This is a genomic window from Brevibacterium sp. UCMA 11752 (assembly GCF_021532235.1).
GTDB classification, from domain to species: Bacteria; Actinomycetota; Actinomycetes; order Actinomycetales; family Brevibacteriaceae; genus Brevibacterium; species Brevibacterium antiquum.
Genome location: NZ_JACBOS010000003.1, coordinates 2,591,783 through 2,707,125 on the forward strand (window position 1 = coordinate 2,591,783; position 115,343 = coordinate 2,707,125).

At 62.8% G+C, this 115,343-nt stretch carries 98 protein-coding genes and 4 tRNA genes (2 of these 102 running past the window's edge); 77 read left to right on the forward strand and 25 right to left on the reverse strand.

Annotation, left to right across the window (positions count from 1 at the left end):
• The 3 genes in view from hemG to HU144_RS11505 are tightly spaced (at most 45 nt apart) and all read left to right on the forward strand, a layout consistent with a single transcriptional unit that may run on beyond the window.
• On the forward strand, window positions 1-983 hold the 3' portion of the coding sequence (hemG, locus tag HU144_RS11495) for a protoporphyrinogen oxidase (RefSeq protein WP_235351449.1). 412 nt of this gene lie to the left of the window's left edge; the window shows 983 of its 1,395 coding nt (coding positions 413-1,395); its start codon lies beyond the left edge, outside the window; its stop codon occupies window positions 981-983.
• 45 nt (window positions 984-1,028) lie between these two features.
• The gene (gene hemQ, locus HU144_RS11500; protein WP_096160777.1) at window positions 1,029-1,739 is read left to right on the forward strand and encodes a hydrogen peroxide-dependent heme synthase; all 711 of its coding nucleotides are present in this window, start codon (window positions 1,029-1,031) and stop codon (window positions 1,737-1,739) included.
• A 29-nt stretch (window positions 1,740-1,768) separates the two neighbouring features.
• A complete protein-coding gene (locus tag HU144_RS11505) occupies window positions 1,769-2,539 on the forward strand; it encodes a class I SAM-dependent methyltransferase (protein WP_235351450.1) in 771 nt (256 codons plus the stop codon).
• A 17-nt stretch (window positions 2,540-2,556) separates the two neighbouring features.
• Here the strand turns inward: HU144_RS11505 and HU144_RS11510 are convergent, their stop codons facing one another.
• Window positions 2,557-2,769: a hypothetical protein gene (locus HU144_RS11510; RefSeq protein ID WP_096160776.1), complete on the reverse strand. Its 213-nt coding sequence runs from the start codon at window positions 2,767-2,769 to the stop codon at window positions 2,557-2,559.
• Window positions 2,770-2,893: 124 nt separating this feature from the next.
• Here HU144_RS11510 and HU144_RS11515 point away from each other — a divergent pair, with 124 nt between their 5' ends.
• Window positions 2,894-3,346 carry a MarR family winged helix-turn-helix transcriptional regulator gene (locus HU144_RS11515; RefSeq protein WP_235351451.1) on the forward strand — a complete coding sequence of 151 codons (453 nt, stop codon included), beginning with the start codon at window positions 2,894-2,896 and terminating at the stop codon, window positions 3,344-3,346.
• Between the two features lie 97 nt (window positions 3,347-3,443).
• Here HU144_RS11515 and HU144_RS11520 read toward each other — a convergent pair whose 3' ends face one another.
• Window positions 3,444-3,971, reverse strand: coding sequence for a GNAT family N-acetyltransferase (locus HU144_RS11520; RefSeq protein WP_235351452.1), 528 nt, complete (start codon window positions 3,969-3,971; stop codon window positions 3,444-3,446).
• A complete protein-coding gene (gene msrB, locus HU144_RS11525) occupies window positions 3,968-4,393 on the reverse strand; it encodes a peptide-methionine (R)-S-oxide reductase MsrB (RefSeq protein ID WP_096160773.1) in 426 nt (141 codons plus the stop codon). Before msrB ends, HU144_RS11520 begins: the two co-directional genes overlap by 4 nt.
• 183 nt (window positions 4,394-4,576) lie before the next feature.
• Between msrB and HU144_RS11530 the strand changes: the two genes are divergently transcribed.
• The gene (locus tag HU144_RS11530; protein ID WP_235351453.1) at window positions 4,577-5,776 is read left to right on the forward strand and encodes an alpha/beta hydrolase; all 1,200 of its coding nucleotides are present in this window, start codon (window positions 4,577-4,579) and stop codon (window positions 5,774-5,776) included.
• Between the two features lie 16 nt (window positions 5,777-5,792).
• Here HU144_RS11530 and HU144_RS11535 read toward each other — a convergent pair whose 3' ends face one another.
• Both HU144_RS11535 and HU144_RS11540 read right to left on the reverse strand, forming a co-directional pair.
• Window positions 5,793-8,447: a penicillin acylase family protein gene (locus HU144_RS11535; RefSeq protein WP_235351454.1), complete on the reverse strand. Its 2,655-nt coding sequence runs from the start codon at window positions 8,445-8,447 to the stop codon at window positions 5,793-5,795.
• Between the two features lie 26 nt (window positions 8,448-8,473).
• The gene (locus tag HU144_RS11540; protein ID WP_235351455.1) at window positions 8,474-9,343 is read right to left on the reverse strand and encodes a DUF817 domain-containing protein; all 870 of its coding nucleotides are present in this window, start codon (window positions 9,341-9,343) and stop codon (window positions 8,474-8,476) included.
• A gap of 118 nt (window positions 9,344-9,461) precedes the next feature.
• On the opposite strand from HU144_RS11540, the gene HU144_RS11545 reads away from it, so the two are divergent.
• Window positions 9,462-10,109, forward strand: a complete 648-nt coding sequence (locus HU144_RS11545; RefSeq protein ID WP_235351456.1) for an NAD(P)-dependent oxidoreductase — start codon at window positions 9,462-9,464, stop codon at window positions 10,107-10,109.
• A 37-nt stretch (window positions 10,110-10,146) separates the two neighbouring features.
• Here HU144_RS11545 and HU144_RS11550 read toward each other — a convergent pair whose 3' ends face one another.
• Window positions 10,147-10,695 carry a hypothetical protein gene (locus HU144_RS11550; RefSeq protein WP_235351457.1) on the reverse strand — a complete coding sequence of 183 codons (549 nt, stop codon included), beginning with the start codon at window positions 10,693-10,695 and terminating at the stop codon, window positions 10,147-10,149.
• A gap of 10 nt (window positions 10,696-10,705) precedes the next feature.
• Window positions 10,706-11,521, reverse strand: a complete 816-nt coding sequence (locus tag HU144_RS11555) for a L,D-transpeptidase family protein (protein ID WP_235351458.1) — start codon at window positions 11,519-11,521, stop codon at window positions 10,706-10,708.
• A 60-nt stretch (window positions 11,522-11,581) separates the two neighbouring features.
• Here HU144_RS11555 and HU144_RS11560 point away from each other — a divergent pair, with 60 nt between their 5' ends.
• From HU144_RS11560 to HU144_RS11575, 4 genes are all read left to right on the forward strand, one after another.
• A complete protein-coding gene (locus HU144_RS11560) occupies window positions 11,582-12,850 on the forward strand; it encodes a DUF6636 domain-containing protein (RefSeq protein ID WP_235352742.1) in 1,269 nt (422 codons plus the stop codon).
• A 245-nt stretch (window positions 12,851-13,095) separates the two neighbouring features.
• A complete protein-coding gene (gene leuA / locus HU144_RS11565; RefSeq protein WP_235351459.1) occupies window positions 13,096-14,868 on the forward strand; it encodes a 2-isopropylmalate synthase in 1,773 nt (590 codons plus the stop codon).
• Between the two features lie 77 nt (window positions 14,869-14,945).
• Window positions 14,946-15,674 (forward strand): DNA repair protein RecO, encoded by a 729-nt coding sequence (gene recO / locus HU144_RS11570; RefSeq protein ID WP_198396356.1) that lies wholly within the window; start codon window positions 14,946-14,948, stop codon window positions 15,672-15,674.
• Window positions 15,671-16,447: an isoprenyl transferase gene (locus HU144_RS11575; protein ID WP_235351460.1), complete on the forward strand. Its 777-nt coding sequence runs from the start codon at window positions 15,671-15,673 to the stop codon at window positions 16,445-16,447. Before recO ends, HU144_RS11575 begins: the two co-directional genes overlap by 4 nt.
• A gap of 330 nt (window positions 16,448-16,777) precedes the next feature.
• Here the strand turns inward: HU144_RS11575 and HU144_RS11580 are convergent, their stop codons facing one another.
• Entirely contained in the window at window positions 16,778-18,601 is a 1,824-nt protein-coding gene (locus HU144_RS11580) for a DEAD/DEAH box helicase (RefSeq protein ID WP_235351461.1), read from the reverse strand.
• A 337-nt stretch (window positions 18,602-18,938) separates the two neighbouring features.
• Here HU144_RS11580 and HU144_RS11585 point away from each other — a divergent pair, with 337 nt between their 5' ends.
• Entirely contained in the window at window positions 18,939-20,318 is a 1,380-nt protein-coding gene (locus HU144_RS11585; protein WP_096167267.1) for a glycine--tRNA ligase, read from the forward strand.
• 178 nt (window positions 20,319-20,496) lie between these two features.
• Window positions 20,497-21,756, forward strand: coding sequence for a YibE/F family protein (locus HU144_RS11590; protein WP_133066674.1), 1,260 nt, complete (start codon window positions 20,497-20,499; stop codon window positions 21,754-21,756).
• A gap of 95 nt (window positions 21,757-21,851) precedes the next feature.
• On the opposite strand, the gene HU144_RS11595 is transcribed toward HU144_RS11590, so the two are convergent.
• Together HU144_RS11595 and HU144_RS11600 are read right to left on the reverse strand one after the other, a co-directional pair.
• Complete coding sequence (locus HU144_RS11595; RefSeq protein ID WP_096177750.1) at window positions 21,852-23,243, reverse strand: aspartate aminotransferase family protein; 1,392 nt, start codon at window positions 23,241-23,243, stop codon at window positions 21,852-21,854.
• A complete protein-coding gene (locus HU144_RS11600; protein WP_096167274.1) occupies window positions 23,240-23,725 on the reverse strand; it encodes an Lrp/AsnC family transcriptional regulator in 486 nt (161 codons plus the stop codon). Before HU144_RS11600 ends, HU144_RS11595 begins: the two co-directional genes overlap by 4 nt.
• Before the next feature lie 192 nt (window positions 23,726-23,917).
• Between HU144_RS11600 and HU144_RS11605 the strand changes: the two genes are divergently transcribed.
• The gene (locus tag HU144_RS11605) at window positions 23,918-25,246 is read left to right on the forward strand and encodes a M24 family metallopeptidase (RefSeq protein ID WP_235351462.1); all 1,329 of its coding nucleotides are present in this window, start codon (window positions 23,918-23,920) and stop codon (window positions 25,244-25,246) included.
• Window positions 25,247-25,280: 34 nt separating this feature from the next.
• Here HU144_RS11605 and HU144_RS11610 read toward each other — a convergent pair whose 3' ends face one another.
• Window positions 25,281-26,669 (reverse strand): L-lactate permease, encoded by a 1,389-nt coding sequence (locus tag HU144_RS11610; protein ID WP_235351463.1) that lies wholly within the window; start codon window positions 26,667-26,669, stop codon window positions 25,281-25,283.
• Window positions 26,670-26,747: 78 nt separating this feature from the next.
• Here HU144_RS11610 and HU144_RS11615 point away from each other — a divergent pair, with 78 nt between their 5' ends.
• The 9 genes from HU144_RS11615 (at window position 26,748) to HU144_RS11655 (ending at window position 37,860) form a co-directional block, all read left to right on the forward strand.
• Window positions 26,748-27,296, forward strand: coding sequence for a helix-turn-helix domain-containing protein (locus HU144_RS11615; protein ID WP_235351464.1), 549 nt, complete (start codon window positions 26,748-26,750; stop codon window positions 27,294-27,296).
• A 177-nt stretch (window positions 27,297-27,473) separates the two neighbouring features.
• Window positions 27,474-29,126 carry an ATP-binding cassette domain-containing protein gene (locus HU144_RS11620; RefSeq protein WP_235351465.1) on the forward strand — a complete coding sequence of 551 codons (1,653 nt, stop codon included), beginning with the start codon at window positions 27,474-27,476 and terminating at the stop codon, window positions 29,124-29,126.
• A gap of 57 nt (window positions 29,127-29,183) precedes the next feature.
• On the forward strand, window positions 29,184-30,374 hold the full coding sequence (gene dusB / locus HU144_RS11625; RefSeq protein WP_235351466.1) for a tRNA dihydrouridine synthase DusB: 1,191 nt from the start codon (window positions 29,184-29,186) through the stop codon (window positions 30,372-30,374).
• Window positions 30,375-30,376: 2 nt separating this feature from the next.
• Entirely contained in the window at window positions 30,377-31,684 is a 1,308-nt protein-coding gene (locus HU144_RS11630; RefSeq protein ID WP_096167284.1) for a deoxyguanosinetriphosphate triphosphohydrolase, read from the forward strand.
• Between the two features lie 3 nt (window positions 31,685-31,687).
• Window positions 31,688-33,838 carry a DNA primase gene (dnaG, locus tag HU144_RS11635; protein ID WP_235351467.1) on the forward strand — a complete coding sequence of 717 codons (2,151 nt, stop codon included), beginning with the start codon at window positions 31,688-31,690 and terminating at the stop codon, window positions 33,836-33,838.
• 90 nt (window positions 33,839-33,928) lie between these two features.
• The gene (locus HU144_RS11640; protein ID WP_096167287.1) at window positions 33,929-34,573 is read left to right on the forward strand and encodes a TetR/AcrR family transcriptional regulator; all 645 of its coding nucleotides are present in this window, start codon (window positions 33,929-33,931) and stop codon (window positions 34,571-34,573) included.
• Window positions 34,574-34,584: 11 nt separating this feature from the next.
• Window positions 34,585-36,351 carry an MDR family MFS transporter gene (locus tag HU144_RS11645; RefSeq protein WP_235351468.1) on the forward strand — a complete coding sequence of 589 codons (1,767 nt, stop codon included), beginning with the start codon at window positions 34,585-34,587 and terminating at the stop codon, window positions 36,349-36,351.
• Window positions 36,293-37,258 carry a D-2-hydroxyacid dehydrogenase gene (locus tag HU144_RS11650; protein WP_235351469.1) on the forward strand — a complete coding sequence of 322 codons (966 nt, stop codon included), beginning with the start codon at window positions 36,293-36,295 and terminating at the stop codon, window positions 37,256-37,258. The genes HU144_RS11645 and HU144_RS11650 overlap by 59 nt, the downstream gene beginning before the upstream one ends.
• Before the next feature lie 5 nt (window positions 37,259-37,263).
• Entirely contained in the window at window positions 37,264-37,860 is a 597-nt protein-coding gene (locus HU144_RS11655; protein WP_235351470.1) for a hypothetical protein, read from the forward strand.
• Window positions 37,861-38,019: 159 nt separating this feature from the next.
• Here HU144_RS11655 and HU144_RS11660 read toward each other — a convergent pair whose 3' ends face one another.
• Window positions 38,020-39,447, reverse strand: a complete 1,428-nt coding sequence (locus HU144_RS11660) for a glyceraldehyde-3-phosphate dehydrogenase (protein ID WP_198396340.1) — start codon at window positions 39,445-39,447, stop codon at window positions 38,020-38,022.
• 53 nt (window positions 39,448-39,500) lie between these two features.
• Complete coding sequence (locus HU144_RS11665) at window positions 39,501-40,541, reverse strand: YhjD/YihY/BrkB family envelope integrity protein (protein WP_235351471.1); 1,041 nt, start codon at window positions 40,539-40,541, stop codon at window positions 39,501-39,503.
• Window positions 40,542-40,643: 102 nt separating this feature from the next.
• Between HU144_RS11665 and HU144_RS11670 the strand changes: the two genes are divergently transcribed.
• Window positions 40,644-41,390, forward strand: coding sequence for a DedA family protein (locus HU144_RS11670; protein ID WP_235351472.1), 747 nt, complete (start codon window positions 40,644-40,646; stop codon window positions 41,388-41,390).
• Between the two features lie 54 nt (window positions 41,391-41,444).
• On the opposite strand, the gene HU144_RS11675 is transcribed toward HU144_RS11670, so the two are convergent.
• On the reverse strand, window positions 41,445-42,482 hold the full coding sequence (locus HU144_RS11675) for a glutathione S-transferase family protein (protein WP_096167298.1): 1,038 nt from the start codon (window positions 42,480-42,482) through the stop codon (window positions 41,445-41,447).
• A 186-nt stretch (window positions 42,483-42,668) separates the two neighbouring features.
• Window positions 42,669-44,477, reverse strand: a complete 1,809-nt coding sequence (locus tag HU144_RS11680) for an AMP-dependent synthetase/ligase (protein ID WP_235351473.1) — start codon at window positions 44,475-44,477, stop codon at window positions 42,669-42,671.
• A 190-nt stretch (window positions 44,478-44,667) separates the two neighbouring features.
• Between HU144_RS11680 and leuS the strand changes: the two genes are divergently transcribed.
• Both leuS and nadE read left to right on the forward strand, forming a co-directional pair.
• Window positions 44,668-47,592, forward strand: coding sequence for a leucine--tRNA ligase (gene leuS / locus HU144_RS11685; RefSeq protein WP_235351474.1), 2,925 nt, complete (start codon window positions 44,668-44,670; stop codon window positions 47,590-47,592).
• Between the two features lie 39 nt (window positions 47,593-47,631).
• Window positions 47,632-48,459, forward strand: coding sequence for an ammonia-dependent NAD(+) synthetase (gene nadE, locus HU144_RS11690; RefSeq protein WP_328284289.1), 828 nt, complete (start codon window positions 47,632-47,634; stop codon window positions 48,457-48,459).
• A gap of 34 nt (window positions 48,460-48,493) precedes the next feature.
• Here nadE and HU144_RS11695 read toward each other — a convergent pair whose 3' ends face one another.
• Entirely contained in the window at window positions 48,494-49,189 is a 696-nt protein-coding gene (locus HU144_RS11695; RefSeq protein WP_235351476.1) for a hypothetical protein, read from the reverse strand.
• A gap of 94 nt (window positions 49,190-49,283) precedes the next feature.
• On the opposite strand from HU144_RS11695, the gene HU144_RS11700 reads away from it, so the two are divergent.
• The 5 genes from HU144_RS11700 (at window position 49,284) to holA (ending at window position 55,868) form a co-directional block, all read left to right on the forward strand.
• Window positions 49,284-50,591 (forward strand): UDP-glucose dehydrogenase family protein, encoded by a 1,308-nt coding sequence (locus tag HU144_RS11700; protein ID WP_235351477.1) that lies wholly within the window; start codon window positions 49,284-49,286, stop codon window positions 50,589-50,591.
• Window positions 50,588-51,463 carry a DegV family protein gene (locus HU144_RS11705; protein WP_235351478.1) on the forward strand — a complete coding sequence of 292 codons (876 nt, stop codon included), beginning with the start codon at window positions 50,588-50,590 and terminating at the stop codon, window positions 51,461-51,463. Before HU144_RS11700 ends, HU144_RS11705 begins: the two co-directional genes overlap by 4 nt.
• A gap of 146 nt (window positions 51,464-51,609) precedes the next feature.
• Entirely contained in the window at window positions 51,610-52,500 is an 891-nt protein-coding gene (locus HU144_RS11710) for a helix-hairpin-helix domain-containing protein (RefSeq protein WP_235351479.1), read from the forward strand.
• Between the two features lie 40 nt (window positions 52,501-52,540).
• Complete coding sequence (locus HU144_RS11715; protein ID WP_235351480.1) at window positions 52,541-54,820, forward strand: ComEC/Rec2 family competence protein; 2,280 nt, start codon at window positions 52,541-52,543, stop codon at window positions 54,818-54,820.
• A 64-nt stretch (window positions 54,821-54,884) separates the two neighbouring features.
• Entirely contained in the window at window positions 54,885-55,868 is a 984-nt protein-coding gene (gene holA / locus HU144_RS11720) for a DNA polymerase III subunit delta (protein WP_235351481.1), read from the forward strand.
• A 105-nt stretch (window positions 55,869-55,973) separates the two neighbouring features.
• On the opposite strand, the gene rpsT is transcribed toward holA, so the two are convergent.
• The 3 genes from rpsT to HU144_RS11735 all read right to left on the reverse strand — a co-directional run bounded on the left by rpsT (window position 55,974) and on the right by HU144_RS11735 (window position 57,799).
• Window positions 55,974-56,234: a 30S ribosomal protein S20 gene (gene rpsT / locus HU144_RS11725; RefSeq protein WP_235351482.1), complete on the reverse strand. Its 261-nt coding sequence runs from the start codon at window positions 56,232-56,234 to the stop codon at window positions 55,974-55,976.
• Between the two features lie 207 nt (window positions 56,235-56,441).
• Entirely contained in the window at window positions 56,442-57,020 is a 579-nt protein-coding gene (locus tag HU144_RS11730) for a type II toxin-antitoxin system PemK/MazF family toxin (protein ID WP_235351483.1), read from the reverse strand.
• Between the two features lie 11 nt (window positions 57,021-57,031).
• The gene (locus tag HU144_RS11735; protein ID WP_235351484.1) at window positions 57,032-57,799 is read right to left on the reverse strand and encodes an endonuclease/exonuclease/phosphatase family protein; all 768 of its coding nucleotides are present in this window, start codon (window positions 57,797-57,799) and stop codon (window positions 57,032-57,034) included.
• Between the two features lie 173 nt (window positions 57,800-57,972).
• On the opposite strand from HU144_RS11735, the gene lepA reads away from it, so the two are divergent.
• Window positions 57,973-59,844: a translation elongation factor 4 gene (lepA, locus tag HU144_RS11740; RefSeq protein WP_232488278.1), complete on the forward strand. Its 1,872-nt coding sequence runs from the start codon at window positions 57,973-57,975 to the stop codon at window positions 59,842-59,844.
• Window positions 59,845-61,074, forward strand: coding sequence for a radical SAM family heme chaperone HemW (hemW, locus tag HU144_RS11745; RefSeq protein WP_235351485.1), 1,230 nt, complete (start codon window positions 59,845-59,847; stop codon window positions 61,072-61,074). It abuts the gene before it with no gap.
• A gap of 142 nt (window positions 61,075-61,216) precedes the next feature.
• Here hemW and HU144_RS11750 read toward each other — a convergent pair whose 3' ends face one another.
• Complete coding sequence (locus tag HU144_RS11750; RefSeq protein WP_235351486.1) at window positions 61,217-62,032, reverse strand: DUF4870 domain-containing protein; 816 nt, start codon at window positions 62,030-62,032, stop codon at window positions 61,217-61,219.
• Window positions 62,033-62,187: 155 nt separating this feature from the next.
• Window positions 62,188-63,051: a DUF3097 domain-containing protein gene (locus tag HU144_RS11755; protein WP_198396326.1), complete on the reverse strand. Its 864-nt coding sequence runs from the start codon at window positions 63,049-63,051 to the stop codon at window positions 62,188-62,190.
• Between the two features lie 141 nt (window positions 63,052-63,192).
• On the opposite strand from HU144_RS11755, the gene hrcA reads away from it, so the two are divergent.
• From hrcA to zapE, 8 genes are all read left to right on the forward strand, one after another.
• Complete coding sequence (gene hrcA / locus HU144_RS11760) at window positions 63,193-64,263, forward strand: heat-inducible transcriptional repressor HrcA (protein ID WP_235351487.1); 1,071 nt, start codon at window positions 63,193-63,195, stop codon at window positions 64,261-64,263.
• A gap of 121 nt (window positions 64,264-64,384) precedes the next feature.
• Entirely contained in the window at window positions 64,385-65,500 is a 1,116-nt protein-coding gene (gene dnaJ, locus HU144_RS11765; RefSeq protein ID WP_235351488.1) for a molecular chaperone DnaJ, read from the forward strand.
• Complete coding sequence (locus HU144_RS11770; protein WP_235351489.1) at window positions 65,497-66,279, forward strand: 16S rRNA (uracil(1498)-N(3))-methyltransferase; 783 nt, start codon at window positions 65,497-65,499, stop codon at window positions 66,277-66,279. The genes dnaJ and HU144_RS11770 overlap by 4 nt, the downstream gene beginning before the upstream one ends.
• 148 nt (window positions 66,280-66,427) lie before the next feature.
• The gene (locus tag HU144_RS11775; protein ID WP_442862653.1) at window positions 66,428-67,360 is read left to right on the forward strand and encodes a PhoH family protein; all 933 of its coding nucleotides are present in this window, start codon (window positions 66,428-66,430) and stop codon (window positions 67,358-67,360) included.
• Window positions 67,357-67,845, forward strand: a complete 489-nt coding sequence (gene ybeY / locus HU144_RS11780) for an rRNA maturation RNase YbeY (protein ID WP_235351490.1) — start codon at window positions 67,357-67,359, stop codon at window positions 67,843-67,845. The genes HU144_RS11775 and ybeY overlap by 4 nt, the downstream gene beginning before the upstream one ends.
• A 3-nt stretch (window positions 67,846-67,848) precedes the next feature.
• Window positions 67,849-69,102, forward strand: coding sequence for a hemolysin family protein (locus tag HU144_RS11785; RefSeq protein WP_235351491.1), 1,254 nt, complete (start codon window positions 67,849-67,851; stop codon window positions 69,100-69,102).
• Window position 69,103: 1 nt separating this feature from the next.
• Entirely contained in the window at window positions 69,104-70,039 is a 936-nt protein-coding gene (gene era / locus HU144_RS11790) for a GTPase Era (RefSeq protein ID WP_198396319.1), read from the forward strand.
• A gap of 111 nt (window positions 70,040-70,150) precedes the next feature.
• Window positions 70,151-71,161 (forward strand): cell division protein ZapE, encoded by a 1,011-nt coding sequence (gene zapE, locus HU144_RS11795; RefSeq protein ID WP_235351492.1) that lies wholly within the window; start codon window positions 70,151-70,153, stop codon window positions 71,159-71,161.
• Window positions 71,162-71,212: 51 nt separating this feature from the next.
• Here zapE and HU144_RS11800 read toward each other — a convergent pair whose 3' ends face one another.
• Window positions 71,213-71,689, reverse strand: coding sequence for a TIGR02611 family protein (locus HU144_RS11800; RefSeq protein ID WP_235351493.1), 477 nt, complete (start codon window positions 71,687-71,689; stop codon window positions 71,213-71,215).
• Between the two features lie 136 nt (window positions 71,690-71,825).
• On the opposite strand from HU144_RS11800, the gene HU144_RS11805 reads away from it, so the two are divergent.
• From HU144_RS11805 to HU144_RS11895, 18 genes are all read left to right on the forward strand, one after another.
• Window positions 71,826-71,898 (forward strand) — tRNA-Gly (locus HU144_RS11805).
• Window positions 71,899-71,924: 26 nt separating this feature from the next.
• Window positions 71,925-71,995: transfer RNA gene (locus HU144_RS11810), tRNA-Cys, on the forward strand.
• Window positions 71,996-72,029: 34 nt separating this feature from the next.
• Window positions 72,030-72,101 (forward strand) — tRNA-Val (locus tag HU144_RS11815).
• Window positions 72,102-72,137: 36 nt separating this feature from the next.
• Window positions 72,138-72,209: transfer RNA gene (locus HU144_RS11820), tRNA-Val, on the forward strand.
• Between the two features lie 184 nt (window positions 72,210-72,393).
• Window positions 72,394-73,710 (forward strand): DUF4352 domain-containing protein, encoded by a 1,317-nt coding sequence (locus HU144_RS19210; protein WP_268825879.1) that lies wholly within the window; start codon window positions 72,394-72,396, stop codon window positions 73,708-73,710.
• A gap of 185 nt (window positions 73,711-73,895) precedes the next feature.
• The gene (gene thrS, locus HU144_RS11835; protein WP_235351494.1) at window positions 73,896-75,902 is read left to right on the forward strand and encodes a threonine--tRNA ligase; all 2,007 of its coding nucleotides are present in this window, start codon (window positions 73,896-73,898) and stop codon (window positions 75,900-75,902) included.
• Window positions 75,899-76,498 carry an HIT family protein gene (locus HU144_RS11840; RefSeq protein WP_442862654.1) on the forward strand — a complete coding sequence of 200 codons (600 nt, stop codon included), beginning with the start codon at window positions 75,899-75,901 and terminating at the stop codon, window positions 76,496-76,498. The genes thrS and HU144_RS11840 overlap by 4 nt, the downstream gene beginning before the upstream one ends.
• On the forward strand, window positions 76,495-78,516 hold the full coding sequence (locus HU144_RS11845) for a S9 family peptidase (RefSeq protein WP_235351495.1): 2,022 nt from the start codon (window positions 76,495-76,497) through the stop codon (window positions 78,514-78,516). The genes HU144_RS11840 and HU144_RS11845 overlap by 4 nt, the downstream gene beginning before the upstream one ends.
• A 224-nt stretch (window positions 78,517-78,740) precedes the next feature.
• Entirely contained in the window at window positions 78,741-79,220 is a 480-nt protein-coding gene (locus tag HU144_RS11850) for an NUDIX hydrolase (protein WP_232488276.1), read from the forward strand.
• Between the two features lie 149 nt (window positions 79,221-79,369).
• The gene (locus tag HU144_RS11855) at window positions 79,370-80,122 is read left to right on the forward strand and encodes a YebC/PmpR family DNA-binding transcriptional regulator (RefSeq protein WP_198396313.1); all 753 of its coding nucleotides are present in this window, start codon (window positions 79,370-79,372) and stop codon (window positions 80,120-80,122) included.
• A gap of 21 nt (window positions 80,123-80,143) precedes the next feature.
• Window positions 80,144-80,740 (forward strand): crossover junction endodeoxyribonuclease RuvC, encoded by a 597-nt coding sequence (ruvC, locus tag HU144_RS11860; protein WP_235351496.1) that lies wholly within the window; start codon window positions 80,144-80,146, stop codon window positions 80,738-80,740.
• Between the two features lie 271 nt (window positions 80,741-81,011).
• Window positions 81,012-83,138 carry an HNH endonuclease signature motif containing protein gene (locus tag HU144_RS11865; RefSeq protein ID WP_235351497.1) on the forward strand — a complete coding sequence of 709 codons (2,127 nt, stop codon included), beginning with the start codon at window positions 81,012-81,014 and terminating at the stop codon, window positions 83,136-83,138.
• Between the two features lie 131 nt (window positions 83,139-83,269).
• Window positions 83,270-83,866 (forward strand): Holliday junction branch migration protein RuvA, encoded by a 597-nt coding sequence (gene ruvA / locus HU144_RS11870; RefSeq protein WP_235351498.1) that lies wholly within the window; start codon window positions 83,270-83,272, stop codon window positions 83,864-83,866.
• A 56-nt stretch (window positions 83,867-83,922) separates the two neighbouring features.
• The gene (gene ruvB / locus HU144_RS11875; protein ID WP_198396481.1) at window positions 83,923-84,966 is read left to right on the forward strand and encodes a Holliday junction branch migration DNA helicase RuvB; all 1,044 of its coding nucleotides are present in this window, start codon (window positions 83,923-83,925) and stop codon (window positions 84,964-84,966) included.
• An 81-nt stretch (window positions 84,967-85,047) separates the two neighbouring features.
• On the forward strand, window positions 85,048-85,656 hold the full coding sequence (locus HU144_RS11880; RefSeq protein WP_235351499.1) for a preprotein translocase subunit YajC: 609 nt from the start codon (window positions 85,048-85,050) through the stop codon (window positions 85,654-85,656).
• Window positions 85,657-85,689: 33 nt separating this feature from the next.
• Window positions 85,690-88,059: a protein translocase subunit SecD gene (gene secD, locus HU144_RS11885; protein ID WP_235351500.1), complete on the forward strand. Its 2,370-nt coding sequence runs from the start codon at window positions 85,690-85,692 to the stop codon at window positions 88,057-88,059.
• Complete coding sequence (gene secF / locus HU144_RS11890) at window positions 88,056-89,072, forward strand: protein translocase subunit SecF (protein WP_235351501.1); 1,017 nt, start codon at window positions 88,056-88,058, stop codon at window positions 89,070-89,072. Before secD ends, secF begins: the two co-directional genes overlap by 4 nt.
• A 16-nt stretch (window positions 89,073-89,088) precedes the next feature.
• On the forward strand, window positions 89,089-91,386 hold the full coding sequence (locus tag HU144_RS11895; RefSeq protein ID WP_328284290.1) for a RelA/SpoT family protein: 2,298 nt from the start codon (window positions 89,089-89,091) through the stop codon (window positions 91,384-91,386).
• A 64-nt stretch (window positions 91,387-91,450) separates the two neighbouring features.
• Here HU144_RS11895 and HU144_RS11900 read toward each other — a convergent pair whose 3' ends face one another.
• Both HU144_RS11900 and HU144_RS11905 read right to left on the reverse strand, forming a co-directional pair.
• Window positions 91,451-92,011, reverse strand: coding sequence for a hypothetical protein (locus HU144_RS11900; protein WP_235351502.1), 561 nt, complete (start codon window positions 92,009-92,011; stop codon window positions 91,451-91,453).
• 96 nt (window positions 92,012-92,107) lie between these two features.
• Window positions 92,108-93,460 carry a DUF349 domain-containing protein gene (locus HU144_RS11905; RefSeq protein WP_235351503.1) on the reverse strand — a complete coding sequence of 451 codons (1,353 nt, stop codon included), beginning with the start codon at window positions 93,458-93,460 and terminating at the stop codon, window positions 92,108-92,110.
• Between the two features lie 119 nt (window positions 93,461-93,579).
• Here HU144_RS11905 and HU144_RS11910 point away from each other — a divergent pair, with 119 nt between their 5' ends.
• The gene (locus tag HU144_RS11910; protein ID WP_235351504.1) at window positions 93,580-94,224 is read left to right on the forward strand and encodes an MBL fold metallo-hydrolase; all 645 of its coding nucleotides are present in this window, start codon (window positions 93,580-93,582) and stop codon (window positions 94,222-94,224) included.
• Window positions 94,225-94,333: 109 nt separating this feature from the next.
• The gene (hisS, locus tag HU144_RS11915) at window positions 94,334-95,668 is read left to right on the forward strand and encodes a histidine--tRNA ligase (RefSeq protein ID WP_235351505.1); all 1,335 of its coding nucleotides are present in this window, start codon (window positions 94,334-94,336) and stop codon (window positions 95,666-95,668) included.
• Between the two features lie 54 nt (window positions 95,669-95,722).
• Here hisS and HU144_RS11920 read toward each other — a convergent pair whose 3' ends face one another.
• Complete coding sequence (locus HU144_RS11920; protein WP_235351506.1) at window positions 95,723-96,097, reverse strand: ArsR/SmtB family transcription factor; 375 nt, start codon at window positions 96,095-96,097, stop codon at window positions 95,723-95,725.
• A 119-nt stretch (window positions 96,098-96,216) separates the two neighbouring features.
• Here HU144_RS11920 and aspS point away from each other — a divergent pair, with 119 nt between their 5' ends.
• The 17 genes from aspS to HU144_RS12005 form a co-directional block, all read left to right on the forward strand.
• Window positions 96,217-98,001 (forward strand): aspartate--tRNA ligase, encoded by a 1,785-nt coding sequence (gene aspS / locus HU144_RS11925; RefSeq protein ID WP_235351507.1) that lies wholly within the window; start codon window positions 96,217-96,219, stop codon window positions 97,999-98,001.
• Window positions 98,001-99,518 (forward strand): replication-associated recombination protein A, encoded by a 1,518-nt coding sequence (locus HU144_RS11930; RefSeq protein WP_235351508.1) that lies wholly within the window; start codon window positions 98,001-98,003, stop codon window positions 99,516-99,518. The genes aspS and HU144_RS11930 overlap by 1 nt, the downstream gene beginning before the upstream one ends.
• Window positions 99,519-99,656: 138 nt before the next feature.
• Window positions 99,657-101,270 carry a cation:proton antiporter domain-containing protein gene (locus tag HU144_RS19430; protein WP_235351509.1) on the forward strand — a complete coding sequence of 538 codons (1,614 nt, stop codon included), beginning with the start codon at window positions 99,657-99,659 and terminating at the stop codon, window positions 101,268-101,270.
• 198 nt (window positions 101,271-101,468) lie between these two features.
• Complete coding sequence (gene rpsD, locus HU144_RS11940) at window positions 101,469-102,110, forward strand: 30S ribosomal protein S4 (RefSeq protein WP_143921804.1); 642 nt, start codon at window positions 101,469-101,471, stop codon at window positions 102,108-102,110.
• A 175-nt stretch (window positions 102,111-102,285) separates the two neighbouring features.
• Window positions 102,286-104,940 (forward strand): alanine--tRNA ligase, encoded by a 2,655-nt coding sequence (gene alaS, locus HU144_RS11945; protein WP_235351510.1) that lies wholly within the window; start codon window positions 102,286-102,288, stop codon window positions 104,938-104,940.
• Complete coding sequence (ruvX, locus tag HU144_RS11950; protein WP_235351511.1) at window positions 104,937-105,413, forward strand: Holliday junction resolvase RuvX; 477 nt, start codon at window positions 104,937-104,939, stop codon at window positions 105,411-105,413. Before alaS ends, ruvX begins: the two co-directional genes overlap by 4 nt.
• Complete coding sequence (gene mltG / locus HU144_RS11955) at window positions 105,410-106,552, forward strand: endolytic transglycosylase MltG (protein WP_235351512.1); 1,143 nt, start codon at window positions 105,410-105,412, stop codon at window positions 106,550-106,552. Before ruvX ends, mltG begins: the two co-directional genes overlap by 4 nt.
• A complete protein-coding gene (locus HU144_RS11960) occupies window positions 106,549-107,541 on the forward strand; it encodes a shikimate dehydrogenase (RefSeq protein ID WP_235351513.1) in 993 nt (330 codons plus the stop codon). Before mltG ends, HU144_RS11960 begins: the two co-directional genes overlap by 4 nt.
• A 27-nt stretch (window positions 107,542-107,568) precedes the next feature.
• Window positions 107,569-108,351, forward strand: coding sequence for a hypothetical protein (locus tag HU144_RS11965; RefSeq protein WP_235351514.1), 783 nt, complete (start codon window positions 107,569-107,571; stop codon window positions 108,349-108,351).
• A gap of 10 nt (window positions 108,352-108,361) precedes the next feature.
• On the forward strand, window positions 108,362-109,567 hold the full coding sequence (aroC, locus tag HU144_RS11970; protein WP_235351515.1) for a chorismate synthase: 1,206 nt from the start codon (window positions 108,362-108,364) through the stop codon (window positions 109,565-109,567).
• Window positions 109,564-110,187: a shikimate kinase gene (locus HU144_RS11975; RefSeq protein ID WP_198396297.1), complete on the forward strand. Its 624-nt coding sequence runs from the start codon at window positions 109,564-109,566 to the stop codon at window positions 110,185-110,187. The genes aroC and HU144_RS11975 overlap by 4 nt, the downstream gene beginning before the upstream one ends.
• A gap of 79 nt (window positions 110,188-110,266) precedes the next feature.
• Window positions 110,267-111,382 carry a 3-dehydroquinate synthase gene (gene aroB, locus HU144_RS11980; protein WP_235351516.1) on the forward strand — a complete coding sequence of 372 codons (1,116 nt, stop codon included), beginning with the start codon at window positions 110,267-110,269 and terminating at the stop codon, window positions 111,380-111,382.
• 115 nt (window positions 111,383-111,497) lie between these two features.
• A complete protein-coding gene (gene efp / locus HU144_RS11985) occupies window positions 111,498-112,058 on the forward strand; it encodes an elongation factor P (protein WP_143921795.1) in 561 nt (186 codons plus the stop codon).
• Entirely contained in the window at window positions 112,059-112,466 is a 408-nt protein-coding gene (gene nusB / locus HU144_RS11990) for a transcription antitermination factor NusB (RefSeq protein WP_235351517.1), read from the forward strand.
• Window positions 112,467-112,576: 110 nt separating this feature from the next.
• Window positions 112,577-113,128: a bifunctional pyr operon transcriptional regulator/uracil phosphoribosyltransferase PyrR gene (pyrR, locus tag HU144_RS11995; RefSeq protein WP_235351518.1), complete on the forward strand. Its 552-nt coding sequence runs from the start codon at window positions 112,577-112,579 to the stop codon at window positions 113,126-113,128.
• The gene (locus HU144_RS12000; protein WP_235351519.1) at window positions 113,125-114,105 is read left to right on the forward strand and encodes an aspartate carbamoyltransferase catalytic subunit; all 981 of its coding nucleotides are present in this window, start codon (window positions 113,125-113,127) and stop codon (window positions 114,103-114,105) included. Before pyrR ends, HU144_RS12000 begins: the two co-directional genes overlap by 4 nt.
• On the forward strand, window positions 114,098-115,343 hold the 5' portion of the coding sequence (locus HU144_RS12005) for a dihydroorotase (RefSeq protein WP_235351520.1). It continues 74 nt past the right edge of the window; only the first 1,246 of its 1,320 coding nucleotides appear in the window; the start codon lies at window positions 114,098-114,100; its stop codon lies beyond the right edge, outside the window. The genes HU144_RS12000 and HU144_RS12005 overlap by 8 nt, the downstream gene beginning before the upstream one ends.

The window sequence follows — 115,343 nt, forward strand, 5'->3', positions numbered from 1 at the left end:
TGTCGTTGGGGGACTTCCTGACGGACCGCCTCGGCGCCGATCTCGTCGACACGCTCATCGACCCGCTGCTCGGGGGAGTGTATGCGGGACGGTGCCGTGACCTGTCGTTGGCGTCGACGGTGCCCGCTCTGCTGCCGGCAGCCCGCGAAGGGACCTCGGTGCTCGAGCTCGTTCAGAGCCTGCTCGCTGCGCGTGACGCACAGTCCGCAGCGGGCGCGGAGGGCGCAGGCCCGCAGCCGGTGTTCATGAGTCTCGTCGGCGGGATCAACCGCCTTGTCCCGGCGCTCGAGCAGCACATCCGCGAACTCGGCGGCACCATCCACACCGGCTCGCACGTGACGTCCGTTCGGTTCGAGGGGGACCGATGGGCGGTGGCGACCGAGGACTTCATCGTCGATTGCGATGGTGTCGTCCTCGCCACCCCGGCGCATGTGACGAAGGATCTCCTCGCCGAGGTGGCCCCTGAGTCCGCATCGATGCTCGCATCCGTGCCCTACGCCTCGACCGTTCTGATCCCGGCCCTCGTCGAGGTCGGAGACCGTGCGCTCGAGGGATCCGGATTCCTCGTCCCACCGACAGAGAGCTCATTCATCAAGGCCTCGACATTCGTGTCGAACAAATGGCCCTGGATGCGTGAGCGCATTCCTGCGGGCACCGCCTTGATCCGGATGAGCATCGGGCGATACGGGGACGGGCCGGGAGGCTGGCATGATTGCGAGGATGATGAGCTCATCGCACGCGCCTACGCGGATTGGCAGTCCATCGCCGATCGCCGATCAGATCGGCTCATCGCGGCCGAGGCACACCGCTGGGAACATGCTCTGCCGCAGTATCTGCCGGGCCACGCCGAAACAGTGGCGAGAATCGATGAGGAGATCGCCGGAATCGCCGGCCTCGAACTGGCAGGTTCGGCATACTTCGGTGTGGGCATCCCCGCCTGCATCGACCGAGCCGAGACGGTTGCCCGGAGAATCACCGTATAAGAACTGACGCACACAGAAGACTGACACAAAGCAGAAGGAGTAAGAATGAGCGAATACTCGAAGCCCACGGACGAGCAGATCGAACAGGCGAACAATGAGACGCGCTATATCGCGTACTCGGTCTTCGCCTCGGCGGGCGAACTCGGCGATGCCGACCGTGCCGAACTCGCCGACGAAGTCCACGAAGCACTCGCCCCATTGAAGGACCAGGGCCTCGTCGTCCGCGGAATCTACGATGTCTCTGCGCTGCGCGCGGATGCAGATGTGATGTTCTGGTGGCATGCACCGACCATCGAACTCGTCCAGGCCGCCTACTCGGCAGTGCGTCGCAGCATGCTGGGCGGAGTCCTCGAACCGGTCTGGTCGGTTGTGGGCCTGCACCGCCCGGCCGAATTCAACAAGGCACACCTGCCGGCGCTGCTGACCGATGACGAACCGGGCAGGTACATCTGCGTCTACCCCTTCGTTCGGTCCTACGACTGGTATCTCCTCGATCCCGCAGAGCGCTCCACGATGCTGCGCGATCATGGCATGGCCGCCGCGGGCTACAAGGACATCAAGGCCAACACGATCGCCTCCTTCGCCCTCGGCGACTACGAATGGCTGCTGGCCTTCGAAGCCCCGGAACTGCACCGCATCGTCGACCTCATGCGCGATCTTCGCAACACCGAGGCTCGTCTTCACGTACGCGAGGAGGTTCCGTTCTACACCGGACCGCTCCGCGAACTCGTCGATATCATCAGCGACTGGCGCTGATTCTCACCGGCCTCACGTAGCCTGTGGTCATGATGACTGCAGATGGCTCGGCCGGCGACGCCGACTACGGGATGATCGGTTCAGGCTACCGACAGTTCAGGCGCCCGGAGCCGGAATTTGCTCGCGCAATCCAGACTGCGCTCGGCGATGCCCGACACATAGTCAACGTCGGCGCCGGAGCCGGATCCTACGAACCCGATGATCGCGAGGTCATCGCGGTGGAACCTTCGGCTGCGATGCGGGCACAGCGGATGATCGACCAGGCGCCGGTCGTCGACGCCAGTGCGGAGGCATTGGCGTTTGCCGACGATGCCTTTGACGCGGCTATGTCGACATTCTCGATCCATCAATGGCAGAACCTCGACGCTGGTCTGCGCGAGATGCGGCGGGTCGCTCGCGGCCCCGTGGTCATCATGACCTGTGATCCGGAGCGGGTGGAACGATTCTGGCTCAGAGACTTCGCTCCTGAGGTGATCGGCACCGAAGCACGACGATATCCGAGCCTCGAACGCATCACCGCGTGTCTTGGGGGTGTGGTCGAAGTCGAAAGCCTGCCGATTCCCTTCGGGTGCGTCGACGGCTTCTCCGAGGCCTATTTCGGGCGGCCGGAGATGTTTCTTGATCCTGGAGTGAGGAAGGCGAACTCCGCGTGGAGTTTCGTGTCAGAGGATTCGGCCCTGCGTTCGGTGAGGAGCTTGGAGCACAGTCTCAACGACGGGAGCTGGGACATGGCGCATGGTGGCTTGCGGACCGCTTCGCACTTCGAGGGATCTCTGGTCCTGATCACAGCAGAAGGCTGATCAGAGCGGAGGACTGTTCACTCAGGCTGCTTCTTCTCCACCACATACGAGTGTCCATTGGCGTCCGTGCGCATCTCCAGACCCATCGCCTCGAGTCGTTCGTGTCGCAGGTGCTCGTCCTCGTAGTAGCCGCCGGGGCGGGAATTGTCGACTTGGGCAGGCCCGACGATCTTGCGGAAGAAGCGATTGAGCCACGCAACGCGTCGCTGGGGATCGTGTGAGTCTGACATGCGAGTCCATTCGAAGTCTCAGAGCCGAGCTGCGGCCCTCTTGAAGCGAACCTGATGGATCCATTGTACGCTAATCATTAGTGCACGAACTAAATGATATGTCTCCTCGGGAGGATGAGAAGCGATGTCGACCACCCACGACCCTCTGGCTCTGGAGAGTCAGGTCTGCTTTGCCCTGGCCGTCGCCTCGCGCGGAGTGATCTCCGCCTATCGTTCGGTGCTTGAACCAATTCATCTCACCCATCCGCAGTACCTGGTCATGTTGGCTCTGTGGCAACATGAGACGCTGCCTGTGAGGAGGATTGCCGAGCTGCTCCGCCTCGAAGCTGCAACGGTATCGCCGCTGATCAAACGCCTCGAAGCACTGGACTACGTCGAGAAACGACGCAGCAGCGACGACGAAAGAGTCGTCGAAGTCTCACTGACCGACACGGGTGCGAAGCTGCGCGCGACGGCTGAGGCGATTCCTGGGCAGATGATGACCAAACTCGATATGAGTGAAACAGAGCTGCGCGAACTTCACTCCACTATGACGAAGATCATCGTCGCGGCCGACGCAGCTCATGCAGTCGATTGAAACGCCGCGGGAGTCCACGTTCCATTTTCCGCTTCGGTGCCCCGGGCACTTCGAGGCACCCCGGGTACTCCTGGACAGCCCAGGCGCGCGGAAGCCTTTAGGCGGATGAAGCATCCGCCGATCGTGACATCGGGGTGTGCTCGATCCCGTCCTCGAGGAACCGCGGACCATTCGGGCTGAATCCGAAGCTCTCGTAGAACCCCTCGAGGTGAGATTGGGCGTTGAGCGTCAGCAGTCGGTGACTGTGGCCGGCAACGAGCTCGCCGATCAGCCGTCGACTCCAGCCTTGGCCGCGCATATGCGGGTTCGTCACGACCCGACTGATGCTGCGGGCTCCCGGCTCAAAGGCCGGGCCGTCGGGAAAATCGGGCGGGAGGATGCGGGCGTAGGCCCTGGGAGCAAGACTGCGGCCCACCTCCGCGCCGTGGGTGTCCTGCATGGTCCTGGCGTCATCGGGGTAGAAGGCGTGCAGAGTCAGCGGCAGCGTGTCGACTCCGTCCTGATCGAGGAAGATGCAGTTCTGCTCGACGACGAAGACCTGGGACCGCAGCTGGACGATCCCGTAGAGCTCAGTGACCGTCAGCTCGTCGAAGGACTTGATGACGAGCGGCGATTCTTCGCTCATTCCTGACCGTCGACGAGGCGCAGAGAGATCGAGTTCAGGCAGTACCGCTGGTCGGTGGGGGTGTCGTAGCCTTCTCCCTCGAAGAGGTGGCCCATGTGCGAATCGCACTTCGCGCACCGGACCTCGACGCGCTCCATGCCCATGGACGAATCGCGGAGGTAGCGGACCCGATCCTCGGCCAGGGGAGCGTAGAACGAGGGCCAACCGCAGTGTGAGGAGAACTTGGTATCGGAGGGGAACAGGTCTGCGCCACAGGCACGGCACTGGTACATTCCCACACTGGTCGTGTCGACGTATTCGCCGGTGAACGGACGCTCCGTGCCGCCTTCGCGCAGCACCGCGAATTCATCAGGAGTGAGTACGTCCTGCCAGCGGATCTCCTCGGGATTGTCTTCTGTGTTGACGTTCGGCGACTGACTCATCGCGACCTCCGGTGCTTGTCGATATCTGTTGGAGTTCATTGTCCCACTGCTGCCGGACACGCAGGAATCCCTCTCCGGCGATGGCTGATGCAGCAGCGAGCTGGCTCTGAGAGCCCTCTCACCTGCACAACAGCGTTTGGAGACTTCTCATTCCTTGGGTGACAATGAAGTCAGGAGGTATTCATGGTTCGCGACACTAAATTCCCGACTCGCCTGCTTCTGGCTTCGGTGGGTGTCGGTGCTGGGATCGGCGCCGTGATCTCGGTGGCGTCCTCGGGGCTGGCCGTCTATTTCGCGCGAAAGATCGTGGTTCCCGAAAACGCGCCGGAAGAACTCGAGATTCTCCACATCGACGGATTCTCGCCCAATATGCGCATCCATCTGCCCGCCGATGAAGAGACGACGGTGCGAGGCACCTATGGCCTCTACTTCAACCAGGGCGCCGGCCATGCCGTGATCGGTGACATCGTCGAATATGACCCGCGGTCGAGAACCGTCTCCCGAGAGGTCCTCTCGGTCACCCGCGGAGACATCAAGCGTGCCTCTCACGGTCGTTGGACGGGCATCGTGTACCCGGAGCCCGTGGCGGCAGGAGTGAACGCCGAGGACATCGAGATCGAATCCGACGCGGGAAGACTTCCTGCCTGGCTGCTGCCCACAGACCATCCCGAACCTCATGACACCTGGGCGATCCTCGTCCACGGCCGCGCCAGCACCCGAGCCGAAGGCCTGCGAGCCGCCCCGATCCTCAATACGCTGGGCGTCCCGGCGATCGCCATGTCCTACCGCAGCGACGCCGAGGTCAGGGTCGAGACCACCTCCCGTTACGGCCTCGGCGACACCGAGTGGATCGACGTGGACGCAGCGATCGACTTCGCTGTGTCACAGGGCGCCCGCGACGTTGTCCTCTTCGGCTGGTCGATGGGTGGGGCCATCGCCTTGCAAGCCGCCTCCCGTGGTCGGAACAGACGGTACGTGAAGGCTCTCGTCCTCGACGGTCCCGTCGTCGACTGGGTGAATGTCCTCGACGGCCAGGCTCGGCGCAATATGCTTCCGACGCCCATCGCCAAACTCACGCTGGAGATGATCACCCAACCGTGGGCGCGACCGATCACCGGACTGCAGACGCCTTTGGATCTGGGCAGGCTGGACTGGGTGACACGCGCTGCGGAACTCGACGTTCCGGTGCTGCTCATCCACTCAGACGACGACGAATTCGTACCGTCTTCGCCGTCCCACGCGCTGGCGTCCGTGCGTCGCGACCTCGTGACGATGCCCGTCTACGACCAGGCCCGCCACACCAAGGAATGGAACATCGACCCAGTCCGCTGGGAAGACGATGTGGCGAACTTCCTCGAGGCGAAGATCCTGCCCAGGGCCTGACCGTCTCGCTCCGCACTCAGGGCCGAAGTACCAGCGAATCCTCGGTGTGCCGGTCCAGCGCATCGGGTGTGTACGGCCAGGGCCGAGTCGTGCCGGCCGCCCAGTCCTCGGTCTGATCTGCATAGTGCGGGTGGAAGGCATGGCCCGAGGCCCCCGTGAGGTTGATCCACCGGGAGTGGTTGAAGTCCTTGAGGTCAACGATCTGTCGCATCGAGGGCACCCAGTTCGTCTCGAAGCCCACCGAGGCATCCCAGCCAGTGGCATTGACTTCTCCGGACCCGCCCGAGACCTCGTAGGGGCCTCGATTGAACAGCCGCTCAATGGGTTTGATCCCAGATTCGCCGAGGCTGGCGTTGCGGATGGTCAGCCTGTGCAGGATGCCCCACCGCCAGGTCACGGGTTCAGACCCGAGTAGATCCTCGGTCGTCTTCCACGCAGAATCCATGGCCCGAGCCAGCGCTTCGTCCCGATTCTCGACCTCGTCATCGGCCCACCACTCGGAGTCGGGATCCTTCAGCTGGTTCTTGATGATGAGATACCAGCGTGATCCGCCGGCCGGAGGCACAGCATCGGGCAGCTTCGGAGCGAACACTTCATCGAGGATCGTCTTCGAGAGCACATTGAAATACGCTGCAGCGGCACTGTTGGCATCATCGCGGCCATCCCAGTCCGAGAGCAGCTCCTGAGCTTCGGCGATGTCGGTGCCCTCGCCGGCATCGATCTCTTCCAGCAGCGGGATCAGGGTCAGTGCGAGGGGATTGAGGTCATCACCCTGAACGCGAGACATGTCGCCCATCGTGACGTCCCCCTGGGCGATCGTGTCCTGCAGCAGCTTCGTGATCCGCCGCGCCCGGTCTCCATCGTCGAAGTCATTGCTCAACTGGACCGACCCTCCTGGAGGGGTGACAGGATTGTTCGCCGTCACGATCCAGCCACGTTCGGGGTTGTACAGACTCGGCAGATCCTCGAAGTCGAGGTATCCCTGCCAATCTTCGTCGGTCTTCCAACCGTGCCGTGGCAGCATGCCGTCGCCCTCGCCGCGTTTGGGGATCTTCCCCGGCGCCTGATAGCCGATGTTGCCTTTGGTATCCGCGTAGATGAGGTTCTGGGAGGGGACGTCGAAGAGCGAGGCGGCCTGCCGGAATTCGCTCCAGTTCGTCGCCGCATTGAGCCCGAAGATCGCCGAGGCTGTGTTGCCCGGTTCCAGGGCCGTCCACTGCAGCGCCAGCTGGTAGTGCTCGTCGGCTGGACCTGATTTCGTGTCGGCGGTGTTCGCCCCGGTCGAGGCATCGAGCACATTGCGATAGGTCCCATCGAGATCCGAGATGAGAGGGCCGTTGCTCGTTGAGCGGATCGTGATCTCGCGAGGTTCCTGTTTCGCGATCTTCACGGTCTCCTTGCGTGTGGTCACGGGTTCGTCCCCAGAATCACGGACGACTTCGCCGTCGCGGACCTTCTCGACCACGAGGTCGGCGACGTCGGGCCCCAGATTCGTCAGTCCCCAAGCGATGCTCTGGTTGTGGCCGATGACGACCCCTGGCAGCCCCGAGAAGGAGAAGCCGGACACGTCGAAGGGACATTCGGGCGTGATTTCGGTGCAGCGCAGTCCGATCTGATGCCACACGGAGGGCATGGCGGGAGACAGGTGCGGATCATTGGCCAGCAGCGGGGCACCGGTGGCGGTGTGCTCACCGGAGACCACCCACGAGTTCGACCCGATGTCATGACTGTTGACTCCCAGGAGCACCGGCAGCGACTTCAGGTGCTCCTTGAGCTCGCCGAGGTTGCTGGGAGTCTCGGTCCCTCCGCCGTGTTCCGATTGCTGTGTGTCCGCAGCAGTCACCTCGCCCCCCGCACGTGCTTCGCCCTCGTCACTTGCTTCGTCTTCGTCACGGGCTTTGGCGCCGGCATTGCCGCCGACGATCGTCGGGCGGGTGTCATAAGGGTAGTCGGGATAGACATCGGCCATCTGCTCATCATCGAGCGCGGTCTGGCTGATTGCTCGGTCGATTTCGTCCTCGACGTTCGAGCGCAGATCCCAGGCCATGGCCTTGAGCCAGGAGACACTGTCGACCGGAGTCCATTCCTCGATCTCGACGCCACCGGCCTGAAGACCGACGATGCCGTACTCGAGGGACACCTCGGTGGGGGACTTGTCACGCAGGTAGGCGTTCACGCCCTCGGCATAGGCCTCGTAGTACGCGCGTGTCTTGTCATCGAGTGCCGCGACCTCCGCCTCGGCGACCTTCCTCCAGCCCAATGTGCGAATGAACTTGTCGGTGCCGAACTGTGACTCGCCGAAGAGTTCCGAGAGCCGGCCCGAGGTGACATGCCTGCGGAAGTCCATTTCCCAGAACCGATCCTGGGCGTGGACGAAGCCCTGAGCCATGAAGAGGTCGTGGGAGTTGCTGGCCTCAATGGTCGGGACACCCGATTCATCGCGGGTGACGCTGACCTCGGCGTCCAGGCCCGACAGTGAGATGTCGCCGTCCGTGGTGGGATAGGACCGTTGGACGAGGAAGACACCGAGCAGGGTGAGGATGAGCAGCAGAACGAGGACGGCCGCGAGGATGCGGATGAGGACCTTTGCGCCCACAAAGCGATGCGCGCCGGACGGCGGTCGGACCGCTTCGACCAGGGCACTGGAATCCTCTGAATCCGCGTCTGCCATATGTCTCCTTCGACCGAGTCTGAGTTTCAGCTCAGAATATCAGCTGACCTGGCCTTATCAGGCGGTTTGGGAGGGTAGATGAAGGTGACGAGGACGACGGAGATCATCATCAGCAGGAACCACGCCACCAGTTTGGTCACCGGCACCATCTGCCAACCGTCGATCTGGGAGGGGTAGAGCCACGCGCCGGTGAGGGTGCCGATGTTCTCAGCGATCCAGATGAAGAACGCCACCAGCACGAACGCAAAGAGGACCGGCATGCGCAGAGTCAGCTTGTGCACGTGGAAGTGCATCCGACACCGGAAGAACACCACCCCGACAGCAAGGACGAGGAAGAGACGCACATCGACTATGTAGTGGTGGGTGAAGAAGTTGAGGTAGATCGCGGCGGCGATGACCGCGGTGATCCACCTCGGCGGGTAATGACTGAACCGCAGGTCGAAGAGACGATAGACGCGCACGATGTAGGAGCCGACCGCCGCGTACATGAACCCCGTGAACAGGGGCACAGCCGCGATGTGGAGGACGCCTCCGGCCGCATAGTTCCACGAACCCATCGACGTCTTGAAGATCTCCATTCCGGTGCCGACGATGTGGAACAGAACGATGACCCAGAGCTCGCGCCCGGTCTCCAGACGCAGAAGGAGCATCACCGCCTGGATCAGGACTGCCAGGATCACGAGGATGTCATTGCGGGCCAGGCCCGCATCGTCCGGGTACCACCACGCGGTGAGAATGATTGCGAGCAGCATGAGGGCTCCGAACAGGCAGGCCCACGCCTGTTTGATCCCGAAGACGAGGAACTCCCGCACCCCGGACGGTACCTGTGAGAGATGCCGATTGGCGAATCGGTCGAGGAGCTGTTCGAGCCGTGTGAGTTCATGCTGATCGGCCATGAGGTCCTTCGACTGAGGGGCAGCGGTCGTGACAGAATCCTATCGCGCCCGGCGCCGCGCTCCTCGGCGCGGGTGGAGCCATCGGAGCAGCTGTGGATTCAGCAAATAGACTCGGGGCATGCACATCCTCATCTTCGGAGCCTCCGGCCACGTCGGCACGGGCCTGGCCCAGCACCTGTCCGCTGACCATCGCATCACCGGCATCGTCCGGTCACAGCCGGAGAGCACGACTGCCTATGAACCCGTCGTCGTCCCCGATTGGGTGGATCGACCCCAGGCCGTCATCGACGAGCTCCACCGGTTGGACGCATCATCGGTCGACGCGGTCATCGCTGCGGTCGGCGGGTGGTACGTGGACATTTCGATGATCGCTCGCGGGATCGCCTCCTTCGATGAGGACTACTCCTCATACCTGCGTGGTCATTTCGCTGCCTGTGCCGTGTCAGAGGCGCTCGCCGAGGCGGCCGGAAGTGCCCATGTCCGGCATCTGGCCCTCAACGGTGTGGCCAGCGTCGAGGCCTGCGTCGGGTCGGGAGCGATCAGCGTATTCGGCGCCGCCCAAGAGATGCTCATCAGAGTGGCCGAGGCCGAGACCGACTCCGTGGACTATCGCGAGCTCAAAGTCATGGCGCCCATCGGCGGTGATGACCGCAACGATCTGCGCGGGGGAGTGGAGACGATCAGCCTTCCTCAGGTCGCCGAAGCAGTCAGCGCGGTGCTGACTCGACCAGATGAGCACGAGATCAGCACTCAGCTGGGAGTCTAGGCCAGGTCTTGGCCTGTGCGCAGGCCCTGGTCCCTGCTTAGGCCTTGGCATAGCGGATGAAGACCTGGTCATCGACGGTTCGCACATCGATGACTCGCAAGCTGAGGGTGGCCTCGAGTTGGGAGAAGTGGCTGCCGGTGCTGTGAGAGTAGAGCGGGCTCAGACTCAGGTGCAGTTCGGCACCCGGGACGGCATCGAGCAGCCGGTAGGCCAGGTTCGGCCCGGACTCGCACACCAGGGTCTCACTCGTGGACTCGACGGCCTCGAGCACCTGCGCGGCAGTGTCGGGAGTGAAGTGCTGAGCTCGGTAGTCGAGGCCGGCCTCGGCGAGCTGCCTGCTCAGTTCGTCCGGGTCCGATTCGGTCAGGACATGTACGGGGGTGTGTTCGAGGGCTTTGCCCGGTGCGTTGATGACCGGCAGTGCGGGATTGAGCGCGGTCCGGCGGTCGATGATGATGGCACCTGCCTGTCTGCGCAGGGATATGAAGTAGTTGAAGTCGGCCTTCGTGGACACGCCTGTCGACCAGCCGTCCAGGGAATACGCTCCGTTGATCGTCTGTACGAGGGAGATGATGAGCTTTCGCATCCCGGTGCCTCTACCTCTGCAGCTGGGACTCAGGTCCCATGGCGATGCGCGGGTGGGCATCGGGGTCGATGGTCCCAAGGATCCATTTGAGGTCCTTCTCCTTGAGCGTCACACAGCCGTTCGTCCCGGAATCATGATCGAGGTGCAGCCAGATGCCGCCGCCCTTGTCCCATCCCAGTGGACGAGTCCTGTCGGTGGGCGGGGTGCCCGGAACGCGGTTGTAGTCGATTGCGATGATGTAGTCGAAGACCCGCTCGTACTCGGCACCGTAGGCCACCGTCGCCGAGGAGGGGAGTCGATCATCCTGGGTGTAGGGAAGCGCCGTCCCCGGGTCCTGTTTGTACCCGCCTGCATCGCTGAGAGTGAAGACTCCGACCGGTGATGTCTTGTCGCCCTCCCGTCGATCGGCCAGCCAGCCCTTCTTCCCATTGTGGATGTCAAAGGTCTTGCGCTTCTTCCACTGCCCGTCATCGAAGGCGTAGAAGCTCAGCTGCCCGGAATCAGAATTCGCATCCGGCCCGCTGGCAACGAGGACCTGTGAGGTCTCTGCGGGAATCTGTGCGGCTGTCTCCGGGCCCAGTCCGGGGACCTGAACGGAGTGGGCCGGACCTGCTGTCTCTGCGGTTTCTGCTCCGGGTGGGGTCATCTGCGCGGGGGCGGCGAAATCACCGAGGTCGTTCTGCTGGGCAGGCGCGGCGACCATCGCGGAATGAGCGGACGCACCATCATCATCCTCGCTGTCGGTCGGTGTCCCGCATGACGACAGCGTCAGGGCCAGAACAGCGACCGTCAGGCTGGTCCCGGCCCGGGCTCCACCACTGAACATGAGGTCATCATCTCACGAACCTTGAGAACACCGCGGTAGTGACTATGCGAAAATGAGGCTATGAGCATTCCACCTGTGCCGAACCACCCTCCGCGCCCCGGGCGTCGGAAACCGGCGGAGGAGTCTCCGGATTCGATCACCACTCAGTTGTTCATCGGCCAGGACAAATCCCCGGCCGCGGATGGCTCGACCCAAGCCCTCAGCGCGGACGAGCTGGCCAGACTCCGGTCGATGGTGTCCTCCGACGGAGCCGATGCCACCGAGGTACTCAGCCTCGACGAGCTGCGCCAACTCGCCGCCGCCGAGAATGAAGAATCCGCGCTCAGCGGCCCGACACCACGGAAGGCGAGGTCCGAGGACATCGCCGAGGCGGAGGCCGCCTCCGCACCGAAGCAGTGGAATCCACAGGGTGCCTCGGGCGGCCAGCCTCCGAATCCCGAACCCTGGGGCGCCGACTTCGGTGCGCCCGGACAGCCCGCTCCTCAACCGCATCCCCCCGAGTACCCCGGAAACGAGTCGCACGTGCCCAACGGCGCATCACCCTACGCCCCACATGCTGCAGCCGCCTACGCAGGACACGGTGGTCCCGGACCGGCAGGCGTCGGCCACGGGCCAGGTGTCGGCCCAGGTGGTCAGGGGGGCCCTGCCGGTCAAGGGGGCCCCGTCGGACCGGGTGGACCAGCCGGTCCCAACGGCGGCGGTTACGGTCCCGGTGGACCTGGCGGGTACGGACCCGGGGGATACGGGCCCGGTGGGCCAGCCGGGCCCGGCGGGCCCTACCGCCGTGAACCCGATACGAAGAAGGTCCCGGGGTGGCTCTGGGCCCTGGCTGCGATCGCACTGGTGATCGCCCTCGGCATCGTCGGCTACATCGCCTGGGACGCGACGCAGAGCAAGGACGACGCCGCGCCCGGCTCGTCCTCGCAAGGACCCTCAGACGATGCAGGCTCCAAGTCCGACGATTCGAGTTCGAAACCGCCTGTCGCTGCCGAATCCTTCAAATCTCCGTCCGGCAACATCGCCTGCACGATTGATGCAGATCGCACCCGGTGCGTCATCTCCGCCTTCGACTACACGCCTCCCGCAGAACCCGATGACTGCCAGTTGGACAACTGGGGCGGTGTCGTCGTGGCCAATGACGAAGGTGCCGGCTTCTCCTGCCAAGAGGCCCCCGGAAATTCCGGCCCCGCTCGGGTACTCGGCTACGGCGAATCGATCACTGCCGAAGGGATGACCTGCACATCGACCCGCGAAGGCATGACATGCAAGTCCGATGAGACTGGTGTCGGCTTCAATATGGCGCGCGCCTCGGTCGACTTCCTCGACTAGGGGTCTGGCGGGGGAGTGCTGCCGACTGCAGAGGTGCACACGACCATTGACCACCTCGGCGATATCGGGATCTTAGTCTTAGGATTTGGACAGGTGTGGGATGGACGGAGCAACCAGGACTATGTTGATTGTGTGGCTTACAGGTTGCTCCTCCTTCCTTGCCGCGACGAGTCCTGATCGGACAGCACACTCGTCGCGGAGTTTTTCCTATGCTGATGAAGCACACGATCAATGAATGAGGAACCATGAAACTGCAGAAGCCGACTCCTATGCCATTCAGCAAGTACAAGTCCTTTCAGGACCGGATTGCTCTCGATATGCGCGACCGCACCTGGCCCGATCAGCTGATCCGGAAGGCTCCGCGTTGGCTGAGCACCGATCTGCGTGACGGCAACCAGGCCCTCATCGATCCGATGACGCCAGAGCGCAAGCGCAAGATGTTCGACCTCCTGGTCAAGCTCGGCTTCAAGGAGATCGAGGTCGGATTCCCCGCAGCCAGCCAGGTCGACTTCGATTTCGTCCGCGAGATCATCGAGCAGGACGCTATCCCCGACGATGTGCGCATCTCCGTGCTCACCCAGGCTCGCGAGGACCTCATCGAACGGACGGTGGAATCCCTCGTCGGTGCCCAGAAGCCGACCGTCCACCTCTACAACGCGACCGCGCCGGTCTTCCGCAAGGTCGTGTTCGGTTTCGACGGTGAGGGTTTCGACCAGACTCGTGACATCGCCACCCGTGGCACCCAGGCGGTCATGAAGCACGCCGAGTCACTCCTCGGCGACGCAGACTTCGGCTACCAGTACTCACCCGAGATCTTCGTCGACACCGAACCCGAATTCGCTCTCGACATCGTCGGCAGCGTCCTCGACATGTGGCAGCCGGCCTCAGGCCGCGAGACTGTCGTCAACCTGCCGGCCACGGTGGAGCGCGGCACCCCGAACACCTACGCCGACCAGATCGAATGGTTCTGCCGGAACATGCCCTACCGCGACGAGGTGGCCGTGTCCCTGCACCCCCACAACGACCGGGGAACCGGTGTGGCGGCTGCCGAGATGGGCATCATGGCAGGTGCCGACAGGATCGAAGGCTGCCTCTTCGGCAACGGCGAACGGACCGGAAACCTCGACCTCGTCACTGTTGCGCTCAACCTCTACACCCAGGGTGTCGACCCCGAGCTGGACTTCTCCGACATCGACGAAGTCATCCACACCGTCACCGAATGCAACCAGATCGGCGTCCACGAACGTCACCCCTACGGTGGTGACCTCGTCTTCACCTCGTTCTCCGGCTCGCACCAGGACGCGATCAACAAGGCGTTCGCCGACCGTGAGAAGAAGGCCAACGAGCAGGGCGTGCCTGTGGACCTGATGGAATGGGACATGCCCTACCTGCCGGTCGACCCCAAAGATCTGGGCCGCTCCTACGAAGCGATCATCCGCGTCAACTCGCAGTCGGGCAAGGGCGGCGTCACCTACCTGCTCAAGAGCGAGTACGGTCTGGATCTGCCTCGACGCATGCAGGTCGAATTCTCCCGCGCCGTCCAGCAGCACACAGAAGGCGGGGGAGAGGTATCGGCCGAGGAGATCCGCCGCATCTTCAACCACGAGTACCTGCCCAGCGATGATCCGGACAATGCCTGGGGCCGGTTCCAGATCGTGGGCCTCCGCACCGACTCGGGCACGGTTGATGACTCGGGCGCCTCGGAGCGCGTCGAGGTCGACCTCATCGTCGACGGCCAGGAGCGCACCTACGAAGGACGCGGCAAAGGTCCCATCGATGCACTGGTGAAGGTGCTCATCGACAACTTCGACGTCGACGTTCGTCTCCAGGACTACACCGAGCATGCCATCGGCTCCGGTGCTGACACCATGGCGGCAGCGTACGTCGAGCTCGCCGTCGAAGACCGTGTCGTCTGGGGTGCCGGACTTCACCCGAACATCACGAAGGCCTCACTCAAGGCCGTCGTCTCGGCAGTCAACCGTGCCGCCCGTGATCGCGACGGTGAGCGCGAGCGCTGATCTCCCACCTGATATCTCACACCTGACACAGAGTGCGGCGGGGATCATTCCCCGTCGCATTCTGCGATAATGGGCAGGTGCACAATTATCGTGATGAAGGCATCGTGCTCCAAGGGCACAAGCTCGGCGAAGCCGACCGCATCGTCACTGTTCTCACCCGCAGCCACGGGCTGATCCGAGCAGTAGCGAAGGGCATTCGCCGCACCAAGTCACGCTTCGGTTCCCGGCTCGAACCCTTCATGCTCGTCGATCTGCAGTGCCACGTCGGCCGCAACCTCGACATCGTCACCCAGGTCGAACTCATCGAGCCCTTTGCCCGCGGCATCGGCGCCGACTATGACGCGTACTCGGCCGCGAGTGTGATGGCGGAGACCGCCGCACGGATCACCGAGGTCGAACCCCAATCGCGCACCCACTTCCTGCTTCTCGTCTCAGCCATCCGGTCCCTGTGCAATGGTGAGCATCCGCCGAGGCTGGCCCTCGACGCGTACCTGCTGCGCGCAATGTCCGTGGCAGGCTGGGCACCGAGCCTGCTCGACTGCGCACAGTGCGGCAGCCCGGGCCCGCACCGTGCGTTCTCAGCCTCCCTGGGCGGTGCCGTGTGCACCACCTGCCGACCCAGCGGAGCGGCTCTGCCCGACACCGACGCACTCGAACATATGGCCGCCCTGCTCTCCGGTGACTGGGAGCGAGCGGAATCCTCGGATCTGCACGACCAGATCGACGGTTCCAAACTCGTCTCTGACTGGGTGTCATGGCACTTGGAACGCAATATCCGATCACTGAGAGTTCTGGAGGCCAGATGAGCTATCCCGCGCCGCCCCCGCACCCCAGTGGAGCCCGACCCCCGGGAATCGAGGCGAAGTTCGTCCCGAATCACGTCGCGGTGGTCATGGACGGCAATGGACGGTGGGCCAACGACCGCGGACTGCCGCGCACCGAAGGACACAAAGCCGGAGAGGCCTCGCTCCTCGAAGTCATCCACGGTGCCATCGAGATGGGTGTCGACTATCTCTCCGCCTACGCCTTCTCCACCGAGAACTGGAAACGCTCCCCGGACGAGGTCCGCTTCCTCATGGGCTTCAACCGCGATGTGATCCGACGTCGCCGCGATGAGCTCAATGAGCTCGGCGTGCGGATCGTGTGGGCCGGACGCCGTGGGCGCCTGTGGCGATCGGTCATCGACGAGCTCGAGTCCGCGGCGGAGATGACCAAGCACAACACCGGCCTAGTCCTCCAGTTCTGCGTCAACTACGGAGGTCGCTCGGAGATCGTCGACGCGGTCAACCAGATCACCGCCGAGGTGGCCGCCGGCAAGCTCAAGCCTGGCAAGGTCAGCGAGAAGACCGTTCGCTCGCGCCTGTACGCCTCTCAGGTTCCGGACGTCGACCTGTTCCTGCGCTCTTCTGGCGAGCAGCGCACTTCGAACTTCCTGCTGTGGCAGTCCGCCTACGCGGAGATGGTCTTCCAGGACGTCCTCTGGCCTGATGTCGATCGCCGCACCCTGTGGGCCGCGATCGAGGAATACGCGCGTCGTGACCGTCGCTTCGGCGGTGCCGTCGACAGCCCGAGCGCCTAACACTCAGGTTTCGACGTTCAGCGCTGCCCACGAAGGATCCTCCCGGCACCAGAAGTCCCAGCGGTTTCGCCATCGATCACGTTTGGTGCAGTGGAGCAGTTTGCGAACTGCTTGACTGCACCAAACGTGATCGAGGAGTGCACCAAACGTGATCGGCAGACTAGTCGTACGGGTGCACTCGTCGTATGCGTTCAGTCGTCTTATGCGTTCAATCGCCGTACGGGACGAGATACAGATCGGGCCCGCATCAGACGATGCGGGCCCGAGTCGGCTCTCAGCGCCGGGGGAGCCGGATAGCGGGCGCCCCCGTACGCTCAGGCTCAGCGATACTCAGTAGCGATCGCTTGAGCGTTCGCCGCCGAAGCGGTCATTGCTGAACTTCTTGTTGGCACCGCCGCGTCGATCATTGCGGAAGTTGCGGCTGTCGCCGGGCTGCTTGTCGAAGTTGCGCTTCTTGAACGGACGAGCCGGACGGCCCGAATCCGGACGAATGTCGATCGGTCGACCCTGGATCTGCGTGCTGGAGAGCTTGCGCATGACCGAGGAATCGAGATCCTTGGGCAGATCGACAAGGGTATGGTTCGACCGGATGTCGATGTGACCGATCTCCTTCGAAGTGAGACCCCCCTCGTTGGCGATGGCGCCGACGACCGCACCTGGCTGCAGACGCTCATTGCGGCCGATGGCCAGACGGTAGGTGGTCATATTCTCATCACGCGGACGGGATGAGCGTTCACGGCCTGGCTTGCCGTCGCGTCCGCCGCCGTCACGATCACGACCTGGCTTGCCACGCGAAGGCTCCGGCATGGGATCGGCCTTGAGTGTGTTCGACTCGAGCACCAGGGATGCCAGCGCTGCGGCGATGTCGGTCGCAGGCACGTTGCGGGAGAGCTCGTACTGTTCGATGACTGTCGCGAGTTCGGTCAGCTCGGTCGTCGCGAGCACATCGTCGATGCGCTTGGTGAACTTCTCCACACGGGTGTTCGTCAGCTCTTCGACGCTGGGCATCGACAGCGGTTCGACCTTCTGCTTCGTGGCGCGCTCGATGGAACCGAGCAGACGCTGCTCACGCGGGGTGATGAACAGAATGGCCTCGCCGGAACGCCCTGCGCGGCCGGTGCGGCCGATGCGGTGGACGTAGGACTCGGTGTCGTGCGGGATGTCGAAGTTGACGACGAGGGTGATGCGCTCGACGTCGAGACCGCGGGCTGCGACATCGGTGGCGACGAGGATGTCGACCTTGCCGCTGCGCAGCATATCGATCGTGCGCTCACGAGCCTGCTGTGGGATGTCACCATTGATCGCCGAGGCCTTGAAGCCGCGGGCACGCAGCTTCTCAGCGAGCTCCTCCGTGGCCTGCTTGGTGCGCACGAACATGATGATGCCTTCGTACTCCTCGACCTCCAGGATTCGAGTCAGGGCATCGAGCTTATGCGAGTGCTGGACCATGTGGTAGCGCTGGCGGATGTTCGATCCGGTCTGCGACTTCGAAGCGACCCGGACCTCTTTGGGGTTGTTGAGGTATTTGCCGGTCAGGCGGTGGATCGATGTCGGCATCGTGGCGGAGAACAGTGCCACCTGACGCGAGTCGCCGGACTGGCTGAAGATCTCTTCGATGTCCTCGGCGAAACCCATCTTGAGCATCTCGTCGGCCTCATCGAGGATGAGGTGACGGAGGTTTTCGAGCTTGAGCGATCCCTTCTTGAGGTGGTCGATGACACGACCTGGCGTTCCCACGACGACCTGAGCGCCGCGCTTGAGGCCCGACAGCTGTGGGCCGTAGGCCTGGCCGCCGTAGATCGGGAGGACGGAGAAGTCGTTGAGATTCGTCGCATACGAGGTGAACGCCTCGGCGACCTGGATCGCAAGCTCACGGGTGGGGGTCAGGACCAGAGCGAAGGGACCGTCGTTGGCGCGGCCAGCCTCGGCGAGGTCGGACAGTGCTGGAAGAGCGAAAGCGGCGGTCTTGCCGGTGCCGGTCTGGGCCAGGCCGATGACGTCGCGGCCCTCGACCAGCGCGGGGATCGTTTCAGCCTGGATCGGAGTGGGGGTTTCGTATCCCTGGGCTTCGACTGACTGGAGGACGAGCGGGTGGAGACCCAGCTCGGAGAACTTCGGTGTTGTCGGATTGTCGGATGTGGACACATCTGTCATGAGTTTTCTCTCTCACGTCGGCACACACTTGATCGCAGATGACTGTAGTGGCGATCTACCCTGCGGCCGCTTGTGCAATCATCGTGAGCAATCCGGGCCGAAACCGTATGAGATCCAAGGCGTGCTTGGACAGACTTGAAAACCGTCAGTACGGAGAAAGGTTTGGGTGTGCCTCAATCCTACATGCCCCACGTCCGCCGAGGTGGTTCTGCGGGCCGGATTAAGTGTGAGTTCCGTCGCCCATGAGCCGAGACCCTCGGACGGGAGCTGAACAGATAGGCTGTACCTGCGAGCCACGGCAGCCGGCCGTCGGCGACCTACCTCAAGGAGAATAAACGTGGCACAGTCCAAGTTGGATGCCGTCATCGCCCTGGCCAAACGCAGAGGATTCGTCTTCCAAGCCGGAGAGATCTATGGCGGGTCCCGTTCGGCCTGGGACTACGGGCCCTTGGGCGTTGAGCTCAAGGACAACATCAAGGCCCAGTGGTGGCAGACCTTCGTCCGCGGTCGCGAAGACGTCGTCGGACTCGACTCCTCCATCATCCTGCCCAAGCGCGTCTGGGAGGCCTCCGGACACGTGGAGACCTTCGTCGATCCGCTCGTCGAGTGCCTCAACTGCCACAAGCGCCACCGCGAGGACCACCTCGTAGAAGCCTATGAAGCCAAGCATTCGAAGACACCCGAGAACGGAATGGCCGACATCGTCTGCCCCGACTGCGGGAACCGTGGACAGTGGACCGAGCCGCAGGAGTTCTCCGGCCTGGTCAAGACCTTCCTGGGTCCGGTGGAATCGGAGGCAGGTCTGAACTACCTGCGCCCCGAGACCGCACAGGGAATCTTCGTCAACTTCAACAACGTCGTCACCGCTGCACGGAAGAAGCCGCCCTTCGGCATCGGCCAGATCGGCAAGGCCTTCCGCAACGAGATCACTCCCGGAAACTTCATCTTCCGCACACGTGAGTTCGAACAGATGGAGCTCGAGTACTTCGTTCGTCCCGAAGAGGCCGACGCCTACTATCGCGAGTGGGTCGAGGCCTGCTGGAACTGGTTCATCGACCTCGGCATCTCCGAAGACAACGTGCGCCGCCTCGACGTTCCCGAAGAGGACCGGGCACACTACTCGTCCGGCACGATCGACGTTGAGTACCGCTTCGGCTTCCAGGGATCGGAATGGGGCGAGCTGATGGGCGTGGCCAACCGCACCGACTACGACCTCGGCACCCACACCGAGGCTTCGGGTGCGAAGCTGCAGTACTTCGATCAGGCCAGCGGTGAACGCTTCACTCCCTACGTGATCGAACCATCCTTCGGTCTGACTCGTTCGATGATGGCCTTCCTCGTCGATGCCTACACCGAGGACGAGGCACCGAACACCAAGGGCGGCGTGGACAAGCGCATCGTGCTCAAGCTCGATCCGCGCCTGGCTCCGATCAAGGCGGCCGTACTGCCGCTGAGCCGCAACGAGAAGCTGACACCGGCGGCCAAGGAACTCGCGGCTCGTCTGCGCAGGCGTTGGAACATCGACTTCGATGATGCCGGCGCGATCGGTCGTCGGTACCGTCGTCAGGACGAGATCGGCACCCCGCTGTGCATCACGTTCGACTTCGACTCGCTCGACGACAACGCGGTCACGATCCGCAAGCGCGACGATATGAGCCAGGAGCGCGTCAGCCTCGATCAGGTCGAGAATTACCTGGCCGAGCACCTTGGGGTCTGATAGTCCGCTGGGGTCTGACCACCAGTTGGAACCTATCACCGGCGGCTTCTGAGATTCGGACCCGGTCGGTCGTGAAATCGACCGACCGGGCCCTTTCGGTTGCGCTGCCGTGGGCACGATCATCGACATCGCCATTCACTTCGCGCACGGAGCCCGCGCATCGACACGAAGGTCCGCCATGCATATGACGCTCCAAGGGGAGCCCACAGCCTCGCCGAGGGTCCGCCTGATCATGATCGTGTGCCTCCTGCCGCTGGTCCTCATCACGATCGGGGGCCTTGTCCTTCTGTGGCCGCACGGACCGGAACGGGACCTGCCCGGCGGCGGTCCGATGACGAACACCGCACCTGGAGTCTCTCACGCTGAAGCCAGAGTCACCGCCGTGGACGCGTCGAGCTGCGAGACCAGTGATCCCGATCCGATGCTCGAAGCCGACTGCATGGAGTTCACGGCCGAAGTGGATGGGCAGGAGGGGAGCCTCTATGTGACTCCCGACGCCATCGTGTCCGGGGTCGGTGTCGGAGATTCGCTCAAGGTCCTCGACTTCACGAAGTCGACTGACCGCGCAGAGACCGAGACCGACTATGTGTTCATCGACTACGACAGAGATGTTCCGATCCTTGCCTTGGCGATCATGTACGGGCTCGTCGTTCTCGCCGTCGCAGGCTTTCGAGGCCTGCGTGCATTGACAGGTCTTGCCTTCGCCGGTGTCGTGCTGATTGTGTTCATGCTCCCAGCGATCCTCGACTCCAGGCCGCCGATCCTCGTGGCGATGGTCGCGGCGAGTGCGATCATGGTCATCGCCCTGTATCTTGCCCATGGCGTGTCGACGCGGACGACCACGGCACTCTTCGGGACCGTTGCCGGCATCGTCATCACGGGGCTGCTCGGTGCATGGATGACGTCCTGGGCCAATCTCGGCATCGCCTACTCCGAAGAGGGATTCCTCCTCACCGGCACCACGGACGTGTCGTTGGCAGACCTGATTGTGTGCGCGATCCTCGTCACCGGACTCGGTGTTCTCAACGACGTCACCATCACCCAGGCGTCGGCGGTCTGGGAGCTGGCCACAGTGGCACCGGATCTCAAGTCCGGGCAGCTCTTCGCCCGAGCGATGCGCATCGGTCGCGACCACATCGCCTCGACGGTGTACACGATCACGTTCGCTTATGTGGGGTCCGCGCTGACCACGCTCCTCATCGTCTCCGCCCACGACCAGTCGTTCTTCGAGACCCTGACACTGGGGGAGATGGCAACTGAGGTGGTGAGCATCCTCGTGTGTTCGATCGGCTTGGTCATCGCCATCCCGCTGACGACTGCTCTAGGGGTGCTCGTCGTACGATCGGGTCTGCGACCGCCGCCACGCGCAGCACCGTCGCAGGGCAGCATCCCACCCTCGCAGGAGCAGAACTCCACGGCCGACTCAGCCCTGGACTGACGCCTGACATGAAGTGCGGATGCCCGACATGAGACTGCCCCGAGACCTCAAAGAGGAATCGGGGCAGTCTCATGCGACCAGGCTTCAGGCTGCGATCAGAGCTTCGTCCAGGCTTCCGAGAGGACGCCGCGGATGATCTGCTCCATCTCGTCGAACTCCTTCTGACCCACGGTCAGGGGAGGTGAGAGCTGGATGACTGGATCCCCACGGTCATCGGCACGGCAGTATAGGCCGTTCTCATACATCTTCGCGGACACGAAGTTCTTGAGGATACGCTCCGACTCCTCCTCTGTGAAGGACTCCTTGGTATCGCGATCCTTGACGAGTTCGATGCCGTAGAAGAAGCCCTCACCGCGAACGTCACCGACGATCGGCAGGTCTTTGAGCTTCTCGAGCGTGAACTTGAACGCGGCAGCGTTCTCATGGACGTGGTCGTTGAGCTTCTCCTTTTCGAACACGTCGAAGTTCGCCATCGCGGCGGCACAGGCGACGGGATGACCGCCGAAGGTGTAGCCGTGGTAGAAGGTCTCCTCGCCACCTGGGCCGAAGGGCTCGAACAGGCGATCCGAGGCGATCATCGCACCCAGCGGAGCATACCCGGAGGTGATGCCCTTGGCGCTGGTGATGATGTCGGGGACGTAGCCGAAGTCGTTGCAGGCGAACATGTCGCCGATGCGACCGTAGGCGCAGATGGTCTCATCGGAGACCATGAGCACGTCGTACTCGTCGCAGATCTCACGCACCCGATCGAAGTATCCGGGTGGCGGTGGGAAGCAGCCGCCGGAGTTCTGCACCGGCTCGAGGAATACGGCCGCAACCGAATCGGCACCTTCGAACTCGATGGCCTCGGCGATGCGGTCGGCTGCCCAGCGGCCGAAGGCCTTCTCATCGTGGGCGTAGGGCTGCGGCGAACGGTAGAAGTTCGTGTTGGGCACCTTGATCGCACCAGGGACCAGGGGCGCGAACTGTTCGCGCAGATCAGGCAGCGAGGTCACGGACAGGGCACCGTGCGGCGTGCCGTGGTAGGCGGTGGCGCGCGAAATGATCTTGTGCTTGCCCGGCTTGCCGGTGATCTTGAAGTAGTTCTTCGCCAGCTTCATCGCGGACTCGACCGAATCACCGCCGCCGGAGGTCAGGAAGACGCGGTTGAGGTCGCCGGGAGCGTAGCTGGCCAGGCGCTCCGAGACCTCGATGGCCTGCGGATGCGCGAAGGACCACAGCGGCATGAACGGGAGCTTCAGCGCCTGATCGTACATTGCCTTCGCGATCTCCTCGCGACCGTGGCCCACCTGGACAGTGAAGAGTCCGGCCAGGCCGTCAAGGTACTTATTGCCCTTGTCGTCGAAGATGTGGTGGCCTTCGCCACGGGTGATGATCGGTGCTTCACCACCGTTGAACAGTGACTGGTGTGGAGCCATATGCATCCACACGTTGTTGCGGATGGCATCCTGATAGCCGGTGCCAGCTCTGGTGACATTCTCTGTCATCGCGTCCCCCAATTGTATTTTTGCTTTTCGAGTGAGAGGTACATGAAGAGCTCCGTGTCCACGACTGCGTCGATCGAGCGGAGCTCTTGGTTGACGAATTCGATCAGGTGGCGATCCGATTCGCAGACGATCTCGACCAGGATGTCGAACGACCCTGCGGTCACGACGAGATAGTCGATCTCGTCGTATCCGTGAAGTCTGTCGGCGACCTTGGAGATATCGCCGCGAACCTTGACTCCCACCATGGCCTGTCGGGCGAAGCCCAGACTCAAGGGATCGGTCACGGCGACGATTTCCATCACGCCGGAGTCGATGAGCCTGGAGACCCGCTGACGGACAGCAGCTTCGGACAGCCCGACGGACTTGCCGATGGCCGAATACGACTTGCGTCCATCGTGCTGCAGCTCGACGATGATCGCTTTCGATTTCTCGTCGAGATTGCCCAGGCGGTGACTGCTTCCGCTCGGCATCAAGTGGGCCATTCTTCACCTCCGTGATTTGGGTCTCAGCACAATCTATCATCAATTCGGTCGGAATGCGCACCCTGGCGTGCGAATTCCGTCGAATCTCAAAAAGAATGATTCTGGATCCGTCATGAATTCGCATTTCTACGCGCGACAACACGCGTGTCGCAGTGATTGACATGGTGTGATGCGGCTCACCACACTGTAATCATGAATGAGGGTGAGCTGTTCTACGCCGGAGAAGACAACCGGCCGGATGTGCAGGGAATGCGGCCCGGTGCCGAGCAGGGCCGGGCAGGACAGGAAGTCAGAGCTCGCCCACAGCCGCGGCCAGGCGAGGTCGACACGATCGGCGCGAACAATCTGTCGTTCTCCCCGGACGAGTACTTGGGGCGCATCGCCTCGGTGCGCAATCGGATGGTCGATCAGGGACTGTCTGCGCTCATCGTCACTGACCCCGCGAACGTCTACTATCTGACCGGCTACAACGCCTGGTCCTTCTATACCCCGCAGCTGCTGTTCGTCCCGGCTGCGGGTCCGCTGACACTGTTTCTGAGGGACATGGACGCCAAGGGAGCTATGCACACCTCGTGGCTGCCGCCCGAGGACATCGTCGGATATCCCGAACGCTATGTGCAGAGACCCCACATCCACCCGTTCGACTGGGTGGCCTTCGCACTCCGACAGCGTTGGGAGGTCGCCCGGGCGTCCTCATCGCCGGTCGGCGTCGAGATGGACTCGCACTTCTTCTCGCCGCGTGCTTTCCGATCGCTGGTCAACGGCGTGCCTGAGTGGAGGCTCGTTGACTCCTTCGAGCTGGTCAACTGGATCCGGGCGATCAAATCTCCGGCCGAGGTGGCGCTGATGCGCAATGCCGCCGAGGTGACCACGGAGTCGATGAACGCGGCACTGGGAGGCATCGGGGTCGGCATCGCGCAGAACGAGGTGGCGGCGGAGATCGCCGCCGCGCAGGCTCGCGGACGCGGCAGCTCCTGGGGTGACTATCCGGCCATCGTTCCGCTGCTGCCCACGGGGGAGAGTGCCGATACTCCGCACCTGAGCTGGACGGACCGCAAGTTCATCGACGATGAGTCGGTGAGCATTGAGCTGGCGGGCGTCCACCGTCGCTACCATGTGCCCTTGGCTCGGACTGCCGTGGTCGGAAAGCCGAAGCAGGAGCTCATCCGTCTCGAAGGCGTCGTTGCCGAGGCGCTGTCCGCGGTTCTCGAAGTCGCCGCGCCCGAGGTGGCCACCGCTGAGCTCGCCCGGACGTGGAATCGGGTGCTGGCACTGGCGGGCCTGGAGAAGCCGAGCCGCCTGGGGTATTCAATCGGAATCGGCTATCCGCCCGATTGGGGCGAGCGCACGATCTCGATCAGGACCGAGGACGATCAGTTCCTCGAGGCGGGAATGACCTTCCACCTCATCTGCGGAATGTGGATGAACGGGTACGGTTACGAGCTGTCCGAGTCCATTCTCATCACCGATACCGGCTGTGACACATTCACCGCATTCCCGCGCGAGCTGATCCGGGTCTGATGACCACCTCGGCGCCGGCAGATCGATCTGGATCTCAGGCCATGAACTGGATCCAGAGACCGAGCGCCAGCGCGTTGACTCCGGCTACAGTCAGGGCCCGACCCTGAACCCAGCCGATGTCATCTGCCGAGGCGGGAGCTGAAGGTTCGGCCATCTGCACCGACATCGCCACACGCGGAGGGGCAGCCAGTGCTGCGAGCGAGGCGGCGGCGTTGCCGGCTGCCACCACGGGCAGAGATGGAACGTGGGACGCTGTGGCAACCGCGTCGATGGTGCCGGTGAACATGGAGTTTGCGCCGGTGTTCGAACCGGTGACGACGGCTCCGATCGCCGTCAGCCATGGTGTGAAGAGGACGAGTCCGGCGGGCACAAGTGTCCCGATGGCCGCGCTCATCCCGGTTGTCGTCATGATCCACCCCATGAGCATGAACGCGGCAGTTCCGGCACCGATGGGCAGCCAGGAGCGGACGGCGGACGCCGTGACGCTGCTGCGAGAGGTGACCCTGAGTGCGGCGATCACACAGGCGGCGGCCAGCCAGAACGGGGGAGAGGCGACGATCTGAGTCAGCAGCGAAGGGAACGCCGACTCCAGCGCGCGTGCGATGAGCAGGCCCACGGTGAGGGTGGTGTACGGCAGGACTGCCAGGCCCAATCTGTGTGTGAAGCCGGTTCTGCGGCGGCGGATGATGAAGATGGTGCCCATCACGGCGATGACGAGGAGCGAGCCGATGATGCCGGCCGGGGCCATGCCGATCAGGATGTTCGCGGCGAGGATGCCGGACCATAGGAGGGCTGCAGCGGCGCCGATTCCGAGGCAGGAGGTCAGTCTGGGGCGCATGACGAGGATCACCGAGGTGGCCACGATGATGACCGGAATCGCATTGATCCACGCAGTTGCCACACCGAGATCGTCTACGTTGATGCCGGTGAGTGCGGCAGCGACCGTGGTCCCTGGGCCGAGCGCACCCCACGGTACGGCGATGAGTCCCAGGAGTCCGAGAATCGCTGATTGACGCAGCGAACAGCCGAGCAGTCGAAGAACGGGGACTCCGATAGTCACCCCGATGCCGAAGCCGGTGACAGATTCGGCGAACGGGACGAGGCCGAAGACGACGAGGGCCACACCGAGCGGGCGACTGGGTGCCGCCGATTCGACCCAGGCGGAGATCTCGCCCATCGAGCCTGCCGCTTCAAGCAGGCGAGCGAGGACCATCCCGAAGAGGAGGATGAGGGCGACTTCGAGGATGAGGGGAAAGTAGTCCGCCCCGGATTCGAGCAGAACCGACAGCGGCGTCGGAAAGAAGAAGATGACTGCAAGACCGGCGGCGATGACCCCGGCTGCGGCGGAGATCCACGAGCTCTGCTTGAATATGAGCAGGGCGATGGCGAGCATAATGGGGGCAAGCGCCAGCAGTGGAGTCATATGAGAAGTTCCATCATGTGAAGAAGTTTATATTGATGGAACTCACTCTACTATTCAAGAATAAACTATGATGTCACAATGGCGAACACAGAGGACCTCGGAGCCCGTGTATTCGGCGCGCGGATCAGAGCCCGCCGCAAGTACAACGACTTGACGCTCAACGAACTGGCAGTCCGTGCTGGAATCTCCCGTGCGGCACTGTCGAAGATCGAACGCGGCGAACAGGACACCTCGGTCTCGAACGCCATGGGCCTCTCCCGCGCACTCGGGGTCGATGTGGGAGAGCTCCTCGCTCCGCCAGAGGTGGTCATCGCCCGGAGCAGCTCCATCCCTGCCCACAGCGGATACGGCAGGGGCACGCTGCGGCGCGACCTTCCCGCGCCGCGGGAGAACATGGAAGTCGTCCACTACAAACTCGATCCGCACTGCGAAACCGCGTCGTTCGCCGCACACCGCAGCGGCTCACGTGAGTCCTTCTTCGTCCTCGCCGGCACGATCGAAATCGTCACCATCGATCGCCGGACGACTCTGCGAGCAGGAGACTGTGCGCAGGCACCGGGCGATGTTCCCCATCAGCTGTCCAACCCGGGTGACGAGCCGGCGGAACTCATGCTCTTCATCGTCTGAGGCGCAGTTGACTCAAGGGTCTGTCAGCACCCTTGACGAAACGAACCGACCTCGGGCATCCTGGTGCTGATCCATTCCCGGCGAAAGACAGTCATTTCGTGAAGTAATTCCTCATTTCCGCATCACGCGGGTGCAACGGACCCGCAGCGCACTTCTGTGCACGAAATGAGGACACACATGACTGCTGCCGTATCCATCTCCGATCTCGGCTACCGCCTCGGCGACGACACCGAGATCTTCACATCACTGAGCGCCACGATCCCTGCTGCCACCGTCGGCCTGGTCGGCGACAACGGGGTGGGCAAATCCACTCTCGCCAGGATCATCGCCGGTCTGCTCAGGCCCTCTGCCGGGATCATCACCGGTGGCGAGGGCGCCGTCTACATCGATCAGCTGCTGCCGCACGCCCAGGACAGCGTCGCCTCGGCGCTGGGAATCACCGAAATCAGATCGGCACTGTCGACAGCCCTGGCTGGGCAGGCCCAACCCGATGACTTCGAGGTCATCGGTGATGACTGGGACATCGAAGAGCGGGCGCTGAGTGCTCTGGCCGATCTCGGCCTCACGCTCGACGCCGCTGCCCTTGACCGCCGGCTGTCCACCTTCTCGGGAGGTCAGGCCATGCGCATCGGTTTGGCCAGAGCCGCGCTGGCAGGCGACCGCTGGCTGATCCTCGACGAACCCAGCAACAACCTCGACGAGGCAGGGCGTCGACGCCTGGCCGCTCTGCTCCAGGACAGGACCGGACCGACCTTGGTGATCTCGCACGACCGCGCACTTCTGTCGACCGTCTCCACGATTGTCGAGATGACGGACCAGCTGCGGGTGTACGGAGGAGACTTCGACGACTACGAGGCCATGGTCGCGGCCGAGGAAGAGGCGAAGCTCGCCGATCTCGTCGACGCCAAGAAGACCCTGGCGATCGAGAAGCGCCAGCGCATCGAACTCGAGACGAAACTGGCCCGAGCCGACCGAAAGGCGGCCAAGGACAAGGAGAACAAACGTCGACCGAAGATCGTCATGAACGGTCTGACGGACTTCGCCCAGAAGAGCGCTGCGAAGCGTCGAGGAGACAAAGCCGCCGACGAGGAGCAGGCTCGCTCCTCGGTTCGCTCTGCCAAGGACGCCCTGCGCAGGGACTCGAGCATTCGCCTGGATCTGCCGGATACCGCGATCCATTCCGGTAAGCGAGTCCTCGACATCTCCGGGGGAGCGCTGGACCAGCCGCGCACGGTGCTCGGACCTGAGCGCATCAGGCTGACCGGTGCCAACGGCTCCGGGAAGTCGACGTTGCTGACCGCAATCGCCGGCAGATACGACACAGGTGCGCCTGTACACGAGCTGTTTCCGAACATGTCGATCACAGTTCCGGTCCCGATCGGCATCCTCGACCAGCAGTACAGGCTGCCGCCGACGCTGACCGTCATGGAGGCGGTGAGGAAGGACAACCCCAGTCTCGGCCCGCACCGCGTCCATGAGGTATTGGCGGCGATGGGCCTGCGAGCGGGCCGGACCGATCAGCTCTGCTCGACCTTGTCGGGAGGGGAGCGGTTCCGTGTGGCACTGGCGACGACTCTGCTCCAGGACCCCGCTCCCCAGCTGCTCGTACTCGACGAGCCGGGCAACAACCTGGACCTGTCATCGCTGACCGCGCTCGTGACCGCTCTGGACGGATTCGGCGGATCCATGATCGTGGTCACCCACGATGATCGTCTCGCCGAGGAGATGCGTCTTGACGTCGAATGGGACATCCGGGAATTTCTGGCTCAGGAACAGGTTGAAATGGACAGAGATGAGAAAGAGACGGAGGAGCCATATGTGCGATCGTGAGTCGGCGGCATCTGCTTGTGCAGGTGTTCCATCATTTGACGGCTCGGGGATAATGGCATGGTGAGTGTCATCAGCCCTGCCCCAGAATCCGCATCCCCAACCACCGTCGAGCCTCTGCGCATCGGCCCCATCGAGCTGTCCTCGCCGGTGGTGCTGGCACCGATGGCGGGAATCACCAACACCGCCTTCCGCCGCCTGTGCCGCGAGTACGGAGCCGGTCTCTATGTGACAGAGATGGTGACGTCCAGGGCGCTTGTCGAGCGCAGCCCCAAAAGCATGCGGATCATCCAGCATGAGCCGTATGAGACCCCGCGCTCGGTGCAGCTCTACGGCGTCGACCCGGAGACGATCGGGCAGGCCGTGCGGATGCTCGTGGACGAAGACCGCGCCGACCACATCGACCTCAACTTCGGCTGCCCCGTGCCCAAGGTCACCAGGAAGGGCGGCGGCTCGGCACTGCCCTGGAAGAAGGACCTGTTCAAGGCCATCGTCACCACGGCCGTGACCGAGGCTGACCGCGGCGGCATCCCCCTGACGGTGAAGATGCGCAAAGGCATCGACAAGGACCATCAGACCTTCCTCGACGCCGGCGAGACGGCCCGCAATGCGGGTGTGGCAGCGATTGCCCTCCACGGTCGATCCGCGGCGGACCTGTACTCCGGCCAGGCTGACTGGGACGCCATCGCCCGACTCAAGGACCACCTCGGCGACACCGTTCCGGTCCTGGGCAACGGCGACATCTTCGCGGCAGAGGATGCACTTGAGATGATGCGCCGGACGGGATGCGATGGAGTCGTCATCGGCCGTGGATGCCAGGGTCGGCCCTGGCTGTTCGGTGACCTCGCCAATGCACTGGGCGGCAGCGACGAGCGCTTCCGACCCGGCCTCGCCGAGGTTGCACGCGCCGTCTACAAGCACGGTGAATACCTGGCCGAATACTACGAGGACGAATTCTACGGAGTCCGTGACCTGCGCAAACACATCGCCTGGTATTTCAAGGGCTATCCGGTCGGGGGAGACCTGCGTCGTCAGCTGGCGATGGTCTCCTCGCTCGAAGAGCTCGAGGGGCTGCTGGCCCAACTCGATCAGAACGCACCGTATCCTGGTACGGATGCGGAAGGCTCCCGGGGGCGGACCACCCGCCCGAAGAAGCCGCATCTGCCCGAAGGGTGGCTCGACTCCCGCATCTTCGAGGTCAGCGGGAAGTCTCTGCTCTCCGAGGCGGAACTCGACATCTCGGGAGGATGACAATGCCATTCGAATCTCACCCACGCACATCGGTGCGCTCGGGGACCGTGGCGACCTACACGCCGTGGGACGAGGAACGATGGGTGAGCGAACCGGCGAAGAATCCACGCCGCTCGGCCTTTCAGCGTGACCGGGCACGGGTTCTGCATTCCGCGGGTCTGCGCAGACTCGGCGCCAAGACTCAGGTCGTCGAACCAGGCACCGACGACTTCGTCCGTACTCGGCTCACGCATTCCCTCGAGGTCGCCCAGGTCGGACGCGAACTCGCCCGCTACCTCGGCTGCGACCCCGATATCGTCGACACCGCCTGCCTCAGCCACGACCTCGGCCACCCGCCCTTCGGTCATCACGGCGAGACCATTCTCGACGCGCTGTGCGTCGACATCGGCGGATTCGAGGGCAATGCGCAGACGCTGCGTCTGGTCACCCGGATCGAACCGAAGGTGATCGCCGATGACGGTCGCCCGGCCGGACTCAATCTGACACGGGCGAGCCTCGACGCGCTGACCAAATACCCATGGTCGCGAAGCGAGGCATCCGTGGGTCGGCGTGACTCCGGTGTCAGGAAGTTCGGCGTCTACGACGACGACAGAGGAGTCTTCGACTTCTACCGCGACGGGATCGAGAACGGGAAACGATGCATCGAAGCCCAGGTGATGGACCTCGCCGATGACATCTCCTACTCCGTCCACGACGTCGAAGACGCGATCGCCGGCGGCCATCTGCACCTGGGAGATTTCTCTGCCGCGGACCGCCGCGGAGAGCTCTTCGACATCACCCGGAAGTGGTATCTGCCGACCACGAGCGATGAGGAGATGGACAAAGCTCTGTCGAGGCTGCAGGCCGCCGCATACTGGCCGTCGGAGACCTATGACGGATCCAGGCGGGCCCAAGCGGCACTCAAACACATGACGAGCCAGCTCATCGGACGGTTCGTCGGTGCAGCAGAGGCCGCAACCCGTGAGGAGTTCGGATGGGAGCCCTTGTCCCGTTACGCAGCCGCCCTCGTGGTCCCCGAGCCTACGGCTGTCGAGATCGCCGTTCTCAAGGGGATGGCGACGCTGACGGTGATGGTCGCCGAGGATCGTCTGCGTCTCCATGACATCCAGTCCGCCGTCATCACCGAGCTGTCCCAGTGGTACTCCGAGTCGCCGACCAATCTCGAGCCGATGTTCAGGACCGACTACTTCGAGGCCGCCGACGATGCTGCCAGGCTGCGCGTCGTCGTCGACCAGATCGCATCGCTGACCGATCATTCCGCCTGGGCCCTGTACCACCAGCTCAAAGCAGGGGCGGAGGATCGTCTCTAGACCATGGCCGGACTGATCAGACGCGAGGACATCGACGAGCTGCGAAGTCGAACCCGCATCGACGAGGTGGTGGGCGAGTTCGTCACGCTCAAGACCGCGGGAATCGGCTCGCTCAAGGGCCTCTGCCCCTTCCACGATGAGAAGACCCCGTCGTTCACCGTTCGTCCTCAGGTTGGGATGTATCACTGCTTCGGCTGCGGTGAGTCAGGCGACGTCTTCGCCTTCCTGCAGAAGATCGAACAGCTCAGCTTCGTCGAAACCGTCGAATCTCTGGCCGGCAAGATCGGGATGCATCTGCGCTATGAAGATGGCAAGGGTCCCGATCGTGAGCAGGCCAGCCGGCGCCAACGCCTGCTGGAGATGCACGAAGTCGCGCAGCGCTTCTTCACTCAGTCGCTGGAAGGCGAGCAGGGACAGATCGGTCGGGAGTTCCTCGAAGGCCGTGGCTTCCCCAGCAGCTCGAGCCGAGAATTCGGTCTCGGCTTCGCACCCAAGTCCTGGGATTCGCTGACCAGCCAGCTCAAGCGAGCCGGTTTCAGCGAAGAGGAGATTCTTGCCGGAGGCTTGGCCAGTGAGGGTGGCCGCGGCATCTACGACCGTTTCCGGGGCAGGGTCGTCTGGCCCATCAAGGACATGACCTCACGGACCATCGGCTTCGGGGCCAGGCGCCTGTTCGACGACGACCAGGGCCCGAAGTATCTGAATACTCCGGAAACCGCCCTCTATCACAAGAACCAGGTGCTCTACGGTCTGGATCTGGCCAAGAAGGACATCGCGAAGACCAAGCGCGTGGTCATCGTCGAGGGCTATACAGATGTCATGGCCGCACACCTGGCTGGAGTCACGCAGGCGGTGGCCACTTGTGGAACGGCCTTCGGGCCCGAACATGTGAAGATCGTGAGGCGACTGCTCGGCGACGACCCGACGGGACAGGTGATCTTCACCTTCGACGGAGACGCAGCCGGACAGAAGGCGGCACTGCGGGCCTTCGAGTTCGAAAGTGAGTTCACCGCCCAGACCTTCGTCGCAGTCGAACCGGACGGACTCGACCCCTGCGACCTGCGGATGCAGAAGGGCGGCGGCGCGCTGCGCGAACTCATCGACGGTCGCAAACCGCTCTTCGAGTTCGTCATCACCACCGCGATCTCTCGCTACGATCTCGACTCGGTCGAGGGCAGGATCGCTGCAGTCAAGGCCAGTGCCGAGGTCCTGACCGACATTCGCGATCGCAACAGCCTCAGCCACTACTATCGCTTCGTCGCCGGCCGCATCGGCGTCGACATCGACGAGGTGGAATCTGCGGTCAGGGATGCCCGAAAGAGGCCGAAGAAATCGCAGCCTCACCAGTCTCGTCAGACTCAGGGGGGCTCACCGCAGACCCTGCCGGAGACTCCTCCCGGACCTGCCAAGACACCGCCCGGACCGGCTCAGACATCGCCCGGATCGCAGGGTCAGTCTGCCCCGTGGAACCAGCACCAATCGGCTCCGGCGCAGACCCGGCCAGGGCAGCAGCCCGCCGGAGCGCAGGCGCCGGGACCGGCGTCCGGACGACAGGCACCGGGACAGCCAGCGCCCGGCTCCGCCGGGGGAGTTGCCGGCAGGGAAGACACCGCCATCGAATACGTCTACGATGAGCGCCCAGACGTGTCGAACCTGTCGGCCCCGATCAGCCCCGCTCGACTGAAGACGGAGAAGGGGGCCCTGATGGTGGCGCTGCAGCATCCCGAGTTCGTCAACGCAAAGCTCTTCGACTCCCTGTCTGCCCGCGCCTTCGAACACCCGGGCTATCGCCGGATCCAGTCTGCGGTCAAGGCTGCCGGAGGACTGAAGGCAGCCGGAGGTGTGAACTCAGCCGGATCCGCCGACGCCACGCGCTGGGCGGAAGCCGTCCTCGCAGCCAGTGACGAGGACCTCAGGCCCTATGTCATGCAGCTGCTCGTGTCTCCCTTGCCGGTGGCAGACGGTGTCAGCGCGGAGGGATTCGCCAGAGGCATCGTGGCCCGCCTCTTCGACTACGACCTCGAACGGATCGCCAAGGAGCTGCACTCACGGCTGCAGCGGCAGGAGACCACGGACACCGATGCGCAGACGACGCTTCTGGGGCAGCTGCAGGTTCTCGAACAGCACAGGGCACGGTTGAAGACACTGATGTGAAGGCGGTAATTCTCGCCTGAGAACGTGAAATAGTGCACAATTGCAATTTTGCAGTTGGTGAAAAGTTGCATGAGATGCAAAAATGGTCTCATGCGTGAATCCGAACCCGAATCCCTCCGTGCCAAAAAGGCGCGTCAGACGCGTCATGCGCTGCACGACGCGGCAATCACTCGGGTTCTCGACGAGGGACTCGAATGCGCGACGGTGGCGAATATCGCCGCCGATGTCGGCGTATCCACACGAACCTTCTTCAACTACTACGCGACGAAGGAAGACGCCATCGTCGGGCTCGACGAGTCGAATATCGACGCCAAGTTGGTGGATGACTACGTCCACTCTGATTCAGGGGTGGAGGACCTGGCCGAGGACACTGCCCGTTTCGTCCGCGAAGTGCTGCTCATGGGTTCGATGGATCCCAGCCTGCCGGCACGGCGCAGGAAACTGTTCGCCCGCTATCCGGAGCTGGTCAGCAAGCGCTTCGATCGGGCCGAGGCTCTTGAAGAGCTCGTGGCCGAACACGTGTTGGCTCGTCTGCGCTTCCTGGGGCAGGAGTTCTCCACCGAAGAATCGGCCTGGCGCAGCGCCAGGATGCTCACCCAACTGTGCCGGGTGCCCCTGAACCACGCTGGTCAGACGGTCAAGCGCTCACCCGAGCGCATTGACGAGAAGTCCGGCACGCAACCACTCTTCGAAGAATCATTGGGACTCTTCCTCAAGGTTCTGGACCGACTATGACAAAGGCTGAAATGAGAAGCAATCAAGGACTGAGAGCCGGCGGAATGCCGAAGACCCCGGAGGACCACGGCGAACCCGAGCAGATGAAGACATCTGCGATCATCCTGTTGTTTGTGGGACTGATGATCGCGATGTTCATGTTCTCCCTCAACCAGACGGTGCTGGCGACCGCCCTGCCGACGATCGTCGGTGAACTCGACGGTGTTGACCAGATGCTGTGGGTGTCCACAGCGTTCATGCTCGCCTCGACGATCATGATGCCCATCTACGGCAAGGTCGGCGACCTGTTCGGTCGCAAACCTCTCTTCATGTTCGCGATCTGCTGCTTCCTGCTCGGCTCGGTCTTCGCACTCATCGCAAACGACATGTCGATGCTCATCTTCGGCCGTGTGCTCCAGGGCATCGGCGGCGGCGGCATGATGATCCTGTCGCAGTCCATCATCGCCTCTGTGGTCCCAGCCCGTGAACGTGGCAAGTACATGGGCATCATGGGTTCGGCCTTCGCCGTGTCCTCAGTCGCCGGCCCGCTCATCGGCGGTTGGCTGACGGAAGGTCCCGGCTGGCGCTGGGCCTTCGCCATCAACTTCCCACTGGGCATCATCGCTCTCATCGCTGCCGCCATCTTCCTCAAGGTGCCCAAACGCGCCCCCGGACCACGTCCGAAGATCGACGTCATCGGCATGGCCCTGGTCTCGATCGTCACTTCCTGCATCGTCCTCGTCTCCGCGTGGGGCGGACACGACTACGAATGGGGATCGTGGCAGATCAACGGCCTCATCGTCGTCGGTGTCCTCGCGATCGTCGGATTCATCTTCGTCGAGCTCAAGGTCAGCGAGCCGGTCATCCCGATGTACCTGTTCAAGAACCGCGACTTCCTGCTGTGCACCGTCGCCGGCCTGTTCATCGGCGTCGGAATGTTCGGTGTTCTCTCCTACATGCCGACCTATCTGCAGATGGTTCACGGCATCGATGCCACAGTGGCAGGCCTGATGATGGTTCCTATGATGGGCACGATGCTCATCTCCTCGACGCTCATCGGCTTCGTCGTCTCCCGCACCGGCAAGTACAAGAAGTACCCTCTGATGGGCATCCTGATCATGGCGGCCTCTCTTGTGCTGCTGTCGCAGCTCAAAGCAGACAGCGCCGCTTGGGAGACCATGGGCTGCTTGGCTCTGCTGGGGCTCGGACTGGGACTGAGCATGCAGACCCTCGTGCTCGTCGTCCAGAACGCATTCCCTGTTGCCATGGTCGGCACTGCCACAGCATCGAACAACTACTTCCGCCAGGTCGGAGCGACCTTGGGCATGGCCTTCATCGGTTCGGTCTTCACACAGCGCCTCCTGGACAACATCAAAGACGGGATGGGCGAGCTGGCAAAGGCCAATCCGTCGCAGCCGCTGCCCAAGGTGTCCTCGACGGGGCTCACACCCCAGATCGTCGCCGACATGCCTGAGCCGCTGCATACTCTCATCATCACGTCGTACAACGACGCCTTGGTGCCGCTGTTCCTGTGGGTCGCCCCACTGGCACTCCTCGGGTTCGTCTTCCTGTGCTTCCTGCCCAACACACCGCTGGCTCAGACCTTGAAGGCTGACCCTGCGAAACGAGAGCTCGTGCGAGTCGGCGCAGACTCATCCGCCAGTCTGACGGACGTTTCCCAGAGTCAGACCGACTCATCCGATAGTCTGGCTGAGAAGGCTAGGCTGAAGGAGTCGACTCATGACGGTACTGACCATACTCAACGCCCCTGGGACGGAGATTCCGGACCAGCTCACTGATCTCGGTCGAAAGGAGGACGTCGAGCTGCGGATCGTCGAGGCCCACGAGTTGGGCTCCGCTCTCCCCGGCACCGATGTCCTCCTTCTCTGGGACTTCTTCTCAAAGGCGCTGCGCAGCGAATTCGGACACGCTGACAGCCTGAAGTGGATCCACGCGGCCGCGGCAGGGGTGGACTCGCTGCTGTTCGACGAACTCTCGGCCTCGGAGGTCGTGGTCACGAATGCACGTGGCATCTTCGACCGTCCGATCGCGGAATTCGTGCTCAACTACATCCTGATCCATGCGAAGAACTCGCTGCGATCACTTCAGGACCAACGAGAGTCCGTCTGGAACCGTCGATCGACCAAGAATCTCGCGGGATCCCAGGCTCTGATCGTCGGCACAGGTTCGATCGGCCGGGAGATCGCCAGGGTCCTCAGCGCCCTCGACGTCAATGTCACCGGAGCCGGCAGCCACGCACGGACCGGAGACGCTGACTTCGGGACCGTCATCGACTCGTCTCAGCTGAGTTCTCACTTGTCCGGCGTCGACTGGGTCATCAACATCGCGCCGCTGACGGACAGAACGAAGAACCTCTTCGACGCCGAGGTGTTCGCCGCCATGGAGTCAAGCGCCTACTTCGTCAATGTCGGTCGTGGTGAAGGTGTTGTCACCTCCGACCTCGTCAATGCACTCGAGACAGGTGAGATCTCCGGTGCAGGCCTCGACGTCTTCGACGAAGAGCCGCTGCCAGCCGACCACCCCTTGTGGCAGGCCGACAACGTCATCGTCACTCCGCACATGAGTGGGGACACAGATGGATGGCGTACACGCCTGGCCGACCAGTTCGTCGTCCTGTTCGAGAAGTACGCGGCAGGTGAGACGTTCCCGCACACGGTGGACAAGGCGGCGGGCTACGTACGATGACCGAGATGTCAGACCATGCTGCCCAGCGGGCGTTCCTCGCTCAGATCGTCGGCGAACTCATTGCGGTGCGCAGAGCACGACTGCTGAGCATGCTCGTGTTGGCCCTTGCCATGCTCGTAGCCGGTCTCGGCGCGGCGATGCAGGCGCAGGGGACTCGGGTGGACACGGTTCTGCTGTTCTCAGCATTCAGTCTCATCATGATCGGAATCGTGTGCGCCCTGGGGGCGATCATCGCGTGGACGAGGATCAATCGTGACGTCCTCGACTCAGTCGCCTCCGCCAGACCGGCCCGTGCCCGCGCACCCAGAAGCCGCAACGCGGGTATGGCTGTGGCAATCGGCTTTGCGGTGATCGGACTCCTGTTCGGATGGATGCTGTTCTCGATGACACCGATCTTGGCAGTCGCGGTTGTCCTGGCATGTGCGATCCTCGCCTGTCTGGGACCGGTATGGGCCAATGAACTCTCCAGCGCTGATGATCGCTTCGCCGTGATTCTCGACAGCGATGACGAGCTGGCCGATCGGTTCCGCACCTATACCCCGATCTGGCTTCACGACGCGTTCGAGAATGAGAAGGCAGGCAGGGGCAGAGACCGAGCCTGAACAGGTTCGCCGGTCACCGGTCGCATACGGACAGGACGTCTCAGCCGCCTTAGGCAGGAGAGCACTCGAGGCGAGCCGACACTCACAGACAGTGAAGCGCCCGCAGCCATTCAGGCTGCGGGCGCTTACGCATGCGATCAGTCGGTCGGATCGATCAGATCAGGGGAACGCAGGAACGTCGACTCCGGCCATCTTCGCCACACAGCGAATGACTTGGCAGCTGTAGCCGAACTCGTTGTCGTACCAGACGTAGACGACGACGCGGTCGTCATCGACGATCGTGGCCAGGCCATCGACGACGCCTGCTCGCTTCGATCCGACGAGGTCGCTGGAGACCAGTTCGGGGGAGGAGACGTAGTCGATCTGATTGCGCAGCGACGAATTCATCGAGGTCTCACGCAGGAACTCGTTGAGCTCATCGACGCTCGTTGCATTCTCAAGGTTGAGGTTGAGGATCGCCATCGAGACGTTCGGCGTGGGAACCCGGATCGCGTTGCCTGAGAGCTTGCCTTTGAGCTCGGGCAGAGCCTTCGCGACGGCCTTGGCCGCTCCGGTTTCGGTGAGCACCATGTTGAGGCCGGCAGCGCGGCCACGACGGGAGCCCTTGTGGAAGTTGTCGATGAGGTTTTGGTCGTTGGTGAACGAGTGCACTGTCTCGACGTGACCGTTGCGGACCCCGTACTTGTCATGGAGGGCCTTGAGCACCGGGGTGATCGCGTTCGTGGTGCACGATGCGGCTGACATGACAGTATCGTCATCGAGAATGGCCGCGTCGTTGACACCGTAGACGATGTTCTTGACGTCGCCTTTGCCCGGTGCAGTGAGAATGACCTTCGAGGCGCCGGGGCACTCCAGGTGCTTGGACAGACCCTCTTCGTCACGCCATTTGCCGGTGTTGTCAACGATGACGGCATCGTTGATTCCGTACTCGGTGTAGTCGACCTGCGAGGGATCATTGGAGTAGATGACTTGGATCAGCGTTCCGTTGGCCTGAATCGTGTTGGCCTCTTCGTCGACGACGATGCTGCCGTCGAAATTGCCGTGCACGGAGTCACGTCGCAGAAGCGATGCGCGCTTGACGATGTCATCGTCACTGCCCTTGCGCACGACGATTGCACGCAGACGCATACCTGTGCCGCCAGCGCGATCGATGAGGATGCGAGCCAGCAGACGGCCGATGCGGCCGAAGCCATAGAGCACGATGTCGCGAACTGCACCGTCCTCACCCTTGGTACCCGCAACTGAGGCGAGTTCGGCGGAGAGGAAGCTCTCAACGGAGTCGGACTGCTCCTGCTGCTTCTGGATCAGACGACCCAAGTCGATTCGGGTGGGCCCCAGGTCAAGCTCGGCCAGCGCCCGTACGATCTTCAGCGTCACTTCGATGTCGAGATCCTCGCCGAGGAAGTGGCGGGCATAGCGGTGAGCCTTGATCATTCCGATCACTGACTTATTCAGCAGCGACCGGCCGAACAGCGTCAGCAGTACGTCATTCTCGCGGTACAGGCGTCCGGTCAGTGGGATGAGTTCTTCGGCGGCAGTCTGCTTGTTCGCCCATTCGTTCAGGCGAGCCGTCGTTGCATCAGTCAAAGGTCGTGTCTCCTCGGTCAGTTAGCGAATTCTCGCTCAGTCTAACGGGTTGTCTAATCGCGTTTCGTCTGGTGCTCGTCGAAGCGTCGGAATCCCAGCAGAGTGAGTGCGATGATGCCGGCGCCGGCCAACAGAGCACCGAGACTCTGGATCTGGACCTGGGGTTCGACGAAGCGGTATTCGGGCGAGGAGTCTTCCTGTGGCCGGGGCGGGTTCGCGGTTCCGATCCAGGCCGCAACGAAGAGGATGATCCGGGCGAAGATATTCATCGTCAGCATGATCGCGATGATCGATCCGAACACACCGGCAGCTTTGTTGCCGGAGAAGATGTCGACGAGGACCGTGGCCAGGTTGATGAGAATCGTGAAGGCCACGGCGCCGAGGAGTGAGCCCCTGATTTTGGCTCTTTTGCCGACCGGGTGATCGGGCAGCATGGAGAAGAGGAACATGAAGATCAGCCAAGCAGCGCCCAGCGTGATGATGAACGGCACCACCCTGATGACCAATGACCCGAACCCGCCGAGGTCGAGCATCTCGCTGATGATCGAGCCCAGGCCGGTGCCGACTACGGTCAATGCCACAGTGAGCAGCAGGCCCACGATGAGCCCCAGGAGAGTCGCAACGTTGTTGAGGATCTTCTTGACGAATGACTTATTCGGCACGACATCGTCGAAGTCTGCGTGCAGCTGTGCTCTCACCGCGGCACCGAGGTTGCCGATGAATCCCTGGCCTGTGTAGAGAGCCGCCAGGATGGCGATGATGCCAACCGACTGCCAGCTGGTGAGGAAGCTCTCCAGCTGTTCCGTCAGCGATGAGTTTCCGCCCACCTGCTTCTCGATCTGCTCGACGACGATCGGAAGAAGGTCCGGACGTGCAACGTCGAGAACGAAGCCCAGACTGGCGAAGGTGAACATCGCGATCGGCATGACTGCGAGAACCAGGAAGTAGGTGATGGCTGCGCCGAACTGGTTGCCGAGCCGATCGCCGAAGCGTTTGACGGCGCGCATCAGGTGGGCTGGTCCCGGCTGGTTGATGGCGGTGTGGCCGACTTCGGCGACCGTGTTGCGTGAGGCCAGTACTTTGGCTGGTGCCACTTCGTGCTCCTTCGATCTTGACCCGCAGGTGTCTGTTTCAACACTAGCCGCTGGGAGGGTCCTGGGAGTGGTGGGCCGCGCCTGTAATCTAGACTTTTGACCATGCCGACACTAATTTCGACAGCCCTGCCTATCGATCTGACGCTGTCCGCAGGCTCTTCAGCGGCAGACAATCTCAGCGGCTTCTCCGCCTGGGCCGTGACGCTCATGGAGACGCTGGGGCCCATCGGTGTCGGTTTCTTGGTGTTTTTGGACAACATCTTCCCGCCGATTCCCAGCGAACTCGTGCTGCCGCTGGCGGGCTTCACGGCCAGCCAGGGAAGCATGAGCATCGTCCTGGCGATCATCCTCGCCACCGTCGGCTCCGTCGTGGGTGCAGTCGTCCTGTGGGCGCTCGGCAAATGGATCGGCCTTGAGCGCATCAGCCGCATTGCCGTGAAGATGCCGTTGGTCGACGTCGATGACGTGCACAAGACGGTTGGATGGTTCGACAAGCACGGTGACAAGGCAGTGTTCTTCGGCCGGATGGTCCCCATCTTCCGGTCCCTGATCTCCATCCCCGCCGGCATGCGGAACATGTCCATCATTAAGTTCCTGGTGCTGACCACCGCAGGAAGCACAATCTGGAACACCATCCTCATCGTTGCCGGCTTCTACCTCGGCGAGAACTGGTCGATTGTGGAAACCTATGCAGGCTACTTCCAGACGCTGGTCATCATTGCCCTGGTCGTCTTCGTTGCCGTGTGGATCGTATTGAAAGTCCGCAAACGCAGGCGGGCCAAGGCCGCCGGGCGACCCGAGGCCACCTGCGATAGGACGGAAGGCCCAGCCGGTCATTCAGAGGGTTGAGCCTTCGGTTCGCATCACTGCACTTCCCGTGTCATCGCTGCGCTGTCCGTGTCATCACAGCCAGGCGGCAGCGGTGTGCTCCTTCGGAACTTCCTCACCGGCGCGGACGGGTCCGGGGGCGGTGCCGTCGCCGAAAGGCGAGCCACCCAGCCTCTCTCGGCCATGAGGCGAAAGCCAACCGGCGAGATCGGGACCCTTTGGAACGATCTGCGTCGGATTCACATCGACGTGGACGATGTAGTAGTGCTGTTTGATCTGAGTGAAGTCCACGGTGTCTCCGAATCCCGGAGTCTGGTAGAGATCACGGGCATAGCCCCAGAGATTCTCGAAGTCCCGCAGCGTCTGTCGATTGCACTTGAAGTGTCCGAAGTAGACGGGGTCGAAGCGAACCAGCGTGGTGAATAGACGGACATCCGCCTCGGTGATGGAGCCGCCCATGAGGTACCGGGAATTGCTCAGACGTTGTTCAATCGTGTCGAGAGCAGCGAACAGTCGGTCGAAGGCAGCGTCGTACGCTTCCTGAGAGCCGGCGAAGCCACAACGGTAGACCCCGTTGTTGATCTCCGTGTAGATCAGGCGCATGACCTTCTCCATCTCCTCCCGAGACTCTTCGGGCCAGAGATCCGGAGCGCCCTCCCTGTGATACTGCTTCCACTGAGTGGAGAAGTCCTCGGTGATCTGCGGGAAATCGTTCGTCACGACAGCACCACTGGCGATTTCGACCATTGCAGGGACGGTGATTCCGCGGGGGTAGTCCGGGAAGCGTGCGAAGAACGCCTGCTGCAGACGCTCGATGCCCAGCACTGGGTCGACTCCGCCGGGGTCGAGGTCGAACGTCCAGGACCGAGTGTCGTGCGTGGGACCCGGCATTCCGATGGAGATGACGTCCTCGAGGCCAAGCAGCCTGCGGACGATGATCGTCCGGTTCGCCCACGGGCAGGCACGAGCGGCGATGAGCCGGTAGCGACCGGGTTCGACCGGCCACTGCGAGTCGGGATCGGCAAGGATCCGGTCTTCGATGTAGTTCGTATCCCGGTCGAATTCCTCGCCCTTGGCCACGTAGCTGTTCATCCGGCTGGTGTCATCGGACATGATGTCCCCCTTAGGAAAGTTCTATTTTCAACTATCTAAGTACCAGTTTACGTCTTGGTCGGAGATCGCAGGAAGCCAGTAGGGTGCTGGGTGAAGAACCGCTTGATGAGATCGCGTTGATGTCTCGCTCGGATCACCGGTCGAGCGCTGATCAGCCCGCAGTCTGATCAGCGCGCGCAGCAGTCGTCAGTCGGCGTAGAGAGCGTCGATGTCGGCAGCGAAGTCCTTGCCGACGAGGTGACGCTTGACCGACTGCTTTGCCGACAGATAGCCGTTGTCTTCGCTGAGCTCAACGGGCAGGATCGTGAACTTCTTGATGCCCTCCGCCCGTGACACGGTTCTGTTGACGTTCTCGACTGCCTGCTCGATGGTGGCTCTCACGGTTTCGTCGGCAGAAGCCTGGCGCAGGTCCATCTCCGGCAGATCATGATTCTTCAACCATGTCGGCAGCATCTCAGAGTCGAGGAAGATGAGTGCGGAGATGAACTTCCGGTTGTCACCGACGACGACGGGCTGGCCGATGAGCGGGTGGCGGCGCAGTGCATCTTCGAGAGGTGCCGGCGCGATGTTCTTGCCGCTCGAGGTGACGATGAGCTCCTTCTTGCGGCCACTGATCGTGAGGTAGCCGTCCTCGTCGAGAGAACCGAGGTCGCCGGTGGCGAACCATCCGTCGTGGAATTCCTTGTCGGTGGCCTCGGGATTGTTCCAGTATTCGCGGAAGACGGGGACGCCCTTGGCCAGAATCTCTCCATCGGGTGCGATCGCCACGCTGACACCGGGAAGGGGAACGCCGACGGTGCCGATCTTGGACTTCTCCGGCACATTGACAGTGATCGGGGCGGTCGTCTCCGTCAGGCCGTAGCCTTCGAGCACGACGAGGCCGACTCCGCGGAAGAAGTGGCCGAGGTGGGCACCGAGGGGGCCGCCGCCTGAGACCGCGGCGCTGACATTGTTGCCCATGACCGTACGGAGCTTCGAATACACGAGCTTGTCGAAGAGCGCATGCTGCAGCTTGAGCGCGACCGGGACCTTGCCGGCATCCGTGGCCTTGGAATAGGAGACCGCGACCTGTTCTGCTCGACGGAAGATCTTCTCCTTGCCGCCGGACTGGGCCGTCGCCAGTGCCGAGTTGAAGACCTTCTCGAAGACACGAGGAACTCCGAGGATGAACGATGGACGGAAGCTTGCGAGCGCGTCGGTGAGCTTGGTCAGGTCGGACTGGTGGGCCAGCAGAGCGCCGGAGCTGATCGCAAGGACCTCGATGAAGCGGGCGAAGACATGTGCCTGCGGCAGGAACAACAGGGCGCGCATGCCTCCGGTGAAGATCTCGGGGATCTGCTCCTGAGCAGCCTGCACCGTCTGCACGAAGTTCCCGTGTGTGAGGACGCAGCCCTTGGGCTTGCCGGTGGTGCCGGAGGTGTAGATGAGGGTGGCGACCGATTCGCCGGTGACCTGTGAGCGCTGAGCTTCGAGGGCGTCATCGCTGATCTCGCGCCCGGTTGTTTCGAGCTCGGCGAAGGCTCCTTGGTCCCACACCCATAGCTGCGGGGCCGCGATGCCGGCGGCGGCCGCGGCGGCTTCGACCCGGTCCGCGTGCTCACGTGTGCTGACAAGGGCACGGCCGACTTCAGCGTCTTTGATCATCCAGGCCAGCTGGTCTTGAGAAGAGGTGTCGTAGAAGGGAACCGAGATCGCGCCGGCGAACCACACGGCGTAGTCGCTGAGCGTCCATTCGAAGGAGGTGGGACCGAAGATCGCGACCCTGTCCCCGACCTCGACTCCGGAAGCAATGAGCCCCTTGGCTGCTGTGCGGACCTGGGTGAGGAATTCGCCGGCGCTCACTTCCTCCCAGCCGTTCTCAACTGGTTTGGCCAGCAACGGCATATTCGCGTCCTCGGCAACCTTCGCGAGGAAGACATCGGTCGTCGATGACGTCGTATCAACCTTGAAGTCGACGACCGGGGTCGTGGATTGGGGCATTGTCGCTGGGCTCATGAGGTCTCCTTCGTGACGTAAGTTACTGCCCGGTTATCCTACTGGTCTGGCGTTGTGAGGTGAAATCGCTCACGTTTGGAGGCTCAAAACCACTTCACACCTCTATCTGGCAGTCTAGCCAAGTCGAAGCAGGGAATGTTCAGAGTACGATGGTCGAAACCCGCTCACGCCCAGTCAGTGAAGGAAGGTAATGACGACGAATCCTGAGGAGACCGGTTTCCGCTATGACGCGGTGCTGGCCGAGAAGATCGAGAAGTCATGGCAGCGCACATGGGAACAGGCGGGAACTTTCCACGCGCCGAACCCCACCGGTGATCTGAGCCGGGCTGACGGAAGTCTCGGTCGACAGGATTTGGAGTCTGCCTACGCTCCGCCACAGACTCTCGGTGAGCGTGAATCCCTCTACATCATGGACATGTTCCCGTACCCTTCAGGGGCGGGACTGCACGTCGGCCACCCCCTGGGATACCTGGGCACGGACGTCTACGGCCGCTATCAGCGGATGCGCGGGCACAACGTCATGCATGCTCTGTCCTATGACGCATTCGGGCTGCCCGCCGATCTGTACGCGGTCCAGACGGGACAGCACCCACGCATCACGACGGATGCGAACATCAAGAACATGACACGTCAGCTGCGTCGGCTGGGGCTTGCCCACGACGCCCGCCGCAGCTTCGCGACCACCGACGACGACTTCGTCCGGTGGACCCAGTGGATCTTCCTGCAGATCTTCAACTCCTGGTACGACCCGGAGGCAGCCACCGAGGGAGAGGACTCCATCGGTGCCGCACGGCCGATCTCTACTCTGGTCGAGGCGTTCGAGCAGGGAACCAAACAGACACCTGACTCTCGTCCCTGGGCCGAACTGAGCCCGGCGGAGCAGGAGAACATCCTGCAGGACTATCGCTTGGCCTACGTCTCGGAATCCCCGGTCAACTGGTGCCCGGGACTGGGCACAGTGCTCGCGAACGAGGAGGTCACGGCCGAGGGACTGTCCGAACGTGGCAATTTCCCGGTCTACACCCGCCGTCTGCGGCAGTGGAACATGCGCATCACCGCCTACGCCGACCGCCTCATCGACGACCTGGACGACTTGGATTGGCCTTCGGCCGTTCGCAGTATGCAGGTCAACTGGATCGGCCGCTCCAAGGGCGCCCTGCTGCGCCTGCCTGTGGCCGCATCAGATACTCAGGTCGAGGTCTACACGACCCGTCCGGACACACTCTTCGGCGCCACCTACCTCGTCCTCAGCCCAGAGCATCCGCAGGTCGCTGAGCTGACTGGCGCTGAATGGGGTGAGCAGACGCCCGATTCGTGGCGCGGTGGTCAGCCCAGCCCCGCCGAGGCGATCGCCTCCTACCAGCGGGACGCCGCGGCGAAGACTGACGCGGACCGTCAGCAGAGCAAGGAGAAGACCGGAATCTTCACCGGTTCCTATGCGATCAATCCTGCGACCGGTGAGCAGATCCCCATCTTCGTCGCCGACTATGTGCTGATGGGCTATGGCACCGGTGCGATCATGGCTGTTCCGGCAGAGGATGCCCGTGACTGGGACTTCGCGAAGACCTTCGGACTGCCTTATGTGCGCACGGTGCAGCCTCCAGACGACCACGATGAGGACGCTCCCTTCACCGGCTCGGGTGTGATGATCAACTCCGCCAACGACGAGATCGACATCAACGGTCTCGAAGTCGATGCGGCGAAGGCGACGATCACCGATTGGCTGGCCAGCCAGGGTCTGGCTACCGAGTCGACCCAGTACCGACTGCGGGATTGGCTGTTCTCACGCCAGCGCTATTGGGGCGAACCGTTCCCGATCGTCTACAACGAGGCCGGCACCCCCGTCGCACTGCCCGATTCCATGCTGCCGGTGGAGCTGCCAGAGGTCGACGACTTCGCACCTCGGACGTTCGCCGCCGATGATGCCGACAGCCATCCGGAACCTGCCCTGGGGCGCAATCGCGACTGGGTCGAGGTCGAACTCGATTTGGGCGACGGTCCGCAGAGGTACTACCGCGAGACGAACACGATGCCCAACTGGGCTGGATCGTCCTGGTACCAGCTGCGCTACGCCGACCCGCACAACAGCGATCGTCTCGTTGACCCGGTCAACGAGAACTACTGGATGGGTCCACGCGAATCCAAGCCGCGCGGCGGCGCCGACCTCTACGTCGGCGGTGCCGAGCACTCGGTTCTGCACCTTCTCTACGCCCGGTTCTGGCACAAGATACTGTTCGACCTGGGCCACGTCACCTCGTCGGAGCCGTTCCATCGTCTGGTCAATCAGGGCTACATCCAGGCCTACGCCTACACCGACTCACGTGGGGTCTATGTTCCCGCCGCCGAGGTGGAGGAGAGGACAGATGACAAGGGCGAGTCGAGCTTCTGGTACGACGGTTCGCAGGTCAACCGTGAGTACGGCAAGATCGGCAAGTCGCTGAAGAACTCCGTCTCTCCCGATGAGATGTATGACGCCTACGGTGCTGACACGTTCCGCGTCTATGAGATGTCGATGGGCCCGATCGAGCAGGCTCGCCCGTGGGAGACGCGTGCCGTCGTCGGCGCGCAGAGGTTCCTGCAGCGCGTGTGGCGTCTGTTCGTGGATGAGACCACCGGTGAGTCCGTCATCAGGGACGGTGTGGCCGATCCGGAGACGCTCAAGGTCCTTCACCAGGTCATCGACGGCGTCCGAGACGATATGGACCACCTGCGCTTCAACACCGCGATCTCGAAGCTGATCGTGCTCACGAACCATGCGACGAAGCAGGGCGGAGCCACGGCCGACGTCCTCGAACCGCTGGCCATCATGCTCTCGCCCTTCGCGCCGCACTTGGCCGAAGAGCTGTGGTCGAAGCTGGGACGCACATCGACGGTGACCTATGCGACCTTCCCTGTCGCGGACCCACAGCACCTGGTCGCCGACCAGGTCACCTGTGTCGTCCAGGTCAAGGGCAAGGTGCGTGCCAGGCTCGAGGTCGATCCCGATATCTCGGCCGAGGAACTGGAGAAGCTGGCACTGGAATCACCGAATGCCGTCAAGGCGCTCGACGGGGCCGGAGTGCGCAAGGTCATCGTTCGAGCGCCCAAGTTGGTCAATATCGTCCCCGACGCCTGAGCGTCGGCGTCTGCCCGGAAGGGTTGGAAACATATGTCAATGGAAGCCACACAGGACGAGATCCGGCACACCCTGGGTGTGAGGCCGACGATCGATCCGGTGACGGAGGTCGCTCGTCGCGTCGAATTCCTGGTCGACTACATCCTGACAACAGGCGTTCGAGGCCTGACTTTGGGCATCAGCGGCGGCCAGGATTCGACCCTGGCCGGACGCCTGTGCCAACTGGCGGTCGAGGAGCTGCGTCGGCGGGGAGCGAGAGCAGAATTCTGGGCGATCCGCCTGCCGCATCACGTTCAGGCCGATGAGAGCGATGCTCAGGATGCAATGGGATTCATCCGCGCCGACCACGAAGTCGTCATCAATATCGGTTCGGTCACAGACGCGGCGGCGGCTGAATATGAGAACGCCACCGGAGACGCCATCACCGACTTCGGCAAGGGCAACATCAAGGCACGGATGCGGATGGTCGCTCAGTTCGAGCTGGCGGGGGAGAAGCGGCTCCTCGTCGCGGGCACCGATCACGCTGCCGAGGCGGTCACCGGCTTCTTCACCAAATTCGGTGACGGCGGTGCCGATGTGGTGCCGCTGGCCGGGCTGAACAAGCGGCAGGGTCGAGCACTGCTCGACCACCTCGGCGCCCCCGAACATCTGGTGCGAAAGGCACCGACAGCGGACCTGCTCGATGACGAACCGGGCCAGACTGATGAGTCGTCACTGGGAGTCAGCTATGACCAGATCGACGACTTCCTCGAGGGCAGAGACATCGAGAAGTCGGCTGCTGCGACACTCATCGAGAAGTACCGTGCCTCTGAGCACAAGCGTCGGACTCCGGTGACACCGACCGATTCGTGGTGGATCCGCCACTGACTCGGTGCCACTGACTTCGCGCCACTGACTTCGCTCAGGCGACGAGTCCGAGTTCCAATGCTGTCTGGTTGAATTCCCACCGAGCGGAGACGAACCTGTCGCCCAAGCTCTCGCCGCGGCTGCGTGCTTCTGTGTACTCTCTCCAGCCACCCTTGCGGGAGTCACCTGGACGGATCTCTCGCTTCGTCTTATCGTCAGCCAGCGGCCGGGTCTCTTCGTTCACCCAGATCGAGAGAGCCTCGGCTGCGCGATAGAGATTCATGAACGCAGTGTGCGAGCGCGAATTGTCGAAGCTGGACTTCGAGAATTCCTGCCTGAACGTGTGCAGCGGCTCGAGCTCATCGACTTCGAGCGTCCCGTAGGTCGCGTCGAGACGCAGCGACTGCACCAGACCGGCAGAATCCGGGAGCAGATCCAGGATCCGCTGTGCTCGCTCTTCGTCGGGAAGCGCTGTGACCTCTTCGTCGACGGGGGTCAGCCCCAGCGTGTCGAGGCGCCCGCGCTCGGTGCTCAGCAGCTGGCGCAGGGAATCGATCTGCCTCTGCGCCCGCCGCCATTCGCCATGGAACATGAGCAGGGCGCCGATGACTCCCAGGCACAGAACAAGGCCGAGGATCCAGGCGATCGGATGCAGTCCCGGCACAGCGAAGACCACGATGCCCAGAACGCTGAGCACCGCGAATGTCACCGCTGCCGGTGAGTTGGTCAGGAAATCAAAGAAACGCTTCACAATTCCAAGGGTACTGTTTCAACCTGCAGATATCGTGGAACCTAGTGGCATATAGTGTGGCTGAAATGCCGGGACGAAGCAGGGAGAATGCGGGTTGAAGATTTCAGTCATCGGGTGTGGATACTTGGGCGCCGTGCATGCGGCGGCGATGGCATCACTGGGACACGAGGTCGTGGGCGTCGACGTCGACGCCGACAAGGTTGCGGCGCTGACCTCTGGTCGCCCGCCATTCTTCGAGCCGGGCCTGAGTGAATTGCTGGTGAAGGGTCAGAATCTCGGCAGTCTCGAGTTCACCACCGACGTCTCGCGTGTCGCGGATTCGGCGATCCATTTCGTGTGTGTCGGGACACCGCAGAAGCCTGGGGAGTTCGCCGCCGATGTCGCGTATGTCGATGCCGCAGTGGATTCGCTGGTTCCCCATCTGACTTCGACGTCGGTGGTTGTGGGTAAGTCCACGGTTCCCGTCGGCACCGCTGAGCGTCTGGCCGCTGTGCTGGCTCCCACGGGTGCGTCTCTGATGTGGAATCCGGAGTTCCTGCGTGAGGGCCATGCCGTTGAGGACACGCTGCACCCGAATCGTCTGGTCTACGGCGTTGCCGAGGGTGAGGCCGGTGAGCAGGCCACGGCAGTCCTCGACGAGGTGTATGCGACGATGCTGGCGGACCAGACGCCGCGGATGGTCACAGATTTCGCGACGGCCGAGCTGGTCAAGACCGCTGCGAACTCGTTCTTGGCCACGAAGATCTCGTTCATCAATGCGATGGCTGAGCTGTGCGAAGCTTCGGGCGCGGACGTGACTCAGCTGGCGGATGCGATCGGGATGGATGATCGCATCGGGCGGAAGTTCCTCAATGCCGGCCTCGGCTTCGGTGGTGGGTGTCTGCCCAAGGACATCCGTGCATTCATGGCACGTGCCGGTGAGCTGGGGGCTGACCAGGCGGTGGCGTTCCTGCGTGAGATCGATTCGATCAACATGCGTCGGCGTGTGCGCATGGTCGACATTGCCCGGGATACCTTGGACGGCTCTTTCATCGGGAAGAAGATCACGGTCCTCGGTGCCGCGTTCAAACCCGACAGCGACGATGTCAGGGACTCTCCTGCTCTGGCGGTGGCACGGCTGATCGCGACGCAGGGCGGTGTGGTGACGGTGACGGATCCGCAGGCCATCGACAATGCCGCACGATCGTTTCCCGAGCTGAACTATGTGGCTGATGCCTCTCAGGCGCTGGCTGGTGCCGATGCGGTGCTGCTGCTGACGGAATGGCAGGAATATCGGGATCTTGATCCTGTCGCCACAGCGTCGCTGGTGGCGGGCAAGGTCCTCATCGATGGCAGGAATGTGCTGACACCGCAGGTGTGGCGCTCGGCTGGATGGACATATCGGGCTCTGGGCCGTCCATGAGGATCGGCCTGGTCACTGATTCGACGGCACAGCTGTCGGATGCAGAGGAAGCCTCGCTGCGTGAGATCACCGGTGATCTCTTCGCCGTCGTTCCCCTGACGGTGCTCGTCGGAGGGGTCGCCTTCACCGACGGGGAACTCGCCGCTGGAGACCTGTGCCGGAAGATGGACGAGGGCGCCGAGGTGTCGACGTCGATGGCGTCACCCGCCCAGTTCGCGAACGCCTATTCGACGCTGCTTGATCATGGTGCCGAGTCGATCATCACCGTGACCATGTCCGGAGATCTCTCCGGGACCCGCGACTCGGCCGTGGCCGCAGCACAGAACGAAGAGTCGCTGATCAATGTCGTCGACTCCCGAACCACCTCGGCGGGACTGGCCGGTGCCCTGGCGATCGCGGCCGCCGGAATCTCGCAGGGACACGACGTGGCAACGATCGCGGGCACAGTCGCCGATTGGTGCGCTGGCGAGACCCGAACCGCATTCGCTCCGGCGACCTTGGAGCACCTGCGCCGAGGTGGTCGCATCGGCGCCGCTTCCTCACTGCTGGGCCGGGCCCTGCAGATCGTTCCGGTGCTTGGACTCAACGCCGGTGTCGTAGCTCCTGTCGCACGGGTCCGGACACGCACGAAGGCACTTGAGCGCATGGTTGCGCTGGCCGGTGAAGCCGCGACGGAGATCGACTCCGATGAGCAGGATGTCTACGTGGAGATCCAGCACGCGGACGGTGAACCCTCCCACCCTGATGTGGTCATGTTGCGCGAGAAGATCGAAGGTGCCGGTCTGCCGACGACATTTCGAACCTTGTCGACCATCATCACCGCCCATGTCGGCTCCGGCACGATCGGTATCACGGTCCAGACCAGACCCTGATCTCCTCACCGCAGGGCCACTCACGTTCGTTGAACTGTGGATGACGGGCCGACTCATGTGCGTTTGAGCTGTGGACCGGCGAACGGTTTCCACAGGCGGCATTTCGGCCCTGGCGCGATCGAAGCAGCTGCCCTTAGCTTGTCGACATGGCTGTCTCTCCCGATGATCGCTTCGCAGGCCTCATCAACTCCAGCGCCGAACGCGGCGGATGGGTCCCAGGAGACGTCTACGAAAGCGACAGCGACGGCGATGAGGAACCGGTCGAGCCGCGCCGAGTGCGCCTGCCGATCCTCGTCGCGCTGATTGTCGCTGCCATTGCTGTGCTCGTCATGGCCTTTCTCGTTCTTCGCCCGGCCCCACAGCATTCCGCCACTGGTGGCCAGGAGGGTCCGGCCCCCGGCGGAGGAGCGACCTCGACCGAGACGAAGACGGGAGCATCTCCAGGGCAGGACCAAGCTGCTGCAGACGAAGCCACATCCGCAGCCCAGAGTGCCGATCCCGGCACGGTCGTCGTCCATGTCACCGGAGCGGTGAACAGACCCTCCGTCGTGAGCCTGAGCGCTGGAGCTCGAGTCCAGGACGCTGTGGAGAAGGCGGGCGGACTGAAGGAACAGGCGGATGCGGAGGCCATCAACCTGGCTCGCGTCCTCCACGACGGCGAGCAGATCCACATCCCCGCCCACGGAGAGGAACCAGAACCCGCAGGCGCAGATCCCGGCAGTGCCGCATCGAACGCGGCAGAGGGCGCAGGGACCGGCAGCGAGGGAGACAGTGCAGGTGGTGCTCCCGGCAGTGGGGCAGACAGCGCGGCCGGTGCCTCCGGCGGTGGGGCTGCAGAGCAGGGCGCGAAGGTGGACCTCAACACTGCTGATCTCGCGACTCTGGAGACGCTGCCGGGAGTCGGACCGGTGACGGCGGAGGCGATCATCGCCCACCGCGAAGAACAGCCCTTCACCAGCATCGACGATCTGCTGCTCGTCCAGGGGATCGGACCCAAGACATTCGAGAGCCTCAAAGATCGTGTCTCGGTCGGATAGGGCTCGGCGAGAGCGAGCGCACTGTTCGAAGGCTCGGTGGGTGAGAGACCGGTGGAGAGCCATACTCAGTTGGGCGCGCTCGGCTGCGAAGGTCTGGCCAGGATCCGTTCGCCTGCTCATCTGCGCGCTGGGGCTGTGGATCACCGCGCTGGTGGCTCCAGGGCCATGGGCGCTCCTCGCGGCTGCGATCCTCGTCGGTCTCGGCTTCCTCTGCCTGCGCAGACACCACCACCTGGGCGTGCTCCTCATTGTGTTCGCGTGCCTGTTCACGGTTCAGACCACCATGCTCGGTGCCGGCCGCGGAACTGAAGACGTCACCGATGTGGAGGGCATCGTGGTCGGCCACAGCCAACCAGGGCCTTCGGGCTGGTCTCGGCTGACGGTGCTCACCTCGGGAGGCATCACCGAGGTGCTCAGCCCCTCCGCTCCACCCGAAGGATCGCACGTGACCATGCGCACGGAGGCTCTCGACGACATCCGCATCAGCAGCGAAGATGCGACGGTCCTGCGCACACCGAACAGGCTGTGGCAGTGGCGAGGAGACCTGCGCATGCAGCTGCGGCATGATTCCCTGGCCTCAGGACACAGCGGCGGTGCACTGCTGCCAGGCCTCGTAGTCGGTGACACCGAGCCCCAGGACGCACGGATGGAAGACGATATGCGTGTGGTGTCCCTGACTCACATTTCGGCTGTCTCAGGCAGCAATGTCACGATTGTCAGCCTCGGTGCCGGACTGCTGGCCGGACTGTGCAGGGCCGGTCCTCGGACGCGCGTCGGTGTCGGGGTGCTCACCTGCGTGGGGTATGTGTTCGTGGTCGGGTTCGAACCCAGCGCCATCCGTGCTGCGGGTATGGCGATCGCGGTCGCCCTTGTCTTCCTCCGTGGGGGAGGGATCTCACCGGTGGCGGTGATGAGTTCGACCGTGTGCATCCTGCTCAGCGTTGTCCCTGTGCTGGCGACCTCGGTGGGATTCGTGCTCTCCGTCGTCTCGACCGCCGCAATCATGTTCGTCGTTCCGATCATTCTGCGGCGACTGAGCCTGCGCCTGTCGATGGTCCCCGCCATTGTCCTCAGCGCCCTCATCGTGCCCCTGGTCGCCCAACTGGCCTGCACACCGGTACTCGTGGCCATCGACCCCCGGATCGGGCTGTGGTCGGTGGCGGCGAACGCCCTGGCCGCACCCGCAGTTCTGCCGGCCACTGTCCTCGGGTTCCTATCGCTGGTGTGCGGGGGACTCGGTCTCGTCGGCATCCCCGGACTGCTGTGGTGTGCTCAGCTTCCCGCCTGGTTCGGCTCGCTGTGCGCATGGTGGATCGTGGCCGTGGCCAGGATCTGTGCCGGACTGCCCGGAGCTGCCCTCGACTGGCCGGAACCGCCGTGGGGGACACTGGCCGCGCTCGGACTTCTCATCGTGCTGGCTGCTGGCTGCTGGCTGCTGATACGCAGAAAGCTGTGGGGAGTCCCGGTCGTCGTCCTCTGCATCTGCCTGACCGCACTGATCATCGTGGTCGGTCGAACGAAGCCACCGGCACACGATTGGTTGGTGATGATCTGCGATGTCGGGCAGGGATCGGCAACGCTGATCAACCTCGGCGAGGGCCGTGGCCTCCTCATCGACACGGGGAAGGACCCGAAGCCCGTCGACGTGTGCCTCGACGAGGGCAGGATCGAGGAGTTCGACCTCATCATCTCCCACTTCGACGCCGATCACAGTGCCGGGTATGCCGGAACCACGTGGTCGCGGACCCTGCACCGCCTATGGGTGTCCACCAACGTCAGCGGGGGAGAGGAGGTGCACAGAATCGTCGAGGACACCGGCGCCGAGGTGGTCCCGACAACGCGTGGACGCACACTCGACGCTGGTGGGGCCCAGATCGAGGTGCTCTGGCCTCCACCGCGACAGACCACGGGGACAGAAGAGACCGGGGGGACAGAAGGGGCCGCGGAGACAGAGGGGACCGAAGTGCGCAATGAGGACTCACTGGTCCTCAGGGTCGAACAGAAGGGACTGAGCTACCTGGTCCCCGGCGATATCGGCGAAGATGAACAGTTCATCGTCGCCCAGAGTCTCGAACCCGTCGACGTCCTCATTGCACCCCACCATGGGTCCTCCGACCTGTCCGAGGACTTCTTCACCGCTGCAGGCGCTCGCCTCGGAGCTATCTCAGTGGGGGACAACAGCTACGGCCATCCCACCCCACGCGCCCAACGAGCCTTCGGCCCCGTGCCGGTTCTGCGCACCGACCTCTGCGGCACCATCGCTGTCTATGCGAACGCGCAGTACAGTACGGGGAAAAGCTGCGGCAGCGATGGACAGTGACTTTCGCGAGTAGTCTCCGGTGACTGCCGCGCATCGAGTCCGTGGCTAACGATAGGCTTGGCGCATGGCAGTGAAGAAGACCCTGATCCCGTGGAGTTCCGCGAAGCCCGCGCCCGTAGTGATGATCTCCGGAAATGAGCCGGTGCTCATCCGCATGGCCAAGGATCGGATCGTCACTGCCGCGCGGAAGTCCGACCCGGAAGAGATCGAGTTAGACGCCGCCGGATACCAAGGCGGAGAGCTGCTCATGGCCGCCTCGCCCTCATTGTTCTCCTCCTCCAAACTCATCGTCGTCGACAGCGTCGAAAAGTGTTCGGAGGCATTCTTGGCAGATGCGCTCGCCTACCTCGACGAACCCAATGACGATGCCGTCGTCCTGCTTCTTCACGGAGGCGGAAACCGCGGGGCCAAACTGGTCAAGAAGATCGAGGCGAACGGATTCCCCCGGGTCGATGCTGCGCCGCTGAAGAACGAAAGTGACCGCGCCAAATTCGCCCAGGGACGGTTCAAGGCTGCGAAGAGGCGGATCGACGAATCAGGGATGGGCGCGCTCATGTCTGCACTCGGGGCCGACCTGTCCGAACTCAATGCCGGAGTCGACCAGCTCATTGAGGACACCGAGGGGACCATCACCGCGCAGATCGTCGACCAATACTACGGCGGCCGAGTGGAGGCCACCGGCTTCAAAGTCGCCGACGCCGCAGTCGGAGGCGATGCGAAGAGTGCGCTGAGCCTCCTGCGTCACGCACTGTCGACCGGGTCCGACCCGGTGCCCCTGGTTGCCGCGGTCGCGATGAAGTTGCGGTCGATGGCCAAGGTCCAGGGCTTCTCGGGTTCGAGCGGCGAGCTCGCCTCTGAGCTGAAGATGGCTCCCTGGCAGGTCGACCGTGCCCGGCGCGAGGTGCGCCGGTGGAACGAAGTCGCCTTGGGGCAGTCATTGATCGCGGCAGCCGAAGCCGATGAGGCCGTCAAAGGCGGAGGCCGTGACCCGGTCTATGCGGTCGAATGGTTCGTCTCGGAAGTCTGCCGCTTGGCTCGTCAGCGCTGAGCGGTGAACAGACTCTGAGCGGTGAAGAGACTCTGAGCGGTGAATAGATGAGGGGCCCGATCCAAACGGATCGGGCCCCTCGAAGCTATAGCCTCAGTGATCGACTCAGAGAGCGTTGATCTGCGTGGCCATGCGCGACTTGCGGTTCGCAGCGTTGTTCTTGTGCAGAACACCCTTCGAAACAGCCTTGTCGAGCTTACGGGCGGCAGCAGCATAAGCCTGCTGTGCTTCGTCCTTGTTGCCGGCAGCAATGTTCTCGCGGACGACACGGATATGTGACCGAACCTCGGACCGCACAGCCTTGTTGCGCTGGCGAGCCTTCTCGTTGGTTTCAATCCGCTTGATCTGTGACTTGATATTAGCCAATTTCAACACTCTTTCGTGTTAGTGGAACATGGTCGTGAGGGCACACCTGACCGACATACTCATCTCCGCGGGGAAACACATCGATGATATCGAGCCTGATGGCATCTTCACCCGACCTCAGCGAGACACACGCCTTTGATGAAGATACTCTCTCAACGATACAGGCTGATCCCGTCAGGCAGAAATTGTCGGTGCCCTGTTTTCGGTTCAGCCTGCGGCGACGTTCCTGCCGACCTGCTCGAAGATCTCGCGAGGCATGATCGAGCCTTCGCGGCGGATGGTCTCCGGATCCAGGCGGATCACGCGGTCGAGTCGAATCTCGGAGGGCCTGCCCTGAGAGTCCCAATCCCCGCTGCCGATGTTCATCCACCGGGCGTGGCGATCTTCACGGACCTCGCCGACTCCTCCTGGGATGTGATCCTTGCTGGTGAGCATGAGTGCAAGCACCCAGCGACCGTCCTTGCCGACGACCAGGGAGGGGCGGTCCTTGCCCTGGGAGTGATCTTCTTCGTAGGGGACCCATCCCCAGACGACCTCTCCTGGATCGGCATCGCCGTCGAGGTCGGGCGCATAAGAGACATTGACCGCGCCGCGGTAGTCACCCGGATAGTCACCGTCCTTCGCCGAGGCGGATCCCGACGACCGTCCATCGCTCTGAGAGGGACCGCTCGGGCGGGAGCCCGAACCCTGCGAGCCTGCTTTATTCCTCTGTGAATCTTTGTAGTATTTGAAGCCTTCTTTGACGCCGATCCTGACGACGCGACTGACCAGTGATTTCCAACTCATGTGCACTGATCCTAATCGACGTAGCGCAGAACCGCTTCGACCGGGAAATGGTCGGACGGGTACTCACCGTCGAGGTTGTATGTATTGATCCGCGTGGAGACTGTTCGCAGTCCCGGCGTCGTCAGGATCCAATCGATGCGAGGGTCGCCGTCCTTAGGGCCCCGGTAACGGTGGAATGTGCCGATGTCCTCACCTGGAACAATCGCAGCGGTGTCTGTGAGTCCCAGCTCAGTGCAGAAATAGTCGTAGACGGGGGAGCCGGTGGCGACGTTGAAGTCTCCTGTGACCACGGACGGACCGGTCACCTCGGCGAGATGGCCGGCCATGATCTTCCCTGATTCCAGACGAGCTTCCTCAGACTTGTGATCGAGGTGAGTGTTGAGCAGGCGCAGCGACTGCCCGTCGATACGATCCCGAAAGTCGACGACTGTCAGCGTCCGGGCGTGGGAGACGCCCCAGGATTCGGACGCGACCGTCTCCGGCTGTTCGGACAGCCAGCTGATATCGACGGTATCGACGTCGAATCGCGATGAGTCGTAGATGACCGCGGTGAACTCACCCGAATTGCCGCCCGAATGCCCCTCACCCAACCAGATGTACTCATCGGGAAGCAGGCTGATGAGTGTCTCGAGCTGATCGAGCTCACCCTCCTGCGTGCCGATGATATGAGGGTGAGCCTGGGTGATGAGCTCGGCGGCGATGGGCAGGCGCTTGGCCACGGGATGGCCGTCCATCGCGGGATATCTGAGGTTGAAGCTCATGATCGAGAAATCGCTCATGGCTCAATCTTCGCCGATCGCCGCCGAAAGTGCAGGATCGGCACAGGGATTCTCAGCGAGTTCGAGCCGGTGAGAAGAAGTTCTGCCCGCATGCGCCGGGGTGAGGAGGATTCCAGTCTGGTGCGCAACCCATGGAACAATGGAAGTTCTGGTCTGTCGAAGGAAGGGCGTTCATGTCACCTCAGGTGAAGCCGCAAGCACTCGAACGGATTTCGCCGTCCGCTACATCACCCGAGTTGATCCGCAATTTCTGCATCATTGCTCATATCGACCATGGAAAATCGACCCTGGCCGACAGGATGCTCCAGGTCACAGGGGCGGTTCAGCCGCGCGATATGCGAGCTCAGTACCTCGACCGGATGGACATCGAACGCGAACGCGGAATCACGATCAAGTCCCAGGCCGTGCGCATGGCCTGGGAGAACGAGGGCACTCCCTTCGCTCTGAACATGATCGACACTCCGGGTCACGTCGACTTCAGCTATGAGGTCTCCAGATCCCTGGCCGCCTGTGAAGGTGCGCTCCTTCTCGTCGACGCGGCACAGGGCATCGAAGCCCAGACTCTGGCCAACCTCTACATGGCCATGGAGAACGATCTCGCGATCATTCCCGTCCTCAACAAGATCGACCTCCCCGCCGCGCAGCCCGAGAAGTACGCGGAAGAGCTGGCCAACCTCATCGGCTGCGAACCCGAAGACTGCCTGCTGGTGTCGGGCAAAACCGGCGAAGGCGTCGACGCGGTCCTCGATCGGATCATCTCGGACATTCCTGCCCCTGTCGGCGACGCCGATGCGCCGGCGCGAGCCATGATCTTCGACTCCGTCTACGACACGTACCGAGGCGTCGTGACCTACGTGCGCCTCATCGACGGTTCGCTGCATCCGCGCGAGAAGCTGACGATGATGTCGACAGGCAGCACCCACGAACTCCTCGAGATCGGCGTTTCCTCACCGGAGCCGAAGGCCACGAAGGGCCTGGGCGTCGGCGAGGTCGGATATCTCATCACCGGCGTCAAAGACGTGCGTCTGTCCAAGGTCGGCGACACGGTCACACTGAACTCTGCACCGGCCACGAAGGCGCTCGAGGGCTACAAGGAACCTAAGCCCATGGTGTACTCCGGGCTGTTCCCGATCGATGGATCGGACTACCCGGTCCTGCGTGATGCCCTTGACAAGCTCAAACTCAACGATGCCTCGCTGGCCTACGAGCCAGAGACCTCGACTGCGCTGGGCTTCGGCTTCCGCTGCGGGTTCCTCGGACTTCTCCACCTCGAAGTCCTGCGCGATCGCCTCGAACGCGAATACGACCTCGATCTCATCTCCACCGCACCCAGCGTGATCTACGACGTCACGATGGAAGACGGATCGGAGATGGAGGTCACGAACCCGAGCGAGTATCCGACGGGCAAGATCAAAGAGGTCCGCGAACCCATGGTCCGGGCCACCATCCTCACCCCGAGCGACTACATCGGCGCGGTGATGGAACTGTGCCAGACGCGTCGCGGCAGTCTTCAGGGGATGGACTATCTGTCCTCGGACCGGGTCGAGATCCGTTACCGACTGCCCCTGGCCGAGATCGTCTTCGACTTCTTCGACCAGCTGAAGTCGAAGACCAAGGGCTACGCGACCCTCGACTACTCCGATGACGGCGAAGACGCAGCGGACCTGGTCAAGGTCGACATCCTGCTCCACGGCGATCAGGTCGACGCCTTCTCCGCGATCGTCCACCGCGACAACTCCTACTCCTACGGTGTGCTCATGGCCGGCAAGCTGCGCAAGCTGATCCCGCGCCAGCAGTTCGAAGTGCCGATCCAGGCTGCCATCGGTTCGCGCATCATCGCTCGTGAGACCATCCGCGCCATCCGCAAGGATGTGCTGAGCAAGTGCTACGGCGGCGACATCAGCCGTAAGCGCAAGCTGCTGGAGAAGCAGAAGGAAGGCAAGAAGCGGATGAAGGTCGTCGGCAATGTCGAGGTCCCTCAGGAGGCCTTCATCGCCGCCCTGTCCTCGGACGATCCGGAGCCCAAGAAGGAACCCAAGAAGTAAGTGCCTGCACAACCGACTGGTGAGACTCCACCGCTTGACGGTTCGCTGCCGGCCTCGGCCGGGGTCGGCGCGGCCTCTCGCGGGCTGAGCCTGTACGTTCACGTCCCTTACTGTCGGGTCCGCTGCGGCTACTGCGACTTCAACACCTACACCGCAGAGGATCTGGGGCCCGGCGCCTCCCGCGACGACTACCGCAGCAATCTTGCCCGCGAGCTTGATCTGTCGACTCGTGTCCTCGCCGCGGCGGGGGCCGCCGACCGTGCGGTGACGACGATCTTCTTCGGTGGGGGCACCCCGACGATGTTGGCCGCCGAGGTGCTGGCCGGGGTGATGGATGATATCCGCGACCGCTTCCGGTTGGCACCGGATGTCGAGGTCACGACCGAAGCGAACCCCGACACATTGGACCCGAGCTACATTGCGACCCTGGCTGCCGCAGGGTTCACGAGGATCTCCTTGGGCATGCAGTCGGCTGTGCCCCATGTGCTCGCGACCCTGGACCGCACACACGACCCGGCGAAGATCCCAGATGTGGCGAAATGGATCAAAGAGGCCGGCCTGGAGCTGAGCCTCGACCTCATCTACGGCACACCGGGGGAGTCCATCGACGATTGGCGCAGGTCACTTCAGGTGGCCCTGAGCAACGACGTCGATCACATCTCCGCCTATTCGCTCATCGTCGAACCCGGCACGAAGATGGGGGCCATGGTTCGCCGCGGCGAACTGTCTATGCCCGACGAAGATGACCTGGCCGACAAATACGAGATCGCCGACGCCGCCATGGAGGCGGCTGGTCTGCACTGGTACGAGGTCAGCAACTGGTCGACGTCTGCGGAGACCCGCTGCGACCACAACATGGCCTACTGGCGCAATGCTGATTGGTGGGGCTACGGTCCCGGAGCCCATTCGCACATCGGCGGCGTGCGGTTCTGGAACGCCAAACACCCCCGTGCCTGGTCCGACCGGTTGCTCGCAGGTGAATCACCTGCCATCGGACGTGAGGTGCTGGAAGCATCGACCCAGGAGATCGAACGGATCATGCTCGCGGCTCGCATCGATTCGGAGCTGCCTCTGGACTCACTGGGGACAGGCAGTGACAGGGCGATCAGGGGATTCGTCAAGCAGGGACTTCTCGATGGTGACGCCGTGGAGGAAGGCCGCTTCGAACCTACGCTGCAGGGCCGGCTGATGGCTGACTACATGGTTCGCATCCTCACGGACTACGTCTGAACCTGATTGCATCTGATCTCTGAACCTGACTGCATCTGAACCGAGTGCAGAGAAGCCGCTGTCATCGAACGCGATGACAGCGGCTTCTCTGCTGAGAGCTGCTCAGTTCATGTGACTTGTGTGATGACCTGAGGTGCTCAGATCACTTCACGAAGTCGAAGACGAGCGGGAACTTGTAGCCCTGTCCCTTGCTCCCGGCCACAGCGGCGATGATGTAGAGCACCGTGTAGACGAGCGGGACGAGGAATGCCAGGAAATAGACGAAGAACCCGAGACCGAAGGTGATGATAGCGAGGACGAAGGCGATGACCATGAACACCATGACGGCCGCGAACGTGGCGATGCAGTTCGTGATCATGGCATTGAGGCCCTGACGGGAATGTTCGCGCACGTATGGCGATTCGTCCTTCTTCACGAGGAACATGATGAGAGGGAGGAACCATACGAAGATCGATCCGATGTGCGTCCACAGCACAGTGGTCCTCTCGTTCTCGCTGGCCTGCCAGAACATCTCGGAGCCGGGACCGTAGGCATTCTCTGGAATCATCCGCGAGTCGAACAGAGCCGGATTTCCGACCGGTTGTGCCGGTCCGTAGCTGTGTGCCTGCTGGCCATAGGACTGCTGAGCATACTGCTGCTGGCCCTGGCCGTACTGCTGCTGTTGCCCGTACTGCTGCTGACCATCATAGTCCTGCTGTGATCCGTAGCCGGGCTGCTGCTGCGAGCCATAACCCGGCTGCTGGGAACCGTAGCTCGGCTGCTGTGAACCAAAGCCCGGCTGGGCTGGCTGGCTCTGCTGGGAACCGTAGTTCTGCTGAGTGGGGTTCGGCTGCTGGGAACCGTAGCTTTGGTTCTGCTGGCTGTAGGGCTGCTGGGGGCCAGAGGCCTGAGAATAGTTCGGCGGCATTGGACGCGACTGGTCAGGGCCGTTGTTCGGCTGCTGGGGGTTATACGACATGCGGGTCCTTTCAGAGCTTCTGGACAATCACACTATCGGAAATGCCCTGGCGCCGAATTGGGGAAAGCCCGAATCCTGTACCAGATCGATCACAATCGACCACCGCCACAGTCGACCAAAGCCCCAGCCGATCGCGGCCACAGCCGGTCGAGGTATCAGCCGACGGTGACGAAGTCGATGAGCTCTTCGACTCGGCCAGAGAGCGTGGGCTCGACATCGGCTATGGTACTGACCTTGCCCAGGATGCGCACCCAGCCCCGTGCCACATCCCTGTGGTCGGCGTGCGGCCAACCAATACGTCTGAGGATTCCCGTCTTCCAATCCTCACCACGGGGGACCACCGGCCATTCCCTGATGCCGACGACATGAGGTTTAACCGCCTGCCAGATGTCGACATAGGGATGACCGATGATGTGGACGACGTCGCGGTAGCGGGGATCGGCACGCACCGCCTCGGCGATCTTGGATTCCTTGGTGCCGGACACGAGGTGGTCGGCGAGGACTCCGACGCGGTGATCCTTGTCAGGACCGAACGCCGCGAGCTTGTCGGCGACATCGTCGAGTCCACCCAGCGGTTCGACGACGACTCCCTCGATGCGCAGATCGTCGCCCCAGATCTTCTCGACGAGCTCGGCATCGTGTTTGCCTTCGACCCAGATGCGGGAACCGCGAGCCACCCGGGCACGAGCATTGCCGACCGCACGTGAGCCCGAAGCCGTGCGACCGGGAGCCGACTTCTTCTTGGCTGGCAGTTTGATGTCGACGGGTTTGCCCTCAAGCAGGAAGCCGGGACCCAGGGGGAATGCGCGGACCTTGCCTGCACGGTCCTCAAGATTGACGACGATTCCGGCGGTGGTCTTCTCAGCGCCGACGACGGCGCCGACGTATCCGCTCATCGCGTCTTCGAGGACCATTCCGAGACCCAGCTCAACAGGTGTGGACTTCTTGGGCCGGTGCGAGGAAGGTGAGGAACCAGCCAGCACATCGGGCCCGTAGCGATCAAAGGTATTCACGGTCAACCACCCTAATCAAGGACGTGATGCGATGGGTGCAGACCCGCTGGGGCAGGCCCGAAAGTGAATTCGGAATGCAAGAGGCGTAGAATTGGCACTCACAGCAGATGAGTGCCAAATGCGGTGCCGAGCGAAGGAAGGGGACGAATGAACGACAGCAGGCGAGCACAGGTTCTGCGAGCAATCGTCGAAGACTTCGTCGCCACCAATGAACCCGTCGGGTCGAAGGCCATCGTTCAGCGCCACACGCTCGGTGTCTCTCCGGCCACGATCCGCAATGACATGGCCCACCTGGAGCAGGAGGGCTACATTGCGCAGCCTCATACCTCCGCCGGTCGAATTCCGACGGATCTCGGATATCGGATGTTCGTTGATCGCATCGACGACTTCAAACCGCTCACACACGCTGAGCGGCGTGCGATCTTCCAGCTCATCGATGGCAACGGTGACCTCGACGACATGCTCGACCGCACGGTGCGGGTCCTCTCGGGTCTGACCCACCAAGTGGCGCTGATCCAGTACCCGACCGTCTCACGTGCCACGATCAAGCACATCGAGGTAGTGGGCCTGGGCACCAACCGCATCCTCGTCGTCCTCATCACCGATGCAGGGCAGGTCGAGCAGAAGATCGTGATCACGCCGGGCGTCGTTGACGATGAGTCGCTGCGCGGAATCCGCGATGAGGTCAACGCCGAATTCTCCGGCCAGAAGCTGTCGCGAGTCGTGAGCACGGCCACACCTCGTGCTTCGGTTCAGAACGATGACGGCACCCAGGCAGAACCTGTCGTGGGAGCCGGCGCTGTCGGAACGGACGTAGCCGCAGCACTGGCACAGGTCCGCTCCGCCGTCACTGATCTCGTCATTGCCACGCGTGAAGAGCGCATCATCATGGCAGGCACAGCAAACCTGGCTCGCTCCGGCAGGGAGTTCGGTGAGAAGATGGCACCGATCCTCGAAGCTTTCGAAGAGCAGGTCGTACTGCTCAAGCTGCTGACGTCGATGGCTGAGGACCGAGAGGAGATCAGCGTTCGGATCGGTCGTGAGAATACTCACGAGTCGTTCAGCTCGACATCCCTCGTGGCCGCCGAATATGGTCATGACGCGGGGTCCACCGCGCGATTGGCAGTGCTCGGGCCGACCCGGATGGACTATCCTACGACGATCACAGCTGTCCGGGCCGTGGCGAAATACGTCTCCTCTGTCCTCGACCAGGGTTAGATGCACCGACACCAGAGCACACAACACAGCGCGAACAAGCAGAACAGCGCGACCAAGCACCACACTGCGAACAGGCACGATAACGCGAACAACGCACACCACCAGGGAGAGAGAAGTTTCTGTGGCCGATCACTATGAAACACTCGGAGTGTCCAAAGACGCTTCGGCGGCTGAAATCAAATCGTCGTACCGAAAGCTGGCCCGGAAGTATCACCCCGATGTGAACCCCGGACACGAGGACGAATTCAAAGCCATTTCCCTCGCCTACGATGTCCTCTCCGATTCGGAGAAGCGCCGGAACTACGACATGGGCGGCGGCGAGAACGGACAGGGCTTCCCAGCCGGAGGCGGCTTCGGCGGCTTCGGCGACATCTTTGAGACCTTCTTCGGCGGGGGAGCCGGCTCGGCCGGCGGTCCGATGCCGCGCACACAGCGCGGCAAGGACGCACTCGTCGGAGTCAACATCGATCTCGAGACCGCCGCGTTCGGCGGCAACATCGACCTCGATGTCACCACTGCCGTCGTCTGCGACACATGTTCAGGTGCCGGAACCCAGCAGGGCACATCCGTTGAGACGTGCTCCCTGTGCCACGGTGCCGGCAGCGTTCAGCGCATGACCCGAACGCTCCTGGGCCAGATGGTGACGAACCAGACGTGCAACTCCTGCCACGGCTTCGGCACCGTCATCCCCAACCCCTGCCTCAACTGCCAGGGTGACGGTCGCGTTCGCAAGCAGCGGACCATGAAGATCCGCATCCCCGCCGGAGTCTCCGACGGAACCCGCATCCAGCTCTCATCGCAGGGCGAAGTGGGACCCGGCGGCGGTCCTGCCGGTGACCTCTTCGTCGAGGTCATGGTCGCCCGCCACGAAGTCTTCCAGCGCGACGGTGACAACCTGCGCGCCTCCGTCTCCGTGCCGATGACCGCAGCCGCTCTGGGCGCTTCGATCCCCTTCGACACCTTCGACGGCTCGCAGGAACTCTCGATCGAAGCCGGCATCCAATCGGGCACTGTCATCAAGCTTCCAGGACTCGGCGCCACCCGGCTGCGTTCGGAGACCCGAGGCGATCTGCTCGTCACGGTCGACGTGTTGACGCCGGACAAGCTTGACGATGAGCAGAGGGAACTGCTGTCACAGCTGGCGACTCTGCGCGAGGAAGAGACCCCACGCGCTCAGATCACCACCCAGAACCGCGGCATGTTCTCCCGCATGCGCGAGAAGTTCGCCGGTCGGTGAGTCTTCCCGTCTTCTACTCGACCCAGGTCGCCGAGGCGGCCCCCGGTCAGGTGCTCACCTTCGGTGAGGACGTGGCCGGGCATGCGGTCCGAGTCCGCAGACTCGGGCCCGGGGACGAGCTCGAAGTCGTCGACGGATCCGGCACCCGCGTACGCGGAACGGTCTCGGCCGCCTCGGCGAACGAACTCGGACTGCACGTCGCCTCGGTGACTCACACCGACGAGGACCAGCCACGGTTGGTCCTCGTGCAGGCTCTGGCCAAGGGCGACCGCGATCTGCAGGCGATCGAATCCGCCACAGAGATCGGAGTCGACGAGGTGGTCCCCTGGGCCGCCGAGCGCTCGATCGCCGACTGGCCCGCGAAGAAGCGCGACAAGCTCGCAGCCAAGTGGGACAACGTTCTGCGGGCGGCATCCCTGCAGGCCAGACGCTCCCGCTTCCCTCTGCGCCACGAACTTGCCCGCGGCACCGGCCTGGCATCGATTCTGACCGAGACCGACACCGTCTACGTCCTCCACGAAGCCGCCGAGCAGAAACTGTCGCAGGCTCTGAGAGATTCCGGACCAGCGAATACCTCAGCCGTCGAAGAAGCCTCGGGCGCAGACTCTGGACGCATCGTCCTCGTCGTCGGTCCTGAAGGCGGGATCAGCGACGCTGAGCTCGATGCACTCGCAGCCATCGGTGCGAAAGCTGTTCTCCTGGGACCCACGGTCCTGCGGTCGTCGTCGGCCGGAGCGGCCGGACTCGTCATGGCTCAGAATTCATTGGGCCGTTGGTGACGAAGGCGACTACGATGGAAGCACACAATTGCAGTACTCCCACAAGTACAAATAGTCACGAAGGATCATTCTGGACACCTCCACTCAGCCCACGAACTCTGTGAACAACACACCTGCCGAAGAAGCTGCATCGGACACAGTGCGTCTCGTGATTCCCGACTCCATCGATCTGGTCGAGTTCTTCGGGCCGGGGGAGTCGAACCTGCGGAAGCTCGAGCGAGTATTCCCCGACCTTGACCTGCACGTGCGCGCCAACCAGGTTCAGGCCAGCGGTGAACCGACGCGCGTGGCAGCTTTCGTCTCCGTGATCGGGGAGCTCAAAAAGCTGCACGGTTCCGGCCACCGCATCAACGAGGAGACGATCGACCGGGTGGCGTCGTTCTCCTCGGAGGGCAAGGCCGCCTCGGCGGTGATGGGAACGAACATCCTGTCTACCCGCGGAAAGTCCATCCGTCCCAAGACGATGGGCCAGCACGACTACGTCAATGCGATCCGCAACCACACGATCACCTTCGGCATCGGCCCAGCAGGTACGGGCAAGACATACCTGGCGATGGCCATGGCCATCAACGCCCTGCAGCACAAAGAAGTCTCACGCATCATCCTCACCCGCCCAGCGGTTGAGGCGGGGGAGAGCCTGGGCTACCTGCCGGGAACGCTGAACGAGAAGATCGACCCCTACGTGCGGCCCCTCTACGATGCCCTGCACGACATGGTTGATCCCGAGTCGATTCCGCTGCTCATCGAAACGGGGACCATCGAGGTCGCACCGTTGGCATACATGCGCGGCCGCACCCTCAACGATGCGTTCATCATCCTCGATGAAGCGCAGAACACGACCGGCGAGCAGATGAAGATGTTCCTCACCCGGCTGGGCTTCGGCGCGAGGATGGTCGTCACCGGTGACGTCTCCCAGATCGACCTGCCGGGCAAGACCCGCAGCGGACTCAACCTTGTCCAGGACATTCTGACCGGAATCGACGACATGGAATTCTGCCACCTCGGCAGCAAGGATGTCGTCCGCCATCAGCTGGTGACGAAGATCGTCGACGCCTATGACCTGTGGGGAAGCACCGAGTGAATACCGAGATCTCAAACGAGACAGACGAAGCTATCGACCTCGACGAGGTCGTGGCTCTGACCGAATACTTGGGTCAGGCTCTGCACATGCACGCCGGCGCGGAACTCGCAGTCACGATGGTCGATGCGAAGGCGATGGAGGAACTCCACATCTCCTGGATGGACCTCGACGGTCCCACCGATGTGATGTCGTTCCCGATGGACCAGCTCACACAGGGACAGGCCGGAGCTCCCACCGAGGGCCAGATGGGCGACATCATCATCTGCCCCGAGGTGGCCGCCGCCCAGGCCTCGTCCTCGGGACATTCGACCATGGACGAGGTGCTCCTGCTGACCGTCCACGGGTTCCTGCACCTGCTCGGATACGACCACGGCGAGCCTGAGGAGAAGGAGGAGATGTTCGCCCTGCAGCGGCATCTGCTGCTCACCTTCTTCGCCGCCCGCTACGATGGTCGCACCGACATCCCTTCCCCCACCGAGGTCTGAGCCGTGCTCTGGCTGTTCCTCGGTGCCGCACTGTGTCTGGTCGTTTCGGCGACTCTGTCTGCTGTCGATGCCGCTCTGCTCAGCGTGTCCCATCAGGCGATCCAGGATGCGAAGGACGAAGGCAAGAAGGCCGCGTTTCGGGCTGAGAAGATCCTTATCGATCTGCCCACCAACATCAACGTCATCATCTTCGTCCGAAACTTCATGGAGGCATTGGCCACGGTCTTCATTGCTCTGGCCTATAACTCGATCTACTCCGTGGGACCGCTCATGGTCGTGCTCACAGTGCTCACCGCCTCGATCGCTGTCTTCGTCGTCGCCGGCGTGTCCCCACGGACCATCGGTCGACGCCGTTCTCTGGCCGTCTGCCTCAACCTCAGCTGGGTTGTGGGCGCAGCACTGGTCGTGCTCAAGCCGCTGACGAAGATCCTCGTCCTCCTCGGCAACCTGCTGACGCCGGACCGCGTGTACAAGGATGGCCCGTTCGTCACCTCCGACCAGCTGCGCGACCTCGTGGAGCGTGCCAGCGAGTCCGACATCATCGAAGACGGCGAACGGGAGATGATCCAATCCGTCTTCAACCTCTCGGACACCTCGGCGAATGAGGTCATGGTTCCGCGCACCGACCTCGTGACGGTCAACTCCGGCACACCGCTGACTAAGGTCATGAACCTCTTCCTCCGCTCGGGATTCTCACGGATCCCCGTCAGCGGAGAGGACCTCGACGACATACGCGGCGTTGCCTACCTCAAGGATGTCGCCAGACGACTCCACCTCCACCCGGAGGACGCAGAGCGATCGGTCGACATTCTGGCACGGGGAGTTCTGTTCGTCCCCGAGACCAAACCTGCCGATGAACTGCTGGAGCAGATGCAGCTCGATTCGACGCATCTGGCGATCCTCGTCGATGAATACGGCGGCACCGCCGGACTCGTCACCATCGAAGACATCGTGGAGGAGATCGTCGGCGAGATCGAAGACGAATACGACACCAGTGATGATGAACTCGTCGAGGTCGACGACGGCTCATTCGTCATCAGCACCCGCATGTCGATCTCCGACTTCGCCGACTACTTCGATGTGAAGATCGACGAGGACGACGTCAACAGCGTCGGCGGTCTGCTCACGAAGCTCATCGGCCGCGTTCCCATCGACGGCTCGAAGGCAGCGATCGAAGGTCTCAACATCGAAGCGATGGAGGGTCAGGGCCGCCGCCACCGCATCACCCACGTCAGGGTCACGAAGGAAGAGAACTGAAATGGAATTTCGTACGGATTACCCCGAGAACTACCGGGCCGGCTTCGCCTGCTTCGTGGGCCGACCGAACACCGGTAAGTCAACGCTGACGAACGCGCTGGTGGGGGAGAAGGTGGCGATCACCTCGGCGAAGCCCCAGACCACCCGGCACACGATCCGCGGCATCGTCCACAAAGACGATCACCAGCTGATCCTCGTCGACACCCCGGGTCTCCACAAGCCGCGGACCCTGCTGGGCAGCCGCCTCAACGATCTTGTGGCTTCGACACTGAGCGAAGTCGACGTCATCGGCTTCTGTCTGCCCGCTGACGAACCGATCGGACCCGGGGACAAATACATCGCGTCCCAGCTCGAGCTCCTCGACGGCCGCACCCCGATCGTGGCTCTGGTGACGAAGACCGACAAGGTCTCCCAGGAGAAGGTCGCCGAGGCTCTGCTGGCCGTGGGTGCCCTCGCCGACTTCGCCGACGTGGTTCCGGTCTCGGCTGTCGACGGGTTCCAGATCGACACGGTCGATTCCGTTCTGACCGGTCACCTGCCGGTCTCACCGCCGCTCTACCCCGAAGGTGAGCTGACGGATGAGCCGGAGGAGATGATGATCGCCGAGCTCGTCCGTGAGGCCGCGCTCGAAGGCGTCCGCGACGAGCTTCCGCACTCGCTGGCCGCTCAGGTCGAGGAGATGTACCCCCGCGAGGGACGCAGCGAAGACAACCCGCTGTGGAACGTCCACGTCAACCTCTACGTCGAACGCTCCAGCCAGAAGGCGATCATCATCGGCAAGGGCGGCAGCCGACTCAAGGCGATCGGAAGCGAATCCAGGCGCGGAATCGAAGCACTGCTCGGGACCAAGGTGTACCTCGACCTGCATGTGAAGATCGCCAAGGACTGGCAGAGAGACCCGAAGCAGCTGGGGCGCTTGGGCTTCGACTTCAGCTGAGACGACCTCTGCTGAAACGACCTCAGCGGGAGTGCTCGCACGCAGGCTGAGAGCACTCTCACGTCAGAGGCAGTTGATCGACCACGCGTGGCCTGCAATAGACTAGGCCGAGTGAATGCCGAGCAGACTCTGGTCGCACTGAGCGACCGTTCCCCCCAAGTTGCACCCGACGAACTGATTGCGGGCCTCGTCCCGCCACCGCAGTTCCACGACGTGTCCTTCGCCAGCTACCGCACCGATGACTCGGAGCCCTCGCAGGCCCAGGCACGCAACAAACTGGAGGAGTTCGTGGCATCGTCGACCTCCAAGGGCTTTCTGGGCAAGCTGTTCTCCAAGGGCAAGGACGGACCGAAGGGCGTCTACCTCGACGGCGGCTACGGCGTGGGCAAGACACACCTGTTGGCTTCGGCCTGGCATGCGAATGAGAAGCCTGCGACCTTCGGCACCTTCGTCGAATACACGAACCTCGTCGGCGCGCTCGGATTCATCCGTGCCCGTGACGATCTCTCACAGATGAAGCTCGTCTGCGTCGACGAGTTCGAACTCGACGATCCCGGCGACACGGTGCTCATGTCACGCCTCATGCGCGAACTCACTGACGCCGGCGTGAAGATCATCGCCACCTCGAACACTCTGCCCGGATCCTTGGGGGAGGGCCGCTTCGCCGCGCAGGACTTCATCCGTGAGATCCAGGCGCTGGCCGACCAATTCGACATCTACCGCATCGAAGGCAGGGACTACCGTCACCGTGGGCTGAGCGAGCCGGCCGAACCGGTTCCTGCCGAGAACCTCGATGCCGCGGCCTCCGAGTTGGCCGGCACAGTCGCCCGCGACGACTTCCCGACACTTCTGCGCCATCTCTCCACCGTTCATCCTTCCAAGTACGGTCGCATGGTCGATGGGCTGGACGCGGCCGTGTGGGAAGACGTGACGACGATCGACAACGAGGGTGTCGCGCTGCGCTTCGTTGCCCTCGTCGACAGGCTCTATGACCGCAACGTCAAGATCATCAACTCGGGACAGGCGTTGAACAAGGTCTTCACCGAAGAGGCATTGGCCGGAGGGTACCGGAAGAAGTACATGCGCTGCCTTTCGCGCCTGACAGCGCTCTCCTCGCAGTAACAGGCGTGGCTCTACTGACAGCAGCAGGCCCTGTGGGCAGGCGCGTCAGCGCTACTGCAGCTCGAGGTATTTGAGGACCTCGAGTTCGGGCACCCAGTCGGGGAGTCCGATGATCCTGAACGCGGCCCAGACGATGACGGCAACGAATACCGCTGTGACCGCAGCGAGCGTCCAGCGCACCCAGACCGGCTGCGCCATGACCCAGTGCGTCCATTTCTCCACATTGAGGCGAACGAAGCGCAGAATCCGCTGCGCCCAACGGAACTCGCTGGAGATGACGAACAGTCCGATGATGACGATGAGCCACCCCGGGCCCGGAAAAGGCACGAGCACCAGACCGATGAGCACGATGAGGCTGCCCACTCCGCCGACGATGGTCCGATAGAGCCGTGCCGTGTGCGGGTTGGCCATGACGGTTCTGCGCCAGCGCAGGAAGCTCAGACGCGTTTTGCGCCAGGGGCGCACGCCTTGTTTGTGATGGCGTGACAGCCACCCTGTGGGGCGCTTGTCCTGGGGATCGTCGTTCACTCTTCCAATATAAGTCGATGAGTCTGAAAGCCCGATTTGTGTGTGTGACCACGATCACTCGGATCTGATTTTGCATGGACCGCCACCTGCGTATAGAGTTGTATCTCGTTGCCAGGGAAACCGGGCAGCGAGAAATGCGGATGTGGCTCAGCTGGTAGAGCATCACCTTGCCAAGGTGAGGGTCGCGGGTTCGAATCCCGTCATCCGCTCGAAGGCGTCATGGCACTGCCTTGATGGTGGCGTGGCCGAGAGGCGAGGCAGCGGCCTGCAAAGCCGTATACACGGGTTCGAATCCCGTCGCCACCTCGGATTCGTCCAACAGTTCGCTGTTGGTGAGTCGGCGCGATTGGCGCAGCGGTAGCGCGCTTCCTTCACACGGAAGAGGTCACTGGTTCGATCCCAGTATCGCGCACAGGGACCTTGTGTTCCGGTGCAACAAATGAATAAGGCGCGATTGGCGCAGCGGTAGCGCGCTTCCCTGACACGGAAGAGGTCACTGGTTCGATCCCAGTATCGCGCACAGAAGAAGCCCCGAGTGACTCGCTCGGGGCTTCGTGCATTCATCATCCGCGTATTCAGCGCGATGAGCTCGACCCCGATGTGTCGGGCGTGTGTCAGGACTGCCACGTGAATGCCATGGGGAAAGCGACACATTAACTAGTACGCTAGTGACGGTAACCATCGACGAAGACCTCGGAGCACTCATGTCTACTCCTCAGAACCCGTACGAACCGAACAACGGTTCTAGAAATCAGAACCCGAACGGTCAGGGCCCCGACAACCAGCCGCCCAGCGCTCCTGGTTATTCGGGTGATCAGAACAACGGCCAGCAGCCACCGCAGTACGGTTCGCAGCCACCGCAGTACGGTTCGCAGAACGATCCGAATCAGCAGCCCCAGTACGGCTCGCAAACTCAATACGGGTCGCAGCCGCAGTACGGCCAGCCGAACGACACGGGTGCTCCAGGCTACGATCAGAACCAGGGCGGCTACGACCCCAACAGTCAGGGCTATGACCCCAATGCGCAGGGTTACAACCAGGATCCCTATAACCAGGATCCCTACAGCCAGAACCAGGGCGGCTATGGTCAGGGCTACGACCCCAACGCGCAGGGCTACGACGCGAACCAGTACGGCCAGCAGCCCGCTTACGCCGGTGCTGACGGTTCGTCGGACCAGTTCATCCCCGCTAACCCCAATGGGAGCTACGGTTCGTATTCGGCCGGTCCGGGCAGCAATAAATCGAAGAACATCTGGGGAATCCTCGCGTTGGTCGGTGGCATTGCCGGCATCGTCCTGTCCATCTTCTTCGGCATCGGATTCATCTTCGGCGTTGCCGGCGTGATCTTCGCCTTCGTAGGTCTCTCCGCGATCAAGAAGGGGTTGGCCAACAACAAGGGCATGACCATCACCGGCATGATCCTCAGCTTCATCGCCATCCTGTTCTCGATCATCTCGGTCATCGTCACCTTGATCTTCGGCGGCATGTTCCTCACCGCTGTAGGCGAAGCCGCCGACGAGCAGTCCTCATCCGCAGCTCCGGTTCAGAATCCCTCTGAGCCTGCCCAGGACCCCAGCCAGGGTGCAGGCTCGTCTGACGGCAGTGAAGCGGCGGCTCCTCCTGTCGAGAGCGGAGGGGTTGAGATCGGCACCGATGTGACGGCAGCGGTCGCCGTGAAATCGGGTACTGCGTCCGAAAATGCTGCTGGCGCCGAAAGCAGCAACGGCGAGATCGCAATCGTGACCGTGACCGCAAAGAACAGTGGAAGCTCCGACGTTGATCTTTCGCTTGCGCAGTTCACCGCCGACAATGGTGCGGGCAAGGAATATAAGGATGTGTTCGACGCCTCCAAATTCAAGGGCGGCTTCCCTTTCTCCGGGCCGATCCCGGCTGGAGGAGAAGAGACCGTCGAACTGGCATTCGCAGTTCCGTCGGCCGAGGTCGACAAGGTCCACCTGAAGCTCTCCATGAGCGAAGACCTGGGCAAGGGCAAGGACTTCGAGTTCAGCAAGGCCGCGTGATACGGCTCGGGACGACGCTCCGATCCCGACTGACGTAGGCGCCAACCGCGCGGACATCGAAAACTGCATATGATTCACCAGTTGGGTGGCGGTCTTATGACTGCCACCCAACTGATTTCGCACCGCCGATTTGGTATTAGACTCGAGTGGCGAGACACCCTAGAACAGACGAACGGAGAAGATCAGTGGCAGACAGCATTGACTGCGCGGGAGAGACCATTCCTTGGAAACAGGGACTGACCGGCACGGAGATCTTCTCCACGGACCGCACGGTCGTTGCAATGTGGCTCGACGGGCAGCCTGTCGACCTCAGCCGCGAACTTTCCGCTGGTGACAAGGTCGCTCCGATCACCATCGATTCCCCCGCAGGTCTCGACATCCTGCGCCACTCGGCCGCACACGTCACCGCCCAGGCCGTCCAGGACCTGTTCCCAGACGCGAAGCTCGGCATCGGGCCCTACATCACAGACGGCTACTACTTCGACTTCGATGTCGCTGAGCCCTTCACCCCTGACGATCTCAAGGCGATCCAGAAGAAGGCCGCCCAGATCGTGAAGTCCGGTCAGACCTTCAACCGTGTCGTCGTGGACGAGTCGGAAGCACGCGAGCGCATGGCGAATGAGCCCTACAAACTCGAACTCATCTCTGACAAGGGCGCGGGCTCCGACGACTCGGCCTCCGTCGAGGTCGGCGCAGGTGAACTCACCGTCTACGAGAACCGTGACCGCAAGGGCGAAATCGTGTGGCAGGACCTCTGCCGCGGACCGCACCTGCCCACTACCAAACTGATCGGCAACGGGTTCGCGGTCACCCGCTCCTCGGCGGCCTATTGGCGCGGAGATCAGGCCAATGCGAGCCTGCAGCGCGTCTACGGCACCGCCTGGGCCTCGAAAGAGGATCTCAAGGCCCACCAGGATCGCCTCGCCGAGGCAGAACGCCGTGACCACCGCAAGCTCGGTGCCGAACTCGATCTGTTCTCGTTCCCCGAGGAGCTCGGCTCCGGTCTGCCCGTCTTCCATCCCAAGGGCGGAGTCATCAAGCGCGAGATGGAGGACTACGTCCGCGCCCGCCACATCGAAGAGGGCTTCGAATACGTCGGCACGCCGCACATCTCCAAGGAGGCCCTCTACTACACCTCCGGGCACCTGCCGTACTACGGCGAGAACATGTTCCCGCCGATCTCCGTCGACGAGGTCCGCGACGAATCCGGGGAGATCGTCAAGGAGGGCACCCCATATCGTCTCAAGGCGATGAACTGCCCGATGCACAACCTGATCTTCCGCTCGCGTGGACGCTCCTATCGCGAGCTTCCCCTGCGTCTCTTCGAATTCGGCACGGTGTACCGTGACGAGGCCTCCGGCGTCGTTCACGGCCTCACCCGTGTGCGCGCACTGACCCAGGACGATTCGCACTCCTATGTGGCTCAGGAGGACGCTGCGAAGGAGATCCGTCACCTGCTCGAATTCGTCCTCAGCCTGCTGCGTGACTTCGGACTCGACGACTTCTACCTCGAACTCTCCACACGCGATGAAGACGGGAAGAAGAAGGACAAGTTCATCGGTTCGGATGAGCAGTGGGCAGAAGCCACTCAGGTCCTCGAAGAGGTTGCGCGGGAGACCGGGCTCGAACTGGTCCCCGATCCCGGCGGAGCCGCGTTCTACGGGCCCAAAGTCTCCGTCCAGGCCCGCGATGCCATCGGCCGGACCTGGCAGATGTCGACCGTGCAGCTCGACTTCAACCAGCCGGAGCGCTTCGGCCTGGAATACCAGGCCGCCGACGGCACCCGCAAGCAGCCGGTGATGATCCACTCGGCGAAGTTCGGGTCCATCGAACGGTTCATGGGTGTGCTCATCGAACACTATGCAGGCGCGTTCCCCGTCTGGCTGGCACCGGTCCAGGTCACCTGCATCCCTGTGGCTGAGGAATTCAATGATTACCTCGCCGAGGTGGCCGCACAGCTGCGGGCAGCCGGTGTTCGCGTCGAGATCGATGACAGCGACGATCGGTTCCCGAAGAAGATCCGCAACGCCTCGAAGTCGAAAGTGCCCTTCGTGCTTATCGCCGGTGGGGAGGATCGCGACGCGAACGCCGTGTCGTTCCGTTTCCGCAACGGTGAGCAGGACAACGGCGTGTCCGTCGCCGAGGCGGTCACCCGGATCGTCGAATCCATCGAAACCAAGGCCCAGGTATGACAGAGGACCCACACAACCGCCTCGGCGAGGGCAGGCTCGATCCCTGTGAAGGCATGCCCGAACCCGAGGCGGCTGCGGGCTTCCCGGGGGAGCCCGATGGCTTCCAGCGGCTGTGGACTCCGCACCGGATGGTCTACATCGGAGGACAGGACAAACCCAAGCACTCCGGAGTCTCCGAGTGCCCGTTCTGCAGCGCACCGACGAAGTCCGATGAACAGGGCCTGATCGTGGCCCGCGGCGACGAAGTGTACGCGGTGCTCAACCTGTACCCGTACAACCCCGGCCACCTCCTCATCTGCCCCTATCGTCACGTCGCGGACTACACGGAGCTGACCGAGTCGGAGACGGCGGAAATCGCCCGCTTCTCGCAGAAGGCGATGACCGTGATTCGCGCCGTATCGTCCCCGGACGGCTTCAACTTGGGAATGAACCAAGGGCCCGTGGCAGGTGCCGGAATCGCCGCGCACCTCCATCAGCACATTGTGCCCAGATGGGGCGGCGACTCGAACTTCCTGCCCGTCGTGGCACAGACCAAGGCTCTGCCGCAGGTGCACGCCGACGTGCAGGCAGCGCTGTCAAAGGAATGGAACAGATGAACCCCGAAGATCTCGACTCTCTCGCCGAGTACTCATCCCCACTGCTGCGCGGCAGCGAAGCCGTCATCACGATCACCCGCCCCGACCTCGAGTCGAACAGCTACCTCTCGCAGCTCTTCGCTCTGTCGGGGGAGACCTCGAGACGGCTGACCCACAACTGGCGCGACTTCGCCCCCGAAGTCCGGAGCAATTGGTCCGGATATCTGAGTGCGGCCAAGAAGGAATCAGCCCAGCTGTTCGTCGGCTCCAGCCTCGAGACGGCACATCGGATCACGGACAACCACCTCGGCGTCTCCGAGTTCGCGCTCGACGATGAGGGCGCACGGGCACTCTACGTCGCGCGGGTGGCTGAACCTGGACGCTACGGCCAGGACGACGACATCCCCGCAGGCGAGGAAGCGCCACGGCGAATCACCTCGGCGGCATACCTGAGCAATGGGCTGGGCTACACGAACGACCGTCCGGCGCGGGCCTTTCTGGTTGATCTCGTCGAGCCGGGACTGGGGAAGTCCGGCATCGCCGGCGGCGCCGAAGTCCCGTTGTCCACACTCCTGGAGTCCCCGGAGTCGGATGTCCACGATCCGCAGTTCTCACCGAGCGGCACCCGAGTCAGCGTGGTCTCCTCGGTGGCACCCGACCATGGCGAGCCCGACCTGCTAACGACGGTGTGGCTGCTTGGTGGAGACCATCCGGAGCCGCTGACGCTGCCGCGGATGAGTGTGAACCTGCACCGTTGGATCGACGATGAGACTGTGCTGCTCGTCGGCAACGAGCTGACCCGAGACGAACTCGACTTCGTCGGGCAGATGCCCGGGCTCTTCGTCCACGATCTGACCACCGGCTCGACACGACGCCTGACCGACCCGGAGACCGTCTCGGTCGCGTCAACGCGGCCCCAGGTCGTCGACACCGCCGGAAACGCCTCAGATGCGGCCGAGGCTTCTGTCATCGCTGTCGTGGACACGGACGGAGCCTCACGGATCATCTCGATCGATCTGGATGCCCAGAAGCGGACGCTGGACGAACTGGATTTCCTCACGGATGACACAGCAGTGGTCAACGGCTTCGACGTTGACGGAGACAGTCTCGTCTGGACAGGGGAGACGCCCACGAACCCTGCTGTTCTCAACCGTGTGGAACTCTCCAGGTCCGGCGGAACATCCGCTGGCGACGGCGAGGCGCTCAGAGCACATCCTGCGCCCGCGAATTCCGTCCTCCCGCAGGTTCTTCGCGCCGACGGTGAGGGCGGGGCCATCACAGGGTGGCTGGCGAAGCCCAGCGGACCAGGCCCATTCCCCGTCATTCTCAACATCCACGGTGGACCGTTCGCGCAGTACACCCACGGGTGGTTCGACGAAACCCAGGTGCTCACCTCGGCAGGCTTTGCCGTGGTCTACGCGAACCCGCGCGGCTCCGGCGGACGCACCCGCGCATGGGGGACAGCTGTGCAGGGGAACATGGCGGCCCCGGCGATGGCAGACGTCCTTGCGGTCCTTGACTACGCGTTGGCCGAGGATGCAGAACTCGACTCCACCCGCCTCGGCGTCCAGGGCGGTTCCTACGGCGGCTATCTCACCGCGATGATCACCGCTGCCGATCATCGCTTCCAGACAGCCATCGTCGAACGCGGCTACCTGGACCCCGACAGCTTCGTCGGCACCTCCGACATCGGACGGTTCTTCACCGAGGAGTACACCACCCGTGATCGGGAGGCCATTGCACGGCAGTCGCCTTTGGCGCACGCCTCGCAGGTGCGCACGCCCAGCCTGGTGATGCATTCGGAACTCGACCTCCGCTGTCCGCTCGAACAGGCTCAGCAGTACTATGCCGCGCTGCAGCGGGCCGGTGTGGACACCGAAATGCTCATCTTCCCCGGAGAGAACCACGAACTCTCACGTTCGGGTCAGCCCCGCCACCGTCGGCAGCGCTTCGAAGCGATGCTCGACTGGTGGGACCAGCATCTGGGCGGAGCCGTCGATGCGGATCTCGACGGCCAGACCGCCTCGGCGATCCACTGAGCCGATGATCAACTCGACCGCCTCTGAGGCGATGCCCCTACCCCTCTTGCACCCGGCCAGATCACGTCCCAAGTCGGTGATTTCTCACATTGAACGTCACCAGCTTGGTCGTCTGGCCACTACCCGATATCGTTCTGTCGGTTACGATTGCGGTCTTGCCGGTTGCTTGCCGCTTCACTATTCTGCACACACTGCGTCCGTCCATCGTCAACTCCTGGAGAACCATGAAACCTCGTAAAGCCTCACGGGTCGTATTACTCAATGAGCGCGACGAGGTTCTCCTGATTCGAGCTCAGGACCTGCTCACACCCACCCACCAGTGGTGGATGACCTGCGGCGGCGGTTCCGAACTCGGGGAGTCCGCGGCTCAGACCGCTGCCCGAGAACTCGCGGAGGAGACCGGGATCGAATGCGAACCCGGTGAGCTCATTGGACCCTTGGCAACCCGCGACGGAGTCTTCAAATTCACCGAGCGGTCGCTGCATCAGCATGAGACCTACTTCGCATTCCGCACGAGCGAGGACATCGAACTCGAAGACGCTGTCTGGACGGACGTCGAGAAGCGCAGTCTGCTCGAATTCCGGTGGTGGTCCCGCGAAGAGCTGATGACCACGGCGGAGACGATCTACCCGAAGAATCTTCTCAGCCTCATGGATCTCGTCACGGCGGGCTCTGTGCCCGAGGTTCCCCTCGTCATCGACTGAGTGGGCCATCGTCTTCGGCTGAGTGGCCGCTCGTCGTCAGCTGAGGGAACGTACCGCCTGAGCGGGGAGCTGCTTCGTGCGGCACAGCGCACATAACGGTGTGCCGAGCGTATAGACTCTAGGGGCTGTATCTATAGGAAGGAACACCAGTGTCAGGTCATTCCAAGTGGGCAACGACTAAACACAAAAAAGCTGCCATCGACTCCAAGAGGGCCAAGCTCTTTGCCAAGCTGATCAAGAACATCGAGGTTGCTGCTCGCAACGGTGGGCCTGATCTCGAAGGTAACCCGACGCTGTTCGACGCGGTTCAGAAGGCGAAGAAGAACTCGGTTCCTGCCGACAACATCACTCGCGCGGTCAAGCGCGGCGGTGGTCTCGACGGCTCTGCGGTGAACTACGAGAACATTCTGTACGAAGGATATGCCGCCGGCGGTGTCGCCCTCCTCATCGAATGCCTGACCGACAACCGCAACCGTGCGGCCTCCGAAGTCCGCGTGGCAGTCACGCGCAACGGCGGCACCATGGCAGACCCAGGATCGGTCACCTACAACTTCGACCGCAAGGGCGTCATCATCGTTCCTGCCGAGGGAACCGACGAGGACTCGATCGTCCTGGCCACCCTCGACGCCGGCGCCGAAGAGGTCAAGGACGAAGGCGAGAACTTCGAGATCATCTGCGAGGCCACCGACCTCGTCGCTGTGCGCACAGCACTTGTCGATGCAGGCATCGACTATGACTCGGCCGAGGCATCCTTCGTGCCCGGGATCGAAGTCAGCTTGGACGCGGACACCGCCAGCAAGGTCTTCAACCTCATCGATGCGCTCGAAGACAGCGACGAAGTTCAGAACGTCTATTCCAATGCTGATGTCAGCGACGAGGTTCTTGCCGAACTTGATTCCTGATGAGACCGAATATGGTTACTGATGAGAATCCTCGGCGTTGATCCTGGTCTGACCCGGTGCGGGCTGGGTGTCATCGACACCCTGCCCGCCCGCAAGGCCACAATGGTTTCCGTCGATGTGCTGCGCACGCCGTCCACGGACTCCGTGGATCTGCGTCTGGGCGCCCTCGCCGAGGCATTCGACAGCTGGTTGGACACGTACCGTCCCGATGTCGTGGCCATCGAGCGTGTGTTTGCCCGCAATGATGTCTCCACGATTATGGGAACTGCCCAGGTGTCAGGTCTGACTATGGGCCTTGCCGCCAGGCGCGGACTGCCCGTGGCGATGCACACGCCCTCCGAGGTCAAAGCCGCCATCACCGGGTCGGGACGGGCTGATAAGAAGCAGGTCACGAACATGGTGACCCGGATACTTCAACTTGATGCGCCCCCGAAACCCGCCGATGCCGCAGATGCTCTCGCGATCGCGATCTGCCACTCATGGCGTGGAGCTCTCAGCGGGCAATCGACTCCTGGAGCGAACAAGGACCTGAACGAGCGCAAGAGCGCCGGACGTCAGGGCACGGGCCTGACGAAAGCTCAGGAGCAGTGGGCCAAGGCCCTTCGCAAAGCGAAGTAGCTGCGTAGCGAAGTGGCGTGACGGCTCAGCAGCGTTGCAGCGGTTGTGAGTGTCGCTGTCGGTCTGTTTGGCAGCCACTGAAGTCCGGTCGCTTCGCAGTTGTCATCGTTCCTTGGCCGAGTCCGGAAGTCTGCGAAACACAAGAGAGCAGAATCGAAGTGATGCTAAATATTCGGAAGGTAATCGAATATGCATCTATGAAATAACGGTTAGAGCGTATATAATCAGAATATACACGCAACGCTGTTGTTGACGAATGGATGCTCAGACGATGACTCTCACTCCCGACCGGATGCCAGGAAAGAGCGGTAAGCGCTCACCTGGCACCGCCGCGAGTGAGTCGGCAAGAGGCCCGCAGGCATCTGGCGCGATTGCAGGGGAGTCCGCTGCAGGCCAGGATGGATCGTTGCCGGTGCCGGAGCCGGCAACGTTTCGTGAGCAGCTCGAGGCCGCCGGAATGGATCTGACGGGCAATCCTTTGGCAGAGAAGCTCGATTCGATTGCGGCAGTTCCAGCGACGCCCATTGAAAACCACGACGGTGACGATTCTGACCGGCACGGTGACGAGGGCGCCCATTGTGATGAGCAGGTTCTTCTCGGTGATTCCGAAGCAGATGCTCGGATGTCTGGGGCTCTCGTCGACGCGGAGCCATCCAACTCCGATGCTGGAACGCATAGTGATGGCGGTGGCACCGACCAGCCCTCGACCGCGGACGACGGTGATTCGACTGTCGTCCTGCCGCATCCACTTCTGTCGGATCTCGAATGGCGCGACCTCGACCGACTTGCCCCTGAGCTGACCCGCAGCATCGGTGAACTCAGCGTCCTCAAAGACGAACTGGCGAGATTCGAACGCCCCCTTGGACCTGATCACGCTATGACGGTCGTCAACGGGATCGAAACCGCCACTCGCATTCTCGAAGCGATGTCTGCTGTTGCTCTGTCAGTCTATGAAAGGTGCGGGACGCCTACCGACTACGGGGCGAAGACGACGAAGGCGCTGGTCCAGAACCGGTTGAACCTGACCGGCTATGAGGCCAACCGACGTGCCGAGCTTGCCAAGAACCTTGGCGGCCGCGCCTACATGACGGGACAGGCCAGAGAGCCCGTCAACCCGATCGTTGCCGAGGCTTTGCACTCGGGAGTGCTCTCGGCTGGTCAGGCCACGGCGATCAATGACTGTCTCTCCAAGCTGCCGATCTGGGTTTCCTCCACTGTTCGCGACAAAGTCGAAGCGGACCTCGTGGAGAAGGCACCACGTGTCCGAGTCGCAGACTTGAAAACGATCTTCGGTTCGATTCTGGACCGGATTGATCCCGACGGAGAAGAGCCGAAGCTTCCACGGGATCGCTCGCGCTGTTACGTGAATGTGCGAGCCCGGGATGACGGCGACTGGGATCTCAGAGGCCTCCTGGACTCGGTCTCAGGAGGAATCCTCAACGGACTGCTGGCCTCGCGTATTCTGCCGGGTGGCAAGTCGGAAAACGCGCAGAGCGCACCGGGTTCGACGGAAACTCTGCAAACTCATGATGGCACCCGCACCACAGGTGGCACACACTCGACTGTGAAAGACGAAGAGCCTGCCGAGCCTGAGTTCGACATCTTTCGAGCGGTTCTGGCCGGGGATGTCTCGGACGCGCCGTTGCCCCATGATCTGCCAGGGGACCGCCCTAATCTGCCAGAGGACCGCCCGGACTGGATTGACGATACAGGCGCTTCCGATTCGGCGGCTTCTGGGTTCTCGAGCTTCGGTGTCAGTGAAGACGGAACGCTGGTCGACACGAGCGCGAGTCAAGGAACAGTGCGCAATCGAATCTACGAACGATTCGCAACAATGATCTCCCGCGTCGAGATGGAGCGAATAGGGCGCGGTTCACCATTCGCCTTGGTCGTCACCGCGAAGGCCGAAGACATCGCGACCGGAAAGGGACGCTCGATCACAGGGTGCGAAGCCGAATTTCCGATATCAACGGCGGCCAGCGAAGGTTTGAACGGATCAGTCTTCTTCCACCTCATGTCGGACAAAGCCAAAACGATGGAAATCGCCACCGAGGCTCGGTATGCCACGAACAGACAGGTGGCAGTTCTCGCAGCCAGAGACCAAGGCTGCACATTCCCCGGATGTGATGCACCGCCTGGATGGTGCGATGCGCACCACATTGTGCCGTGGGCTGACGAGGGCAGGACCGACATCAACAACCTCACGTTGGCATGCGGACTGCATCACCACCTGATCGACAAATCGGACTGGTATGCCCGAATGCTTCACGACGGTCGACCTGCATGGATCCCGCCACCGAGCATTGATGTCGAGCGGCGCCCGATCCTGCACTCCAGGTTCGTCGCACAGGAGATCATCGACGGGCTGTCCGACGGGACAGAAATTCCACCGCAATGATGCGCTGGTGATGTCTTCCGGGCTGTCCGCAACTGGCCGGAGCCTTGGTATCGTCGGTATGTCGAGTCAGGTACTCAGAGACTAACTGATAGCCTGGATTCGTACATGTGTTCCCACTCGAAAGGCAGGCCGTGATCAGTTTCCTCAGCGGTACGGTCCATCGCATCGCAGCTGACCACCTCGTCATTCTCACCTATGGTGTCGGACGCAGAGTCAACGTCACGCCGGATACCCTTTCAAGCACACGGCATGGTGCAGATATCGAACTCGTGACCACCCTGGTTGTGCGTGAAGACTCCATGACTCTCTTCGGCTTCGGAACAGAAGACGAGAACCACACGTTCGAAGTGCTGCTGTCGATCTCCGGAATCGGTCCCCGCCTGGCCATGGCGATCCTGTCGGTGATGGGACCGGGCGAACTGGCAGCCGCGATCTCGAATCAGGACGCCAACGCGCTGACTCGCGTACCAGGAATCGGCAAAAAAGGCGCCTCCCGAATCATCCTCGAACTCGAGAACAAACTGCCGAAGCTCTCCGCATCGGAGCCAGGGCCACAACTGTCGTTCGGCGGTGCTAATCAGCAGGTCGTTGACGCCCTGGTCGGTCTTGGCTGGAAAGAAGCACAGGCCGCAGACGTCGTGCAGGAAGTGGTCAATGATCTCGGCCAGAATGCGGGCACCTCGGCGCTTCTGAAGGCCTCACTCAAGGTTCTGGGTGCAAGGAAGTGACCAGCTCCTACGACAGTGGTGAGACCTCCTACGACGGTGGAACCAGCTCCTACGAAATGGAATTCGGTGATCAGGAGCTGACCGGCGCAGAAGAGGAGCGTTTGGTCTCGGGGCGCGCGGAGACCGCCGAACGCGATGCGGAAGCAGCGCTTCGTCCCAAGGGACTGCAGGACTTCATCGGCCAACCTCAGGTCCGTGAACAGCTGTCCCTCGTGCTCGATGCTGCGAAAGCACGGAACAGGGCCCCCGACCACGTGCTGCTCTCGGGGCCTCCCGGCCTGGGGAAGACGACGCTGGCGATGATCATCGCGCATGAGATGCAGACGAGTCTGCGCGTCACCTCCGGGCCGGCAGTTCAGCATGCAGGAGATCTCGCGGCGATCCTCTCATCCTTGGAGGAAGGCGAAGTCCTCTTCATCGACGAAATCCATCGGATGGCTCGCGCCGCAGAAGAGATGCTCTATGTCGCGATGGAAGACTTCCGTGTCGATGTCATCGTCGGCAAAGGCCCCGGCGCCACAGCGATTCCGCTCGACCTGCCCCAGTTCACGATGGTCGGGGCTACGACTCGCTCCGGTCTGCTGCCCGCACCTCTGCGCGATCGGTTCGGATTCACCGGACTCCTGGACTTCTACTCAAGCGATGATCTCCTGACCGTGCTGAAGCGGTCAGCCCACATGCTCGGAATCGAAGCAGACCTTGCAGGTCTGAAGGAGATCTCAACCCGGTCTCGCGGCACTCCTCGAGTTGCCAACCGCCTCCTGCGAAGAGTCAGAGACTGGGCGCAGGTACGCGGAACCGGCATCATCGATGAGGCCGCAGCGCTCACAGCACTCAAGGTCTACGAAGTCGACGAACTCGGACTGGATCGTCTTGACCGTTCGGTGCTGCAGGTTCTGTGCAGACGTTTCGCCGGGGGGCCGGTCGGCCTTGGAACCATCGCTGTTTCGGTCGGAGAAGAGGCCGACACCGTTGAAACCGTATCGGAACCCTACCTTGTGCGAGAAGGACTCATCAGCCGCACTCCGCGCGGTCGAGTTGCGACGTCAGCAGCGTGGAAGCACCTTGGGATGCAGATCCCAGCAAACTATGAGTTCTGATCCCGGCAATTGAGTTCGCCTTGAGTACTGAGTACGAACTAAGGTAGTGGACTGGTTCGTTCTTATGAAAGGTAGATACCTGTGGATTTATTGATCCCTCTCGCGCTTGCAGCGTTGCTTATTTTTTTCCTATTCAATTCTCGGCGTAAGCAGAAGGCGCGTGCAGAGCAGATCAAGACGGGACTCGTCCCCGGGGCTACCGTGATGACGACGTTCGGCGTCTTCGGCACGGTCCTGTCCATCGACGATGAAAACAACCAGGTCACCCTCGAGTCGGGCCCCGGCACCGTACTGCGCGTTCACCGTCAGGCAATCGGCCAGATCAATAACCCTGAAACCGAAGGTGCTGCCACCGGCGGTGCTGTTGCAGGATCTGCCGACGTTGCCGAAGACGCTGAGAGCACGGATACCCCGGCGATCACCGACGCAGAACTCGACGCTATGAATGAGCGTAAGCGGGCCGAGAACACCGATAAGGATGCGGACCTTCCAGCAGACGACGTGGTTGACTCCGACACCGGACTGAACATGGATGCTGATCAGCCCAAGGCCGACGATGCAGACTCCGTCATCGGCGACGATGCTCCCGGGTCTGAGCGTGCCGACGACGTCGTGGATGGTTCCGGTGACACCGATGCTGGCACATCAGGCACCGATTCTTCCGATCCTGAGAACAACAAGAAGAACTGACTTCGCTCACTGCACTCAATCGAAAGCTGAAACGTGTCCGATATTGAAGAAAAGCCACGTCCTGGTTTGCGCTTCGTGTGGCTGTCGATCATCGCTGCACTGCTCCTCGGCATCATTGCCGGCGGTGTCGTATGGTCAGATGCCACGACCACCCCGAAGCTCGCACTCGACCTCGAGGGCGGAACCTCGATCATCCTGGAGCCCCAGGTTTCAGAGGACACGGACATCAGCAAGGAGCAGCTTGACCAAGCTGTGTCGATCATTCGACAGCGTGTGGACTCGACCGGTGTCTCTGAAGCCGAGATCACGACCCAAGGCGATCGCAACATCATTGTGAACCTGCCGGGCAACCCGGACGAGGAGACACGCAACCTGGTCCGTTCTTCCGCGCAGCTCGTCTTCCGTCGAGTCGCACTCGTCGGTGATCCTCGTTCCCAGGAGGATATCCAGAAGGAACAGGAGAAGAGCGGCGGGGGAGAGCAGCAGGACCCCTCCGAAGGACTCACCGACGAGGAGAAGAAGCGGCTCGAAGATCTCACCGGTGCCGGTGCACAGGCGGATGCCGGTGCACAGGGCGACGGCAGCGGCCAGGGCGGCGCTGGAGCACAGGGCCAGGACAGCGGGGATGCGCCTGCAGGTGGCGGCGAAGTTGCCAAGACTGGTGGTGGCGATGTTGCCAAGGCCGGCGGCGGCGATGTCGCCAACGCCGGTGGCAACGTTCCCGGACCGGCAGGCAAGGACGCTGAGAAATCCGGAGACAAGAGCGGCCAAAAGGCGACCGAAGCGAGCGGGTCCGGCAAGGGCGACGACACGAAGGTCACTGATTCGACGCCGCGACCGCTCTTCGACCCTGAGAAGGACGTCGACAAGTGGCAGACCGAGTCCATCATCAAGAAGTACTCGGAGCTCGACTGCACCGATCCGAAGAATCGGACCGGTGGACAGCAGCAGCCCGCCGATGAACCGGTTGTCGCCTGTGGCAAGGATGGAGAGGCCAAGTACATTCTGGGCCCCGTTGAACTCTCGGGCGAACACCTCGCGGATGCCAGCGCCGGTTATAAGGCCGGCGCCAACGGAGTCCAGACCAACCAACCTGCGGTGAATCTCAAGTTCGACGGCGTCGGGCGTGAGATCTTCAAGCAGATCACTTCGGACATCACCGGCAAACAGCAGCCGTACAACCAGTTTGCCATCGCTCTTGACGGAAACGTGCTTTCGGCACCGTCATCGGACGTAGCGATCACTGACGGCAATGCTCAGATCACGGGTAACTTCACCCTCGACGAGGCACAGACCCTGGCCGACCAGCTCAAGAACGGCTCTCTGCCGTTGAGTTTCCAGGTCCAAAGCGAGGATCAGATTTCGCCGACTTTGGGGTCCAACTACCTCAATATCGGCCTGCTCACCGGTCTCGTCGGACTCATCCTCGTTGTCATCTATTCACTCCTGCAGTACCGAGTGCTCGGCCTCGTCACGGTCTCGAGTCTTGTTGTCGCCGGCGTGCTGACTTATCTCCTGCTGCTTCTGGCTTCGTGGAGATACGGTTATCGACTGTCTCTGGCAGGTGTCGCCGGTATCATCATCGGCATCGGCATGGCGGCGGACTCGTTCATCGTCTACTTCGAACGAGTCAGAGACGAATTGCGCAGCGGCAGAAATCTGCTCTCGGCGGTCGAAGTGGGTTGGGATCGTGCCAAACGCACCATCTGGGCGTCCAAGGCCGTGAACATGCTCGCCGCTGTCATCCTCTACATCCTGGCTGTCGGTTCTGTGCGTGGGTTCGCCTTCACCCTGGGCCTGACGGTGATCATTGACGTGCTCATCGTCTTCCTGTTCACGCATCCCATGTTGGAAGTGCTGGCACGCACCAAGTTCTTCGGTCAGGGCCATCCGATGTCCGGTATGGATCCGCGGCTGTTGGGTGTCAAGCCCGCCGCCTATCGCGGGGCGCTCAACCTCAGCATCGACGACGACGAGAAGTCGCCGGAGGCACGCCGACGGGAGAAGGCTCGAAACCGGAAGGCAGGAATGTCCTCCGACGCCGAGGCGGATTCGGTCGAGGAGTCGACTCTCGAGTCGACATCCTCGTCGTCTGAATCCTCGTCTGCATCGTCGAGGTCGAAGTCCGGTACCGGATCCGAATCATCCAGCCAGTCTCGTGGCACGACGACGACCAAACGGTCGAAGAAGTCTCGGTCCACCGATTCTGAGGAAGTATCTGATTCCGACGAAGGCTCTGACTCCACAGAGCCAGCCGATGAAACCACCGAGAAGAAGTCGAAGAAGAAGACCACGTCTGCGACGAACTCGGCACGAACTGGTGGCACGATCGCAGAGCGGAAGGCGGCTGCGAAGAAGGCCGCCGAAGATTCTGCCGACAATGGCAAGGAGGCAGACAAGTGAAACGGTTCTTTGCCTGGGGCAACCGGCTCCACAACGGTGAGTCATCAATTCCCTTCGTCGGGAAGGCCAAACTCTGGCTGCTGATCACCGGCGCTCTGGTTCTTCTGTCATTGCTCGTCCCATTGATCGCAGGATTCAACTTCGGTATTGCCTTCAAGGGCGGATCGCAGTTCCAGGTCGACCACGTCTCGGACACCGCGCCGGCCAAGGGCGAAGACATCGTCGCTGGAATCGTGGACAATTCCGAACCACGTCTGACTCCTACGAGCGATACAGCTGTGAAGATCGAGACGAACCAGCTCAGCGATGACGAGATGCAGGAAGTCCGTGACGCTCTTGTGAGCGGATACGACGTCAAGGCAGAAGACGTCACATCCACGTTCGTCGGCCCCGAGTGGGGCCAAGACGTGACAGAGAAGATGATTCGCGCTCTTGTCATCTTCGTCGGCATCGCAATGATCGTCATGGCGCTGTACTTCCGGACGTGGAAGATGTCGCTGGCGGCGATCGTCGGGCTGTTGGTCGTCATGATCATCACGACGGGCATCTATTCCGCGACAGGATTCGAGATCACCCCTGAGGCGGTGATCGGCTTCCTCACTGTCTTGAGCTTTTCGCTCTACGACACTGTGGTGGTCTTCGATAAGATCAGAGAGAATACGACTCGGTTCAAGGACAAACGCAATCTGAAATTCTCCGAGTTGGTCAACCTCGGCGTCAATCAGACAACGGTTCGTTCGATCAATACTTCTGTTGTGTCGGTGCTTCCGATCGCATCGATTCTGTTCATCGGTGTCTTCCTGCTCGGCGCGGGAACTCTGGTCGACATCTCACTGTCGCTGTTCATCGGTACGATTGTGGCAGCAGCTTCGACGTTGTTCGTCGCCAGCCCCCTTTATGCCCTCCTGCGGGCAAATGAACCCGCGGTCAAGGAACAGGAAGAGGCAGTGCGTGAACTACGCTTGAAGAATGGAGCAGAAGATGTTCCACCGGTGATTCACGCCGAGGTCTGAGCAGAAAGGGGATGTCATGGCTTCTTCCGCCGATTCGCGCCGTCCGCGAGGCATCTCCCGCTTAGCTTGGTGGGCGGCCAGGGCCCAGAACAACCCTGGCTACCCACGTGTTCTCGGTCCGATGATCAGGGCTCTGCAGTCCAATCACCCGAAGGCCGACATCGACCTGGTGGTGCGGGCCTATCAGGTCGCAGAGCAGGCTCACCGAGGTCAGACCCGCAGGTCGGGTGATGACTACATCACACACCCCGTGGCCGTGGCCACGATCTTGGCTGAGATCGGCATGCTGCCGGTCACCCTCGCCGCCGCGCTGCTCCACGACACCGTCGAAGACACCTCGTACTCCCTGAAGGAACTCACCGAGGAGTTCGGTCCAGAAGTCTCCGCGATGGTCGACGGAGTGACGAAGCTCGACAAACTTACGTACGGCCAGGCCGCGCAGTCGGAGACCGTGCGGAAGATGATCGTGGCCATGGCCAAGGACATCCGTGTCCTCGTCATCAAACTTGCAGACCGTCTTCACAACGCCCGTACCTGGCGATTCGTACCCGCCTCATCGAGTACGAAGAAGGCTCGTGAGACCCTCGAGATCTACGCCCCATTGGCTCACCGCCTCGGCATGAACACGATCAAGTGGGAACTTGAGGACCTGTCTTTCCAGGTTCTCCATCCGAAGGTCTACGACGAAGTGGTGCGACTCGTCGCCGATCGGGCACCCCAACGCGAGAAGTACCTGGCCACGGTCTCCAACGAACTCCAGTCGGAGCTCGTGCAGTCAAACATCGAAGCCGCGATCACGGGGCGACCGAAGCACTACTACTCGATCTATCAGAAGATGGTCGTCCGCGGTCATGAGTTCGCCGACATCTACGACCTCGTCGGGGTTCGTGTTCTCGTCGAGACCGTTCGCGAGTGCTACGCCACGCTGGGCATAGTCCATGCCCGATGGAATCCTGTCCCTGGTCGGTTCAAAGACTACATCGCGATGCCGAAGTACAACATGTACCAGAGCCTGCATACGACGGTGATCGGACCGAACGGGAAACCCGTGGAGATCCAGATCCGAACCCATGAAATGGACCGGCGCGCAGAATTCGGCGTGGCTGCTCATTGGAAGTACAAGGATCGGCGCAACGTCTCGAAGGCCGCGACGTCGAATACTGCACGGTCGGTCAAAGTCTCGGATGACGGCGAAGTTGACGACGCAGCATGGCTGCGCCAGCTGCTGGAATGGCAGCGAGAGGTCAGCGACCCCGATGAGTTCCTCGACAACCTCCGCTATGAGGTGAATTCGAAGGAGGTCTACGTCTTCACCCCCAAGGGTGACGTGATGAGCCTGCCGGCAGGGGCAACGCCCGTCGACTTCTCGTATGCGGTTCACACCGAGGTCGGTCACAAGACCATGGGCGCCAGGGTCAACGGCCGTCTCGTCGCGCTCGACACCGAGCTGAAGAACGGTGACTCGGTCGAGGTATTCACCTCGAAAGATGAGAACGCGGGCCCCAGCCGTGACTGGTTGGGCTTCGTCAAGAGCCCTCGCGCACGCAGCAAGATCCGCCAGTGGTTCTCCAAGGAACGCCGCGAAGAAGCGATCGAGAACGGTCGCGAGCAGCTGGCTCGGGCAATGCGTCGTCACACGCTCTCCGCCTCGGCGCTGATGAGTCAGGAAGCGCTGCAGGTTGTGGCCACAGAGCTGCGCCTGCCCGATGTCACCGCACTCTACGCCGCGATCGGCAACGGCGTGAGCTCGGCCGCCCACGTCGTTGATCTGCTGGCAAAAGAGGTTGGAGACGACGACGAAGAGACGGTTCTGCCGCCGTCACCGCGTAATCGCACTGGTCAGTCCTCGGGCCATCATTCCTCGTCCGGGGGAGTCACGGTCAAAGGCGTCGACGACGTCCTGGTGAAACTCGCCCGCTGCTGCACGCCGGTGCCCGGTGATGAGATCCTCGGATTCGTCACCCGCGGTTCGGGAGTCTCCGTTCACCGTGTGGACTGTCCCAACATCGCGTCCCTCGAGCGGGAGCCTGAGCGGATGGTCGATGTCTCCTGGGGCGAGACGACCAGCGGAATCTACCTTGTTCAGATCCAGGTCGAGGCCTTGGACCGTTCGGGTCTTCTCTCGGACATCACGAAGGTCCTCACCGAGACCCACGTCAACATCCTGTCCGCCTCGGTCGCTACTTCCCGAGCACGTGTGGCTCAGTCGAAGTTCGTCTTCGAGATGAGCGACGCCAGCCATCTCGATACCGTACTCTCGGCAGTTCGCAAGGTCGAAGGGGTCTTCGACGTCTACCGCATCGCCGGGGGCTGACAGCGAGCGGGGGCTGACAGTGACCGGGGGCTGACAGCGACCGGGTTCATATTGTCGCAGTGGGTCAGCGTCTATCGCGGTCTGATGCGGCACAGGTCCGCTCGAAGACTGTTCGCATGTGGGCGACATAGGGCCTGCGGGACATCTCCGCCAGATACATGCGGAACCGTTGTCTGGCTCTTCCGGGAAGTTCGTCGATGAGGTTCTTCACGACCTGGGCAGAACGTTCATCGGGGCTGCGCAGGTGCGGGAGCAGCAGGTCGTAGAGCGTTCTGTCCTCCGTGGTGATGGGCAGATCGCTGATCAGTTCCCATTCGTCGGGCGCGATGGTGAGTTCGTGGACGACGATGTCGCAGCCGTCGACGTAGCGCCGCCTCGGATAAGTGATGAACGTCAGCGGACTCGGAGCTCTGCCGAGGCCGGTGTGAACCCACCACGCGATGTCATGGGAGAGCACAAGGCGAGGTGGGATCTGCGCACGCAGCGCCGCCATGCGGTCCTCTGCGCTGAGCACAGCGCCCTTGCGGACCCATGTGGACTCGGTCAGTCGCGTCAGCAGCCCGTCCAGCGTCAATTCGGTGAGGTGCTCATAGCTGTAGTCGCGCAGATGAAACATCGCCTCCATACAGCCACTATTGCGCTGTATGGAGGCGTGTTCAAGACCGAAGACCCGATCTGTGGATAAACCGCGACTCATGGTCGCCAGGCTGTGGAAGCCCAATCAGCCCAATTCGGCAGCTGTCTGAGCCAACTGGTCTCGCCAGGCCCGACGTGCGTCGAGTGCCGACTGTGCTTCAGCGACGGCCTTCTCATCGCCGCCGGCCTTCGCCTTCTCGTACTTCTGCTCCAGCTCGGCGATCGAATCGTCGAGCTGGCTCAGCGCACCGGACGTGCGTGCCTTGGTCTCCGGGTTGCTGCGCTTCCATTCGGCGCTTTCGGCATCGGAGAGGGCGCGTTCGACATCACGCAGCCCGTTCTCCATGCGGGACACATCAGCCCGAGGCACCTTGCCGGCAGCCTCCCACTCGTCCTGAATAACGCGCAGCTCCTTCTTCGCCACGGCAATATCACCGATCGGCAGCAGACCCTTCGCCCTGGCCAAGATCTCCTCTTTGGCCTCAAGGTTGCCCTTGTACTCCTCGTCGACGGCAGCATTTTCCGCATCTCGAGCCGCGAAGAAGACATCCTGGGCGGCACGGAAGCGCGCCCAGAGAGCATCATCGTCCTTGCGCGAGGCACGTGGAGCCTTCTTCCACTGGTTCATGAGGTCTTTGTACTTCTGCGACACATTGCGGAAGTCGGTCGAGTCTGACAGTGACTCCGCCTCGACAACGAGCTTCTCCTTGATCCGCTTGCCTTCGGAGTTCTGCTTGTCGAGCTCTGCAAAGAATTCCTTGCGCTTGTGCTCGAACGTGTTCCGAGCCTGCGAGAAGCGGCTCCACAGCTCCTGGTCCACGGCACGCGGCAGTCTGGGACCGCTGCGCTGCATGTCCTTCCACTGGGCGAAGAGCTCACGCAGACGTGCCCCGGACTGCTTCCACTGGATCTTCGCGGGATCCCGCTTGGCCAGCGACTCAGCCTCGGCGACGATCTCTTCGCGTTCCTGTGCAGCCTCGAGCTTGGCCGCTTCCGCACGGGCAGCCTGCTTCGATTCGGTGGCCTGCGCATCCGAGATCAGGGTGTCCAAGGTGGCAGACAGGCCCTTGAGATCGCCGACGACATTGGCCTCCGGCAGGGTCTCCTGCAGGGTCTTCGCCGCCGAAGACACTTCGCGGCCGGGGGCACCGGCGGAGAGACGATTGCGGAGCAGTGCTGCGTTCTCCACCAGGTCGACGTACTTCTTGGCGAAGTACTCCAAGGCTTCCTCAGCGCTGGCATCGGGATACTGTCCGACCGCACGCTCGCCGTCGGCGGTGACGACGAAGACATTGCCCTCCTGGTCAGCGCGACCGTGCTCGATTGCGCGCCGGACTTCCGCATCATGATCAACGGTAGTCCCGGTCACGGTCTGGGCCGCCTGTGGACGGGGCAGAGAGGACGGGCGCGGGACCGGCTTCGGGGTCGGGGTCGACATGATTCTCACCTTGTTTCCATCGGTCGAACCTGCGGGACTCTGTGCCTGCAGATCACTCGATTTCCTGATTGACGTTATCCCAGCATAACCAAGCCCCATGCTCTGGATAGACTTTGAGCATGGATGTATTTGTGACCCGCGCCGATTTTCTCGATGTCAACTGCTACGCCGTGCGTGCCGAAGGCTATGACGATGCCATCTTCGTCGACTCAGGATTCGACTGTGCACCCGGTCTCGGCGAGATCGTCGACGAGGAGAATCTGGTGCCTCGGGCCATCTTCCTCACCCACGGTCACCCCGACCACATCCTCGGACTGACCAACGTCCTGGCCCGCTGGAATGTGCCCGTCTACCTGGGGGACACCGACCATTACCGCTTGGACAAGCCCGCCGAGACTCTCAGCCCTCAGTTCGCCCAGATGCTGCAACCACTTGTGAAGGATTGGTCAGCACCCGAGGTGGACGCTCTCATCGACGCGCAGACGGTGGAGGTCGCAGGGCTGTCGATCACTGCTGTGGCCGCACCCGGACACACGGAAGGTTCGACCCTCCTGCGGGTGCGGGCCGACGGTGAGGAGATCATCTTCACCGGCGATGTGGTCTTCGCCGGAGCGATCGGACGCGTCGACCTCCCAGGGGGAGACGCCTCGGCGATGGCAGAATCACTGCGGGCGTTCGCGACGCTGCCCGACGTTCCCATCTATCCTGGACACGGTCCAGGCTCCCGAGTCGGCCACGAGCTGGCGACGAACCCCTTCTTCTAGAGACGAATCGGTTCCGCACGAGACGAATCGCTTCTGCTCGAGACGAACCAGACCAGCGCCCACCAGCTACGACAACACCCATCAGAGACGAAGAGCACCAAGGAGAACAATGGCGAAGTCAGCCCGACTGTCCGGTTTCCCGGAACGACTTCCAGCAGAGCGCGTGATTGAGAGGTCGATCATCGACGTCCTCGAACACACCTTCGCGCTGCATGGATACTCGGCACTCAACCACCGTGCAGTCGAGCCGATCAGCCAGCTCGCCAAGGACGGAGAGATCGACAAGGAGATCTTCGCTGTCAGCCGCCTGCACTCCGAGGGCACCGAGCGCAATCCGCTGGGGCTGCACTTCGACCTCACTGTGCCCCTGGCGCGGTTCATCGCCGACAACGCAAACGAACTCTCCTTCCCGTTCAAGGCCGCCCGAATCCAGCCGGTGTGGCGCGGCGAACGCCCCCAGCAGGGCCGGTACCGCGAGTTCATCCAGGCCGATATCGACGTCATCGCCGAGGCGGAGCTGCCTGGACACTTCGAAGTTGAGATTCCGCTCGCCGTCGCCGATGCCTTCAACCGGCTGGCCCCGCTGGGCGTGCCCGGGGTCAAGATCGTGGTGAACGATCGCAGACTCCTCGAAGGGTTCGCGCGCGGCATCGGACTCACCAACATCCAGGCCGTCCTGCGCTGCCTCGACAAGTATGACAAGATCGGTCCCGCCGAGGTGGGCAAACTGTTGGCCGCCGAAGCTGAGGCCGACGAGGAGCAGCAGCGACTGTGCCTCGCACTGGCCGCGATCGAATCGGATTCGCCGGACTTCGCAGACGACGTGCGTGCACTCGGAGTCGAACACCCCCTGCTCGACGAGGGTCTCGACTCTCTGACCACGATGCTTCGCGCCGCCCATGAGCGAGCACCCGGCGTAGTTGTAGCGCAGCTGAAGATCGCGCGGGGGCTCGACTACTACACAGGAGCCGTCTACGAGACGCAGCTGATCGGACACGAAGAACTCGGATCCGTGGCTTCGGGAGGTCGCTACGATTCGCTCGTGACTGTGGGGAAGAAGAGCTACCCCGGTGTCGGGATGTCGATCGGCGTCTCGCGGCTCATGGCCTTCATCCTCGATGCTGACAGCGGCATCAAGGCCACGCGTGGAACGCCCTCGGCTGTGGTCGTCGCCGTCACGGATGAGGACAAGCGCGGTGAGGCCGATGCGGTCGCCACCGCTCTGCGTGCCCGTGACATCGCCTGTGAGGTCTCACCGAGCGCTGCGAAGTTCGGAAAGCAGATTCGCTACGCCGAACGTCGGGAGATCCCCTTCGTATGGTTCACCGATGGTGAGAGTGGTCACGAAATCAAGGACATCCGCACCGGGGAGCAGGCTCCGGCGGACCCTCAGACATGGGAGCCTGTCGCCGCCGACCGTAAGCCACGGGTGTACCGGGACTGAGATCGTTCGGACCGAATTCCTGCTCGGGCCGAGGTGTGAAGCCTCTGCCTAATGTCAGGAGCCGCTTGTGGGCGGGTCGGGCGCCAAGGATCCGTCGGGGGCGATGTGATCGAAGATCTCGCGCACCATTGTGACCACGTGCGGGTCATCGACGGTGTAGAAGATCCGACGCCCGTCCCGGCGAGACGAGATCAGGCCCGCCAATCTCATCTTCGCCAGATGCTGACTCACGGTGGGGACGGCCGCACCGATCGCCTCGGCGAGGGAAGAGACGTCGAGTTCCTGATTGACCAACGTCCAGACCAGACGGAGGCGAGTCCCGGAGGCGAGCATGCGAAAGGTCTCCGCAGCCACCTCGACCTGCGCCGAGGTGGGGTCAGCTCCCACCTCCGAGTCGAGATCCTCCGTGCCTGTACCACCAGTGCTCATATCGTCCTCTTCCTCTTGCCCCGCGGCAGATGACCTGCAGTGGGCCATGCCAGCAATCATTCGGCGAGCGACTATCATTGTTCACGCGCTGCCACATAAACATCGTAAAGGAGCCCTAGGTGCTGCGAAGCCACAAAACCGGAAGCCTGCGAGCCTCACACGCAGGACAGACCGTCACCCTGACCGGGTGGGTCGACCGTCGTCGCGATCACGGAGGTGTCGCCTTCATCGATCTGCGTGACGCTTCGGGCATCGTCCAGGTCGTCGTCCGTGAAGACGATGCGCACTCGCTGCGCAACGAATCCGTCGTCAAGGTCACCGGCACCGTGTCCCTGCGTCCCGAGGGCAACACCAATGCCAACCTGCCCACCGGCGACATCGAGGTCATCGACACGAACGTCGAGATCCTCAGCCTCGCCGAGGCGCTGCCCTTCCAGGTCTCCGACCACGCCGAAGACGCCGGCACCGTCGGCGAGGAGACCCGCCTGCGCTACCGGTACCTCGACCTGCGTCGGTCCGGTCCGGCCTCCACCATGCGTCTGCGCTCGGCAGCGAACAAGGCGGCCCGCACGGTCCTCGACGAGCAGGAATTCCTCGAGATCGAGACCCCGACCCTGACCCGGTCGACCCCTGAGGGCGCACGCGACTTCCTCGTCCCTGCTCGCCTGCAGCCCGGTTCCTGGTACGCACTGCCGCAGTCGCCGCAGCTGTTCAAGCAGCTTCTGCAGGTCGCGGGTATGGAACGCTACTACCAGCTGGCACGCTGCTACCGCGACGAGGACTTCCGCGCCGACCGGCAGCCGGAATTCACCCAGCTCGACATCGAGGCCTCCTTCGTCGAGCAGGAAGACATCATCGAGCTTGCCGAGAAGATCCTCGTGGCTCTGTGGAAGCTCATCGGACACGAGATCACCACGCCGATCCCGCACATCACCTACGCCGAGGCGATGGAGAAGTACGGCAGCGACAAGCCCGATCTGCGCTTCGAACTCGAACTGCACAACCTCACCGAATTCTTCCAGGACACCCCGTTCCGGGTCTTCCAGTCCGACTACGTCGGCTCCGTCGTCTACCCCGGCGGCGGCTCCCTGCCCCGTCGTCAGCTCGACGCCTGGCAGGACTGGGCCAAGCAGCGCGGCGCCAAGGGCCTGGCCTACATGCTCGTGGCCGAAGACGGCACCCTGAGTGGTCCTGTGGCCAAGAACATCTCCGAGCAAGAGAAGGCAGGCCTCGTCGAAGCCGCAGGAGCAGCTCCCGGTGACGCGATCTTCTTCGCCGCCGGTGATCCTGCGAGCTCGCGTGCACTCCTGGGTGCGGCCCGCAATGAGATCGCCGAACGCACCGGACTCATCAAGGAAGGCGACTGGGCCTTCGTGTGGGTCGTCGACGCACCGCTCTTCGAATCGGCAGCCGCGGCACAGGCAGCAGGCGACGTGGCTGTCGGTGAAGGAACATGGACCGCTGTCCACCACGCCTTCACCGCTCCGAAGCCCGAATTCCTTGACACTCTGGAATCCGATCCGGGTGCCGCCCTGGCCTACGCCTACGACATCGTGTGCAACGGCAACGAGATCGGCGGCGGCTCGATCCGCATCCACCGCAAGGACGTCCAGGAACGCGTGTTCAAGATCATGGGCATCTCCGAGGAGGACGCACAGGAGAAGTTCGGCTTCCTCCTCGAAGCCTTCAAGTTCGGCGCACCCCCGCACGGAGGCATCGCCTTCGGCTGGGACCGCATCGTGTCCCTGCTCGCCGGGGTCGACTCGATCCGCGAAGTCATCGCCTTCCCGAAGACGGGTGCCGGATACGATCCGCTCACCCAGGCTCCCGCACCGATCACCGACGCACAGCGTGCCGAGGCCGGCGTGGACTTCGAACCGGAAGACGACGACGCCGAGGCCTGATGACCAACGGTCCTGACCTCTTCTCCTCCGATGGCCCGGACCAGGGATCTCCTGGTCCGGGCGTCGGCGGTTCAGCTGCCGGTTCGGGTCGAGCCCTCGATCCGCTGGCGGTGCGGATGCGTCCGCGCACCATCGCCGAGGTGGTCGGCCAAGACCATCTGACGTTCCCCGGCTCACCCCTCGTCCAACTCGTCGAGGCCAGCGGGGGAGACCGGGCAGGAGCCTCCTCGGTGATCCTGTGGGGTCCTCCCGGGGTCGGCAAGACCACCCTGGCCCACGTTATCTCCCACGCCCCGGGACGCACCTTCGTCGAACTCTCGGCCATCACCGCCGGTGTGAAGGACGTGCGCCAGGTGATCGAGAACGCGCGTCGTGAACGCGACATGTACCAGCGCACGACAGTGCTCTTCCTCGACGAGATCCACCGCTTCTCGAAGGCACAGCAGGACGCTCTGCTGCCAGCGGTGGAGAACCGCCTCGTCGTGCTCGTGGCCGCGACGACCGAGAACCCGTCGTTCTCCGTCATCTCCCCGCTCCTGTCCCGCTCGCTTCTGCTCACGCTGCGTCCGCTCGACGATGCCGCCATCGCCGACCTCCTCGACCGTGCAGTCGCCAGCGAACGAGGTTTGGCCGGCCAATTCGAACTCGAGCCGGCAGCGAAGGACTTCATCGTCCGCATCGCCGGTGCCGACGCCAGGCGCTCCCTGACCATCCTCGAAGCCGCCGCCGGAATCGCTGCCGCACAGGCAGAGTTCGCCGAGGCAGATGATGGAGACGCGGCCGATGACCCAGCTGACGAGGACGCCGAAACCGAACCTGAAGCCCGCACGGACGCTGATGCCGACGCCGAGGGCTCTTCTGGCTCGGAAACTGATCGCCGCGCGATCCTCATCACCGAGGCCGCCTGTGCCGAGGCCAGCTCCGAAACTGTGCTGCGCTACGACAAGAACGGTGACCAGCACTACGACGTCGTCTCCGCATTCATCAAGTCGATTCGCGGCTCAGACGTCGACGCCGCGCTGCACTACCTGGCCAGGATGATCGTTGCCGGCGAGGATCCCCGCTTCATCGCGCGCCGCGTCGTGATATCGGCTGCCGAGGACATCGGCATGGCCGATCCGCAGGCCCTGCCGATCGCGGTGGCGGCATCAACAGCCGTGCAGAACATCGGCATGCCGGAAGGCCGCATCCCGCTGGCCGAGGCGGTCACCTACCTGGCCATGGCACCGAAGTCGAACGCGAGCTACCGCGCCCTCGACGCTGCCATCGCCGACGTCAAGAACGGGTTCTCCGGACAGGTGCCCACACATCTGCGCGATGCGCACTATCCCGGTGCCAAGGAGCTCGGCCACGGCGAGGGCTACAAATACTCGCACGATCATCCTCATGGGGTCGCCGCCCAGGAATACCTGCCCGAGACATTGCGCGGGAAGCGCTACTATGAGCCGACCGGCAACGGCATGGAGCGTTCCTTAGGTGAGCGCCTCGAGATGCTGCAGAGGCTCCTGAGACCCTGAGATCGGCACTCGCCTGCCCATATTCGCCCCCGACTCCCTCCCTCTGACTCCTGAGACACGGTAGTTTTGTGCACAGGATGAAAGAACGCCGCAGCCAGAGTCGGTGAGCCGGCGCAGGAGAGACCGAGGAGGGTCGACGTGCAGGACATCATCGTCACCATCGCGGCCGCTCTCACTCTGGGATTGGTGGCGCGTGAACTGCGCATTCCTCCGCTGGTGGGCTTCCTCGGCGCCGGATTCCTGCTTCACTTCCTCGGCTTCTCCGCATTCGACGGTCTCGAACAGGTCTCCGACCTCGGCGTGGTGCTGCTCCTCTTCACCATCGGACTGAAGTTCGATCTGCGCTCCCTCCTCCAGCCTGAGGCCTACGGTACGGCCGCGCTCCACATGATCTCCAGCGTCCTCGTCGGAGCCGGCACCATCGGATTGGCCGCAGTCATCGGCGTCGTATCGCTCGACGGTGGACTGGGCACGATCGGTCTGCTCGGATTCGCACTGTCGTTCTCCTCAACGGTGCTCGTGGTCAAGGTCCTCGAAGATCGCTCCGACGACGGTTCGTACTACGGTCAGATCGCCATTGCGATCCTCGTCATCCAAGACATCGCCGCCGTCGCCTTCATCACCGTCGCGGGGGACGAGCCGCCGAGCCCATGGGCCTTCGCGCTCGTTCTCCTGGTTCCCGCAGCATGGGTGCTGCGCCGCCTTCTCGACCGAGTGGGACGAGGCGAGCTGCTGGTGCTCTTCGGTGTGGTCATGGCGCTTGGCCCGGGATATGTGGCCTTCGAGTCCGTGGGCATCCATGGTGACCTGGGTGCCTTGGTGATGGGTCTGCTCTTCGCCAGCCATCCCCGATCCACCGAGTTGTCGAAGTCCCTGTTCAGCGTCAAGGAGCTCTTCCTCGTTGCCTTCTTCGTCGTCATCGGACTGCAGGCGATCCCGACCTGGGCGGACCTGGTCATGGCACTCATCCTGTGCGTGATTCTCATCCCCTTCAATTTCCTCAGCTTCTATCTGATGGGCCGACTCTTCGGCCTGCGCAACCGGACCAGCATCCGCACCAGCCTCGCATTGAGCAACTTCTCCGAATTCGCCCTCATCGTGGTGGCGGTCGGGGCGGCCAACGGGGTGTTCGAAGACAGCTGGCTGACAGTGACTGCTCTGGCCGTCGCGATCTCAATGATCATCTCCTCGCTGGCCAACGCCTACAGTCTGCAGATCGTGGGCAGGCTCGATGAGATCCTGCCCGATGAGAATGAAGCCAAACTGCGACCGCTGGATCGTCCGATAGACACAGGTGGCGCCGAGGTGGTGGTGCTGGGCATGGGCCGCATCGGCCGCGGTGCATACGAACGATTGGTCGACCGAGGGGGTCTGTCCGTCATCGGTGTCGACAACGATCATCTGGTCGTGGAGGATCTCAAAGGCGAGAAGTTCAATGTCTTGGAAGGCGACGCCACAGACCACGAGTTCTGGCATCGCCTGGTCGTCGGTGGAACCGCCCGGACCGTGATTCTGGCGATGGCGATCCATGACTCGAACACCTTCGCGCTCGAGCAGCTGAGAATAGCCGGTTTCGACGGTGCCATCGCCGCAGTGGTCCAGCGTCAGGACCAGGCCGACGCCCTCACTGCGGCAGGAGTTCACACCGTCGTCAACATCTATGGTGGTTCGGGAGCCGAAGTTGCCGATGCGGCGATGCGGCTGTCCACCAAGCGAAGGCCCGACGGCGGCGCCGACCTCACCGACGCCTGAGCATCAGATCGCTCGAGTCCCCGTTCTGTCGCTTTGCGCCGGGGGAGTGGAATCCGCTAAGATCGGTTGCTGTTGTGCCTGCACCCTAAAGGCGGTCGGTGCGAGCGGGTCTCGACGCTCAATCCCTCTTTCCCATCCAGGGAAACAACCGTGTCGACTAGGGCGAGAACCTATGGCCGGTCGAGACACACCATATTGATGAAAGGTAATACTGTGCCAGCACCAGCACGTAACCGCCGGATGACGCGCGTCTCGCGCGCCCTCGGCATGCCGCTGACTCCGAAAGCGGAGAAGTACTTCGAGCGTCGCCCGTATCCTCCAGGCGAGCACGGCCGTGCTCGTCGTCGCAATGACAGCGACTACTCGGTCCGTCTCAAGGAGAAGCAGCGTCTTCGCGCCCAGTACGGCATTCGCGAAGCTCAGATGCTCAAGATCTACAAGGAATCCAGCCGCCTCTCCGGTCTGACCGGTGAGACCATGGTCGAGCTCCTCGAAATGCGTCTCGACGCTCTGGTACTGCGTTCGGGCTTCGCCCGGACCATCGCCCAGGCGCGTCAGTTCGTCGTGCACCGTCACATCACCGTTGACGGCCAGCGCGTCGATCGTCCTTCATTCCGTGTGAAGGAAGGCCAGACCATTCAGGTTCACGAACGCAGCGCATCGATGGATCCGTTCCAGGTCGCCGCCGCCGGTGGACACAAGGATGTTCTCCCTGCAGTTCCCGGCTACCTCAATGTCAACCTCGAAGGTCTGCAGACCACCCTGCTTCGTCGCCCCAAGCGCGAAGAGGTTCCTGTGACCGTTGATGTTCAGCTGGTCGTCGAGCACTACTCGCGCTGATCACCCCAGAGGGATCGCACGGCATCAACTGCCCGGAACGTCGAGTTCCGGGCAGTTGTGCATTCATACGCAAGTCGACGGCGCGCAGCGTCGGCACCTCGCATAATGCGGATGAGCCACTAAACTAATCACTGATGAGTGCAAGAGTGCACACGCAACATGTGAAAGGCCTTGGATGAAGACGGCAGAGATCAAACAGCGCTGGTTGGACTACTTCGAAGCGAATGGGCACGCAGTCGTCCCCTCAGCGTCGGTGATCAGCTCGGATCCATCGATCCTGTTCAACATCGCGGGCATGGTTCAGTTCATCCCGTATCTCTCCGGTCGGGAGCCTGCCCCATTCAATCGCGCCACGAGCGTGCAGAAATGCGTGCGCACCGGCGACATCGAAGAGGTCGGAAAGACCACCCGTCACGGCACCTTCTTCCAGATGAATGGGAACTTCTCCTTCGGCGACTACTTCAAGCGCGAAGCCATCCGCTTCGCCTGGGGACTGCTGACGAGCTCCGTGGACGACGGCGGTCTCGGCTTCGACAAGAACCGCCTGTGGGCAACAGTCCATGAGGACGATATCGAGACCATCGACCTGTGGCTCGAGGAGACCTCGGTCCCACGAGAGCGCATCCAGCCGCGCGACAACGAGGACAATTTCTGGCACACCGGTCAGCCCGGCCCCGGCGGCTACTGCTCCGAGATCTACTTCGACCGTGGTCCGGACTACGGTGTCGAAGGCGGTCCAGTGGCCGATGAAGATCGGTACATCGAGATCTGGAACCTCGTGTTCATGGAATTCGAACTCAGTGAGGTCCGGTCGAAGGTCGATTTCGACATCGCCGGAGATCTCCCCGCGAAGAACATCGACACCGGCATGGGCCTCGAGCGTGTCGCCTTCCTGCTCCAGGGCGTCGAGAACATGTACGAAATCGACGAAGTCTTCCCCGTCATCGAGGCTGCCAGCCGCCTCTCCGGCCACCGCTACGGTGCCGATCACGAGGCCGACGTGCAGATGCGCGTCGTGGCCGACCACGTCCGTTCCTCCCTGATCATCATCGGCGACGGTGTCCGCCCCGGCAACGAAGGCCGCGGCTACATCCTGCGCCGTCTCCTCCGCCGTGCCGTCCGTGCGATGCGCCTCCTCGGCGTGACCAGCGAGGTCCTGCCGGAACTGCTGCCGGTGTCCATGGAATCGATGAAGCTCTCCTACCCTGAGCTGGAGACGGATTTCGATCGCATCTCCCGCATCGCCTATGCCGAGGAGAAAGCCTTCCTGCGGACCCTGGAATCGGGCACCCAGCTGTTCCAGAACGCTGCGGCCTCCCTGCCCGAGTCGGACAAGACCATCAGCGGCGACGTCGCATTCGCCCTTCACGACACCCACGGATTCCCCATCGACCTGACGCTTGAAATGGCTTCCGAACAGGGCGTCCACGTCGACGAAGAGGGCTTCCGCGCACTCATGAGCGAACAGCGGACCCGAGCAAAGGCCGACGCGAAGGCGAAGAAGGGCGGCGGACATGCCGACCTCTCCGCCTACTCTGCGCTGCTCGAAGACGGTGCCTCCGAGTTCGTCGGCTACGACCGCCTCGAAGCCGACTCCCGGGTGCGCGGAATCGTCGTCGACGGTCTCGCCCAGGAAGTTCTGACACCGGGACAGTCCGCCGACCTCATCCTCGATCTGACTCCGTTCTACGCCGAGGCAGGCGGACAGCGCGCCGATATCGGCCTCATCAGAGGCCATGGCTTCACCGCCCGCGTCCTCGACGTGCAGAATCCCATCAAGGGGCTCCCCGCGCACAGGGTCGAAGTCATCGACGGCGAGATCCACGTCGGGGCCGAGGTCCTGGCCGTCGTCGACCGCGACCACCGGTTCCAGGGTTCACAGGCGCACACCGCCACCCACCTCGTCCACGCCGCGCTGCGCGAGATCCTCGGCACTCACGCTGTCCAGGCCGGCTCGATGAACCAGCCAGGCTACATGCGCTTCGACTACTCATTCCCCGAAGCCCCGAGTCAGCAGATGCGCGCGGAGATCGAAGACGTCGCCAACCTCGCCGTCCGCTCGAACTATGAGGTCGGGACCGAATTCCTGCCGTTCGAGGACGCCAGGAAGTCCGGTGCGATGGCGCTCTTCGGCGAGAAGTACCCGAACATCGTGCGCGTCGTCGATATCGGCGGCCCATTCTCCCGCGAACTCTGCGGAGGCACCCACGTCGGTGCCTCGTCCGAGGTCGGGCCGATCTCCGTACTCTCCGAAGCTTCGGTGGGCTCAGGGGTACGCCGCATCGAAGCCGCCGTCGGCATGGACGCCTTCCGCTCACTGGCCGCCGAACGCAGCATCGTCTCCTCACTGTCCGACATGCTCAAGGTGCCAGGAACCGATGTCCGCGAACGCGTCGGAGATCTGATGACCAAGCTCAAGGATGCGGAGAAGGAGATCGCTCGCCTGAACTCCCAGCAGCTCCTGGCCTCAGCCGGAAGATTCCTCGACAACGCCGAAACCGTGGGGTCAACACTGTTCGTCGTCGCCGATCTCGGCGAGGTCTCGAACGCAGGAGACATCCGCACCGTCGTCACCGACCTGCGCGGTCGAGTCTCCGAACGCTCCGCCGTGGTCCTGGGCATCGGAACGAGCAACGGAAAACCCGTTGTCGTGGTCGCCACGACCGCCGCTTCACGCGAAGAGGGACAGCAGGCTGGCAAGCTCGTGTCCCTGGCCTGTGGTGAACTCGGCGGCGGCGGAGGAGGCAAACCCGACCTCGCTCAGGGCGGCGGCAGCGATGTCTCCGCGATCCCCTCTGCCATCACAGCGGTCAAGGCAGCTCTCCAGTGAGTTTCCGCCGGGGCCGCCGTCTGGGCCTCGACATCGGTTCGGTGCGCATCGGGGTCGCCAGCAGCGACCCTGACGGCATCCTCGCTACGCCGCTGACAGTGGTGCGCAGGACCGACGAGCCCGCTGCGCTGAGAGGCCTGCGGGAGATCATCGACGAATACGAGCCGATCGAACTGCTCATCGGCGACCCGAAGTCCCTCGATGGAGCGGCACGGGCGGCGGCGGCGACTGCCCTTGAGTTCGCCAGGCGAATCAGCCTCGCCACGTCGACGCCCATCCGCCTCGTCGATGAGCGCTTCACCACGGTCGAGGCTCACCACGCCCTTGCCGCGGCAGGGAAGAACTCACGTCAGCGTCGTGAGATCGTCGACGCCCAGGCCGCCGTGATCATTTTGCAGAATGCCCTCGAATTCGAACACAACACCGGTGAGCCAGCCGGTCGAGCAATGCCCGACGAGGAGAGTGAGCTATGAGCCCGTTCCCAGGTGAGTTCTCGGAAGACGAAGGGCTGACCAGGTCCGACCTCAGAGCAAAGAAGCGCCGCCGGATGCTGCGCAGGCGGCGGACGACGGCCATCGTCGTCGTCTGCGTGCTCGTGTTCGGCATCGGGGGATTCTTCGGTGTCAGAGCCGCGGGCGGAGTCTTCGACGACCTGTTCGGTCCCAAAGGTGACTACGAGGGCGCCGGCACCAGTGAGGTCACAATCGAGATCCCGCCGGGAGCGTCTGCCCGCTCCGTGGCCAATCAGCTCGTCGAGGCCGGGGTGATCATGAACTCCGAGCCGTTCCTCGACGAGGTCGAGCGCCGCGACATCACGATCCAGGCCGGACCGATCATTCTGCGCGAGAAGATGAGTTCCAAATCAGCAGTGGAAGCGATCGTCAATCCGATCAAACCTCCCAAGATCACGATCGCCGAGGGCCGCAAGATCGACCAGATCAAATCAACGATGGTCGAGTCGGGAATGAAGGCCGAAGCGGTCGACAAAGCCATCGATGACAAGACTCCGAAGGACTACGGCCTCGACGTCGATGCCCCCAGCCTGGAAGGATACCTGTACCCGGCAACCTACGAGCTGAACCAGGACAGAACGGCCGAGGACATCGTGTCCGAGATGGTCAAGAAGACGAAGCTTGAGATCGAGAACGCTGACATCGATCTCGACGAAGCGAACCGGATCATGACCTTGGCGAGCCTCGTCGAGATCGAATCACCCGGTGACGAAGCGGTCCGGAAGAAGGTGGCACAGGTCTTCCTCAACCGCATATCTGAGGACTCGAAGACCGGCGAACTGCTCCAGTCCGATGCCACGGTGGCCTATATCCACGGTGCGCGCAGCGATCTGACGACGACGAAGGAGGAGCGCGAGTCCGACAGCCCGTACAACACGTACAAGAAGAAGGGGCTGCCACCGGGACCGATCAATTCGCCCAGCGCCGGAGCAGTCGATGCCGCGCTCAATCCCACCGAAGGTGACTGGCAGTTCTTCGTGGCCACGAACCCGGACACCGGGGAGACCAAGTTCGCCAAGACCTACGACGAGCATCAGAAGAATGTCGAGATCTATCGGAAATGGCTCAAGGAGCACGGAGAGGCCAACGGCGACAAATGACGATCTCGGCTGCGGTGCTCGGTCGCCCGATCGCCCATTCCAAATCGCCCCTGCTTCATCGTGCGGCATTTCAGGCCCTGGGCCTCGACAGCAGCGAATACGCCAGCTTCGACCTCGGCGCGGAGGATCTCGAATCCTTCCTGGCTGCTCACGGAAGCCAGATCGGATTCTCGCTGACGATGCCGTTGAAGGAACGGCTCGTCGAACTCGCGCTGACCCATCGGTGGAGCCTCGACGACACGGCCAGGCTGACCGGAGTGGCGAACACCCTGGTTCGCCGAGGTGGGGCGACGTCGGTTGCCAACACCGATGTGCAGGGAATCGTGCGCGCGCTGACTCCGGGTCTCAACACCTGTCGGGAAGCAGCTGGCACGGCCGCGATATCGGCCACGACCGCAGGCCTCGGCGCGACTGCAGGCGTGAGTACTGCCGACAGCGACGGTGCTGACAGGGCGACCATCCTGGGTGCGGGGGCGACCGCGGCTTCGGCGCTGCTGGCCTGCAGCGAACTGGGCATCACCACGGTCGAATTCCTCGTCAGAAACCCTGATCGGGCCGGCCGGGTCCTCGACCTGGGCAAACAGCTCGGAGTGTCGGTGTCCACCACGACGCTGAAGCAGATCGAACCCTCCGCCGTGGTCATCTCGACCCTCCCCGCCGAGGCTGTCCCCGAGCTGCAGTGGTCTCCCGGCTTCCGCGGCGGAGTCGCCCTCGACGTCGCCTATGCCGCAGAATCCGGGTTCCTTCGGGCAGCCGAATCCCACGGGCTCATCCCGGTAGAGGGCACGGTGATGCTCGTCGAGCAGGCCGTTGCACAGTCGGAGATGTTCATCGCCGCAGCCGAAGCATCGGCCGCCGAGCCCGGCTCCACGCAGGGCTCCGCGCAGGGCTCCACACAGGGCGCCACGCACAACGCTGAGCGGCGCGCCGTGATCGCAGCAGCCATGTACAGCGCACTCGACGACCAACCTGGGCCGGCAGGCGACTGACCAGAAGGACGGAAAGGGCGGGCGAGGGTGGACATCGGAGTTCTCCACGGGTGGCCGATCGGAGTCAGCGTCGTCATCAGTGCTGGTCTCGGCATTCTCCTGGCTCGCAGCACCTCGTGGTGGCTGGCCGATGACGACCACGCTGCCGTGCTGGCGAAGACTCGTCTGTATCACCCTCTGCCCTTAGCGATCCTCGGCATCGTCTTGGCTGTTGCGGCCGCACTGCTTTTCCCCGCCGCCACAGCCGGCTCGATGTCTGATGCCGGTTCGATGTCCGAGGCCGGCTCGATGTCAGGCGCCGCTCAGCTTGCCGACATCGGGTCCGTTGACAGGCTTCTGCTGGCTCTGAGCCTGAGTGCAGCGGCCGCTGCCACCCCGTTCCTCGCTGTCGTCGACATCGTCGTGCATCGGCTGCCGGATCGGATCGTGTATCCGCTCATCGGAACAGAACTTCTCACCTTCGTTCTCGGGCAGCTGCTGGGGGAGTCCGCAATCTGGGGCCTCGGTCTCATCGCCGGTGGCGCAGGGGTCCTGCTCTTCGGCGTCCTCTACCTGAGCGGGCGGGTGATGCACGCGCGCACTATGGGTCTCGGCGACGTTAAACTCGCGTTTCTCGTCTTCGGCGTGCCCGCGATGTTCTCCCCGTGGGCACCGGCGCTCGTCTTCATCATCATGATGCTCATCGCCGGCATCGCAGCGCTGCTGGCAGCCGCTGCGAAACGCAGCCTGAAGGCGACGACGATCGCATTCGGACCGGCAATGCTATCCGGAATGTGGGTCGGGTCGGTGCTTGCGCCGATCCTTTTGTAGAATCGGTTGAATGTTGAGATGGCTGACTGCAGGCGAATCCCACGGCGAAGCGCTGACTGGGATCATTGAGGGGCTTCCCGCCCACGTTCCTATCACCAGGGAAGACATCCGCGCGAGCTTAGCTCGACGCAGATTGGGCTACGGCCGTGGAGCCCGGATGAAATTCGAAGCCGATGAGGTGCGCCTCCTCGGCGGAGTGCGACACGGGCAGACGCTGGGATCACCGGTGGCCGTTGAGGTCGGGAACACGGAATGGCCCAAATGGGAGACCGTGATGAGCCCCGACCCGATCGACGAGGACGAACTCGCCGGCCAGGCGCGGAACGCCCCGCTGACCCGACCGCGGCCCGGTCATGCCGATATCGTCGGCATGCAGAAGTACGGATTCGACGAGGCTCGACCGATCCTCGAACGTGCCTCGGCTCGTGAAACGGCAATGCGTGTGGCGTTGGGCACCATTGCAGCGAACTTCCTCCGGGAACTCGGCATCACGCTCGTCTCCCACACCGTGGCAATCGGCACGGCTGCGGGATCCACAGAGACCGCGACCGAACCGGCATTGCCATCGGCAACGGACGTCGACGCACTCGACGCCGATCCAGTGCGCTGCTTCGACCCGGAACTCTCCGCTCGCATGGTTGAGCAGATCGATGCTGCGAAGAAGGCCGGCGACACCCTCGGCGGAGTCGTCGAGGTCCTCGCCTACGACCTGCCGCCCGGTCTGGGCTCGCACGTCCACTGGGACCGTCGGCTCGACTCCCGACTTGCCGGGGCCCTGATGGGCATTCAGGCGATCAAGGGCGTCGAGGTCGGCGACGGCTTCCTCACGACCAGGCGCCCCGGGTCCGCAGCCCACGATGAACTCGCCGTTGGTGACGAGGGTATCCGACGCGTCAGCAATCGCGCAGGCGGCACCGAAGGCGGAATGTCGACAGGTGGACCGCTGCGAGTCCGGGCAGGCATGAAGCCTATCGCCACGGTCCCACGCGCGCTGGCCACCGTCGACGTCGTCACCGGTGAACCTGCCAAGGCCAACCACCAGCGCTCCGACGTGTGCGCGGTTCCGGCCTCCGGTGTCGTGGCCGAAGCGATGGTGGCTCTCGTCCTCGCCGAGGCAGTGGTGGAGAAGTTCGGCGGCGACTCCGTGGCCGAGACCAAACGGAACCTGGATGCCTACGTGGCGGCCATTCCGGAGAACCTCCGCATCGGCCGATGACTCAACGCCCGCACCCGAAACCGGTTCCACCGCTGGAACCGGTCCCGGCCTCGCAGTCACGCATCGTCCTGACCGGACCGCCTGCGGCCGGCAAATCCACGATCGGTCGGCTCCTGGCTGATCGACTCGATCTGCCGCTCATCGACACGGATGCGAACATCGTCGACAAGTACGGTGTCATCGCAGAGATCTTCGTCGAGCGCGGTGAGGACCATTTCCGGCGGATCGAACGCGAGGTCGTCCGGCGTGCCCTGCGTCGTCTGCTCGACCGCCCAGGCATCGTGTCCCTGGGCGGGGGAGCGATCCTCAACCCGGGCACCCGGGCCCAGTTGGGCCATCCCGCTATCAAGGTCGTGCACATCGACATCGATGTCGACACCGTCGTGACTCGGCTGAACTCCCCGCACCGACCGCTGCTGCGCGGCGCGGGGACTCCGGTGGAGAACTGGTTGGCGCTCGTGAACGAGCGTGAACCTCTCTATGATCAGGTCGCCACCTTCCGCGTCCACGCCTCGAATTCGCATCCCTCGACCATCGTCAACCGCGTCGTCGACGTCCTCACCGGTCTGCAGCGTGCGGAGGAGTATGCCAAGTACTCGGGCCGCGAGCCGGAGAGTTAGGCTTGAGGTCGCAACCGGTTCAGAGTTCAGCCACCGCGGTCATGTCATGCCCGGAGGCAGCAAAGGGGAAAGTGCACGAATGAGTCTCACACGCATCAATGTCGAAGCCGGCGGAAACTATCCGGTTCTCGTGGGCCAAGGTCTCCTGGGCGAACTTCCCGAGCTCCTCGGTCCCCGCGTCGAGAAGGTGCTCGTCATCCATCCGCGGGCTCTGCGGACAACAGGGGAGACGGTCCGTGATGACCTGCGCGCAACCGGTCTCGATGCGATTGTGGCCGAGATCCCCGACGCGGAGGAAGCCAAACATGTGCAGGTCGCCGCGTTCTGCTGGCAGGTCCTCGGCCAGAGCGACTTCACCCGCACCGATGCCATCATCACTGTCGGCGGAGGAGCCGTCTCCGACCTCGGCGGTTTCGTCGCAGCAACCTGGCTGCGCGGAATCTCCGTCATCCACATTCCCACCACAGTCCTCGGAATGGTCGATGCGGCCATCGGCGGCAAGACCGGAATCAACACCGCTGAAGGCAAGAACCTCGTCGGTTCCTTCCACGCGCCCTCGGGCGTCCTCGTGGACCTCGACACCCTGCAGACGCTGCCGGAGAACGAGCTCTTCACCGGCCTCGCCGAGGTGGTCAAGACCGGCTTCATCGCAGATCCCGCGATCCTCGATCTGGTGAGCAGGCATTCGAAGGCTGAGATCGCCGAGGTGGATGGACCTGTCCTGCGCGAGCTCATCGAACGTGCCATCGCGGTCAAGGCCGAGGTCGTCGCCGATGACTTCAAGGAATCCGGACGCCGCGAGATCCTCAACTACGGCCACACCCTTGCCCACGCCATCGAGCACAAAGAGCGCTATCAGTGGCGCCACGGCGCCGCGGTGTCCGTGGGCATGGTCTTCGCAGCCGAAGTGGCGGCGATGGTCAAAAGCCTCTCGCCGGAGACCGTCGACCTCCATCGTGAGCTGCTGACCAAGCTGGGTCTGCCCATCGCCTACCGTGCCGATGTCTGGCCGCAGCTGTTGGACACGATGAAGCGAGACAAGAAGGCGCGCGGCTCGATGCTGCGCATGGTGCTGCTGAGCGAGGTGGGCGCACCCGCGACGGTGGAGATCCCGGACGTCTCAATTCTCCACACGGCCTACCAGGAGATCGGCGAGGACTCGCCCCGCGTCATGCTCGGCACTGATCTGGGCTGAGAGGCCCAAGATGGCAGCTCCTACCCGAGCTTGCTAGAATTGCTGTTTGGCGAAACTGCCAGATACATCAAATCACCTCGCGGTGGCCAAGACTGACACGAAGAAGGACGGATTAGTGGCTTCAACCAACGACCTGAAGAACGGCCTTGTGCTCAATATCGACAAGCAGCTGTGGCAGGTGCTGGAGTTCCAGCACGTCAAGCCCGGCAAGGGTCCGGCTTTCGTCCGCACCAAGCTCAAGAACGTCATCTCCGGCAAGATCATCGACAAGACCTTCAACGCCGGGACCAAGGTCGAGACAGCCAATGTCGACCGTCGCGATATGCAGTACCTCTACCATGACGGCACCGACTACGTCTTCATGGACGCCGAGGACTACGACCAGGTCAGCGTCTCTCCCGACCTCGTCGGCGATGCCGCCAACTACATGCTCGAGAACCAGAACCTGCAGATCTCCTTCCACGAGGGTACCGCGCTCTCCGTGGAGCTGCCGCCTTCGGTCGAGCTGCTGATCACCCACACGGAACCGGGACTGCAGGGCGACCGCTCGACCGGTGGCTCCAAGCCTGCAACGCTGGAGACCGGCTACGACATCCAGGTGCCCCTGTTCCTCGAAGAGGGCACCAAGGTCAAGGTGGACACCCGCAACGGCGACTACCTGGGTCGCGTCAAGTAAGTGTCAGCACGAACGCGGGCCCGCCGTCGGGCCTTGGAACTCATGTTCGAGGCAGGACAGCGTCGCCTCGACACCGATCAGATCGTGACCATGCGGTCCAACGACCCCGACTATCCGATGAAGGCCTACGCGGTGGAGATCGTCGAAGGAGTCACGAGCCATCGTGACGAGATCGACGAGATCATCGCCACCTATGCGCAAGGCTGGACCCTGGAGCGGATGCCGGCCGTCGACCTGGCCCTGCTCCAGATCGGAACCTGGGAGATCCTCTTCAACGATGAGGTGCCTGACAAGGCAGCCATCGACGAAGCCGTCTCCCTGGCCAAACAGTTCTCAACGGATGACTCACCAGGCTTCATCTCGGGACTGCTCTCACGCGTCCTGGACGTCAAGCCCACCCTGATCTGAGTCCGCGGGTCCGGAATCCGGACCCGCGCACCGACCTCACTCATCCGAGGTCTACAATCGAATCGAACCACTCCTTTAACCACCGTCCGGAGAGGCGGAGAAGGGGAAGCATGACACAGCGAACAGTGCTCGATGCCCCAGATATGAAACGGGCAATGACCCGTATCGCCCACGAGATCATCGAGTCCAACAAAGGCAGCGACGACCTCGTTCTGCTCGGCATCCCACGCCGCGGGGTGCCCTTGGCCACTCGACTGGCCGAACAGATCGCCTCGATCTCCGGGCGTCCGGAGATGGCGAGCGAACTCGTCGGAAGCCTCGACATCACGATGTACCGTGACGATCTGCGCAGCGGCGCCTACCGCGCCCCGGAACCCACCACCATCCCTGCCGACGGCATCGATGCCAAGACCGTCGTCCTCGTCGACGATGTGCTCTTCTCCGGCCGCACGATCAGAGCTGCACTCGATGCGCTCTCCGATCTGGGTCGTCCGTCCAAGGTCCGGCTCGCCGTTCTCGTCGACCGGGGTCACCGTGACCTGCCGATCCGGGCCGACCACGTCGGCAAGAACCTGCCCACCTCAAGCAGCGAACGCGTCAACGTCTCCCTGGCGGAGATCGACGGCGTCGACGGCGTCACGATCTCGGGAGGTCGCGAATGAAGCACCTCCTCGACACCGTCTCGCTGAGCCGCGAAGACGCCATCTCGATCCTCGACATCGCCGAGGAGATGACACAGGTCTCCGAGCGCGAGGTCAAGAAGCTGCCTGTGCTGCGTGGGCGCACCGTGGTCAATCTGTTCTTCGAAGATTCGACGCGCACCCGACTGTCGTTCGAAGCCGCGGCCAAAAGACTCTCGGCCGACGTCCTCAACTTCTCCGCCAAAGGCTCGTCCGTGTCCAAGGGCGAAAGCCTGCAGGACACCATCCAGACTATTTCGGCCATGGGCGCCGATGCGCTCGTCGTGCGGCATCCCGGATCGGGCACCCCGCATCGCCTGGCCCACACTGGCTGGATCGACGTCCCCGTCGTCAATGCCGGCGACGGCACTCACGAACACCCCACACAGGCGCTGCTCGATGCCTTCACCCTGCGTCGTGCCCTCGGCGGGTTCTCCGCTTCAGGGGCCGTCAAGGACGGGCCACGGGGTCGAGGGCTCGACGGCGCGAAAGTCGCCATCGTCGGTGACGTCCTGCACTCCCGTGTAGCCCGGTCGAACGTCCACCTGCTGGCCAACCTCGGCGCCGAAGTTCACCTCGTCGCACCCCCGACGCTGCTTCCATGGGGCGTGGAGACCTGGCCCGTGACTCTGCACTACGACCTCGACGAGGCGCTGCACTCCGAGGAGTTCGCGGCCGTGATGATGCTGCGAGTCCAGCACGAGCGCATGCACGAATCGTTCTTCCCCAACGAACGCGAATACGCACGACTGTGGGGACTCTCCGCAGCCCGGCTGGCCGGACTGCCCGAGGAGACTTTCATCATGCACCCGGGGCCGATGAACCGCGGCTTCGAGATCTCAGCGGCAGCCGCCGACTCACCGCGCGCCCTCATCCTCGACCAGGTCGAAAACGGAGTGAGCGTGCGAATGGCGGTCCTGTACCGCCTCTTGACAGGTCAGGAGGAGACCAATGACTGATTATCTGATCCGGGGTGCGAACGTGCTGGGCCAGGGAATCGCCGATGTTGCGATCAAGGATTCGACGATCGTCGACCCCGATCTGCTCGACGCCGAGGGCAGCGATGTGGAGCTCGTGAACGCGGACGGGCTCATCGCCCTGCCCGGCCTCGTCGACATGCACACACACCTGCGGGAACCGGGCAAAGAAGATGCGGAGACGATCCTGAGCGGGTCGCGCGCGGCCGCCTCGGGCGGCTTCACCTGCGTTCATGCGATGGCGAACACCGCTCCCGTCGCGGACACCGCAGGCGTCGTCGAACAGGTCCACCGACTCGGTCGGACAGCCGGCTACACCGAGGTTGTGCCGATCGGAGCCGTGACCATCGGGCTGGAGGGAGAGAACCTCGCCGAGATCGGAGCCATGGCCCGCTCTGCGGCTCGAGTTCGGATCTTCTCCGACGACGGCATCTGCGTCTCAGATCCGCTGCTCATGCGTCGGGCCCTCGAGTACGTCAAAACCTTCGACGGAGTCATCGCCCAGCACGCCCAGGAGCCGCGCCTGACCGAGGGCGCGCAGATGAACGAGGGTGTCGTCTCTGCTGAGCTGGGGCTGCCCGGCTGGCCGGCCGTCGCCGAGGAATCGATCATCGCCCGCGATGTGCTCCTGGCCGAACATGTGGGCTCGCGGCTGCACATCTGCCACGTATCGACCAAGGGCAGCGTCGACATCATCCGCTGGGCGAAGTCCCGCGGAGTCGAGATCACCGCCGAGGTCACCCCGCATCACCTGATGCTCACCGACGAACTCGTCCGCAGCTTCGACCCCGTCTACAAGGTGAACCCGCCGCTGCGGACCGAAGCCGACGTCACCGCACTGCGCGAAGCGCTGGCCGACGGCACGATCGACGTCATCGGCACCGACCACGCTCCGCATACAGCCGAACACAAATGCAGCGAATGGACGGCAGCGGCCATGGGCATGGTCGGCATGGAGACGGCGCTGCCCATCGTCGTCGAGGCGATGGCCGACTACGACTTCGACTACGGCGACCTTGCCCGCGTGATGTCGGCGACACCGGCACGCATCACCGGAGCAACCGGACACGGCAGCCTCGAGATCGGCGCGAGCGCGAATATCGTGCTCATCGACCCGGCCTCGACACACACGATCGTGCCCGAGGACCATGCCACGAAGGGACGCAACAACCCCTTTGCCGGACTCGAGGTCTCCACCTCGATCACCGACACCTTCTTCT

Bases quoted from the DNA above. Each gene is read 5' to 3' on its own strand.
- hemQ (WP_096160777.1), top strand. From the start codon at position 1,029: ATGAGCGAATACTCGAAGCCCACGGACGAGCAGATCGAACAGGCGAAC.
- HU144_RS11505 (WP_235351450.1), top strand. From the start codon at position 1,769: ATGATGACTGCAGATGGCTCGGCCGGCGACGCCGACTACGGGATGATC.
- HU144_RS11510 (WP_096160776.1), bottom strand. From the start codon at position 2,769: ATGTCAGACTCACACGATCCCCAGCGACGCGTTGCGTGGCTCAATCGC.
- HU144_RS11515 (WP_235351451.1), top strand. From the start codon at position 2,894: ATGTCGACCACCCACGACCCTCTGGCTCTGGAGAGTCAGGTCTGCTTT.
- HU144_RS11520 (WP_235351452.1), bottom strand. From the start codon at position 3,971: ATGAGCGAAGAATCGCCGCTCGTCATCAAGTCCTTCGACGAGCTGACG.
- msrB (WP_096160773.1), bottom strand. From the start codon at position 4,393: ATGAGTCAGTCGCCGAACGTCAACACAGAAGACAATCCCGAGGAGATC.
- HU144_RS11530 (WP_235351453.1), top strand. From the start codon at position 4,577: ATGGTTCGCGACACTAAATTCCCGACTCGCCTGCTTCTGGCTTCGGTG.
- HU144_RS11535 (WP_235351454.1), bottom strand. From the start codon at position 8,447: ATGGCAGACGCGGATTCAGAGGATTCCAGTGCCCTGGTCGAAGCGGTC.
- HU144_RS11540 (WP_235351455.1), bottom strand. From the start codon at position 9,343: ATGGCCGATCAGCATGAACTCACACGGCTCGAACAGCTCCTCGACCGA.
- HU144_RS11545 (WP_235351456.1), top strand. From the start codon at position 9,462: ATGCACATCCTCATCTTCGGAGCCTCCGGCCACGTCGGCACGGGCCTG.
- HU144_RS11550 (WP_235351457.1), bottom strand. From the start codon at position 10,695: ATGCGAAAGCTCATCATCTCCCTCGTACAGACGATCAACGGAGCGTAT.
- HU144_RS11555 (WP_235351458.1), bottom strand. From the start codon at position 11,521: ATGTTCAGTGGTGGAGCCCGGGCCGGGACCAGCCTGACGGTCGCTGTT.
- HU144_RS11560 (WP_235352742.1), top strand. From the start codon at position 11,582: ATGAGCATTCCACCTGTGCCGAACCACCCTCCGCGCCCCGGGCGTCGG.
- leuA (WP_235351459.1), top strand. From the start codon at position 13,096: ATGAAACTGCAGAAGCCGACTCCTATGCCATTCAGCAAGTACAAGTCC.
- HU144_RS11575 (WP_235351460.1), top strand. From the start codon at position 15,671: ATGAGCTATCCCGCGCCGCCCCCGCACCCCAGTGGAGCCCGACCCCCG.
- HU144_RS11580 (WP_235351461.1), bottom strand. From the start codon at position 18,601: ATGACAGATGTGTCCACATCCGACAATCCGACAACACCGAAGTTCTCC.
- HU144_RS11590 (WP_133066674.1), top strand. From the start codon at position 20,497: ATGCATATGACGCTCCAAGGGGAGCCCACAGCCTCGCCGAGGGTCCGC.
- HU144_RS11595 (WP_096177750.1), bottom strand. From the start codon at position 23,243: ATGACAGAGAATGTCACCAGAGCTGGCACCGGCTATCAGGATGCCATC.
- HU144_RS11600 (WP_096167274.1), bottom strand. From the start codon at position 23,725: ATGGCCCACTTGATGCCGAGCGGAAGCAGTCACCGCCTGGGCAATCTC.
- HU144_RS11605 (WP_235351462.1), top strand. From the start codon at position 23,918: ATGAATGAGGGTGAGCTGTTCTACGCCGGAGAAGACAACCGGCCGGAT.
- HU144_RS11610 (WP_235351463.1), bottom strand. From the start codon at position 26,669: ATGACTCCACTGCTGGCGCTTGCCCCCATTATGCTCGCCATCGCCCTG.
- HU144_RS11615 (WP_235351464.1), top strand. From the start codon at position 26,748: ATGGCGAACACAGAGGACCTCGGAGCCCGTGTATTCGGCGCGCGGATC.
- HU144_RS11620 (WP_235351465.1), top strand. From the start codon at position 27,474: ATGACTGCTGCCGTATCCATCTCCGATCTCGGCTACCGCCTCGGCGAC.
- dusB (WP_235351466.1), top strand. From the start codon at position 29,184: ATGGTGAGTGTCATCAGCCCTGCCCCAGAATCCGCATCCCCAACCACC.
- HU144_RS11630 (WP_096167284.1), top strand. From the start codon at position 30,377: ATGCCATTCGAATCTCACCCACGCACATCGGTGCGCTCGGGGACCGTG.
- dnaG (WP_235351467.1), top strand. From the start codon at position 31,688: ATGGCCGGACTGATCAGACGCGAGGACATCGACGAGCTGCGAAGTCGA.
- HU144_RS11640 (WP_096167287.1), top strand. From the start codon at position 33,929: ATGCGTGAATCCGAACCCGAATCCCTCCGTGCCAAAAAGGCGCGTCAG.
- HU144_RS11645 (WP_235351468.1), top strand. From the start codon at position 34,585: ATGAGAAGCAATCAAGGACTGAGAGCCGGCGGAATGCCGAAGACCCCG.
- HU144_RS11650 (WP_235351469.1), top strand. From the start codon at position 36,293: ATGACGGTACTGACCATACTCAACGCCCCTGGGACGGAGATTCCGGAC.
- HU144_RS11655 (WP_235351470.1), top strand. From the start codon at position 37,264: ATGTCAGACCATGCTGCCCAGCGGGCGTTCCTCGCTCAGATCGTCGGC.
- HU144_RS11670 (WP_235351472.1), top strand. From the start codon at position 40,644: ATGCCGACACTAATTTCGACAGCCCTGCCTATCGATCTGACGCTGTCC.
- HU144_RS11675 (WP_096167298.1), bottom strand. From the start codon at position 42,482: ATGTCCGATGACACCAGCCGGATGAACAGCTACGTGGCCAAGGGCGAG.
- HU144_RS11680 (WP_235351473.1), bottom strand. From the start codon at position 44,477: ATGAGCCCAGCGACAATGCCCCAATCCACGACCCCGGTCGTCGACTTC.
- leuS (WP_235351474.1), top strand. From the start codon at position 44,668: ATGACGACGAATCCTGAGGAGACCGGTTTCCGCTATGACGCGGTGCTG.
- nadE (WP_328284289.1), top strand. From the start codon at position 47,632: ATGGAAGCCACACAGGACGAGATCCGGCACACCCTGGGTGTGAGGCCG.
- HU144_RS11705 (WP_235351478.1), top strand. From the start codon at position 50,588: ATGAGGATCGGCCTGGTCACTGATTCGACGGCACAGCTGTCGGATGCA.
- HU144_RS11710 (WP_235351479.1), top strand. From the start codon at position 51,610: ATGGCTGTCTCTCCCGATGATCGCTTCGCAGGCCTCATCAACTCCAGC.
- holA (WP_235351481.1), top strand. From the start codon at position 54,885: ATGGCAGTGAAGAAGACCCTGATCCCGTGGAGTTCCGCGAAGCCCGCG.
- HU144_RS11730 (WP_235351483.1), bottom strand. From the start codon at position 57,020: ATGAGTTGGAAATCACTGGTCAGTCGCGTCGTCAGGATCGGCGTCAAA.
- HU144_RS11735 (WP_235351484.1), bottom strand. From the start codon at position 57,799: ATGAGCGATTTCTCGATCATGAGCTTCAACCTCAGATATCCCGCGATG.
- lepA (WP_232488278.1), top strand. From the start codon at position 57,973: ATGTCACCTCAGGTGAAGCCGCAAGCACTCGAACGGATTTCGCCGTCC.
- HU144_RS11750 (WP_235351486.1), bottom strand. From the start codon at position 62,032: ATGTCGTATAACCCCCAGCAGCCGAACAACGGCCCTGACCAGTCGCGT.
- hrcA (WP_235351487.1), top strand. From the start codon at position 63,193: ATGAACGACAGCAGGCGAGCACAGGTTCTGCGAGCAATCGTCGAAGAC.
- era (WP_198396319.1), top strand. From the start codon at position 69,104: ATGGAATTTCGTACGGATTACCCCGAGAACTACCGGGCCGGCTTCGCC.
- HU144_RS19210 (WP_268825879.1), top strand. From the start codon at position 72,394: ATGTCTACTCCTCAGAACCCGTACGAACCGAACAACGGTTCTAGAAAT.
- HU144_RS11840 (WP_442862654.1), top strand. From the start codon at position 75,899: ATGACAGAGGACCCACACAACCGCCTCGGCGAGGGCAGGCTCGATCCC.
- HU144_RS11845 (WP_235351495.1), top strand. From the start codon at position 76,495: ATGAACCCCGAAGATCTCGACTCTCTCGCCGAGTACTCATCCCCACTG.
- HU144_RS11850 (WP_232488276.1), top strand. From the start codon at position 78,741: ATGAAACCTCGTAAAGCCTCACGGGTCGTATTACTCAATGAGCGCGAC.
- ruvC (WP_235351496.1), top strand. From the start codon at position 80,144: ATGAGAATCCTCGGCGTTGATCCTGGTCTGACCCGGTGCGGGCTGGGT.
- HU144_RS11865 (WP_235351497.1), top strand. From the start codon at position 81,012: ATGACTCTCACTCCCGACCGGATGCCAGGAAAGAGCGGTAAGCGCTCA.
- ruvB (WP_198396481.1), top strand. From the start codon at position 83,923: ATGGAATTCGGTGATCAGGAGCTGACCGGCGCAGAAGAGGAGCGTTTG.
- HU144_RS11895 (WP_328284290.1), top strand. From the start codon at position 89,089: ATGGCTTCTTCCGCCGATTCGCGCCGTCCGCGAGGCATCTCCCGCTTA.
- HU144_RS11900 (WP_235351502.1), bottom strand. From the start codon at position 92,011: ATGGAGGCGATGTTTCATCTGCGCGACTACAGCTATGAGCACCTCACC.
- HU144_RS11905 (WP_235351503.1), bottom strand. From the start codon at position 93,460: ATGTCGACCCCGACCCCGAAGCCGGTCCCGCGCCCGTCCTCTCTGCCC.
- HU144_RS11910 (WP_235351504.1), top strand. From the start codon at position 93,580: ATGGATGTATTTGTGACCCGCGCCGATTTTCTCGATGTCAACTGCTAC.
- hisS (WP_235351505.1), top strand. From the start codon at position 94,334: ATGGCGAAGTCAGCCCGACTGTCCGGTTTCCCGGAACGACTTCCAGCA.
- HU144_RS11920 (WP_235351506.1), bottom strand. From the start codon at position 96,097: ATGAGCACTGGTGGTACAGGCACGGAGGATCTCGACTCGGAGGTGGGA.
- HU144_RS11930 (WP_235351508.1), top strand. From the start codon at position 98,001: ATGACCAACGGTCCTGACCTCTTCTCCTCCGATGGCCCGGACCAGGGA.
- rpsD (WP_143921804.1), top strand. From the start codon at position 101,469: ATGAAAGGTAATACTGTGCCAGCACCAGCACGTAACCGCCGGATGACG.
- alaS (WP_235351510.1), top strand. From the start codon at position 102,286: ATGAAGACGGCAGAGATCAAACAGCGCTGGTTGGACTACTTCGAAGCG.
- mltG (WP_235351512.1), top strand. From the start codon at position 105,410: ATGAGCCCGTTCCCAGGTGAGTTCTCGGAAGACGAAGGGCTGACCAGG.
- HU144_RS11960 (WP_235351513.1), top strand. From the start codon at position 106,549: ATGACGATCTCGGCTGCGGTGCTCGGTCGCCCGATCGCCCATTCCAAA.
- aroC (WP_235351515.1), top strand. From the start codon at position 108,362: ATGTTGAGATGGCTGACTGCAGGCGAATCCCACGGCGAAGCGCTGACT.
- HU144_RS11975 (WP_198396297.1), top strand. From the start codon at position 109,564: ATGACTCAACGCCCGCACCCGAAACCGGTTCCACCGCTGGAACCGGTC.
- aroB (WP_235351516.1), top strand. From the start codon at position 110,267: ATGAGTCTCACACGCATCAATGTCGAAGCCGGCGGAAACTATCCGGTT.
- pyrR (WP_235351518.1), top strand. From the start codon at position 112,577: ATGACACAGCGAACAGTGCTCGATGCCCCAGATATGAAACGGGCAATG.
- HU144_RS12000 (WP_235351519.1), top strand. From the start codon at position 113,125: ATGAAGCACCTCCTCGACACCGTCTCGCTGAGCCGCGAAGACGCCATC.